A 115,343-nucleotide genomic window follows, 5' to 3' on the forward strand; every position below is an offset into this window, starting at 1 on the left:
TCCTTATGGATGCCCAGGTCCTTCGCGACATGGGCGACCGGACGACCGGAGGTCTGGACTTCGCGGACGGCTCGCTCACGCAGCTCGTCAGGGTATTTCCGTGGTGCAGGCATCGGACCTGTTCTCCCATCTGCCGAGGCGATCATGCCTGGCTTCAGGGCCGCTACAAAATCCGGTTCAGCTCACTGCTCGGCGATCGTGGACCGGGTCACCTTCAACGCACACATCGTCGAGACCGGCACCGATAGTCTCCGCCTAGCCCAGACGCAGAAAAAGCGCCGCCAATACTGACGTCTGCGGGGCAAAGGATGAGTTCTGCAACCACAAGTCGCAAACATCGAACGCTGCTACCCTGCAAGGATGCGGTCAATCAACTTCCAGGTGACATACCACTATCCGGCTCCCCGATTCGAGGGAAGCGTCACTCCGGCCACGGTTTCGCAGGAAATCCGCACCCACTCCAAAGGGCCAGGTTTTCTAAACATCACGGTGGACGGAATTCCGCTGATAGAACTAGTCCGGCGAGTGGAACTGCCCTACGCGCAAGCCGAACAGGAACATCTGGCCAAAGAATCCCCCTCCGAACCCGCCCCGGTGCTTGCGGGCGACTACATGCCGCTATCTGCTGGGTTCGGCTGGCCTAATCGACACTTTCTTGGAGAGTCGAAGAGCCTCCCTCGCGGCGGGAAGGAGGGCGAAACGACGCTTCTGGAGTGCACATGCGGCATGGATGACTGCTCCGCACTAATGGCCCGGATCACCGTGACATCTCAAACCGTGACGTGGTCGGCGTTCCGGAACACCTTCCGCGACTGGGATCTGAGCGCGCTCGGGAGCTTCACCTTCTCCCGCCCACAGTACGAGGAATCGCTCAGAACAGCAGCGGCGAGGCAGCAATCAGCTTCCGGCCACACCAGCAGTTGAGAGAGTCCAGCATTGCTACTTCCTGACAACGACACTGAGGCCGGCGCCCTACCAGGCGCCGGCCTCAGCCACTGCTGGGCCCGTCCGTTCTCCGCCGGCTGAACCAATGCCCCTGCCCGTCGTCCACCGCGGATCGGAGAATCCGACGGTCCCGGATCGAACACGGGTCGAGATCCTGCGGTCCGTCGAGCCTGTCGGGGGCCCTCCGTCCGGTCCGGATCCGATGCCTTTCACGCTACCGCCCCAGCCCCCCTCCACGACCAGCGAACCCACCCGAACGGGGTGGGGCCAAAACAACTTGTCGGAGCCAGGTTGACGCCCCTCACCCGGCCCCGTCATACCTCAAGTGGAGCACCTCCAGTGCCGGAGTGGAGCCAGAGCAACCTGTCACAAACAGGCCAGTGCGGATCAGAAGCCGTGTCTCAACCGATCATGGAACGTTGCCCTTGCCGAATTCCTCATCCATGCAGGTGGGATGGGGTTTCGGTGCCAGCCGTGGGCGCTCGAGCCCGCCGCTATCGCGCGGCGGCGGTGGGCGCGGCATGATGATCGGTCGTGCTGCTGAGACTGGCGTACCTGGGCGTGACGAATGCGTTCGCGATGCTGCGACTGCTACCGATGAGCGACCGCGTGAAAGATGTCGAGATCCTGGCCTTGCGCCATCAGATCGGGGTTCTGGAGCGGCAGCTGAACGGGCAGCGGGTTCGATTCCACGCGAGCGACCGGGCGTTCCTGGCGTCGCTCTTCCATGGCCTGCCACGGGAGATGGTGCGCCGGATGCGGCTCCTGGTGCGGCCGGACACGGTGCTGCGCTGGCACCGCGATTTCGTCGCCCGCTGACACGCCGCCCAGTCCAAGCCGAAGCGCGGAGGCCGGCCCCGCACCGTGCACTCGATCCGAGTGTCGTCGACGATCCGGCGGTGTGGGCGCCGATCCATAGAATCGCCGGAACGCTGGACAAAGCGCTTCCTGAGCTGTTCGCGCCTGACTATGACCAGCGGCTTGAGGCCGCTCGTGAGCGGCTTCGGCCGGAGGACTGATCGAGCGGTCTGAACTCCTGACCTGGCCGCGGGTTGGGGCTCGTAGAAGGTTCCGTATGGTGCCGAGCGAGAAGCTGCTGGCGATGGAGTCCGTGATGCGGGGCGACCGCTGGCCTCATTGCCCGTCCCCACTGCTCCGGCCACTCCGCCGGACAGGGTGGTACGGCCTGGCCCGTACCTGCGAGGCTGTCGGGCCCTCAGCGGGGCGTCTGCGGATCGGGGAGCGCGGCGATCTTCTTGCTGTTGTCCGCAGCCAGGCGCTCCAGGCGCTGGTACGCCTCCTCGGTGAGGGCGCGGTCGGAGGTTGTGGATCTCGCCGTGGTACGCCCCCTGAGTCGCTTCTCCGACGGACGGCCCGGTTGCGGTGCACGACAGGTCCTTCGACGTGCCCGGTTTGATCGTGAGGGTCCCCGAGCACTCTGGGTCCAGGTGCACTGGCGTCCCGTCCCGGTCGACAGCCCATGAGTAGGTCACGGGGACAGCCTTGGAGGCACAGGCGCCGGCTTTCGTTCTCATGTTCCCCGGCCCCACGCACGTCCAGCGTTCGTGTGCCCGGCCACTCCTTCGTGCAGCACTCTCCATTCCGCCAGGTGGTTGACCGTGGTGGGGCACGGTTCCCCTGCCGGACTCGCCGGAGTTCGACCCACAAAGCCGCGTGCCATGCCACCCTGGGGCCGTCCAGGACACCGGAGGCGAGACGGTGACGGATCAGAGGACTGCTGAGAATGCCGGCCAGGTCCGTGACGAGACCCTGGCCCTGTTGCAGGACCGCTCGCGCCCGGAGCCGGTGACCGACGCAGATGTCCTGAAGGCGATGGCGGACGTCGACAAGGAGTCCGTGACCCTGATCAAGCGGGCCGCCCGAGGGCTCGACCTGGACACTTTTGAGGTCGCGGCCTTCCAGCGGCGTCACGCATGGCTTGCCGTCCGGCTGCCTCGCTTCGCGGACGACGACCCCGGCCTCGCCGCCAGTCTCACCACGGCGGCCGAGGAATCGGTCACGGCGTGGCTGGACGCCCGGGATCACGCTGTGCGGGTCAGTGCCGGCTGGCATCCCAGACGAGACCAGCCCGCCAACCCACGAGCTGCGGTGGTGGCCGAGCCTGTTCGGCGCCCCGGAGAAGTGGCGGCTCACCAACAACGACGGCTTCCTGGTCGGTGAACTCGACGGTTCGTCTGACCTCGACGAAACCGAGCTGCGCTCCTGGACGGAACGGCAGTTGGACGGCCGCAGGGTCACCAACCTGGGCGTCGACGTCTGGCCCGATCCCTCAGTTCCGTGTGCGGGACCGGAAGACCTCTGCTGCCCCGTTTATCACGTACACACTGTGGCTGTGGTGCTGCCCGGCCCGGACGACCCGCCGTTTTAGAAGTCATCTCATTTGGGGTGTTCGAGCCCCGCAGGTCCAAGGAGCACGATGAGCGAACCTGCCCCCGACGATCTGCGCTGCCCTCGCTGCGGTGACCTGCCGGAGCCGCTCATCTGCCTCGGTCACAACGCCGATGGCACGCCCGCCTCAGACACACCCGCGGCGATCGTCGCGCTGGAGGCCGAGCTCGGCCTCGAACGCGACGATCGCCACCGGAGCGCCGGTGCCGCGCTCGGCGATGCCCAGACCGCCGCGATGCTGCGTGCCATGTCCGACGACCCCGCACCGGGCACTGGCCACAGCGAACACGGGCGCTGACGGAGAACAACGCCGAACGCGAGGCGGTGAGATCGTGTACTGGTTGACTGTGCATCGTGAATGAGATGAGCGAGATACCCGATGCCGAGGACGGCCGGGGGCCCGCGCCGGAACCCCGGGCAAGTGGGCACAGTCCGGTGCGGCAGGCGTCCATGTTCCAGAGCACGGCCTGGCCTTTGTCGTCGCTGGCCCTGCTCTCGGTGGACCTGGAGACCGTGGCGCAGCGGCTGAGGCTGACTCTGGAGACGTCGTGGGACGGGCACGGCCCGTTGCGAGGGGCGTACTTCGAGCTGGACGGAACGGACTTCGTCGTCACCCACCACGAGGGCGACGCCCCGGGAACCCACGTGTGGACCCGGAAGGGCGGGCCCGTCGACCCCGCCGCCCGCGCCGGCAGCGTCCTCACGGCTCTCGGCGTCGGGCCGGAGGCCGTCTCGTACTCCACCTTCGGGGTCGGCACCGACCTGTCGCAGCTGCCCGCCGCCTGGGGGCGCGGCCGGGGCAGGGCCACACGGTCGCACCAGGACATCTGGGCCAACTTCAGAAGCAACCCGAAGGGCTTCCTCGACCGTGTCACATTCGCAGCCGTGATCGGGTTCCTCAACGGCTATGGCATGGCCTCCGGTGAAGCCCTGCTGCACGGGTTCGCGCAGTGGCTCGCCGACAGGCTGGGATACGGCCGGAGCCCCCTGGTGTACTGGGTCCTGGCCGAGAGACTGATCTTTCCCGACGGCCGTCCCGAGGACCCCTGGTCGCCCGAGACCGAGCAGCACGCCGTGGAGGGTCTGATCGGGCTGATCGACGAGTACTTCGATCAACTCGCCGGTGACCCGAAGGAGCACACTGCACCGGTGTGATCGACGACGCCACCGGACGCGGGCACCTTGCTTGTCCGCCTGACGCGGCAGAAGGCCCAGCCCGTGTGTGGGGGCCCGGCAACCGGCCCGCTGCTCCGGGCCGCGCACTCCGGCGTGGCGGTGTCCCCGCGAACGCCCAGGGCCGAGCACAAGGCACTGGTCGCCGAGGCGCCGTTCCGAGCGCCGGATCAAAGCCGCGGGCTTCCCCCGCGAGAAGGCACTGCGCACCTTCGAGTTCGACGCGAACCCCGCCATCGACCCGGCTGCCATCCACACCCTTGCTTCCTGCGAGTGGGTCCGCAAAGGGCTGCCGCTGTGTCTGATCGGCGACAGCGGCACCGGCAAGTCGCACCTGCTGATCGCGCTGGGCACAGAGGCCGCGATGGCGGGTTTCCGGGTCAAGTACGTGCTGGCGACCAAGCTGGTCAACGGACTCGTTGAAGCGGCCGACGATAAGGTGCTGACCAAGACGATCGCCCGTTACGGACGGGTCGATCTTCTCTGTATTGACGAGCTGGCTACATGGAGCTTGACCGGCGCGGAGCCGAACTGCTGTTCCAGGTTCTGACCGAGCGCGAGGAGAAGAACAGTATGGCCATCGCCTCCAACGAATCCTTCTCCTCGTGGACCAAGACCTTCACCGACCCCAGGCTCTGCGCAGCCATCGTGGACCGCTCACCTTCGGCGGCAACATCATCGAGACCGGCAGCGAGTCCTACCGCCTGGCCCACATCAGAGCCCGCCAACAGGCCAGCGCGGGCTCCTGACGACCGGTGTCACCGTTCCCGAATGCGCCACCACCACCAGCGCCCCGCTGTCCATTCGCTCACCCAGCCCGGGTTCGGAAGAGTACGCCGCTCGAACTCGATGTCGATCTGCTCTGCCAAGCGGCCCAGATCAGCTCGAGCTCCTCTCGGCAGGCGCTGCAAAGCCACTTCCAGATCATCTCGACCGTCTTCGATCTCGATGCCGGGACTCTCATAAGGGCCAGTCAGATATCGTCCCGGCTGCCTGAAAGCCCACTCGAACCGGCTCAGTGCGTTAGCAACCGCGTCCGGCCACAAGTACTCGGCCTCAACACGTCGCACTGCTGCCCGGGTTCGAGCGGATACACCCGGAATCTGACGGACCAGCACGTGCTTGGGTGGCCGCCACCGCTCAGCGCGGAGGGCCTTCGGGCGCCTACGCGGCATCGCCCTTTCGGATCAGAACCATGTCGGCATTCTGCCACGGCCCGCGCCTTCGAGGGTGGGGCCAACAGACTCGGTCACGTTTCCCATCGAAGATCCCCAACTGGGGCCATCGGTGTCGTTCCGCTGGGGCCAGCAGACATGTTCGAGGCCACCCGGGGCTGGATGCCGGTCAGGCAGCGAGGACGCGTCGCAGGTCCTGCACCGCAGATTCGCGAGTGTGGTGGGCCGGGATGGACCGATGGAAGTCCAGTGCGCGGCGGTGGACGAGGCCCGTGCAGTAGGCGTCGGGCACCGTCGATCACACCATCCGGCTCCAGGACCTGAACGTGCGCTGCCACACCACTGCGGCCGACGATGTCCTCGCCTGGCTCACCGGTGAAGGGCTCACACTGGGGACCTGTACCCAGACCGGTTCGCTGGCCTGAGACACCAGGACGGGTTTGCCGGGCAGTGTGTCGATGTGTCGCTCATGCATTCGCTGCTGCCCAGTGGCAAGTCCGATGGAGGCTGCCTCCAACTTAGCGGCTTGGAATGGCGGCAAGGCGGCCATAGGTGTGCGAGGGATGGCATCCGTGACATGGACCGCCGACCTCGGGTTCGTTCCTGGCGTATCCAGCAGCGGCTACCGCGATAGAGCATGACGCTTGGCCGGATCTGGAAGAACGCCACGACATTCGCCCACGGCAGACAAGAAAGATCCGGGAAACACTGGAAGCTGCCCTGAGAACATGTCAACGTGTGACTCACCGAGAAACGTCGCACTCAAAAGCCTAACCCGCAATTGAGGGTAGGCGAGCGACCTGCAACCCAAGTCCGCACTCATCCGATAGATCCCCGAGATGTTGCTGTGGATCGTGGGCGTTGATCCCGCTGTCCGGCTCGCGTTGATGCTGTCTCGCCTGGCGAGCAGCACTGCAGGTCGAGCCTCATGGGAGTTCTCACGTGCTCCTGGGGCCCTCCGTGTGGAAAGTACACCATGATCGCCGGTTAGCAAAATCGGCGATCGCGGTGACCATTGATTGCAGTTGAAGTCTGCAATGGCTGAGTTCGCAGGTGCAGTCTCAGTCGATTGCTGTGGAGGGTCTCCTCGGCAGCCTTGGGAGGCTGTGTGGACCTCCGCTCGGATTCCTGCAGTCTGGTCTAGGAGAAATATGAAAAAGCATTTCATGGACGCCAAGGAGATCGCGCAGTATCTCAATATGTCGCTCACCTGGGTCTACCGAGATGCTCGGCGTTGCGGCCTAAAGGTGTATAGGTTTGGCACTGGTAAGAACGCAAAGATTCAATTCAAGACTGCTGAAGTTCTGAAATGGATCGAGCAGCAGAAAAACAGTTGAAGTGCCGCAAAGCACTTCTCGTACGTTCTCGTGGGCTCAATGGATAGGAGGAATTAGGCGGTTTGGCTTTTACGGGACTCATTCGAGGGATGGGTACTTTCTTCAAAGAGTGCGGTCACCCCGAGTCGAGGTGGTCCAAGTGTCCCCATACCTACAAAATAAGATATCGAAACATCAATGGGAAGCAGACGGATGAGTCCGGATTTTCGACCCAGGGCAAAGCCATCGAGCGGCTCATGGAGGTGTACCGAGAAAGGAAGGGGGCGACTCGCGGCCATAGCAGGGCTGAACGTATCCAGAAGTATGGCGCCATGCGGTTTGAAGTCTATGCTGCCGAGTGGAGACAAGGGCAGCGAGACCTGGCAGTGGCTTCGGTGCGGCACCTTGATTCGTTGCTTGACCATCACATTCTTCCGTTGCTTGGCAGTCGGCGAATGGATTCGTTCGATCACAAGGTCGTGGACCGATTCATCCAGAGCATGGAGCGAAATGGTGCGGGCCTAGCGACACAATCCAATGCGTTCGACAAGCTCAAGGCAATTCTTCTCGATGCTTATAGGCTGGGAATCTTCGAGGAGAACCCACTTGCTGGGGTTAAGTCTCCTCAGTACCATCCCAAGCGCGCTGTTATTCCCTCAGTGGCCCAACTTCGCGGAATCCGTAATGCAGGTGACGACACCTTCCGGTTGGTTGTCGACCTCATGAGTGGATGCGGAATGCGCAACGGCGAAGCGGCGGCAATTCGAGTCAACAACATTGTTGCCGATGACGTCTACCGAATTTCCGAGCAGGTGAACCAGACCACCAGGCAGTACGAGCGCCTCAAGCATCGTAAGCCCGGAGACTACCGTGACGTGCCGCTGCCTGCTCGTATCAGGCGGACCATCGAATGGTTTGCAGAGAAGCATGGAACTGTCGATGGCTACCTTCTCCGGCATCCAGTGGATCGCGGCAAGACGTTCCCCTACTACTACCTTGCGAACCAATGGCAGCGGATCAAGAAATCCGGGGACGTGGACATACCTGACGGGATGGTCATGTATGGCTTCCGTCACTTCTTCGCCTCGAACTGCCTGTCGCAGGGCATCCCGATCACAGACGTCGCCGCCTGGATGGGACACAAGAGCGTCGACGTCACGTTCAAGGTCTATCGCCATCTCATGCCCGGCTCGGTGGGTAAGGCCGCCAGAATGCTGGACGTTGGACTGGGCGCCTGAGCCGGGTTGGACCTCCGCCGCACAGTGAGGCGGAGGGAAACAGCACGCTGCGATGCTGACCTTTTGCTGACCCCCTGGTACACAAACTGCGCTTGACCTGCGGAAACACCAAACTCGCGTGAGATGTGGTGGAACTTCATCGGCCGTTCGCACGAGGACATCGCGAAGGCCCGACGGGACTGGATGGAGGGCGACCGCTTCGGGGTGGTGACCGGGTACGACGGTGATCGGCTGCCGGCTCCTGAGCTGCCGACGATCGCGCTGAAGCCGCGGGGTCGGGCGCGCTGAGCTGGGGAAACTTAGGTGAGGTGAGCGCCCTCGGTCGATCGAGATTGCGTCCCCCTGGTCGGTGCGACGAGGGGGCGCAGTCGAGATGGAAACGGGCTCCCGCGAGAGAGCCCGAACTTCCAAGTGTTTGCAACTGTGACCTTACATGTTCAGGCACTCGCTGACGGATGATTCGATGCCCTTGCGGGCGATGCGGTGCCGGATGCCGCAGGATGACAGTCGGCACCGCGGCTGGCGGTAGTCGTAGCCCCTATCTGCGTGCAGCTTGCCGGGACGCCGGCGTCGGGTCCGCTACGTTGGCGGACGCGTGGGACGCCGCGGACCAGTGGGATCAGGGCCTGGCCGTCGTGGAGGTTCGCGGCGGAGATACCGAGGGACAGAGGCAGGCCGCCGCAGTCGACGACGAGGTGGATTGCGCTCCGGCCTTGCCGCGGTCGGTCGGATCCGGTCCCGTCAGTTGCCCCCTTTGAGGGCTCGGACACTGACCGACTCGATCGCGCAGCGCGACCAGTCCGGCCTGCCCTGGGACCCGAGTTCGTCGAGGACCAGGCGGTGGAGCTTGGCCCACACCCTGGCCACGGTCCACTCCGTGAAGCGTCGGAGGGCAGTGACCCCGGACAGTCCGAAGCCCGGAGAACTCCGGGAGATCGGTCAAGGGCCAGCGACGTTCCGCCGATGCCGATCACCCGAGGCACGGACCCGGGCGAAGATCACTTCTCACGAATGAAGCGGACGCCCAGGCTGCACGGCACGTCGGGGTCGTTCGTGGCGCAAAGGGTGTCGCCGCCGTCGACAATGGCGAGTTCGAGGATGCAGCCGAAGTACTCGCGCTCGAAGCCGAGGCCGATCCATGAACCCGACTTCGCTGTGTTCGATCTGAAGCTGCTGCCATTCTCTTCGTCAACCATGAACCCCCAACTACCGGTCGATTCACCACCCGGGCAGTCCGTCTCGGCGAGCCTCTCCGAGTCCAGACCTGCGGCAGCAAACTTCCGGTCAGCCGAGAACGACAGTCTTTCCCCGTTGGGTCCGTTCCAATTCCCGACGACACGGTCCGCCGAGACTCTCGCGGATTCATCAGTAGCGCACGCGGTCAACAGGAGGAGAGGAGCAACGGCGGCACCGACCCATCGGGTTGGTTTCAACACGGTCTTGAACACGGGCTCATCCTAGAGGTTAAGTGTGAGGGCGAGGGTGGGGGGCGGAGTTTGGTGGCCAGCCTCGGCCCCCCACCATCGATCAAGTGCCTTGCCTGGCTAGTCGAGCCACTCGGAGTAGTTCACGCACTCGTTCAACGGCCACTTCTCCTCCCAGGAGAAGTCCTCGACCACTGCCGCTCCGAAGGTGTCCTCGAAAGCAGGGTTCCACGACCTGGGTATGACGTGGGTCGCAGATCGCCAGTCGGACTTGTTCGTCACCTTGAAGCTCAGGGTGACGCTTTGGTCCTTTTTGTTGATTGACTTGATCTGGCCCTGTCCGTTGTAGCTGCCCAGGAATGCGTCTGCCTGATTCTCCGTCCCTAGCGCGCCTTTGGTGAGAACACCGGACATGTCAAGTGCGAAACCGCGCAAGGAGTTGAACTTGTACCAGGGGCTTCCGGGCTCGGGACCTACGTCTTTGTAGTCCATGTTCGCCGCTTCCTTCGCGTACGGGGCCTTCATCCCTTTGTCCCGGGCCTGTCCCACGAGTGTCGCGCGCATCTCGGACACGGTCGGGTCGACCGCCAGGATTGCGGTGAACGCGTCTCCGCCCCGGAAGTCCTGGTGCTCCCGCAGGGGGTATCCGCCACCCCACAGCCAGCCAAAGAACAGGGAACGGGACGTCTCCCAGCGGTTCGCCGCCTTGGGGTCGTCGACGATGCCCCAATCGCGGATCGATGCCAGCCACTCGTCCATGGTCTGGATGGGCGGGTTGAACGGCAGGTCCCAGGACTTGGTGATGTAGTTGAATGTGGCGCCGGGCGTCCACGGGGTGACGGACCGGCCTGTCGAGCCTCCGGACGAGGTGGAGGCCGTACCACCGCCTCCACCTCCGCCTCCACTTCCGCCACCGCCACCGCCTCCACCACCGCCGCCGGAGGTGTTGCCAACCATGATGTTGCCGGGAATGAGAATAAAGGCCATACCGGTCGGGTCGGCGTTGGTCACAGGGTTGTCGCCTGCATAGGCGTAGCCGTTCAGGGTCAGTGGTTTATCGGGTTCGAGCAGCGGATCTACGCTCAGGAAGCGACCGAGGCTCGAATCGTACTGGCGTGCTCCGAGCAGCGTCAGTCCCGTCGTTCGGTCTGCGGGCTTTCCGAGGAATGCCTTGTCGTCGGGCCAACTGTCGGACGCCGGGCCGCGTGTACCACCGAAGGGCATGGTGTACCGCTTGGTGAAGGCCAGCGTGTCTGAGGTGATCGCCAAGCTGGCGGTGCCGTGGTGGTCACCGGCGAGGAAGGTCAGCTTCGTATCGGTCTGGCCCGCGGTGGAGGTCCGCACGCCGAGGACAGTGTCCCCCGCCTTGTAGGTGCGAGCACCGGAGAGGGCCTTGGTGGCGCCCTTGCCGCTGACCTTGAGCCGGACCTCAGTGACGCCGAGGTAGAGCACCGTCTCGCCGTCGGTGGTGGTGGGCCGCCTGATCAGCAACTCCCCACTCGCGTCATAGACATAGCCGGTGCCGGTGGCCGGAGTGCCGCCCGTGGCGGGTTCGCTCGCTGTGGCGAGCCTGCCTTCGGCGTTCCAGGTCAGGGTCTGGGGGCCCTGGGTGCCCGGCCGGGTCTCAGTGTTGCCGGTGACGTCGTACGTGTACGACTCGGTCTTCGTGCCAGTCACCGTCGAAGACAGCGCGTGCGGCTGGCCCTTGGCGGTACCGTACTTGTACTCGGTGGTGACATCGCCCGAAGTGCTGTGCTCTGTCTGCTGAGAGCGCAGTCCTGAGACGTTGTAGTCGTAGCCGGTCCAGTACGGTGCGGCCCCGCCGAGGTTGGCGGTGGTGCGGCCGGTCGCGGCGCAATCGGCCGTCTTCGGGGTCCAAGCCTCACTCAGGCGCCGGTAGCCGTCGTAGGCGAAGCACTGGTAGTCCTCCTTACCAGTGCCGCCCAGGGTCGTGCCGTCGAAGAGAGACGTGATGTTGCCTGCGTCGTCCTGGGTGTACTTCATCTCCTGGAGCATGTATCCATGGACATCGTCCGTGACGTACGACCGGGTCAGTCGGCGGGTACCAGCCTCGTAGTCGTGATTGACATACATCTTCCTGGCGGAGGTCGGGTCGGTGGCGAGGGTCATCTGGCGCAGGTCACCAAGCGGCGAGTAGGTGACTCCCTGGAGGTAGCCGGTGGTGCCCCTGGCGGTCAGAACCCGGCCCTGCGCATCGTGGGTGTACGACACGGTCTCAGCGGGCAGCCCGGCCACAGCGGGCGCAGCCGCCTGCTTGACGGTGCCGTCCAGGTTGTATCCGGTGGAGAAGGACAGCTTGTCCGGCACTCCGGATCTGACCAGCTCGTCGTCCACGGGCAGTATCAGCTGATTGCCGGTGACCTTGTACATGGCGTCGTAAGCGGTGACCTTCTGGGTGTAGGCCCTGCCTGTGACCCCGCCCTCGTACCGTACGGCCGTATCCTGCTGGCCCTTGGCCAAGGTGTCGAACGTCCAGGCCGCCAGCTTGTTCGCGTCCGTCTTGGACATCTGCCACATGCCGGTCTTACGGCCGAGGATGTCGTACTCGAACAACAGTTCCTTGCCGCGGCTGTCGGTGGACCTGACCGCCTGATCGAGCTGGTTGTGCTCAGTGTCCGTCGTACCCTTGTCGGGGTCGGTGACGGACGTCTGACGCCCGAAGAGGTCGTACTTGTACGTCCAGGCCGATCGGTCGTGCGCGGTGATGCTCTTCTGCCGGTCGGCGGCGTCGAAGGTGTACTGGGTGGTCATGAAAGCGGTCCCGGTGGGCTGGGTGCTCGCGTAGTCGCGCCGCTCGACGGTCTGGCCGAGAGCGTTGGTGACCACCGCACTAGCGCTGCCGCCGGCCGGGGCGCTGGTGAGAACAGTGTCGCCACGGTAGGTCGTGACAACCGACCACTCAGCGACACCGTAGCTCTTGGTGACCACTTTGGTGACCCGGCCGGCGCCGTCGTAGGTGCTGTCCGTCTGCCGGGGTGCCTGACCGCCGTCGATCTGTGCGATGGTGCCGGAGGGAACGGCCTTGTCGTCCCAGATGTCGGACTGGGCGGTCACGGGGTTGCCGCGGCCGTCGTACAAGGTCTGGGCGATGATCCGCCCGCCTGCGGCCGACGGGGCCTGCACCTGGCGAGTGCGCAGCAGCGAGTCGTAGATCTCATAGGTGGTGTTGTATCCGGAGCCGTCGCCGTTGAGGGTGGCGCTGGACACCCACGGAGGTGAGGTGGACTTGACAGTGTAGGCGTAGACATAGTTCGCGCTCTTCCCGAGCGCGCGGGAGCGGTTGGGCAGCCACACGCTCGTGACTCGGCCCAGGCTGTCGTACGCGGTCTCGGTTACCTTGCCGTTCGCGTCGGTGACCTTCAGTTCGGCACCGCTGGCAAAGTCGTGGACCGTGACGGACTTGTGGGCCTTGGCGTTGCCGACTGTCGTCCGCGTCAGCGGGCCAGCAGCAGGCGGCACGTACTCCGTCGTGGATGTGGTAGCGCTGTCGGCGTTCTTCACCAATGTCGGCCGACCGAGCTTGTCGTACTCGGTGACGGCGGTCTGCTGCCACTGCGGCTGGTTGTCGGTTCCGTACCCTTTGGCGCGCCCGGTCCACCGAGGGTCACCCTTGGTGGGCGTCTGGCTGGCCGACCACGTCACGGTGTCGTAGGCAGTCGCGGAGTCGGATACGACGTCCCCTGTCCGGCTGTGGTCCGCGGGCAGGTCCAGATCGGCGTCTGCGACAGCGCAGGCCCGGGCGACGATCCGGGTCCTGGAGACCAGCGATGTAAGGCCGCTGGCCTCGCTACGGGCGTACCAGATACGGGTGCACTTTTCGTCACCGGAGACCGAGTTGTCGCCCAGGTCTTCTACGGTGGCGACCATGCCGTAGTCGTCGTACGTAGTCCTCGTGGTGCGGACCCGGTCGTACGGAGTCACCTTGCTGGTGATGTGGGTACGGGCGTGCGAGGCGCCGACGCGCACGTAGTACGCCTCAGTGTCGGCATAGGACTTGTGCTGGGTGGCCGTCCGCTTGGACCAAGGGTCGTTGACGGTGCCGGAGACCTCGAGGGCGCCGTCGTAGGAGACGGTTTCCCTGGTGAGACCGGCGAACTGCTCAGAGTCGGTGATCTCGGCAGCCGTGATCCCCGCGACCTTTACTGTCCTGCGGGCCTCCGGGTCCGGCGTCCTACCGTCCGTCCCAAGGATGCGGTCACCGTTCATGCCCCGCAGGAACACGGTCACGGTCTTGGTCTGGGTGGCGCCCGAGGGCCCGGTGAGCTGGGTGACCTTGCCGAAGCCTCGCCATTCGGACCAGGTGCGCTCCTTGACCGGGGTCAGCGGGTCCTCGTTGTAGTGCCAGGCTCCGCCGCCGGAGTACTGGTAGGTGTGCTGAACGGCCTCCGAGCCACCGAGCGGGTCGGTGGTGCGCACCGAGCTGACCGGGTACTTCTGGAACCAGTCGAGAATCGGCTCCGCCTGGCCGTAGGGCGACCAGTACACCGGGAAGCAACGCCTGGTGTTCTCATCCACCTTGGGCATGGTCTGGCCGACGGCGCAGTCCGCCGGCAGATAGTCGACTATGGTCTGCGCACCCGTCTCGGACACGACCTGCTTCAGCCGGGGCCTCTCGAAGGACAGGATGTCGTCGCTCGGGCCGTCGACCCGGTTCGGCAGAAAGACGTGGGAGAACTTCACCGGGTCCAGGGTGAGGTCGGTGCCGTGCTTGCCTGTGTGCTTGATCTCGTCCAGCCACAGCGACTGGTCGGTCGCGTCCCCTGTGTCACCCGGGTCCAGGTAGAGATGCTTGAGTTCCCAGGTGTCCACCGGCGTGAACGCCGGGGTGGCCGCAGCCGCATCCCAGACATAGGTGGTAACGGCGGTGATCCGCTTACGGGTGAAAAAGGTCGGGCTGTCCAAGTAAGCGCACTTCTCGCCGTCCTTGCAGATCCGGTCGAAGGGTACGTCCGGCCAGTTGTCCCGGGTGCTCTCGGTCAACGCGTCGCAACCATTGCCAGAGGCGAGGCACCGCTCCGCGTGGCTGAGGACGATCTTGTGCGAGGCGGCCGGAGTGGCACTGAACAAGGCATCGGCGCGCTGCCCGTAGCGGATCTCCCTCAGGTAGCCGCCACGGATGTAGGAGGTCCCGGTGTCATCGTCGCCGAGTTTGTCATAGTTGTTGGTCTCGTCCTCGTACCAGTAGGTCATGGCGTTGCCATGGCTGTCCTCGCTGTAGTCGAGGTTCCAGCGCCACGCCTGCTTCTTGTCCCGGCCAGAGAACGAAGTGCCCTCCGCGTAGCCGGGTTCGCCCTCGTCGTCACCGAAGACGGGCACGGTCCACACCGATTTGGTGCGTACGTCGGCTGCCGCGCCGTCGAGCTTGTTCAGGCCGAAGACGTACTTGGTGCCGTCACCGGTGACAACGGTCCAGTGCTCACCGTTGTCGTCGCCGTTGTCCGCCCCTGTGGATCGGGTGACCTTGGAGGCGTCGTCGTTCTTCAGCCGCCACTCGCCGGTGGTGTCGTCCTTGACAAGCTCGGTGGCCTGGCCGTTCAGCACCAAGGATGCATTGTCGTACTTCCAGCACAGGTCGTATCTGTCGCTGTGCCCGTCATCGGTGCAGGAGCCGTACTTTCGCTCAATGTACGACGAAGTTAAATCGAAGCCCTCACCGACGTTGGTGCCCTGGTTGTTGGTGGTGGCGGTTCGGCCGTCCACACTGCCGGAGTCGTAGGAGATCGCCATCTGCGGAGTCTGCCCCGCAGCGGGCTGGGGCGCTTTGAGTGGATAGCTCCACGTGAATGTTCCGGAGCTACCGCCGGCCTCCCAGGTGGAGGAAGCCGACAACGGGGTCGCTTTGTAGTCGCCGTCGGCGGAGGCCGTGCCAGCGTTGACCGCCAGCATGATGGCAGGGGTTCCGGTCTCGGCCGCCGGCGCGAAGGACAACTCGGTAGTCAACTCCTCCTCACCTCGGTTGTTGGTGAAGTCGACTGATGTCGCGGTGCGACACTTCGCAGCTTCGGGGTCACAACCCGACAAGCGCGCGAACTGGAGGCGGCTGGCCCAGCCCCCTCCGTACGCCGACGCGAACGCAGAGTAATTGATGCCAAGCTCGGCCCGGCCGCCCTTCTTCGGGCCGGACACCCTCAGCACCACGCCCTTGACACCCAGTGCCCGCGACGCCGCCTGATCGAGGACTGTCACGGTGACTGATCGGGCACTCTCGGCCCTGTTCTCGGTCGGCGCCTTCAGGGTGACGGGCAGCCCGCCCGGCTCAGCTTCCGCCCTTCCGGACGCAGGTAGGGTGAGCCGAGCGGAACCACCGCCAGGCCAGGCGGTGGTTATGGCCTGGTCCCTGCGAGCGCGGGCGGCCGCGCTCTGGTCCGCACCGGCTGCCTCCCGCACGGCTGCGACCGTCCGCGGATCCTGCTGGGCAGTGAACGGCTCAACCTTCACCGCTTGCGGGGCAGACAGTTTGGGTCGGCCGAGCGGATCGACATCGTTGGCAACCGCTGCTGCAGGGGCGAGCAGCCCGGGCATCAGACCGATGCCGACGATCACCCCGACCCGCCGAATCCAGGGTGCCCCGGATGCTCCTGTTCTGGCCCGGCCAGGCCGGGCCGGTGGTCTGTGTCGCATGCTGTCCTCTTTCTGAGAGGTGAGAAGAAGAGACGTGAGAAGAGCGCGCCGACGATCTGGGCAGGGTTGAAGCGGCCCGGGGCGGGAGTCCCGCACCGGGCCGACCACAAGGCAGGTCAACCGCCGAGGACCTGGGAGCGGACCTGGTCGGCAGTCATCGCGCCGGTCCACACCCGCAGCTCCTCCAGGGAACCGGGCAAGTAGTGCTTCGTACTGCCGCCGTGGCTGCCGCGGCCGACGGCCACGGTGCCGGAACCGTGCTGCGGGACGGTGAACCCGGAGTCGGTCTCGGAGGGCTGATCGAACTCGCCCACAAACAAATGGAGTCTGCCGTGACGGGTCTCCGTCCTCGACGGGTCGGCCGGGTCAGTCCACTCCCATGCCTCCTGGGCGTCGAAGACACCAGTGACCTGCACCCAGGTATCGATCTGGGCGACATCGCCACCTGGCACCTGAGCGCTCTGGGTGACCCTGCCGTCGGCGCCCAACGCGGTCCGAGTCAACTTCCACTGGTAGACGCCGTCAGCGGGCTTCACCACCCACAACGCCCAGGACGACTCGCCCGCGCTCGCCTGCTGCCCGGCCACCACGCCCTGGTAGCCGACCGGCTTGTCAGCCAGCTTCGCGGAGTCCAGCCGAACTCGGGCAGAGACGGTGAACGAGCCGGTCTCGTCGGTGACCGGACCTGCCGTCCAGGCGTAGCCGGCGGTGCCGTCCAGCACCAGGGCGTTGTTCTCGGCGTCCAGCACCGCGCCAGTGGCTGACAGCTTCAGATTCCCCACGGGATACGAGGACAGCTCCTTGACCTCGGTGCCGGTGGAGGTGCCCGCGTCCCAGTGGGCGACGAGCTCGTTGGCAGGGATGCCGCTCTCCAACAACTGGGCCTGCTCGGCGATCTCGTCGGGGGTGAGGACTCGCTGCCACACGTTCAGCTCATCCAAGCGGCCCTGGAAGTGCTCGCCGTACGCGCCGTTGACCAGGGAACGCCCGAACTGCAGACCGCCAGTGGATGCCCAGGGGGTGTATGCGGTCGACAGCGAGTTGAGCAGTACTGGCTTGCCTTGCGGGCGGCCGTTGACGAACAGCTGGATCGTATCGTTGGTCTTGTCGGTATCGCTCTTGGTGTCGAAGACGCCGGCCAGATGTGTCCATACCCGCAGCGGCGGGCTGGTGGCGTCACCGAGGGACCGCAGGTAGACAGCGTTGGTCGACACATCCGCGGTGGTCCGGTTGAAGACCCACTTCCGGTATGAGGCGGAGTAGTACAACGTGAACGCCGAGCCGTTCGTGCCAGGGGCAGCCATTACGGCGTGGGTGGACTCGGCATCGGTCAGGTAGGCCCAGGCCGAGATGGTGAACGAGTCCTTGCTGTTCACTGCTGGGGAAGCGGTAGCGGCGTAGTACTTGGTGGTCGGGACACCGCTGTCCATCCACAACGAATAGTCGTTGTCGCCACGGCGGGCGAGTGTCGACCAACCGGCGCTCTCGTGGAGCGTCGCGTCGTGACGGGTTCCCTCGGTCGCGGTGTCCTTGGCCACGGTCACGCCAGAGTCAGGTGCTCCGTCATCGAAGTGCCAGGTGCCGACAGGGCCAGCCGCCGGTGCGGCCTTGAAGGTGAACTCGGCTGGCGTGCCCCAGCGGTTGCGCACGTCCTTGGCCTCCACCGACAGCGTCTGAGTGCCCGCTAGTGATGGAGTGACGTCTTCCACGGTGACCGGGGAGCCGGTCACCGTCCTGGTCGTGTTCGCCGCGCTGGGCAACAGCCGCCAGCGGTAGCCGGTGATGTCCTTGTCGGCGGCGTTCGGCCGGAAGGTGAAGCTGCCAGGCACGCCAGGTCCGCCCTTGCCCTCGCACAGGTTGGTGATGCACTGGGTGTATGGGCTGATGGTGGTGATTGTCGGGGCCTTGGGAGCCGTAGAGTCAATCTTGAAGTAGCACCAAGAGGAGTACGAGGAGAACAGGTCGCCTGGCTTGGTGACGTATGTCCAGTGGGACTGGGTGCGGGCGCGCAGCCGGTACAGACCGCCGTCCGCCCGGCTGGAGGTGCGCAGCTTCTCCAGCGTGTCGTCCGGATCCCAGCCGGAGTCGGGCCGGTGGCCTGACCAAACCTGGTGCCAGGCGGCGTCGTCACCGCGCTCGACAATGAACTCGGCCTGTAGCAAGCCCTCCTCAGAGCCCAAGCCGTGCTCAACCTTGGTCTGCACCCGGGCCTGCACCATAGGGTCGATTCGGGTTACAACGAGCGGGTCGGATGGGGACTTCTTGCAGTACGCGGTGGTCCCATCGCCCGGAATGACGCCGACATCGGTCGGTACACCTGGCTTGAAGACGTAGGTGACTTTGAGTTCAGCGTTGTCGTCGAATCGCTTCCACGCCTCGGGGTCGGTCTCGTCCTTGGCTCGCAACAGGAAGGTGAGCCGGGAGATCGCGCCGTCCGCAAACTTGCGCACGGTGGAGGAGAGGTTCTCGTCGGTCTCGTCAGGGTTGTCGTTGAACTCGACCCACTGATCGGGCTGCGCGGGGCTGCACTGGGTGCCGCGACCCGCAGAGATGTGCCGGTCGCCCATCTGATCCAGTTGGGTAGGGCCGGGCCAACGGGTGCCCTCGGAGATGTTGTCGGTGCGCTCCAAGTCGACCCACTTGGGTTCGCAGCTGAAAGACCAGGTCTCATATGCGCGGAAGGTGGCGTCGAGGACGTGCTTACCGGACAGCTTCGACGGCGAAAACTCGAAGTACATGCGGTTGGTGTAGTTGCTGCCGCAGTAGTACGGGCCCGAGACGCTGCAGCGTCCGACGCCGTAGTCACCGTTGAACTGCCAGAATTTGTCGCCGTCGGAGGACAGCACGGTCCGTTCGGAAACCCCGAGACCGAACGAAGGGTCAATGTAGACGGGGTACACGGTGTCCGCGCCGCGCAGCAGGGAGAGATCGGGTTTCACAGCGATTCTGTCGGCATCCACCCGCACGGGCATGACGGCGCTGGCATCACCGGCGCGTGGTTGGGTGCCCACTTCCACCGGGTCCGGCACCTCGCTCTCAGCACTTCGGCCAAGCTGAGTTCCCAAGCCTTCCCTCGCGGGCGAACTGACTTGGCTCGCGGAGTCCCACATCTGGCCCGCGGGACCCTTGAACACGGTGTTGCCGTCAGAGTCGATTGCACGCACACCACCACCCGCACCCGGGACGACTTCCAAGTCGGTGGCCGAGACCGTCAGATCGATCTGCTCAAGCGCCGGGTCAGCAGCCGCCTCGGCGGACTTGACCACCAGCACCTCACGGTATCCCTCGGCAGTGGCTGTGAGTTCGAGATCGACGCCATTGAGGACATTGGCATAGACGGCCTTTGCCCCATCTAGCCGGGGCTCAGGCAGTGCGCCTGGCCAGTCGAGACGCAGCGTCCCGTCCTCATTGCCCAGCCGGATCATGCCTGCACCGTCGCCCCCGCCGGAAAAGGCCAGGTCCACCACGGCGGACTTGGGGGCTATGGTGCCGTCGTTCCGCCGTTCGAGAGTGGCGTCCACAGGCTGCCAGGAACCAGTGTCGTCCTTCGCTCGCTGTGGCACGGCCGACTGTACGAGCGTGTAGGTGCCGTCCGGGTTGGCCATGGTAGTCGAGTACTCGGTGCGCTCACCGGTGACCTCGACCTGCTCCCCGATCACGGCGGCACGATCAGCGGCCTCACGATGCGTGGTCTCAGCGGAGACGGACGCGACGGCCACATCCGATGGCATAGCCGTCGCTGTTGCTGCGAACACCGGCAGCGACGCGAGGAGAGCCATCGACGTGATTCCGGTCGTAAGTCTGTTCAACCGTCGGCATGTTCTTCGCCGGTCCCCTCCGGTCGCGTCACGCCATGACATGCTCGAACCCCCAACTTCCTCACATGATCTTCATCTGGCTCAGACATTCGATATGCATGACCATTGGAGGTACAAGGGTGGTTTCGGCCACTGACCCCTTCGTTGGAATCTGTCAGCACTAAGAGGGCATCTGATCTGGATAGCGGGTAGTTCAGGATGATTTTGTGACTGATGGTGTTGGTGGTCGTTGCTGGGTGTGTGAATGAGCGTCGTCCGTACCGCAGTGATGTGTCCGATGCCCGCTGGGCCTTGATCGAGCCGGTCTTCGTCGTCTGGCGTGCCGGGCGAACGGGTCCTGGCACGGCGGCCCGGGTGCACGATCTGCGGGAGATCGTCAACGCCATCCTGTACGTCAACCGCACCGGTATCCCGTGGGAGCACCTGCCGCACGACTTCCCGCCGTACAAGACGGTGTACGACTACTACGCGAAGTGGGAGGCGGACGGGACGACCGAGCAGGTCCACGACCTGTTGCGGGACAAGGCCCGCAGGGTCGGCGGCCGCAGCGCGGAACCGACGGCCGCCGTCGTGGACGCGCAGAGCGTCAAGACCTCGGGAAACGTCGCCGAGAGCAGCCAGGGCATCGACGCCGGCAAGAAGATCAAAGGGCGCAAGCGGCACCTGGTCACGGACACCCTCGGCCTGGTCCTGGCCGTCCTCGTCACCGCCGCGTCAGTGCACGACACCACCGGAGGGAAGCTGCTGCTCGACGACCTGGCTGCGGCACACCCCACGGTGACCAAGGTCTGGGCCGACGGCGGCTACCAGAACAGCGTCCTCAATCACGGCGCCGGGCTGGGCATCGATGTGGAGGTGGTGCAGCGGCCCCGGACGAAGGGCTTCGAGCCGCTGCCGAAGCGGTGGGTGATCGAGCGGACTTTTGGCTGGCTGATGCAGCACCGCCGCCTCGCGCGGGACTACGAAGCGCTGCCGCAAAGATCACGGACGATGATCCACTGGGCGATGGCTAACAAAATGGCCCGCGAGCTCACGGGAGAATCCACACCAACCTGGCGATTCGAAACGGACATCCAGCCCACACCAGCCTGACCGTTGATCAGATGCCCTCTAAGAACTCCTAACAAAGTGACAAGTTCTTCAGTCTGCGCCAGCAGATGATTGCGCAGGCAAGGCTGAGGAAGGCTTCGTGGATGTCGTCGCGGATCTCCCAGCGGATGCGTAACCGGCGGAACCAGTGCAGCAGCGCGAAGCTCTGCTCGACCACCCACCGGTGCACGCCCAGCCCCGATCCGTGCAGGGTTCCGCACCGCGCGATGACCGGGGTGATTCCGGCAGTCCGGACCTGCTTGCGGTATTTGTCGTGGTCGTATCCGCGGTCGGCGTAAAGGGTGTCCGGCCCGGCGGCGTGGCCGTCCGCGCCGGCCCCGCACCGGCGGGACACGCCGCTGCGGGCCACGGTCGACGAGGTCCGCATCAGCCAGGTGGCCCGCCGCAGCTTCGCCCCCGTGCTCGGCGAGGACGACGACCACTACCGCCGCCGGCTGGGCATCTTCCGGCGCTGGACGCTGCCCACCCCGGCCGCGCTCACGGCGGTGCTCAACCACGTGGTCGGCACGATCGGCGGCGTCGCGGACCCGCTCGTCGTCGACGACACCGACTCCCCCGCCGACCGCGGCCACCTGGTGGTCCGTGTGGTGCCGGTGGCGCTCCCGCCGGGCGAGAGCATGGACGCGGCCGGCCGCCGCGGGGTGGCGTCCGAGGACGGGCTGTACGGCGACGCGGACGACCTGGCGATCGATCCGGTGCTGCTGCTGGAGCATGACGCGGCCGACGTGGACTACGGGCCCGTGACGTCCGGCGACCCGCATCTCATGCAGCCGCCGCTGGCGCGGATGCTCGACCGGCTGCGCGCGCTCGCCGGGGCCGCGGGCCGCCTGCGTGTGGTGGCGGCCTGGACCCCGGATGCCGCGGACGCCCGCGCCGCGGGCCGCGCCGTCGTCCTGCGGCACAGCACGATCGCGGTGTCCGAACTCGCCGCGCTCGCCCACCGGGCGGGATTCCTGCTGGTGCGGACCCTGCCGGACGCGACGGGGGTCTACGCCTCCTGCGCCCCGGGCACGCCGGTCGTCCTCGGCCTTGCGGGCGCCGCCGCCGGGGACGCCCCCGAGGAGGTCCGGGCGCTCGGCCGCCGGCTGGCGCTGCGCAAGGTCTACCTGAGCGAGAAGATGGTCGCGCAGATCCTGGAGCACCTGCCGAGGGGCAGACTCGGGGCGGCGATCGCCGAGAAGGAGCTTCCGGTCGAGGACGAGGCCGTGCCGCAGGTCGTGGCCGAGGAGGACATCGCCGATCTGTCCGTCCGTGAGAAGGCGCCGCCCCCCACCAGATACGGGCCCGACGGGCTGGAGAAGCCGCTGCGGGACGTGGTGGAGACGCCCGGCAGCCGCGCCCTGCGGAAGTCGCTGATCGCCCGCGACGGGCAGGAGCCGCCGGACGGCTACCACGCCCACCACATCGTGCCCGAGAAGGACTACAGCCCCGGTCTCGACTGGCTGCGCAACCGGCTGGCGGAAGCGGGCTGCGGTATCGACGAAGCGGGCAACGGCGTCTTCCTCGCCGGGTCGAGGTACACCGCCAACCCCGAGCTGACCCGCCTGCACCTCTCGTACATCCACGCCGGCAGGTCCAAGGAGTACGCCTACACGCTCACCTTCCGGCTGGGGCGCCTCAGGGGCGGCGCGCTCCTCCGGGAAGTCGAGGCCATCGGCGAGGAGATGCGCGGCGGCGAATTCAAGATCATGGAGATCCCGTACGGCTGGAAGGGCAAGTGGGAGCCGGGGATGGCCGTCCCGGCCGACCGCGAGGCGGCGCCCGAGTGGATCGAGGAGTGACCGGCGCGCTTCGGTCCGAAGGGGAATCTCGCGGCGCTGGACGAGACTGCCTTGGAGGCGCCTGTCGCCGAACCCGCCAGCACGGCTCGGCCGCCGCTTCACCAGTCCGGGAGCCTTCGCCACCGAGGCAGCGGCGGCTCCACCGCGCGCCGGGTCGTCCTCGGGGCCCCTCGGACCGACCACAGGCCCGCACGCGCCCCAGGGGTGCACGCGCGCCAACAGCGGTCGCGCGTGCGGCCCGGATTCCGGGCCGGTTCGCCGGGATGTGGCCGCCCGCCGGACGGCCGGGGGAGCGGCTTCTCCGCCCGTGTTGTGGGCCCCGGCGGGTTCTCCGATCCTGGACGGGCCGACCGGACGTCGGACACTCACGGTCGCCAGAGCGGAAGGAGCGGCCATGGCAGTGCCGAGCAGGACGACACCGGGCACCGGCGGCCCGAGGCATGACCACCCGGCAGGCGAAGCTGGTGAGCTACCTCAGCGCGGGCAGGAAGGACTGGTTCGCCGACTCAACGTCGTGGAGCGCGGACAGCCACAGCGAAGCGGAGGGAAACACCACACTGCGAAGCTGCCCCCCTGCTCAGCGAACTCGCGTGAGATGTGGTGGAGCTGCATCGGCCGTTCGCCGAGGACATCGCGAAGGCCCGCGAGGACTGGATGCAGGGCGACCGCTTCGGTGAGGTGACCGGGTACGACGGTGATCGGCTGTCGGCTCCCGAGCTGCCGACGATCGCACTGAAGCCGCGGGGTCGGGCACGCTGAGCTGGGGAGACCTCGAGGGATCGAGGGTGCGTCCCCTTGGCCGCCTCTCGCGCCGCTTGAAGACGAGTAGACCGGCCGCCCTCAGACTCCGCGCAGCCCGCCGGTCAGGGGCGGAGCGGGTCGTCGGCTTTCAGGGGAGAGGGGACTGAAGCTGGATTCAGTAAACTGGCGGCCCCGCCGAGCGGCGGTGGTGATGATGTCGAGGAGCGACCAGGTGACCGGTCTGCGGGGCCGCCACAGCGAGCGTGCGGCACTTGAGCGGCTCGTGGCGAGTGTCCGTGAAGGCCAGAGTCGGGTACTGGTCCTTCGCGGCGAGGCCGGGATCGGCAAGACGGCGTTGCTGGAGTACCTGGCGAGCCACGCGTCCGGGTATCGCACCGCACGCGCCGCGGGCGTCGAGTCCGAGATGGAACTCCCGTTCGCGGGGCTCCACCAGCTGTGCGCCCCGTTCCTGGACCGGCTCGACCGGCTCCCCGTCCCGCAGCGGAACGCCCTGGGAACGGCGTTCGGCCTGCTCCGCGGGGACCCGCCGGACCGCTTCCTGATCGGCCTCGCCACGCTGAGCCTGCTGTCCGACGCCGCCGAGGAACGCCCGCTGCTCTGCCTGGTCGACGACGCCCAATGGCTCGACCAGGCATCGGCGCACACCCTCGCGTTCGTCGGGCGCCGCCTGTTCGCCGAGTCGGTCGCCCTGGTCTTCGCGACCCGGACGACCGTCGAGGACCAGGTGCTCCGACAGCTGCCGGAGATACAGGTCGGTGGGCTGGGCGAGGCGGACTCCCGGGCCCTGCTGCGGGCCGTGCTCCAGGGCCCACTCGATACGGCCGTGCTCGACGGGATCGTCGCCGAGGCGCGCGGCAACCCCCTGGCACTACTGGAGCTGCCCCGGGGGCGGACGCCCGCGCAGTTGGCGTTCGGCCTCGGGCTGCCGACCACGACGCCGCTGGCCAGCCGTATGGAACAAGGGTTCATCACTCGGCTCCGGCCTCTTCCGGAGCAGACCAGAAGGCTGCTCCTCACCGCTGCGGTCGAGCCGGTCGGCGATATGACGGTGCTGTGGCGTGCCGCCCGGCGTCTCGGTATCCCGTCGGACGCGGCGGCCCCGGCCGCGGCGGCGGGACTGATCGAGTTCGGCGCGCGGGTGCGGTTCCGCCACCCCCTGGTGCGCTCCGCCGCGTGGCGGGCGGCCGACCTGCGGGATCTGCGCGAGGTGCATGGCGCGCTGGCCGAGGTCGGCGAACTCGATCCCGATCGCAGGGCGTGGCACCGGGCGCAAGCCAGCACGCAGCCCGACGAGGTGGTAGCCACCGAACTGGAGCGGTCGGCCGGCCGTGCCCAGGCGCGTGGTGGATTCGCCGCCGCGGCGGCATTCCTGGAGCGGGCGGCCGAGTTGACGCCCGGTGCGGCACACCGGGTGACCCGGCTCCTCGCGGCGGCGCAGGCCAGAGTCCAGGCAGGCGAGTTCGACCCGGCCGTGGAGTTGCTGGCCGCCGCCGAGGCAGGACCGGCCGACGACTTCGGGCGGGCGAGGATCGACTTGCTGCGCGCCCAGATCGCGTACGCCTCGCGGCGCAGCAACGAGACCCCCCCGGTTGCTGCTGGCAGCCGCCGAACGACTTGAGCCGCTCGACACGGAGCTTGCCCATCAGACCTATTTGCGTGCGTTCTCCGCCGCCATGTACGCGGGTCGGTTCGCCGGTGCCACCGACCTGGCGGAAGTGGCGGCGGCTGCACCCCGGATCACCCCGGACCGGGCGAGCCGGGGTGACATGCTGCTGGCGGGCATGGCCTCCATGGTCAGGGACGGATATCCGGCCGCGCTGCCGATCGTCCGTCGGGCCCTGCGGGCGTACCGCACGGAGGAGATCTCGGTCTCGGAAGGGCTGCGGTCCCTGTGGGTCGCGGGGGTCGCCGCGGCGGATGTGTGGGACGACGAGAGCTTCGACGCCCTCACCGCACGCTTCGTGGCGACCGCTCGCGACGCCGGTGCGCTCAGCGAACTCCTCTTCGCGATCAATGCCCGCGTCATCATGCTGATGTTCGCCGGTGAGCATGGAGCGGCGGCGTCCGTCATCGACGAGGCGAGAGCGGTGAGGGAGGCGATCGGAAGTGAACGCCCCCTCTACGAGATCATCGTGTCCGGCGCGTGGCAAGGACGCGTAGAACACACCCTCCCCCTGATCCAAGCCACCCTCAGCGAGGTCATGGCCCGCGGCGAGGGCATCGGCACGACCGTCACACAATGGGCGAACGCGCTGCTCTTCAACAGCCTGGGCCGATACGAGGACGCCCTGGGCCCGGCACGTGCGGCGGGCGAGTACCCGAGTGAGCTGGCCGCCGCGAACTGGGGGCTGGTCGAGCTGATCGAGTCGGCCACCGGCTGTGGTGCCACCGACCTCGCCGCCGATGCGCTCAAGCAGCTCTCCGAGATGACACAGGCCAGCGGTACCGACTGGGCACTCGGAGTCGAGGCGCGCTCGCGTGCGCTGCTGAGCGAGGGCGGCGCCGCGGAACCGCTGTATCGCGAGGCGATCGAGCGGCTGGGCCGTACCCGGCTCAGAGCCGAGCTCGCCCGGAGTCGACTGCTCTACGGCGAATGGCTGCGCCGTGAGGGCAGACGTCTCGACGCCCGTGAGCAACTGCGGGCAGCCCACACCTTCTTCACCGCGATGCGCGCCGAAGGGTTCGGTGAGCGAGCCCGTCGAGCGCTCCAGGCCACGGGCGAGCGGGCACACACGTACACCGTCGAGACCCGCGATGAACTCACGGCTCAGGAGGCCCAGATCGCCCGGCTCGCCGCGCGCCAGCAGACGAACGCGGCGATCGGTGCCCAGTTGCTCATCAGTCCCCGTACCGTCGAGTGGCACCTTCGCAAGGTGTTCACCAAGCTCGGCATCACGTCCCGCCGAGAGCTGCCCGAGGCGCTGCCCGACACCGTTCCCGAGACGCGTCCGTCGCGGCGGACCGGTCGTGGCGACCGGTGAGCAGAGGCGATCGGCGAATGCCGGATCGGTCTGACCGATCCGCATCAGGTGCCTCCCGGAGGAATGGCGAGACAGGTGTCAGGTGACCCCCTTACGGGATCTACCGATCCTTGAGGACATGGTGAGCGCGCAGGAACGCGTGGACCATGGCGGTGAAGCGTGCGGGACGTTCGATGTGTGCGAGGTGCCCCGTCTCCTCCAGTATCGACAACTCGGCCGTGGGGATGGCCTCGTGCAGGAGCGCGGCCCATCGCGGCCCGCAGATGAAGTCCTGACGGCCCGCCAGCACCAGGGTCGGAGTGGAGATACGGAACAGCTCGTCCCGGACGTCGAACGGCGGTCCGTCCGTCCGGCCGGGGGCCGCGTACATCCGGAGCGACCGGCGGGCGGGCCCGAACTCGTCCTCTCTGCCCCAGTAGTCGAAGACATAGGCAGGCATCGTCGTCCGCAGTACGGCCGTGGTGCCGTCGTCGTCGAGCAGATCGAGACGGGTGGTGAGGGCGGCGACATAGCCGGCTGTCTCCGGATGGTCGTCGGCATGGTCGGTCACGAACCGTTCCATCGCGGTGACCGCCGCGGCCCAGAACTCGTCGTCCGCCACCGGTGATGTGTCGTACAGGACCAGGGCGGAGAGCCGTCCGGGGTGGTCGAGGACATACTGCTGGGCGACGAAACCGCCATGGGAGTGGCCGAGCAGGACGACCTGAGGTGACCCGAGGTGTTCGATCACACTGTTCAGGACATGCGTGTAGGTGGCCACGGTGTAGTCGCGCGGATCGGGGAGCAGACCGGAATCGCCCGTGCCGACGGGCTCCACGTAGACCATGGTCAGGAAGTCTTCGAGGCCGAGCATCCGGAGGTACTCCCAGCCGATGCCCGGTCCGCCCGGATGGGCGAGGCACACGGGGCCCGAGCCAGCGACGTGGTACCGCAGGTCGACGTCGGCCGTTCCATGGCGGACGGTGATCGTGTGGGTGCCGGGGGACAGGGGCGACGACGGATCGTCGGTCGCACGGGGGAGTTCCCGCGGCGGAATCGAGTGCTTCACGCCTGCCGATGATTCGTCACGCGCGGATGTACGGCAAGGAGAACCATGACAAGTAATCACACTGTTATGGGACGCGGTGTCCATGAAACACACTGTTGTCATGGAGGTCGGCGTGACCCGCCACTGTCGTCTTCTGGGCGTGTGAAGCTGCGGTAGGGTGAACACAGTGTTCTCGACGTCGGGTGTGGACACCAGGTGTCAGGCGTCAGGAATGCTCCGCATCCGTGGCGCAGAGCTGACGGGTGCGGTGCCCCGGACGCCCTTCGATCCCCCGCGAGGTGCCGTCCGGGGCGCTGTCGGCCGCTGGCCGGGGGCCGTTCAGGATGGTCCGGCGCGGTAGAGACCTCGTCCGGTGCGCCGGATTCGGGAAGCGCCGACGAGACGGTCGAGCGTGCTGCGGATGGCGTTGATGCTGCCGCTGTCGGTGGCACGACCGAGGGCCACCGCGACATCGCGGGCGCGCACATCGGCGGTGCCGACCTCCGCGAAGTAGTCCAGGATCTGCTCGGTCAGCCTGCCGTACATGCGTTCCGTGGCGACCTTCGGGCGGGCCGCCCGCTTCGCTGTTCCCTTCCCACCCCGGGGCTGCCGTGCTGCGCGGGTGGTGTCGGCCGGGGTGGCGGGGGAGGCTTGGGCCGAACGTGTGTCCGCCTGGTTCCGCCCCGCGTCGCGGCGGCGGCCCGTGTCCGCGGCGTCCGCCGCCTCCGGTGGGTCCGCCAGCACGGCTTCGAACGCCCGCAGGGCCCGATGGACGGTGTCGAGATGGGCGGCGACGGCGGCCAGTTCCCTCTCCAGCGCCCGCTTCTGCAACTCCAGACGGCTGAGGTCCTCATGGAGACTCTCAGCAGTGACCTCGATGTCGCGTGCCGCGCGAGATGCCGAAACCATGACTCCTTCTCCTCCTCGCCCCCTCGTGCCACGCCCCCGCGCGGCTCACCTGGGGGTGCCACCCGACCCGGACGCCGGGGCGGATACTGCGAAGCATCATAGGCAACACATACTCTTCATCGCAGAGCGTCTGCATCCCCCACACCAGGTAATGGCATCGGCCTACGGGCCCATCGGTGTGACGGTGACGGTGACGGTGACGCGGTACTGGTTCGGCGGAGACGGTCCGTGGCAATCGACGCCACCGAGTCCACAACAGTGTGACACCATGGGACGCCGCTCTTGTCCATGAGGCGTCGTCCACCGATGAAGGAATTCACTCATGCCCGCGATTCTGATCCACGGCGTTCCTGACACTCACCACGTATGGGACGGTGTGCGACAGCACCTCGACAGGACCGACGTGGAAGCCTGGGACCTGCCCGGCTTCGGCACGTCGCGGCCGACCGGTTTCGGCTCCACGAAGGAGGAGTACGTGGACTGGCTCATCCAGCGGCTGGAGCGGGTCGGTGAGCCGGTGGACCTGGTCGGTCATGACTGGGGCTGCATTCTCACGCTCCGCGTCGCCTATGTGCGTCCTGATCTGGTCCGTACCTGGGCAGGGGGCAACGGACCGGTCAACGCCGAGTACGTGTGGCACCCGCTGGCCAAGATCTGGCAGGACCGGGGCGAAGGCGAGCGCTTCATGTCCGCACTCCGAGCCGAGCCCTTCGCCCATGATCTGGCGTCCGGTTTCGATGTGCCTCTCGACCTGGCCAGGGAGATGGCGAGTCGGGTGGACGAGCCGATGAAGGACGCGGTCCTCCGGCTGTACCGGTCGGCCATCACCATGGGGGCGGAGTGGGAGCCGGGACTGTCCGCCGTGTCGGCGCCGTGCGCTGTCTTCTGGGGGGCGCTCGACCCCGCCTGCCAGATCGAGTTCGGGCGCAGGCTCGGCGCCTCCTTGCACGCCGGCACGGTGGTGGAGATGGACTGCAATCACTGGACGGTGCTCCAGCGGCCCGCGGAGGTCGCGGACATCCTGGAGAAGCACTGGAGCGCGCACGCCGACGCGTGACGAACGCGGCGGCCGGACCGATCGCGGAACGCGCCGCCCCGCCACGTCCGCCTTCCGGCCCTGGCCGGGTCGACGCGGGAGACCGTCCTCGGGCGGCGCCGGTCGGCAGGCCGACGGTCGCCCCGCGAACGCCCCCTGGGACTCCGGCGTGCGGTGGCCGCCCGCGTCGGACTCGGTCATGTCACACCCTGTGGTGCCGGCCGGTCTAGGAGGGTGAAGCCGAGAGAAACAGAGGACACCGTGCGTGAGATCGTGATCGTGGGTGGCGGTTACGCGGGTTTCTCCACCACATGGGGCCTGGAGAAGAAGCTGCGCCGGGGTGAGGCACGCGTCACCGTGGTCGACCCGCGTCCCTACATGACGTACCAGCCGTTCCTGCCCGAGGTGGTCGCCGGGTCGGTGGAGGCCCGTCACGCCGCTGTGTCGCTCCGGCGGCATCTGCGCCGGACCCGGCTGATCGCTGGCTCGGTGACGGAGATCCGTAACAGCGCCCGCACGGTCACGGTCAGGCCGCACAGCGGGCCGGACTTCGACCTCCACTACGACGTGCTGGTGGTGACGGCGGGAGCCGTCACACGTACCTTTCCGATCCCGGGACTGAGCGAGCAGGCGTACGGGCTGAAGCATGTCGAGGAGGCCGTGGCGATCCGCGACCGGCTGCTCACCTCGTTCGACCGCGCGGCGACCCTGCCGCGCGGTCCCGAACGCAGCAAACTGCTCACCGTCACCGTGGTCGGTGGTGGCTTTACCGGGGTGGAGGGCTTCGGTGAGCTGCTGGGTCTGGCGACCGTCCTGCTCCGGCACTATCCGGAGATCGGCGCGGAGGAACTGGCCTTCCACCTGGTCGAGGCGCGGGGCCGTATCCTGCCCGAGGTCACCGACCGGCCCGGTGAGTGGGTGGTGCGCTCGCTGGAGAAGCGCGGTGCGCGGGTGCACCTGAACACTCAGCTCGTCTCGGCCGAGGCCGGGCGGGTCGTCCTCTCCGACGGAGCGGAGTACGACTGCGGCCTGCTGGTGTGGACGGCGGGCAACGCCGCCAACCCGATCGTGCACAACCACACCGACCTGCCCGTCGACGAACGCGGTCTGCTGACCGTACGTGCGGACCTCAGGGTGGGTACGGACACCGATGTGGTGGCGGACGTCTGGGCGGCCGGCGACAACGCCTCGGTGCCCGATCTCGCGGCCGGACGACCGGGCGCCCGCACGGTGCCCAACGCCCAGCACGCCGTCCGCCAGGGCAGACGTCTGGCGAAGAACATCCTGGCGGCACTGCGGGGCCGGCCGACCAAGGACTATGCGCACCGCAGTCTGGGGGTGGTGGCCACGCTGGGACTGGGCCGTGGCGTCTTCCAGTACCGCCGACTGGTCGTCAAAGGCTTTCCGGCCTGGCTGATGCACCGGGGCTACCACCTTCTGGCGGTTCCGAGCTGGGAGCGCAAGGCCCGTGTGTTCGCGGTGTGGACCACCGCCGCCCTCTACGGCCGCGACATCGTCTCACTCGTCTCGGTCCAGCACCCGAGGGACGCCTTCACCTCCAGCGGCGACCCCCACCGGGGCGAGGAACCCACGGACGCCGTCGCCGGATAGGCACCCCTCGATGCCGCCGCCCGGCCGTGCGCACCGGACTGCCTGGAACTGCTACGGCTTGACGGCGCGGTACAGACCGCGGCCGACACGGTGAACGCGAGAGGTGCCGACCAGGCGGTCGAGTGTGCTGCGGACGGCATTGATGCTGCCACTGTCGGTGTCACGGCCCAGAGCGGCGGCGATGTCGCGGGCACGGACGTCGACGTCTCCGGCTTCCGCGAAGTACGCGAGGATCTGCTCGGTGAGCTTGCCGTACGTTGTCACACTGTCGGCGTTCATGACGGTGTGGTCGGTCGGCGCCCGGTCCTCGTCGGCGCTGTCGGCCGGGTCTGCGGGCGGCGACTCCGGCTCCACCGGGGCGGGCGCCACAGGTGAGGGAGCGGACGAGGGCATGAGGGCCTGAAGGGCGCTGAGGGCTCGCTCCACGGAGCCGAGGTGAGCGGTGACCGCGGCCAGTTCCCTCTCCAGCGCCTGCTTCTGGACCTCCAGCCGGGCCAGGTCCTCCTGGAGGCTCTCGGCGGTGATCGCGATATTGCGAGCCGTGGAGGTCACGGAGACCATGCGTTCCTCTCTCCTCACACCTTGTTCTGGCGGGGACATCATATGCAGGGGCCGCCGGTCGAGAAGAGGACGGGTGGGCGGTGGGGACGGCACATCGCCCACCGCGACGACCCGCCCGCATCCGCCCCCGATCCGTCAGGGACGCCTTGACTTCGAACGGCCGGGCCGGGTGTCGCCCGCCTCACCCGAGCGTGGCTCGCCCTCGGCGGGCCCGGTCACCGAGTACCGCAGTCCGAGCGCCTCGGACACCGCGTCGATACGGGCGTCCACCGCCTCGATCGCCTCTCGGAGCAGACTCAGCCGCCCTTCGAGCAGGGCGGCCTCCGCCGCGAGCGACGCGCTGACCGCGACGGGATCGGTCTGCCGGTCAGTGCTCGGAGGCATCCGCCTGTCCTTCCCCAGTCTGTGCCGGAAGTCCGTGGACAGGCCGCTCTCGAACAGCGACCGCTCGAACGCGCCGGCTGACGTGTGTCCCTGCCATGCTCATCCTTCTTCGCTGCGGGGCTCGGGCGGGCATCGCCGCAAGCCGTCGACACCGCATTGACCAGGCAGCGGGGGGAGCTGTGACAGCCTGCCGTACCGCGTGTCGCGGCCGGGGTCAGGAGCCGTCTCCGCCTGCGGAGCGCCGAACCGAAGGACACGGACGACCTTCGGGACGACCTCCGGGACGACATCCGTCGCGCCGCGGCCCCGGCTGATGTGTAGGTGCACAACACACTCCATTCGCACTGAGTAGGGCGTGGGGCACCGGGGGGCCATGAAAGTGTGTTCCGTCGGGGGAAACACCTTCCGACCGCTTTCCCGGGGAGGGCTCAGATGCCCCGCGCGACCGCCCGACGGGAGCAGGAGGCGATCAAGGCGGCGATCTTGCTCGGGGTGAAGACCCACATCACCTGATGAATGCCCCGGTACGTGGCCGCGATGGTCATGAAGGTGGTCGCTCGGCCGTCCCGGTGGAGCAGCACTCCGCTGCGCCCGTTCGCCTCGACCGGTTCCACCTCGACGGTCGGCCAGAACCGGGTACAGGCGGTCGACAGGTTCGCCACGCGGACACGTCCCAGCACCGGAACACGAGCCGCTCCCCGGATGCCGTTCCCGTCGGACAGACTGACCGCGTCCGGCGTGAGCAGTGCCTCCAGCGAGGCGACATCCCCCTGCCGGGCGGCGGCGACGAAGGCATCGAGCAGCATACGGTGCTCGGCGGCGTCGACGCTGTCCCGCTGGTCCTCGGTGAGGTGCTTGCGCGCCCGGCTCACGATCTTCCGCACATTCACCGGGCTGAGCCCCAGGATGTGCGCGATCTCGGGATAGCCGTAGTCGAATGCCTCGCGCAGGACGTACGCGGCGCGCTCGGTCGGGGGCAGCTTCTCCAGCACCAGGAGCAGGGCGAGTTCCAGTGCTTCCGCCCGCTCGGCGCCGACCACCGGGTCCTGGCTGGTGTCGACCGGCTCGGGCAGCCACGGGCCGATATAGGTCTCGCGGCGGACGCGGGCCGACTGCGCCACGTTGATGGCCAGCCGTGTGGTGGCGCTCGACAGGAACGCCACGGGGCTGACCACGACGGAACGGTCGGTCGTCTGCCAGCGCAGCCACACCTCCTGGACGACGTCCTCGGCCTCCACCGCACTGCCCAGCACGCGATAGGCGATGCCGAAGAGACGTGGCCGGAGCTCTACGAAGACGGAAACGGCCTCGCTCATTCCGCTCCCCATGGGGGGGCGCTTCTGGATGCATGTTCCTTCGGTCTCCGTTTCGCTGGTGCCGGTGCTTTCGCGGACGCGGCCATAGGGCCGTCAGCCGAGAACCGCCAGGGCGGCGGCCGACGGACTGAGTGGTTCTGGCGGGGTGGTGCCCTCACCTCCACTCCAAGTGACCGGCGGCGCAGGCGTTGCGTAACGGTTTCGCGGTGGATTCTCGCCGGACATTCGGCGCACGGGCAGTCGGCCCTGTTCCCGGCCCCATGTCACACCCGTGCCGACCATTCGGTCTTCCAGTGAAAAGCGGTGATGTATCGCGCACCGCGTTCCTGGATTTCCCTCGCACGATGAGCCATCTCCAGGACCGGTACCCGTTTCTCACGCAGGAGGCATTCCATGGATTGGCGTGTACGGGGTCTCTGCCTACGCGAAGATCCTGATCTTTTCTTCCCGATAGGCGATGTCACCAGTGGTCCGGTGGCGTTGCAGACGGATGAGGCGAAGGCCGTCTGCCGTCGATGTCCGGTGCGGGCGTACTGCCTGGAGTGGGCCGTGGACAGGGGCCCGGTCGACGGCATCTGGGGCGGGACGACGGAAGGGGAGCGACGCGCCCTGCGACGGCGGGTGGCACGCGGGTCGCTGGCGACGGAAAGCGCCGCTTGAGCTGTGTGGGTGGGTGGGGCGGGGCGGACCCGGGATCACCCCACCCACACCGGCTTCACCTCAGGCCGCCGCGTCCGGGTCGACCCGTACCGCCGAGACGTCCAGGGTCAGGGTCACGCGGTCGCTGACGAGGACTCCTCCCGTCTCCAGCGGTGTGTTCCAGGCGAGCCCCCAGTCCGAACGCCGCAGGGCGGCCGTGCCCCCGAAGCCGACCCGGTGCTGCCCATGGCTGTCGTCGCCGGCTCCTCCGAGGACGATGTCGAGATCCAGCGGCAGCTCGATGTCCTTGACGCGCAGCCTGCCCATGATGCGGAACTCGTGGTCGCCGAGCGGGACGATGCCGGTGGAGCGGAAGCTCATCAGGGGGAATGTCGCGGAGTCGAAGAACGTGGGTCCCCCCAGCTGAGCGTCACGCTCCGGGACTCCCGTGGCCAGACTCCCGGTCTGGACACTCACGTATGCCTCGGACCGGGACGGGTCTCGGCCGTCCAGCTTGAGCAGGCCCTCGAAACGGTCGAACCGGCCGCGGACATGGGAGATCATCGCGTGCCGGACGGAGAACCCGAGGGAGCTGTGGGCCGGATCGATGGTGTAGACACCGGTCACCGCCGGATACGGGCCGGAACCGGGTGGAACGGTGTGATGGCGTTGAACCCGCATGATGCGTTGCCTTCTCTGTGGTTGCCGTCTGTCGGTGGCACGGTGTGCCGGCGTCGCGACCGGCACCGTGCCGGAAGCGGAAAGGGCCTGCCGTACCGCGATGCGGACAACAGGCCCTCACGTGGATGGCCGGCCCCTGGGCCGGCCATCCGGCGACTCAGTGCTGCTGGGCGAGCCAGTCGGTGAACCGGGTCTCCGCGATGTGCGCGTCCGGGCCGGGCAGCAGCGTGGTCTCCCGCAGCTCCGCACCGAAGTACGGGGCATACGCGTCGGTCACGACCTGGCGCGGGTCGTTCTTGGCGGCCAGGCCCTTGCGGATCAGCTGGTCGAGCTGGAACTCGTCGGGGCCGGCGACCTCCACCACTCCGTTGACGGGAGTGCCGACGGCGGTGCGGCCGACGGTGGCGGCCACATCGTCGGAGTACACCGGCCGGATCTTGACCGGGGCCAGCCGGACGGTGTCACCGTCGGTCGCGGACTGGGCGATGCCCTTCATGAACTCGAAGAACTGTGTGGCGTGAACGATGGAGTACGGCATCCCCGAGTCCCTGATCAGCTCCTCCTGCGCCTGCTTGGCCCGGAAGTAGCCGCTCTCCTGGAGCCGTTCCGTGCCGACCACCGAGAGGACCACGTGATGGGTCACACCGGCATCCGCCTCGGCCTTGAGGAGATTGGTGGTGGAGGTACGGAAGAACTCCATGACGGCGTCGTCCTCGAAGGAGGGCGAGTTGGAGACGTCGATCACGACCGAGGCGCCGGTCAGGACCTCGTCCAGACCCTCGCCCGTGAGTGTGTTGACGCCGGTGTTGGGGGCGGCCGGCACGGCTTCGTGACCGTGCTCGCTGAGCTTGGCGACCAGCTTCGAGCCGATCAGTCCGGTACCGCCGATGACTACGACCTTCATGGTGAAATCCTTTCGGGAACATACGATGTGGTCCGCATCAGGAAAGACCGGGTACACACGTTTCTTGTGACACGGTCCCGGTACCTTCCCTGATGTTTCTTGCACGGGGGTTCAATGGCCCGGAAACGCGGGGGAAGCGCCCGAGCACGGGAGGGATGGGCGGCTATTCGACGAGTTTTCCCTCGGTGGAGACGTCCGCCATGAGGGACGCGATCTCCTCCGGGACAGGCGGAATGCTCTCGTGGGTGATTCCGGTCGTCGGGGACCAGACGAGGTTGACGCGGAAGGCGGGGTCCGTGGCGGGGAAATCACTGCGGTTGTGACAACCACGGGTTTCCCGGCGCTCCAGGGCCGCTTCGAGGGTGGCGCGCGCCGCCAGCGCGGCCGATCTGAGGTCGAAGGCGTGGGCGAGATCCTGGAAACCGGCGATGTCGGGATGGACCCCGACGTTCTCCATGCGTTTCTCGATGGTGTCCAGTTCCGCCAGGCCGGTGCGCAGCCCCTGTTCGTCACGGACGACACCGGCGTGTTCGGTCATGGTGTTACGGAGGGCGCGTTGGAGGGCCCGGACGTTCTCGGGTCCGTCGGCGGCGAGCAGGTCGTCCACTTCGGCGCGGGCCGCGGCCACGGCGGCGGCGGACCGTGGCTGCGCGGTCAGTGACTCCGAGTAGGCCGCGGCGGCCCTGCCGGTGATACGGCCGTAGACGAGGAGTTCGATGAGGCTGTTGCCGCCGAGGCGGTTGGCGCCGTGCAGGCCGCTGACGCCTCGCCGATGGCGTACAGGCCCTGGACATCGGTGCCGTGGTCCTCGGGACGGACCAGGACGCCGCCCATCGAGTAGTGCGCCGTGGGGGCGACCTCGATGGGTTCGCGGGTGATGTCGAGCATCTGTAGGTCCAGGAGCGTCTGGTACACGCGGGGGAGTCGGCTCATGATCGTCTGGCGGGGGAGGTGGGAGACATCGAGCCAGACCCCGCCTGCGGGGGTGCCGCGGCCCTCCTTGATCTCGGTGTAGGAGGCGAGGGCCACGCGGTCCCGGGTGGACAGCTCCATGCGCTGGGGGTCGTAGCGGCTCATGTACCGCTCGCCCAGTGCGTTGCGCAGGATGCCGCCCTCGCCGCGGGCCGCCTCACTGACCAGCGTGCCCGCCGCGTTCTCCGGTTCGATGATGCCGGAGGGGTGGAACTGGACCAGTTCCGGGTCGCGCAGACGGGCCCCGGCCTCCACCGCCAGCCGGAAGGAGTCACCGGTGTTCTCGTCCCGCCGCGAGGAGGTGCGTCGCCAGATACGGGTGTGCCCGCCCGCCGCCAGGATGACGGCGTCCGCGTGGATGAGGTGACGGGTGCCGTTGGTGAGGTCGAATCCGTAGGCCCCGAAGACAGCATTGTCGTGGACCAGGAGTCGGGTGATGTAGACGCTGTCGAGCACGGGGATGTCCAGCTGGCCCGCGCGCCGGACGAGCGTGCGCTGGATCTCCAGGCCGGTGTAGTCACCGGCGAAGGCGGTGCGGCGGAACGTGTGGGCACCGAAGAAGCGCTGCGAGATCCGGCCGTCCGCCTCACGGGCGAAGGCCATGCCGTAGCGCTCCAGGTCGTCGATGCCCAGGGCCGCGCCCCGGGTGACGATCTCGGCCGTGCGAGGGTCGCCGAGCAGGTAACTCTCCTTGAGGGTGTCAGCGGCGTGCTGCTGCCAGGTGTCCCCGGGGTCCATGGTGGCCAGGGCCGCGTTGATACCACCGGCGGCCAGCGCGGTGTGGGAGTCCTCCTTGGGACGCTTGCCGACGGCGATGACATCGACGCCGGCCTCGGCCAGCTCGATCGACGCCCGCAGACCGGCCCCGCCGGTACCGATCACCAGCACTGTGGTGGCAAGACGTTGTTCGGTGATGGGCACGGTCGCTCCCGTCGCTCTGGGTGGTCACTGACTAGGACCGGGCAGGGCGGCCGTTTGTGACAAGGAGTGCCGCCGCGACGCCCGGCACGGCACTTCCCGCAGGTCAGAGCCACCGTGGCGGCGACTCACCGGGAGAGGGTCGAACAGCGGTGGCCACCGAGAGTGCACACCATGTGTCACAACATGACGGCACTCCCGGTCATACCGACAAGCCGACGGCCGCACCAGCCGGCCCCAAGACGTGCTCGATGGCGAGGAGTAGGAGAGAGATGACATACGTCATTGCGCAGCCCTGTGTCGACATCATGGACCGGGCGTGTATGGCCGAGTGCCCGGTGGACTGCATCTACCCGGGCTCACGCACCCTCTACATCAACCCGGCGGAATGCGTCGACTGCCATGCCTGTGAGCCCGTCTGCCCCGTGGAAGCCATCTTCTCCGAGGACGACCTGCCGGACCGCTGGGCGCACTACCGGTCCGTCAACGCGGAGGTCTTCGACGCCCCGCGTCCCGGTCGGCGCGAGCGGCCCGACGTACTCCCTGATCACCCTCTGGTGGCGGCCCTGCCCCCGCAGAGCCCGCACAAGAAGGACATCTCCGTCTTCGCCATCCGCAAGGAGGAAGCCGCCGACGCGGACCTGTGGTTCCCGTCCTGACGGCCGCGCACACGACCAGCGCCCGGCGCGGCGGCGGCCGACGCCTGCCGGACGCACCGGTCAGGTCGCGAGCGTGATGGTCGTGGGCGTGCCCCTCCACGCCATACGCGCGTACGGACACAGTGCGTCGGCCCGCTCCATCAGAGCCGTGGCCACATCCGCGGCGACTCCGGGCCACCGCACCACCAGATCGACGTGCAGCACATAGCCACCGTCCTCGGGAGCACGTCCGAAGGCGACGGTCGCCATGACGCGGATGGCCGCCGGGTCGAGTGCCTCCTGCCGCGCCAGAAGGCTCAGCGCGCCATGGAAGCACGCCGCGAAGCCCGCCGCGAAGAGCTGCTCGGGATTGGTCTTCCTGCCGTCACCGCCCAGCTCGGCGGGCATACGCAGATCGAGGTCCAGGGCGCCGTCGGACGAGCGGGCCCGCCCGGAGGCCCGCCCGTGCGAGACCGCACCGCCGTCCACGGTCACGGTGGTCGTGTAGAGGGGCAGGAACCCGTCCCCGTCGTAGTCCTTCTCGGTCGACAGGGTGGGCAACTCGAACCGCTCGGTCACGGCATGACTCCGATGTCGTCGCGGTACGGCTCCCGGCGGACGGACGGGAGCGCGTACACGGGGGGCCTTGGGTGGTCGGGGGCGGTGACGGGCACGGTGGCGGTGCGCCCCGGCGAGGCCGGGTGTCCTCGCCCGCAGGCGGTACGGCACCGCACACGGCACACATCACACTGTCCGTTCTCGAAGTGACCGGAAGTCCGACGTCCGGACTACTGGATGACCGACAAGCGGCCGTTCCTGTGACGCCGGTCCGCTCCCGACCCGGGAATCCCCGACAACGGGTCAGCCGCTCAGCGAGGCCACATAGGGCGACAGCTTGGCCGGGTTCATCACCCACATGATCCGCTCGATGCCGTCCGCCGAGACATCGACGGACAGCAGGGCGACGGCCGCCCCGCCGGACGACACCAGGACGGCCGGCCGGCCGTTCGCCTCGACCCACCGGATGTCCGCCTGCGGCCAGAAGCGCGGGGCGAAGGCCACCAGGTACCGCGAGACATGGAGCCGCCCGACCACCGGAATCCTGGACGCGCCGCGCGTCCCGTCCCCGTCCGAGTAGCTGACCACGTCGGCGGCGAGCACATCCTCCAGTACCGCCAGGTCGCCCGTTCGCGCCGCGGAGAGGAACACCTCCAGCAGCCGCCGATGGGCCGCCGGTGTGACCCGCTCCTTGCGCTCGGCGGCCAGGTGCCTGCGCCCGCGGCTCACCAACTGACGGGCGTTGGCCTCGGTCGTCTCCAGGATCTCGGCGATCCGCCCGTACGGATACTCGAACGCCTCCCGCAGCACATAGGCCGTGCGCTCCACCGGATTCAGCTTCTCCAGGAGCAACAGGACCGCCATCTCCAGGGCCTCGGCCCGCTCCGCGCCCAGCTGCGGATCATGACTGGTGTCGACGGGCTCGGGAAGCCAGGGCCCCACATAGGACTCACGGCGTACCCGGGCGGACTGGGCCAGGTTGATCGCCAGGCGGGTGGCGATCGTGGTCAGGAAGGCGGTGGGTTCGTGGACCTTCGCGCGGTCCGTGTTCTGCCATCGCACCCAGGTCTCCTGTACGACGTCCTCCGCCTCCGCCGCACTGCCGCCCAGGACTCGGTACGCGATGCCGAACAGCCGCGTGCGCGCCGAAAGGAAGTCCTTCGTCGCTTGGTCAAGGTGGTCGGGATGGGCGCCAGCGTGCATGGATCTCCCCTTCTGGCTTTGTGCGGGCCATGCTACAAGCGGCCACCGAGAGACGCTGTGGGGGTCGGTGGCATGATCGCACCCGCTGTCTTCCGGTGGCACACGGTGGCACTCGACCGGTCAACAGGGGGATCATCCATGGGCCGGGGAAGGCACACACGGTGTGTCACAGGACGTCACCCCTCGACCCCGGCGACCGCGAGGCGACGGCGGTGGGGAGCAGCTCGGCGAAGATGGGTCAGGACGCCGCGTCCCCGCCCCCACCGCCGGGGGAGCGGTCCGAAGTCCGAGAGGTAGCTGTCGCGGGGCGAGCGGGTGGATCGGTCATCCAGGGGACCGCAGCGTCACCGCGAGGAGACCGGGAGTTTCCTGCCCGGGTGACGGCACGAATCCATGCCGGGCCAGGTCGTCGAGCATCCGTGAGCGCGAGGCGGGCCACATCCAGAACGTCTCGGTGTTCTCCCGCAGCACACCTTCCGCGTCCCGCACCCAGTAGTCGACCCGGGTCCGGATGCGGTCCCCGGCGGCCGACGTCACCATGCTCGCGCCGTACGTGTGCTCGCCGACCCGCTGCTCGGGCAGGACCCGCACGACCGTCCGGGCGGGCAGCCGGGCAGGGGGCGGTTGCAGGAACAGCGAACCGCCGGGGACGAGGGCCGCGCCGATCGCGGGCCACAACGCGCGTCGCGCGGCCGGTGGGAGACAGGCGACGACGTTGTGGCAGACGGCCACGTCCGCGACCCTGTGCAGCGCCGTCTCGTCCAGGGCGTGCGGGTGCACGGTCACCCGCTCCCTCTGCCGCGCGGGCAGGGCGGCGAGGCGGGTCATCAAGGATGTGCGCATGGCCCTGGACGGCTCGACGGCGTGCACGCCGACCCGGGACTCGGCCAGGCTCATCAGCGTGACCCGTCCGGTACCGGCACCGATGTCCAGCACGCCGAGCCGGGCCTTCGCGACCTCCCGGCCGTAGAGGTCACGGACGAGTCGGTCGTCCGCGTCCGCCTGGAGGATGTCGTAGAACTCCGCCGTGACGGCGTAGGAGGCGGGTCGGGGACGGGTGACCGGTGCTTTCGCGGTGACAAGGTGCATGTCCAGCAAGACAGCGTGTGGGCCGCACCTGTGACAGCGGTGACGGGGGTCAGCCGCGTGCCCGCGCGGGATGGGCGTGCCCGCGCGGGATGGGCGTGCCCGCCGTCATGGGCTGTCCGTGTCACGGACGGGCGGTTGACTCCGACCCTCAGCCCCACCCTTCGGCCGTGCCGTGACCCGTGTCGAGCGAACGTCTTGTGTCACACCGAAGCCGTACCGCCGGTCATGAAGTCGACAGCGGTTCACACATCCTGAGCGAACGGCAGCGCGACGAGCGAGCCGACCGGTCCGCGCCACCCGCGCGCCTCTCCGGCCCGTGCCGAACCGGCTCCGCGATGCCCCCGGACGGCGACACCGGGGGAAGGGCTCGTGCGGCGCACCCGGGGGCCGAGCCGCTCCTGGGCCGGCACCGATGGTCGAGCCGATCTCCGTGAGCGCGGAACACACCGGTGTCCGGCATGGACAGCCACGGCCGCACGGCGACCGGGAGCCCTCACACACGCCGCTACCGCGCCCCGACGGCCGTGCCGGGGCCAGGGCACCGGACGCGGGGAGTTCCGGATGACGCAGAGACGAAGGGTGAAGAGATGGGCAACGACAGCCGGTCGGCCGAGCCGGGGCAGCGGCGCACCGGGGAGAGGCTCGCCACATGGTCGGCCAGCCGACTGGGCCACCGTCGCCCGGCCGCCTCCGCCCGACGTCTGGTCTTTCCGGACCACTGGTCGTTCCTGCTCGGCGAGATCGCGCTCTACAGCCTCGTCGTCGTGCTGCTCACCGGCGTCTATCTGAGCCTCTACTTCGAACCCTCCTCCGCACCCATGGTCTACCAGGGCAGTTACACCCCGTTGCGAGGACAGTTGGTGTCGGAGGCATTCAACTCGACCCTGCACCTCTCCTTCGACGTCCGTGGCGGTCTGCTCATCCGTCAGGCCCACCACTGGGCGGCGCTGGTCTTCATCGCCGCCGTGTTCACGCACATGCTGCGGGTCTTCTTCACGGGCGCGTTCCGCAGGCCACGGGAGCTGAACTGGCTCCTCGGGTTCTCGCTGCTCATCCTGGCCATGTTCGCCGGCCTGACCGGCTACGACCTGCCCGACGACCTGCTGTCCGGAACCGGACTGCGGGTCGTGAACGGCACGATCCTCTCGATCCCGGTCGTCGGGACCTATCTGTCGTTCTTCCTCTTCGGCGGTGAGTTCCCCGGCGACGACCTGATCGCCCGCTTCAACACCCTCCACATCCTGGTCATCCCCGCGCTGATGATCGCTCTGCTCGTCGGCCATCTGATCCTGGCCGTACACAAGCGGCACACCCAGCATCCCGGACCGGGCCGTACCCACGGCAACGTCGTCGGCCTTCCGTTCCAGGTGAAGGCCGTCAAGGCCGGTGGCTTCCTCTTCCTCGTGTCCGGCGTGATCTTCTGTATGGCCGCCGTCGCGCAGATCAACCCCGTGTGGCAGTACGGGCCCTTCCGAGCCGACCAGGTCTCCGCGGGCTCCCAGCCCGACTGGTACATGGGCGTCGCCGACGGCCTTCTGCGCGTCATGCCCGGCTGGGAGATCAGCTTCTGGGGCCACACCCTGGCCCTGGACAATCTCCTGCCCCTGCTGATCGGCGGACTGCTCTTCCTGGCCATGGGCGCCTACCCCTTCCTCGAGGCATGGGTCACGGACGACGACCGCGACCAGCATCTGCTGGACCGCCCCCGCAACCGCCCGGTGCGCACCGCCCTCGGTGTGGCCTGGCTCAGCTTCTACGCGGTGGCCCTCATGGGCGCCGCCAACGATGTGATAGCCACCCGGCTGCACGTCTCCGTCAACGATGTGACCTGGGCCGTGCGCATCGGCCTGTTCGTCCTCCCCGTCCTCGCCTTCTGGGTCACCAAACGCCTGGCACTGGGCCTGCAACGGCGGGACCGCGACAAGGTGCTGCATGGGCGTGAGACCGGCGTCATCACACATCTTCCGCAGGGCGGGTACGTCGAGATCCATGAGCCGCTCAGCCGTGCCCGGCTGCACACGCTGACCGCCCACGAGCAGTACCGGCCGCTCCCCGCCGCACCCGCGCCGGACGCACCCGGCGCCAGGCCCAGCCGGACCCAGCGCCTGCGCGTCAGGCTCAGCCGCTTCCTCCACGGCCCGGGTACGCAGGTTCCCAAGCCCACGGCGGCCGAGTACCGGCAGGTCAGCGATCGGCACCGGTCCTGAGCGAGGCCCATGTCACGCCTTCACCGGTTCTCCGGTCATAGGAGTGAAAGGCGGCACAAGAAGCAACTCGCCGACAGTCCAGGGCAGTTCGCCCCGCCGGACCTCCGCCCGCCGGCCCAACGGAACCCGTCTCCGCAGCAGCGGCGACGGCGCCGCCGCCGCACAGCCGGAGCGCACCTCATCCGTGCCCGAGCAGTGGGCCCTACGGGGCCGCCGGGCCGTCACCACAACGCCCGTTCCCCCTCGGGGGCGGGACGGCACCCATCCAATTCCGAAAGTCCGAAAGGCAGTCCCATGAAGCGCACCTCCCGCACCAGCCGGGCCCGTGTCCCCCTCACCGTTCTGGCCGGCGCCTCGATCGTCGCCGGCTTCCTCGTCACCACGGTGGCCCCCGCCTCCGCCGACCGGAAGGCCCCCACCCCGGGGCCCAAGCCCACCGTCGTCCTGGTCCATGGCGCGTTCGCCGACTCCACGAGCTGGAACGGCGTCATGAGAAGGCTCCGGCACGACGGCTATCCGGTGGTCGCCGTCGCCAATCCGCTGCGCTCCCTGAGCGGCGACTCCGCCTACCTCAAGGACGTTCTGGCCGACATCGGCGGTCCCGTGGTCCTGGTGGGTCACTCCTACGGCGGCTCGGTGATCAGCAATGCCGCCACCGGCAGCAAGAACGTCAAGGCGCTGGTCTACCTCGCCGCCTTCCTCCCCGAGAAGGGGGAGAGCGCGACCGACCTTTCGGGGAAGTTCCCCGGCAGTACCCTCGGCGAAGCGCTGCGCTCCGTGCCGTTCACGAACCCGGACGGCTCCCAGGGCACCGACCTCTACATCCAGAACGACAAGTTCCGCCACCAGTTCGCGGCGGACGTGCCCCGTGACGAGACCGATCTGATGGCTCTCACCCAGCGACCGGTCACCGCCGCCGCCCTGGCCGAGGGCGCGGCCGAGCCGGCCTGGAAGACCATCCCCTCCTGGAATCTGATCGCCACCCGGGACCTCAACATCCCGGCGAGGACCCAGGAGTTCATGGCGGAGCGAGCGGGCGCCCACACCACGGAGGTCCGCTCGTCCCACGCGGTGAGTGTCTCGCACCCGGGGAAGGTCACCGAGGTGATCGAGGACGCCGCCCGCTCGGTGCGCTGACCCCATCGCGCGGCGGGTGGTGCCGACGGAGTCGTGGCAGGGCTCCCGCCGTCATGCTGCCGCCTGGGCGGTGACGGCGGCAGGACCCGCGCGGGCGGACCCCGACCGGCGATGTGCGGCGCGGGCGCGGAGAACGGCGGTCCTGGTACCGGTCCAGGCCGCTCGCTCTCCGCGCCCGCAGCCGCTCCGGTGGCACGGTTCGCCGGTGTTGCCGCACTCGGCCGGTGCGGCGGGGGACGTGACCCCGTCCCACTCCAGGGCACCCGCGTGCTGCGCCACCTGGGTCACGCTCTACGGCCTCGTCCTGGCCCGCACCGGCACCACCTCACGCCGCGGCGTCGGGGTACAGCTCACCCTCGAACGCCGCGGATTCCAGGATCTCCCTGACCGTGGTCAGGTAGCGTGCCGCGTCGGCTCCGTCCACGAGCCGGTGGTCGTACGAGAGCGACAGGTGCACCAGGTCCCGGATGCCGATGTACTCCTCGCCTTCGCCGCGGACCACGCCGGGCCTCTTGACGGTGGCGCCCACGCCCAGGATCGCGGCCTGGCCCGGGGGCACGATGACGGTGTCGAACAGGGCGCCTCGCGAGCCCGTGTTGGAGAGCGTGAAGGTCGCGCCGGACACGTCGTCGGGGGTGAGGCGGCCACCGCGGGCCCGGTCGGCGAGGTCGTGGACGGCTCGGGCGATCCCGGCGACGGTCAGGTCGCCCGCGTTCCGGACGACCGGGGTCATCAGACCCTTCTCCGTGTCCACCGCGATGCCGATGTTCTCGCTGTCGAAGTAGGTGATGGTCCCTTCGGCCTCGTCGATCCTGGCGTTGACGACCGGATGGGCCTTGAGCGCCTGGGCTGCGGCCAGGACGAAGAAGGGCATCGGGGACAGCTTGACGCCCTCGCGGACCAGGAATCCGCCCTTCGCCCGCTCCCGCAGCCGCATCAGCCGGGTGACGTCGGCCTCGACCGTGGTGGTCAGTTGCGCCTGCTCCAGCAGGGCCTTCTTCAGGTTCTCCCCGATGGCTCTGCGGATGCGGGTCATCCGGACGGTCCGGCCGCGCAGCGTGGATGCCTCCGCTGCCGGGCGGGTCACGACAGCGGGCGCGGGTGAGACCGGCTCGGCCGACACGGGACCCGGCACGGGCGTGGCGGCGGGCGTCGGCACCGGTACGGGCACGGGCACGGCCACGGCGGCGCGCGTCGGCACCGGCCCCGGCGTGGCCACGGGGGTCGGCACCGGCCCCGGCACCGGTGCGGCGGGCGCGTCGGCAACCGGTGCGGTCGGCGCCGGGGCGGGTACCGGGGCGCCCTCCGGCGCCGGGGCGCCCTGCACCGCCCCGGCCGGGAGCGCGGCCCCGGCCACCGGGACCGCTTCCGGCGTACCGATGACGCCGAGACCGGCGCCGACTTCGACGGTCTCGTCCTCGGCGACGGTGATCTCCAGGAGAACACCGGCTGCGGGGGAGGGGATCTCGGTGTCGACCTTGTCGGTGGACACCTCCAGCAACGGCTCGTCGGCCTCGACGCGCTCGCCGACCTGCTTCAGCCAGCGGGTCACGGTGCCCTCGGTGACGGACTCGCCGAGGGCCGGCAAGGTCACGGAAATCGTCATGGTGTGGTTCAGCTCCTCATGGTCCGGCGGGGCGCGAGGCCCCCGAACCTGTCGTCGACGGCGGGGTCCCGCGGGGTCGGGTGTGTCATGGCGCCGCTCACAGATCGAGGCCGTAGCGTGCGCGGGCCCTTGCGACGGTCTCCCGGGGGACCTGCCCCAGCCGGGCCAGCCGGTCCAGTGCGGTCACCACGATGGACTCGGCGTCCATCCGGAAGTGGCGGCGCGCGTCCTCCCGGGTGTCGGACAGACCGAAACCGTCGGTGCCCAGGGAGTAGTAGTCCTGCTCGATCCACTGGCTGATCTGGTCGGGGACCTGCCGCATCCAGTCGCTGACGGCCAGCACCGGCCCCGGCGCACCGGCCAGGGCCCGGGTGACGAACGGCGTCCGCTCCGCTCCCCGCATCCGGGCGTCGTCGGCCCGCATCGCGTCCCGGCGCAGCTCCGTCCAGGACGTCACCGACCACAGGTCGGCGTGCACGTCCCAGTCGGCGGCGAGGAGTTCCCGCGCGCGCAGCGCCCAGTGGACGGCCGTGCCCGAGGACAGGAGCTGGAGCCGGAGTCCGGACGCGGCGGGGTCGGCGGCCCGGAACCGGTAGATGCCCCGGACGATGCCCTCCTCGATGCCCGGGACGGCCGGCATGGGCGGCTGGTGCTTCGGCTCGTTGTACACGGTCAGGTAGTAGAAGACGTTCTCGGGCCGCTCGCCGTACATCCGGCGCAGACCGTCCCGGACGATGACCGCGATCTCATAGGCGAAGGCCGGGTCGTAACTGATCGCGGCCGGATTGGTGGCGGCGAGCAGATGTGAGTGCCCGTCCCCATGTTGCAGACCCTCACCGGTCATGGTGGTGCGTCCGGCGGTGCCGCCGACCACGAAGCCACGGCCCAACTGGTCGCCGAGTGCCCAGAACTGGTCGCCGGTGCGCTGGAAACCGAACATGGCGTAGAAGATGTAGAAGGGGATCATCGGCTCGCCGTGCGTGGCGTACGAGGTCGCCGCGGCGGCTAGCTCGGCCACGGAACCGGCCTCCGTGATGCCCTCGATGAGCAGCTGTCCGGATGCGCTCTCCCGGTAGTGGAGCAGTTGGTCCGCGTCGACCGGGTCGTAGTTCTGGCCGAGCGGCGCGTAGATACCGGCCGTGGGGAACATCGACTCCATGCCGAACGTACGGGCCTCGTCGGGGATGATCGGCACCCAGCGGGCTCCGCTCCCCGGGGCGCGCATCAGGTCCTTGACCAGCCGGACCAGCGCTGTCGTGGTGGCGACCTCCTGGTGTCCGGAGCCGCTCTCCATCGCCTTGAAGGGGGCGCCGGGGGGCTCCGGCAACGGCTTGGCGATCACCCGCCGCACCGGTGCGGGTCCGCCCAGGGCGGCCCGCCGCTCGCGCAGGTACCGCACCTCGGGCGAGTTCTCCCCCGGGTGCCAGTACGGGACCTGGTCGCCGGCGAGCGCGCTGTCCGGAATGGGAAGCTCCAGCAGATCGCGCAGGACCCGGAACTGATCCATCGTCAGCTTCTTCATCTGGTGGTTGGCGTTGCGGGACTCGAACGCCGGGCCCAGGGTGTGACCCTTGACCGTCTGGGCGAGGACCACCGTCGGGGCGCCCCGGTGCTCCACCGCGGCCCGGTAGGCGGCGTACACCTTCAACGGCTCGTGCCCGCCACGGGAGTTCGCGAACAGCTCGACCAGCTGTGCGTCGCTCAGGGAGGCGGAGAGGGCGGACAACGTGTCACCGGTGAAGAAGCTCTCGCGTATGTAGGCCGCGTCCCGCGCGGCGAGGGTCTGCATCTGGGCGTCGGGCACCTCGCCCAGGCGCCGTACCAGCCGGCCGGTGGTGTCCTGCCCCAGCAGCGGGTCCCATGCCTCGCCCCACAGGGTCTTGACCACGTTCCAGCCCGCGCCGCGGAAGCGTGCCTCCAGCTCCTGGACGATCTTCGAGTTGGACCGTACCGGCCCGTCCAGGCGTTGCAGATTGCAGTTGACGACGAACGTCAGGTTGTCCAGGCCCTCGCGGGAGGCCAGCGTCAGGGCGGCCAGGGACTCCGGCTCGTCCGTCTCGCCGTCGCCCAGGAACGCCCACACCCGCGAGGCGGAGGTGTCCTTGATGCCGCGCGCCCGCAGATAGCGGTTGAAGCGGGCCTGGTAGACGGCGCCGAGGGGGCCCAGTCCCATGGACACCGTGGGGAACTCCCACAGCCACGGCAGCCGCCGGGGGTGCGGGTAGGACGGCAGACCGTGCCCGCCCGCCTCACGCCGGAAGGCGTCCAGGTCTTCCCTGGTCAGTCGCCCTTCGAGGAACACCCGGGCATAGACGCCGGGGGAGGCGTGCCCCTGGAGGAACAACTGGTCGCCCGAGCCGTCGCCGTCCTTGCCCCGGAAGAAGTGATGGAACCCGATCTCGTAGAGCCAGGCCGCCGACGCATAGGTGGAGATGTGGCCGCCAAGCCCCAGCCGTGAACCGCGGGTGACCATCGCCGCGGCGTTCCATCGGTTGAGTGCGGTGATCCTGGACTCCAGCGCCAGGTCACCGTCGTACTCGGGCTGTGCGGCGGCCGGGACGGTGTTGATGTAGTCCGAGGACAACAGCCCCGGGAGGGACGTGCCGGACTTCGCGGCGAACTCGTGCACCCGCCGCATCAGGTACACCGCCCGCTCCGGACCGGCGTTCCGCACGACGGCATCGAGCGAGGCCAGCCATTCGGCGGTCTCCTCGCGGTCACGGTCGGGCAGTTGATCGAGCTCACTGAGGAGAGGGACCTCGGTGGGCCGGGACGGAACACTCATGGCAGCCTTCCTGGCACGGTGTGGATGTCGGCGGCGCCGGCCGTGGACACGGTGTGTGCCACGGGGCGACGGGTGGGAAGCATGGGCGGGGGCGTGTGGCCGCCGGTGGCCTCAGCGGCTCCGGGCCGCGGGTCGCCGCCGGTGGCGTCAGCGGCTCCGGAGCCACTGGGCGAACGTGTGCCGGCCCAGATGGGCGTCGGGCCCGGGAAGGAGGGCTCGTTCGCCGAGCACCGCGCCGAAGAACGGGGCACGCGGGTCGGCGACCACCGGGCCGTGCCCGCCGAGAGCGGTCAGCAGCGCGGCGGTGGCGTCCTCGAGCGGGACCTCCTCGGGCCCGGCCGCCTCCAGGACGCCGAAGAGCGGCAGACCCACGGCGACATGGGCGAGCACCGCGGCGACGTCGTCCGTCGAGACCGGCCGCAGCAGCAGCGGCGGCACACGCACACCGTCGGGCCGCGCACCGGCGTTCGCGGTGGCCTCCATGGACTCGAAGGAGGGTGTGGCGCGCACCAGGGAGTACGGAACGGTGGCGTGCCGCACCAGGTCCTCCTGCGCCGCCTTGGCCCGGAAGTGGCCCGAACCGACCCGGTCGGCGCCCACCACCGACAGCGCCACATAGTGCCCGACACCGGCGGCGGTGGCGGCCTTGAGCAGGTTGCCCGTCGCCTTGGCGAAGAACTCCATGCCGGGCCCTTCGTCCCGCGAGGGCGCGTCGGTGACGTCCACGATCACATCGGCACCGCGCAACGCCTGGTCGAGGCCCTGCCCGGTGCTGACGTCGACCCCGTGTCCGCGGGAGACCGGCACGACCTCCACGCCGTGGTCCCGGAGCCTGGCGGCGGTCCGGGAACCGATCAGACCGGTGGCACCTGCGACGACGACTCTCATCTGGTTCTCTTCCGTCCGGGGGCCGTTGACAATGACCCCGCTGGGTCTCGGTGGGCACCGGCGGCGGACACCCGCCTGCCACTGTGCTCGTCATCCCTAGACAGGGCGGGTCCGCTTGTTGTGACACCGTGCCGGGCTCCCGGTGCCGGACAGGGCCGGCCGTCGCCCTTGTCACAGATCGGCCTGACCCCCGGTCAGAACAGTGGAGCGGTCTTCACGACCGGACATCACCACCGTGTGGGCGGACTACGGACCGTCCGGCAACGGTGGGACCACGGAAGGTGCGACTCAGTGTCGGAGAACTCACAGCACGCCCACCACGGCCACGACGGACACGGTCACGGAACCGGCGGCGAGGACGGTCCGAGCTGGACCCGAGCGGCGAGGATGCTTCAGGACGCCTCCCCGATCACCGTGCCCGAGGGCGCCTCGGCGATGACCATTCACGTCCAGTGGGAGCCCGGCGACCCCGGCACCCCGCCGCACCGCCACTACGGCCCGGCCTTCGGCTATGTCATCAAGGGCGCGGTGCGCTTCGAGCTGGAGGGCGAGCCCGAGCGTGTCATCGAGGCAGGCGGCACCTTCTGGGAGCCGGGCGGCGACGCCATCCACTACCAGGACGGCAACGCCCTCACCGACGAGCGGACCGAGTTCGTCGTCACCATGATGTGTGCCCCCGGGAAGCCCATGCTCGAGCTGGTGGACGAGGAGGAGCTGAAGGAGCGCGCCCACCTCCGCGCCCCGCGACCCACCGCCTGACCTCCGCGGGGCCGGGCGCCGTCCCCCACGGGTGGGCGGCGCCCGGCCCCGCGCCGTCACTCACCGGGCGAGAGCCCTGGAGGGCGACGGCGTGTACGGCGGCGCGGCGGTACTTCCCGGTGCCCCAGCCGGGCCCGCCTGTCGGCGGTTCCTACTCCACGAAGTACGAGTCGTGCCGGTCGAAGAACGCTGAGCGTTCCTCCTCGGAAGCGTGCGCCAGGTGTGACACCTCCTCGAAGTACTCCTCGCGCGGGGCGCCCGGGGTGAACAGGAGCAGCATGTCGGCCGGGGCGTCGGAGTCGTTCCGGAAGGCGTGCAGCCCGCCCTGGGGCACGTGCAGGAAGTCCCCCTTGCGCGCGTCGACCCACCGCGCACCGTCGAACACACGCACGGTGCCGTCCAGGATGTAGAACGACTCCGAGATCCGCTTGTGGAAATGCGTCTTGGGCCCGCCCGCCCTGGGCCGCATCTCCACGCGGTACAGCCCGAACTCACCCCGTGTGGTGCGGGTGGTCGCCAGATAGTGGGTGGCGTCCTTCCCGGTGCCGCTCTCGCCCCTGTCCGGGGGTGTGGTGGCGGGCCGGAAGACGGCGCTGACCTCACCGTCCTCACCCCAGTACTTCTGCTCCGGGTACGGGTACGACATGTCTGCGTCCTTTCCTTCGGGCGGCGTGCCGTGGCGCGCCGGAGCGGACCACGGGACGGTGGTCCGCTCGACAACGAGACCGGCGGGGTCCCACGGGGTGTGTGTCCGTCACCCGGTCGAAGGTCGGGGCCGCCGGGTGACGGACGGTTCAGGTCCGGTCGGACCGGCCCGGACGGCTCAGCCGAACATGCCCGGCCGGTAGTCACCGGCGGGCTGCCGGTTGATGACGTTGATGCGGTTGTAGGCGTTGATGACGGCGATCAGGGAGATCAGCGCGGCGAGCTGGTCGCCGTCGTAGTGCTTCGCCGCGTTCGCCCATGCCTCGTCCGGTACACCGTCCGAGCCGTCCGCGATACGGGTGCCCTGCTCGGTCAGCTCCAGCGCCGCGCGCTCCGCGTCGGTGAAGACCGTGGCCTCGCGCCACACCGCCACAAGGTTCAGACGCTGCTGTTCCTCACCCGCGGCGAGGGCGTCCTTGGTGTGCATGTCGGTGCAGAAACCACAGCCGTTGATCTGGCTGGCACGGATCTTCACCAGTTCCTCGGTGGCGACCGGGAGGACCCCGTGCACCGCCGCGCCCGCCGAGTTCAGATGTTTCATGACCTTGCCGGCGAGTGCGTTGCCGAAGTAGTCGATACGCGCGCCCATGATGGATCTCCTCAGGTGCGGAACAGTGACAGCCCACTGACCGGGTGCACCCCGGATCTGTGACATCGTGGATCGTCGGCGCCCCTCCACTCGGACCGGGCCCTCTCCGGACCCGGACCACACACCGACCTGAAACACCGTGTGACAACAACGTATGGTCGTACTTCGCCCTCCGGATCGTCCATCGTCCCCGGGCACAGCCGACAGCGTCGAACGACCCAGCGAGGGCCGTCGGCCCGAGGAGACGCGTTCCCGCCGGGTGCCGCGGACACCGGACACGGAGCGCACCATCAGCGAACTCAAGGTGATCACCATGGCAACCGAAAGTGTTCTCCACCCACGCCTGATCGTCCCGATCGGGCATGTCGAACCCGTTCCCCGCCGCATCCGGGCCCTGATCGGCGGACGTGTCGTCCTCGACACCCGCCGCGCGCTGTACGTGTGGGAACGGCAGGCGTATCCCGCGTTCAGTATTCCGGTCGAGGACCTGGTGGACGGTGTACTCCACGACGACCACCACACGGAGCAACTCGGTGCCGGTCCCGCGCACCGTCACACCCTGAAGGTCGGGGCGGAGGTCCGCGCGGGTGCCGCGTGGGTCTGGGCGGACGGCGCCCCGAGGGCCCTCCAAGACACCGTGCGTTTCGAGTGGGACGCGCTGGACTCCTGGTTCGAGGAGGACGAGCCGGTCTTCGTCCACCCCCGGAGCCCGTACTCCCGTGTGGACGCCCTGCGTTCCGGCAGCAGTGTCCGGGTCGAGCTGGACGGTGTCGTGCTGGCGGAGGCGCCCGCTTGCGTGAAGCTGTTCGAGACCGGTCTGCCGACTCGCTACTACCTCGACCGCACGGCCATCGACTGGACCCGTCTGCGGCACTCGGACACGGTGACCCGATGCCCGTACAAGGGGACGACGAGCGGTTATTGGTCGTTCGACAGCGACACCGCCTCCCATGAGGACATCGCCTGGGCGTACGACTTCCCGACCGTCCACGTCCAGCGCATCGCCGGACTCACCGCGTTCTACAACGAGCGTGTCGATCTGTACGTCGACGGCGCCCTGCTACCGAGGCCGTAGATCCCGTCCGGCTGGTATCCGACTGACGACGCCGGATCGGCGGCTCGGGTCGGCGCGGACTCTGCACCGGCACAGTCCGTGCCGGTGAATGAATACCGCGCCGTTCCGCCCGGCGCGGACTCTGCACCGGCACAGTCCGTGCCGGTGAATGAATACCGCGCCGTTCCGCCCGGCGCGGACTCAGTTCGGCAAAGACCGTGCCGGTGAGTGAATACCGCGCCGTTCCGTCCGGCGCGTCACACATCGGCTCCCGGCCCGGTCTCATGAGGTGGAAAGCCTTTCCCCGTCCACCGCCTCACAAGGAGCACGCCGTGAGTCACATCATTCTTGAGCCCGCCGCACAGGAATTCGCCGACGCGACCGCCAAGCCGCCACTGCTGTACGAACTCGGTGTCGAGGGAGCGCGCGCACTTCTCGACGACGTCCAGTCCGGGCCCGTCGAGAAGCTCGACGTCGAGGAGAAGTGGATCACTGTGCCGGCCCAGGTCGGCGACGTGCGGGTGCGCATCATCAAGCCCGTCGGCAGCACCGGCCGCCTGCCCGTGATCCTCTATGTGCACGGCGGTGGCTGGATTCTCGGCGACGCGGGCACCCACGACCGTCTGGTGCGTGAACTGGCCGTGGGCGCGGCGGCGGCCCTGGTCTTCGTCGAGTACGACCGCTCCCCGGAGGCGAAGTACCCGGTCGCCGTCGGGCAGGCCTACGCCACTGCCCAGTGGGTCACCACCAAGGGCGCCGAGGAGGGCCTGGACGGGTCCCGTCTGGTCGTCGCCGGTGACTCCGTCGGCGGCAACATGAGCGCCGCCCTGACCCACCTGGCCAAGCGGCGCGGCGACGTGACCTTCCTGCACCAGTCGCTGTACTACCCCGTCACCGACGCGGGCCAGGACACCGAGAGCTACCGGACCTTCGCCCATGGGCCGCATCTGACCGCGAAGGCCATGGAGTGGTTCTGGGACGCCTACGCCACCGACCCCGCGGAGCGGAACGAGATCACCGCCTCCCCGCTGCGCGCCACCCTGGAAGACCTCCAGGGGCTGCCGCCCGCGTTCATCGCGGTCGACGAGAACGACGTCCTGCGCGACGAGGGCGAGGCGTACGCCCGCAAGCTGATCCAGGCCGGTGTGCCCACCACCAGCGTCCGCTACAACGCCAGTCTGCACGATTTCATGATGCTGAATCCGGTTCGCGGAACTCAGGCATCCACCGCGGCGATCGAGCAGGCCGTCCACGTCCTCCGCAAGGCTCTCTCCACCGGATGATCCCGCGCGGCGCAATTCCGCGAAGAGAACCAGAAATACCGGCGTACATCTCGGGCTGACGCGAATTCCCGGGACCCGGTGGAATTCAGAACGCGTAACCCTGATCCGGAATCCGCTCTGCCCGCCGGTGCCGCGAGGCGGACCGCCCGCGACGGCACAGCCGTACGACCGACGACACGCGTAGGCCACCGACACAGGCACCGACGCGGCGAAAGACATCGGTGGCGCCCCGCGCAGATGTCCGCTCCGGCCCGTGCTCGCGGCGGGGTCACCTCCACCGGTCAGTGCGAACCCAACCATCAAGAAGGCAGGACCACTCCCATGAGCGCACAGCAGCCGACCATCGTCCTTGTCCACGGAGCGTTCGCGGACTCCTCCAGCTGGAACGGCGTGGTCGACAGGCTCCAGACCCACGGCCACCCGGTGGTGGCCGCGAGCAATCCGCTACGGGGACTGGCCAGCGACAGCCAGTACGTCAGACAGCTCGTGGCCGCCATCGACGGCCCTGTGGTCCTCGTCGGCCACTCCTACGGCGGCTCGGTCATCAGCAACGCCGCGAAGGGACTCGGCAACGTCAGGGCACTCGTCTTCGCGGCGGCCTTCCTGCCCGACGAAGGCGAGAGCGCGATCACCCTGTCCGGCAGGTTCCCGGGCAGCACCCTCGGGGAGACGCTCCACCCGGTGCCGGTCACCCTGCCCGACGGACGCCAGGTCACGGACCTCTACATAGAGAAGAGCAAGTTCCACCAGCAGTTCGCCGCCGACGTCCCCGAGGGGACCGCGGCGGTCATGGCCGCCACCCAGCGACCCGTGGCCGATGCCGCCCTGGCCGAGGGCGCCTCCGCCCCCGCGTGGAAGGACATCCCGTCCTGGGTCCTCGTGGCCACCGAGGACCGGAACATCCCCGCCGACGCGCAGACCTTCATGGCCGGGCGCGCGGACGCCACGGTGGTCACCGTCGCCGCCTCCCACGCGGTCGCCGTCTCGCGCCCCGGTGAGGTCGCGCGTCTGATCGACGCGGCGGCGCGGGCGACCGGCTGAGCGACCGGTGCTCAGCGCGTCCGCCGTCGGGCCACCGGTCGGTCGAGCGGTCGGCGCCCGACGGCGGGCGTCGCCGCGTCCCACCCGCGCGGTGACGCCCGAGTCGTCGCGCGACCCCCTCGATCCGATGGATCTCCGGTCCGGATTCCGAGCGCCGGGCCGGCGACTCTGGGAGCGCATCATGAACACGAACCAACAGGCCGCTCGCGGGCTGGCCGACATCGAGGCATATCTGTACCGGGCGGCCCATCTCGGCGCCGCGCGTCGGCGTGTGTTCGCCTTCACCGAACGCACCGGCGGGCTGACCCATGAGCAGCGCAGGGCCATCGAGCTGTGGTACCTCGACGAGCAGCGGAGGGTGGCCCGCATGGTGACGCGGCACATCACCGACAGCGTCGGCGCGGCCGAGGCGGCGCACCACATCCGGTTCAGGCGGTGGCTGCGCGGGACACTGATCGCCATGGTCCTGATCACGATGGTGACCTTCGTGTGCACGGCGGTGGTCGTCGGGTCGGTGACCTGATCCGCGGGCGTCCCACCGGCTGTCGCGCCGGTCCATGGCGGAAACTTTCGGCCAGGTGCGCCCGAGCCCGGCCACGGGCGCCCCACGGCGCCGCCCTCGCTCGCCCCCGGGCCACCGCCACTCCTCTCCGTGAGAAACACCGAGGTCAGGTTGGAGCGGAGGGCGGAACCGATGGCGACGAGCCGGAGCCAACGCGTCCGGATCACCTAGTCCCGGACGACCCCGCGGAACGGGAAGCCGCGAGTTCAGGACAACCCTGCGGAGTCCGAACGCCGGGGTATCGTGGCGGCGGGGAGGCTGCCATGACGGGTGACGGGACACGGGCGGGGCTCATCGGCCGACGGCATGAGCGCCTGGTTCTCGATGACCTTCTCACCCGCGCCAGGGCCGGGCGGAGCGGCGTCCTGGTACTGCGCGGTGAGGCGGGCATCGGGAAGACCGAGCTGCTGGCGTACCTGCTCGGCCGGGCGGCGGGCTGCCGTGTCGTCAGGGTCGCCGGTGTGCAGTCGGAGATGGAGCTCTCCTACGCGGGGCTGCACCAGCTCTGCGCTCCTCTGCTGGCCCATCTCGATGATCTTCCCGAGCCGCAGCGGAACGCATTGCGCACGGCGTTCGGGATGCAGGTCGGAGAGGTGCCCGACCGGTTCCTGGTCGGCCTGGCCACCCTGAGTCTGCTCGCCGCGGCGGTCGGCGACGAGCCGTTGCTCTGCCTGGTCGACGACGCGCAGTGGCTGGACCGGGTGTCGGCCCAGACCTTGGAGTTCGTCGCCCGCCGGCTGCTCGCCGAGTCCGTTCTGCTCGTCCTGGCCGTTCGCGAGTCCGGCTCCCGCGAGATCCTCGCCGACCTCCCCGAGCTTCCGGTACGCGGACTGAACGAGCGCGAGTCGAGGGAACTCCTCGACTCCGTCGTCACCGGTCCCCTGGACCAGGGGGTGCGGGACCGTATCGTCGCCGAGACGCGCGGCAATCCGCTGGCGCTGCTGGAACTGCCGCGCGGCCTGACCGCCGTCGAGATGGCCGGTGGTTTCGCCGGACACGGGGCCCGGCCGATGTCCCGTCAGATCGAGGCGGGCTTCCTCCGCCGGATCCGCTCGCTTCCGGTGGAGACACGGCACCTGCTGCTCATGGCCGCTGTCGAGCCGGTCGGCGATGTGGCCCTGTTGCGGCGCGCCGCCGAGCGCCTGGGAATCTCCGTGGACACCGCCGCGACCCACGCCGAGGCATCGGGCCTGATGACGCTCGGCACATGGGTGCGCTTCCGCCACCCGCTGGTTCGCTCGGCGGTGTACCACGCCGTGGACTTCGAGGAGCGCCGGCGGGTGCACAGGGTGCTGGCCGAGTCGATCGACGCGGAACTCCATCCCGAACGCCGCGTATGGCACCTGGCGAGCGCGACGGTGGGACCGGACGAGGCCGTCGCCGCCGAACTGGTGGGGTCCGCCGGGCGGGCGCACGCCCGCGGCGGGATCGCGGCGGCGGCTGCCTTCCTGCACCGGGCCACCGAACTGACCGCGGACCCCGTACACCGCGGAGCGCGGGCGCTGGCCGCGGCACGGGCCGAGTACCAGGCGGGCGCCTTCGACGCGGCGCGGGAACTGGTCGACGCGGCGGAACTCAGCCACCTCGACGAGGTCGGAGCCGGCCAGGCGACCCTGCTCCGGGGACAGATCATGTCCGCGGCCAAGAGCGCGAGCGCCGGACTGCCGCTGCTGCTGGACGCGGCCGAGCGGCTCCGGCCGTACGACTCCGCACTCGCCGGCCAGACCTACCGGGACGCGATCTACGCGGCCCTGACCGCGGGCCGGCTGGCCACCGGCGGCGTCCGCGATGTCGCCGAGGCGGTGCTGAGCGGCCCAGACCGGGTCGACACCGCGAGCCGCGAGGGTCTGCTGCTGACCGGCCTGGCACGGGTGGTGACCGAGGACTACGCGGCGGGTGCGCCGCTCCTGTTGAAGGCCGTGGCCGCGTTCGGGGCGGAGCCGCTCACCCGGGAGGACGGTCTGGGATGGCTGCCGCTCGTGTGCCGCATGGCGCACGGCACCTGGGACTTCGCCGCCTGGTCCGAGCTGTCGGCGCGACTGGTCGACCTGGCCCGCGACCACGGTGCGCTCGCCGTGTTGCCCTCGGCCCTCCTGCTGCGCCTGTCGAACCGGGTGTTCGCGGGCGACCTCCGCGGCGCGGCCTCCCTCGCCGCTGAGGCCAGCGCGATCGGTGAGGCCACGGGCAGCAGCTTCTTCGCGCACTACGGAGCGCTCGTCGTGGAGCCCTTCAAGGGAGGGGAGTCCACGACCCGGCAGGCGATCGAAGCCGTCACGCACGACCACATGCTGCGGGGCGAGGGCAAGGTGACCACGGCCACCCAGTGGGCGTCGGCGGTCCTCCACAACGGCCTCGGCCGGTATGAGGAGGCGTTTGCCGCGGCCGAGCGTGGTTCCGGGAATCCGCAGGAACTGGGGCTCTCCCTCCAGTCCCGGGTGGAACTCGTCGAAGCGGCCGTACGACTGGGGCGGACCACACATGCGGCCGACGCCGTGCGGGTGATCGAGGAGATGACAGAGGTCAGCGGGACCCCTTGGGCACGTGGCATCTCCGCCGCCACGCGGGCGCTGGTGAGCGGAGGGCCCACCGCCGACAGCCTGCATCAGGAAGCGATCGAGCAGCTCGACAGGTCGGGGGCTCACATGGACGGAGCGCGGGCACAGCTCCGCTACGGTGAATGGCTGCGCCGGGAACAGCGTCCGGCCGAGGCCCGTGCCCAGCTGAGCGCGGCACACGAGACGCTCGGCGCAGCCGGCGCCGAGGCGTTCGCGGAGCGCGCGCGACGGGAGCTGCTGGCCACGGGGGTGAAGCTGCGCAAGCGCGCCTCGGCCACACCGGCGGTCCTCACCGCGAAGGAGACCGAGATCGCGCGACTCGCCCAGGGCGGTTTCACGAATCCGGAGATCGCCGCCCGGCTGTTTCTCAGCCCCCACACGGTCGAATGGCATCTGCGCAAGGTTTTCGCGAAGCTGGGGATCTCCTCCCGCAAAGACATCGGCTCGATACCGCTGGAAGGTGTGGCGCACACGCCCTGACCCACCGACGTCATGGGCGGGCCGGGCGCCGGGAAGCACCTCGGCGGGGCAGGTGAAGGTCACGGCGATCCGAACGCGCCCTCAAGGGGCGGGGATTCGCGCGACCGGCCACGGCGGTCCCCCTACGGGGCGCTCAGGCGCCGTACGCATCCGGTTCCACCAGCAGGGCGGGAACGGTGACGATCGTCACCTCCCTGGTCAGCAGGCGGTGCACGGGGACAGCGTCCGGCGGCTGCCAGCAACTGCTCCCGCTGAGCCGGCTCCAGGTCATCACCGGTCAGCCCGACGTTCTTGACGATGTGCCCTCGGTCCCCGAACCGCACGGCCACGTCGACGCGTTCGAGCGGCCAGCGGTGCCGGTCGGCGAGCGCCCGCAAGGCCATGGAGGTGCACGATCCCAGCGCGGCCAGAAGCAGCTCTCCCGGGGTGGGACCCGTATCGGTGCCGATGGGCTCGGGTTCGTCGGCGGTCAGGGTGTGCGTGCCGATCGCGATCGAGCGGGTGAGCCCTCCGCCTTCGGTGACGGACACGATGCGCGGGGTCATGGGTCTTCCTCTCGGCCGGGGGCGGGGACCGTGGTGTCGCCCATCCCTCTTCCGCACAGACCGAGCGGGGGACGCGGGTGTGACAGTCCGGCGCGGGGAGGCGCGGCCGTCCGGATCGCATCCGCGAGAGGTGGCGACGGTCGCGGGAGGCCGTGCCAGGTCATCGCCGGAGCGGCTGTCCCCCCATGTCCGTGGTGCCCGGCGGGAGACCGCTCGCAGGGGCGGGGCCACCTCGTGGTGGGCGCGCCTCCCGTGCCCCGGGAACGGTGATTCCCCATGGCTGACGGGCAGTGGGGGACCGCCCGGCCACGACGAGGTGTCGGTCAGAGCGCGGTGCGCAGGAGCCGCCGGGAGGCGATGCCGAGTTTGGCGTACACCTTCCGCAGGTGCCATTCCACGGTGTGCGGGCTGAGGAACAACCGGGCACCGATCTCGGAGTTGGTGAGCCCGTCCCGGGCCAGTCGCGCGATCTGGGTCTCGTACACGGTGAGCGCCGCCGTGGCCGCACCGTCGCGCCGGGCCACCGTGTCGCCGTTGGCCCGCAGCTCACGGACGGCGCGCTCGGCGAACGCACCCGCGCCGAACCGCGTGAACAGGGCGTGCGCCGCACGCAACTGGTCCCGGGCGTCATCGCGGCGGTTCGCCCGCCGCAACCACTCCCCGTACAGCAGACGCGCCCGTGCCGACTCCGCCGCGATCCGGGTGCGTCCGAGTCGTTCGATCGCCTCGCGGTACAGCTCTTCGGCCGTGTCCCCCTGGCTCAGCAGTGCCCGGGAGCGTGCCTGGACGCCCGCCGCCCAGTCCGTCGCCGCCGCGTCCGTGGTCACGGTCAGACGGGCCAGAGCGGTCTCGGCCGCCTCGGTGCGCCCGCTGCGCACCGCGGCCTCCACCAGTTCGATCAGTCCCCAGTCGGCCGCGACCAGGTCCTGCGGATGCCCGCTCGCCGCACGGGCCGCGTCGAACGCCTGCTCGTACCTGGCAAGGCCGTTGTGGAGCACCGCTTCGGCCTGTCGCGCGACGGCCACACCGGTACCCTCACCGCATTCGAGGGCGTCCTCCACACCGGCCTCGATCAGCGGAACGGCCTCGTGCGCGCGTCCCCGCCAGGCGGCGAGTGTCATCGCGCCGTACGGCGCGAAGCTGCCACGGGTCGCGTCCTGGAGCCCGGCGATCTCCGCGATGAGCGGCGCCGCCGCTTCCAGCTCGCCGGCGCAGGTGTGGACGACGGCCCGCGCGTTGAGCGCGAGCGGCAACTCGGTCGGCGCGCCGATGGCGCGGGCCGTCCGCAGGTGGCGGGTCACCAGCGCTGTCCAGCTTTCGTCGTCCCACACCTCGGCCGCCAGCGCCGAGGCCAGCCACGACCAGCGCAGCACTTCCTCCGGGGCGGCCTCCCGGCGGAAGGCGCGTACCGCGTCGCGCGATGCGGCGACCGCGTCGCGGTGGCCGCCGGTGAACCGGGTGGTCACGGCGCGCAGGAGCAGATCGGCGTTGCGCGGCGCCCCCGTGACGGGTGACAGCGTCTGCCGCGCCCTCACCGCCACCTCGCGCGCGTCCGCGCCGGAAACGAGGTGCCCCGCGAGCAGGGCGGCCGACAGGGCGTCCAGATAGGTCTCGCGGGCCAGGCCGGCATCCAGCGGCGCCAGGCGTCGCGCGGTGGCCAGCAGCAAGGGGAGCGCCTCGTCGACGCGACGGGAGGCGAAGCTGATCCGGGCCTCCACCAGGTCCGCGTGTGCGGAGCCCTGCTCGTCCAGGGCTCCGCTCCGGGCCAGCGCCAGCAGATCGCGGGCCGAGGAGGCCGCACCGGCGCGGAGTTTCGCCTCGGCCGCGGCGAGGGCACGCGTCGCCTTGCGCCGCGGGGCGGGCGTCAGCACGGCCGCGTGCGCGAGGAGCGCCGCCGCCGCGGTGGTGCCGCCCCGCGCGAGTGCCCGCGCGGCCGACGACTCCAGCTCGGCGGCGATCCCCTCGTCCGGGCGTACGGCCGCTCGCGCCAGGTGCCAGGCACGGCGGTCGGGGTCGAGGACCGGGTCGGTCACCTCCGCCAGCACACGGTGGGTCTCCCGCAGCTCCGCGAGCCCGGCCGACCGGTAGATCGCGGAGCGCAGGAACGGGTGCCGGAAGCGCACCAGGTTCCGGACGTCGAGCAGTCCCGCCGTCACCGCCGGGCCGATCTCGGCCAGGCTGATGTCCAGTCGCTCGGCGGCGCGTCTGAGCAGCGCCACATCGCCGATCGGCTCGGCGGCGGCGGTCAGCAGCAGTCGCCGCGCCGTCGCCGGCAGCGAGTGGACCCGGGCGAGGTGGTCCGGCTCGACACGGCTGGTCACGGGACCGGGAGCGGGCAGGCCGAGCCCCTCGGACGGTTCCGCCTCGATGAGGTCGTGGGGGAGTTCCAGCAGTGCGAGGGGATTGCCGCGGGCTTCGGCGAGGACGCGGTCGCGGATGCGCTCGTCCACCGGGCCGTTCGCCGCCGTGTCCAGCAGGGCGCGGGCGTCGGTGTCGTCGAGGCCGTCCAGCGTCAGCTCGGGCAGCCCGGCCAGATCGTCGCGTCCCCGCCGCGCACGGGAGGCGAGGACCAGTGCCAGCGGTTGGGCGAGCATCCGCCGCGCCACGAAGGCCAGCGTCTGCGCGGAGACCCTGTCGAGCCACTGCGCGTCGTCCACGAGGAAGAACAGCGGCTGCTCGGCGGCCACTTCGGTCAGCAGTCCGAGCACGGCCAGACCGACCAGGAACCTGTCCGGAGGCGGTCCCGCGCTCAGCCCGAACGCTGTGGCCAGCGCTTCTCGCTGCGGAGGCGGAAGGGAGTCGGCCCGACCGAGGAACGGGGCACACACCTGATGCAGTCCCGCGAACGGCAGCTCCCGCTCCGACTCGGCACCCGCCCCACGGGCGACGCGGTGCCCGGCGACCCGTGCCACCAGGCTCTCCAGGAGAGCGGACTTACCGATTCCGGCAGCACCGCGCACGACCAGTACGCCACTGCGTCCGGCCTCCACCTCCGCGACCAGTGCGTCGAGCGCCTCATACTCGCGGCGCCGACCGAGCAGCCGCTCGGGACCGCCCCCGCTCACCCTGACCCCCGCACACGCATGTCAACAGCGTATGCGACCGGGTGGGCAGGCCCTGGGCGGCGCTGGCGAGTGAGGGAGATCATGGGTATGGGAAGGCATGGCCGCGTCGCGACGGGCGAGGTTCGCGGGGGGCAGGAACATCAACACCAGAGTTCCCTTCCCCCGCTCCGTCCCACTGGATCGACGGCCGTGCCGTCCAGGGCTCGGGGCCGCCGATGGACGTGGTGAACCCCGCCGCCGAATCGGTCGTCGCCCAGGAGGAGATCTTCGGACCGGTCCTCGTCGTCATCCCCTACACCGACGACGCCGGCCGCGGCACGCGGTCGAACTCCGGGGCTCCGGCCGGGTGGCCGATGGGCCTCCCGCCACCCGCCGGAAACCCCGGCCGCGGCCAGACCCCTCCCGTCGAGATCACGGGAAGCACAGGTCGGGCGTGCCACCGGCGGAAGCGGTGGGCGAGGCGCCCCTCCGGTCGGCCGCGCTCCGACAGCGGGCGTCCGCCGGGCCGGTGATGGCTCGGGCGACCAGGCGCCGGCCGAGACGCCGCACGTCAGTTGGGCGAGGGGGACTTGGGGACGGGTTCGCGTCGCACCCCGGTCGTCGGGGACCACACCAGGTGGACCGCCGGGTCCGGATCGGCGTCAGGGTAGTCGGACCGGTGGTGGCAGCCCCGTGTCTCGCGCCGCTCCCGCGCGCACTCGAGGGTCGCGCGAGCGGCGAGCACGGCGGACCTGAGGTCATAGGCGTACGCCAGGTCCTGGAAGCCGCAGATGTCGACGTGCACTCCCGCGCACCCCACGCGGGCCTCGATCTCGTCGAGTTCGACCAGCCCGGCGGCGAGCCCGGTCTCGTCCCGTACGACACCGGCGCGCTCCGTCATCAGATGCCGTACCTTCCGCAGCAGCGCGCGGACGTTGTGGTCGTCGTCGGCGGCAAGGACCCGGTCCACGTCCGTCGCCGCGGCACGCACCACGGTCGGCGACCGTTGCACGGAACCACGTCCGGCCGAGTACCGCGCCGCCGCCCGACCGGCGATTCGGCCCTGGACCAGCGGTTCCATCAGGGAGTTCTCCTCCAGCAGACCCGCGCCGGGCGGAGCACCGGCCGCCTGCCCGATCACGAAGAGCCCGCTGACATCGCTGCTGTGGTCCTCGGGCCGCACCCGGACACCGCCCAGGGCGTACTGGGCGGTCGGCGCCACCTCGATCGGGTCCCGGGTGATGTCGAGCATCGTCAGGTCCCACAGGGACCGGTACACCTGGGGCAGCCGTGACAGGACCGTCTCACGCGGCAGGTGGGACAGGTCGAGCCACACACCGCCGGACCGGGTGCCCCGGCCCTCCTTGATCTCCGTGTAGGACGCGGACGCCACCCTGCCCCGGCTGCCCAGCTCCAGCAGTTCCGCGTCGTAGCGCGCCATGAACCGCTCACCGAGGGTGTTGAGCAGGACGCCGCCCGCACCGCGAGCCGCCTCGCTGACGAGAGTGCCGGCCGCGTTCTCCGGCTTGATCAGCCCGAAGGGGTGGAACAGCACCATCTCCGGGTCGCGCAACCGGGCGCCCGCCTCGACGGCCAGGCGGAAGGCGGCACCGGTGTTCTCGGCGCGACGCGAGGACGTACGCCGCCAGATGCGTGTGTGCCCACCGGCCGAGAGAATCACGGAGTCGGCGTGCACGACGTAGCGCGAACCGTCGGCGAGGTCGAATCCGTAGGCACCGAACACCGTCCCGTCGTCGACCAGCAACCGGGTGACGTACACGCTCGGCAGGACGGGGACGGCGAGTTGCCGCACACGTTCGCGGAGCGTTCGCCGCGTCTCCGCACCCGTGTCCCCGTCGTCGGACAGGGCGCGGCGGTACGACCGGTCGCCGGACCGGCGTTCTTCCGGCCACCCGTGCGCCTGCCGGTCGAGGCGCGTGCCGTGGCGCCCGGCGTCGTGGAAACCCCGTACGCCGTAGCGGTCCGCGATCCACGCCCGCACGCTGTGGGCCGCATACCGTTCCCCCGCGTCCTCCGTGTCGGCGGCGGTCGGCCCCGGCCCGGCAGCCCAGGCTGCCCTCGCGGTGGGGACATCGTCGGCCGCGCCGTTGGTCACCGCGATGACCGCGACACCGGCTTCGGCGACTTCGATGGCCGCCCGCAGGCCCGCCTGGCCGGCTCCGACCACCAGAACGGACGTGGCGAGCTGATGTCCGAGCGACGACATGGGACCTCCAGCGACAGCGGACGGGCAAGATCATGGATAGGGGTCGACCGGACAGCGGGCCCGTTTGTGACAGCCCCGGGGCACTTTTCTGCGTGGAGTCCGTCACAACACTTCGACACAAGGTGTGGAGCCTGGCCCGGGTATCGTGACAAGGATCGTTCCGACAGTGTTGTGGAAGAGCCTTCACGAAGGAGCCGCGTCGCATGATCGCCAGCCCGCCCCCCGACCTGGTCGGCCGGCAGCGCGAGTGTGCGGCGCTCGAAGACCTGCTGCTCGGCCTTCGCGAGGGCGAGTCCCGGGTGCTGGTGGTCCGTGGCGAAGCCGGCATCGGCAAGTCCGTGCTCCTGAGACACCTGGCCGCGCGGGCGGCACGGGTGAGAGTGACCTGGGCACACGGCATCGAGGCCGACATGGAGCTGCCCTACGCGAGCCTGCACCAACTGTGCGCCCCGTTCCTTTACGAGCTCGACGCGCTGCCCGAACCCCAGCGCGACGCCCTCCGCGTGGCGTTCGGCATGGCGGCCGGAGATCCACCCGACCGCTTCCTGGTCGGCCTCGCCGTGCTCACCCTGCTCACCCGGGCCTCGGAGTCCCGACCGGTGCTCATCCTGGTCGACGACGCACAGTGGCTGGACCAGGTGTCCCTGCAGACCTTGGAGTTCGTGGCGCGGCGGCTGCTCGCCGAAGCGGTCGCCATGGCCTTCGCGGTGCGCGACCCCGAGGGACAGACCGCGCTCGACGGCCTGCCGGCGCTGCGGATCGGCGGTCTCGACACCGCCGCGGCCGGTGAGCTGCTCGAGGCCGCCGTCGGCGGGCGGCTGGAGAAGCGCGTCCGGGACCGCTTCGTGGCCGAGATGCACGGCAATCCACTCGCGTTGCTCGAATTCTCCCGTGGGCGCAGCGCCGCCGAGTTGGCGTACGGCCTGGACTCGTCGGGGCACCCAGGCACCCAAGGGCCGGTCGCGAGCCGTATCGAACGGGACTTCGCCAGTCGGCTCGGTGCGCTGCCGGCGGCGACCCGGACGCTGCTCCTGATCGCCGCGGCGGAACCGGTCGGCGACCCGTGCCTCCTGGTCCGCGTGGCCACCGCACTCGAGATCACCCCCCAAGCGGGCCCGGCCAAGGCGGCCGGTCTGATCGAGTTCGGTGAGTCGGTCCGGTTCCGGCATCCGCTGGCCCGTTCGGCGGTCTACCACGGAGCCGAACCCGAAGAACGCCGGGCGGTCCACCGGGCGCTGGCCGAGGCCACGGACCCGGTCCTGGACCCCGACCGGCGCGCCTGGCACGCCGCCGAGGCCGCCGACGGGCCGGACGAGGAGGTCGCCGCCGGGCTGGAGCGGGCCGCCGACCGCGCACGGCAGCGCGGTGGCATCGCGGCCGAGGCGGTACTGCTGGAACGCGCGGCCGAGGTGACACCAGACCCCCGGCCGCGGGGGCGCCGAGCCCTCGCGGCGGCCGAGGCGCACTTCTCGGCCGCCGCGCCCGACCGGGCCACAGAGCTGGCGACGGTGGCCGAACTGTGCCCCCTCAGCGCCCTGGACCACGCCCGACTGGCGCGGCTGCGGGCCAGGATTCTCTTCGCCCGCAGCCGCAGTGACGAGGCGGCACCACTGCTGCTCGACGCCGCGGCGCAGTTCACCGCCGCCGGGTCGCCACTGGCCCGGGAGACGTATCTGGAGGCGATCAGCGCGACCATCTTCGCGGGCCGCGTCCACGGCCCCACAGGTGCTCGCGCAGCCGCGATCGCGGCCCGCGGGTCCGGGGCCCCACCGTCGGGCTCCCCGGCCGCTGACCTCCTCCTGGACGGTGTGGCCGCACTCCTCACGGACGGATACGAGACGGGTGTCCCGGCCCTGCGCGGCGCCCTGGACCTGCTCGCGCACGAGGAACTCACCACCCGGGAGGCCACCATGCGCTGGCTCCTGCTGGTCCCGGTCGCGCTGGAGGCGTTCATCCACTACGCCTGGGACCTGCACGCGTGGGACACGCTGGCCAGTCGCGCGGTGCGCCTCGCCCGTGACATCGGAGCGCTGGGCGCGCTGCCACCGGCCCTCATCTACGCCGGCGGCGTGCACATCCACTACGGCGACTTCGCCGAGGCGGCCAGGATGATCGACGAGGCCGACGTACTCGCCGCCGCGACCGGCCACGCCCCGCACACGTACGCGGCGCTCGTCCTGGCCGCGTGGCGGGGCGAGGCGGACCTCGCCGCGGGCATCATCGAAGAAGCCCGGGACCGGGCCGAACAACGAGGCGAGGTCTCCCTGTTGGGCGCCATGGGCTACATCCAGGGCGTCCTGTTCAACGGCCTGGCACGCTACGAGGACGCCCTGGAGGCCGCTCGTACGGGCATCGAGCACGACGGATTCAACTTCACCGGCCTGTCACTCGTCGAACATGTCGAGGCCGCCACCCGCTGCGGTCGCCTCGACGAGGCCCGAGCGTCGCTGGCCCGGCTCGTCGAACTCACCCGTGCCGCCGACTCCGGCTGGGCTCGCGGCGCCGGCGCCCGCAGCCAGGCCCTGCTCGCCCACGGTGACCGGGCCGATCGTCTGTACCGGACCGCGATCGAGGAGTTCGGCCGCGGCGGTGTGACCGTGGAGGTGGCACGCAGCCACCTGCTGTACGGCGAGTGGCTGCGCCGGAGCCAGCGCCGATCGCTCGCCCGGGAGCATCTGCGCAGGGCGCACTCGATGTTCGACGGAATGCGGGCGCACGCCTTCGCCGAGCGGGCCCGCCGCGAGCTGCTCGCCACCGGGGAGCACGCCAGGGCGCGGGAGACCGGGCCGACGAGCGCTCTCACCCCCCAGGAGTCACAGGTCGCGACGCTGGCCGCCGACGGCATGACGAACGCCAGGATCGGCGCAGAGCTGTTCATCAGCCCCCACACCGTGGAGTGGCACCTGCGGAAGGTGTACGCCAAGCTCGGGATCACCTCCCGGCGCGCGCTGCCGGGTGCCCTCGGGAGCACTGCGGTCACGGACGTCAGGGACGGGGGCCCGGTCCCGGCGGGGTGAGTGCCGGGCCCGGACCCCCCGGGGGTCCCCGGGGGTCCCCTGGGGGGTCCCCGGGGGTCCCCACGGACTCGACCACGGTCACCAGGGGCGCGGTACGGGAGGCTTCGGACCGAGGGTGGACACATCGCCCTGTGCAGGGCGCCTGTCCACGAAGAGGAGTCCCCGATGTCCGCGCCCAGTCCGCAGACGACGACGCCGGCCCCACGCCCGGTCGCCCAGCCGGACGAGGAGGACCTGTCCCTGGCCCTCGAAACATTCCTGGCCCAGCGGACACGGCTGTTCCATATCGCCCGCCGCATCGTCGGAGACGCCTCACGAGCGGAGGACGTGGTGCAGGAGGTGTGGCTGCGCTGGCAGCTCACCCAACGGGCCACGGTCCAGAATCCGGCCGCGTTCCTGACCACGGCCACCACCCGGCTGGCGATCAACGTCGTCCAGTCAGGATGGCACCGCCACGAAACCCCGGCCGAGTGGCAGTCGGCCGACATCGGCGACCCGTCCGCCCAGGACCCCGTGCGCCAGGCCGAGCAGGCTGCGGCGCTCGAAGCGTCCCTGGCCCTGCTCATGGCGCGACTGACACCGGATCGAGTGGCCGCCTACGTACTGCGGAAGGGTTTCGGCTACGCCTACGCCGAACTCGCGGAGTTGCTCCGGATCAGCGTCCCGCACGCGCGCGTGGTGGTCTTCCGCGCGCAGGCCCGTCTCCAGTGCGCCCGCGAACGGCCGGTCGCCGCTGACGCGCACCGGCGCCTCGTCACCGCGTTCCGGACCGCGGCCGACACGGGGGACACGGACGGCCTCGTGCGGTTCCTCGTCTCCGAGGGCCGTGTCCACCGCCTGCCGTCGGCCCACCGGTCCCCAGAGCCGGCACAGGTGCCCCTCCGGCACGCGGCGTGAGAACGAGCGCGCGGTACGCACGGGCGGACGCCGACCCCGTACGGGCCGTGATCACCAAGGTAATCGCGCGGCAAAGAAGTCCGAGGGCCGGTCACACGGTTGGGACCTATCCGGTCACACTTGGTGTGAGTCACTCCCTGGAATCGAGGACCGGTGTCGACGGCCCGGTCACTGTCATCAAGCACTACACCGTGCCCGCGGACGAAGCCGACCACTTCACCGAGGTGTACCAGGAGAACGCCCGGATCATGTCGACCCAGCCCGGCTTCCTCCGCTCCCGGCCGCACCGCCCCCTCGCGGACGCGCCCGAGACACGGTTCGTCCATGTCGCCGAGTGGACCTCGGGCGCCGCGCTCGACACAGCCACCGGGAACCCTGAATGGCACGCCTCGCTCCAGCGCATGTTCGACGACCCGGGCCTGCACATCACCGCGGAACCGGCCGGCTACCGCGTCGTCGTCGAACTCCGTCCGTCCTGACACCGACGGCCGGGAGAGGAGAAGAAGGACCGTGAAAGAGCGGATCGGCAGTCCGACGGACAGCGGGACCGTGCCGGGGCCGCGGTCGCGCGTCACGGTCGGGCGCGACCCCGCGGGATCGCACCGCAGCGCCACCCCGCTGGAGCTCCTGTTCGATCTGTGCTTCGTGGTCGCCGTCGCCCAGGCGGGCGGGAGGCTGGTGCACGCCGTGGCGGCGGGACACGCCGGCCAGGGAGTCATCGGCTACGCCATGGTCTTCTTCGCCATCTGGTGGGCCTGGATGAACTTCACCTGGTTCGCCACCGCCTACGACACCGACGACGTGCCCTACCGGCTCCTCACGCTGGTGCAGATCGCGGGCGTCCTCGTCCTGGCGGCCGGGGTGCCGCGGGCCTTCGACCACGCGGACTACTCCATCATCGTGGGCGGCTATGTGGTGATGCGGCTGGCCCTGACCAGCCAGTGGATCAGAGCGGCCGGCCGTGCACAGGGCGGCGCCCGGACCACCGCCCGGCGGTACGCGGGTGGCATCGCCCTTCTGCCCGCCGGATGGGTGGCCTTCGGGTTCCTGCCCCGCGGCGATGCCCAGATGTGGGTGTTCGTCCTGCTCGTGGCCGCGGAACTGGCCGTACCCGTGGTGGCGGAGCGCGGCGACACCACCCCCTGGCACCCCCGGCACATCGCCGAACGCTACGGCCTGTTCACCCTGATCGTGCTGGGCGAGACGGTCGCCGCCGCAACCGTGGCCGTCCAACGAGCCCTGGACAGGGGCAGTTCAGCGGACCTGCTGCCCATCGCGGCGGGTGGCCTGCTGATCGTCTTCGCCGCCTACTGGATCTACTTCATGGTTCCCATCCACGAACATCTGCGCGCCCGAAGAACCGCGTTCCTGTGGGGATACGGCCACTACGTCGTCTTCGGCAGCGCCGCGGCCATCGGTGCGGGACTCCACATCGCGATCGACCAGGTCACCGGCGAGGCCCCCATCAGCGGCCTGAGTGCCGCCGCCGCGGTCACCGTGCCCACGGCGGGATTCGTCTTCTCCACCTGGCTGCTCCACGCACGCCACCACAAGCCGTCTCTGCGGCATCAGGCGGTCCTGCCGATGACCGCCGCCGCCATCCTGGCCTGCACGTTCGCGGGCAGATGGGCGGTGCTGTGGGCCGGCGGGGTGGCGGCGGCGAGCGTGGCGGCCTCCCTGACCATGCGTCACCGCGACCACGCGCCGAGCACGACGGAGGACCCGGCGCGCTGATCGGTTCGTTCGTCGGGAAGCGGGAACTCACCCCCGACTGGACACCAGTCGAAACACTGTCTCATCTCCACGATGCATCGACGCCGCGTGTAGAAAACACCGTTGGTATGCACAACAGATCCCGTTCGGTGTCACAGATGGTGGTCCCGTGCGGTCAGTGAGGGTGAATCAAGGGCGGTGCCCGCCTCCTGGCGGCGCACCCACCGCTTCGGCGGCGCACCCACCGCTTCGGCGGCGCACCCACCGCTTCGGCGGCGCACCCACCGCTTCGGCGGGGACGGGACGACACCGGCGCACCGCCGCCGCCCTTGCACCACGACACCGGAAGTGAGTCTCCTCGCCATGCTTCAGGACACGTTCGACCCTGCCGATGAGCCCTCGGCCACGGGCATCGCCACACTGGACGATCTGCGTACCCACTTGCAGTGGGCCATCGAAGTGGAACACTCCACACTGCCGCCCTACCTGACAGCCCTGTACTCCCTCGACCCCGCGCGGAACGCGGATGCCGCACAGCTCGTCGGCGGTGTCTTCGTCGAGGAGATGCTGCACCTCGCCCTGGTCGCGAACCTGCTCAACGCGGTCGGCGGACACCCCCGACTGGACGCGCCCCACCTGCTGGCCCCGCACCCGCGGACCATGCCGCACGCCGACCGGTCCATCGAGCTGGCCCTGCTGCCGTTCGGGCAGGAGGCCCTCGGAATGTTCCTCCGCCTCGAACAGCCGGCGCGACCGGGAGACCCCGCCGAGGGCGACCACTACACGACCATCGGGCAGTTCTACGACGCCATCGAGAAGGGCCTGCTGCACCTGTGCACCGAGTTGGGTGAGGACCAGGTCTTCACGGGGGACCCCAGCCGTCAGGTCACCGGCGGCCCCTTCGCGCACACGGCCGGCCACCTCAGCCCCGTGACCGACCTCAGCTCGGCGCTCGTGGCGCTGGCGGAGATCGTGGAGCAGGGCGAGGGCGCGGCCCGTGCCGACGTCTGGGACGGGGACGTCGATCTGTTCCACCCTGAGACCAAGGCGGTCTCGCACTACTACCGGTTCCAGGAACTCGCGCGGGGCCGGCGCTACCAGCCCGGGGACACCCCTGAGTCCGGTCCCACCGGAGAGGCGGTCACCGTGGACCCCGCCGGCATCCGGCCCTTGCGCCCCAACCCGCGACTGGAGGACCACCCCGAGGGCAGCCCGATCCGCACAGCGCAGGAAGAGTTCAACAAGACGTACTGCACGATGCTGCACCAGCTGGAGCAGACCTTCAACGGACACCCGGCGATGCTGGGGATGTCGGTGGGCACGATGTACGCGATCAAGGGACAGGCGCAGAGCCTCATGGCCCTCCAGGATGACGACGGTCTCGCGGTGGGCCCGACCTTCGACTATGTGGCACCTGAGGATCGCCTCTGAACCACGGCTCGCACGACCAGCGCCAGCCCCGGACCGGGCCCCGGGGTGGTGCGCGTGGTGCGCGTGTGGGCGCACATGCCGTGTACAGGCGCTGTGCCCCCTCCACGACACCTTGCGTACGTCCCGCTCCCTCCTGAGACCGGCCCCGGTCTGCTCGCCGATGGCCCTGGCGTCACCGCGTCTGGTCGAAGCGGGGGCCACCGTGCCTGTGCGGCTTGTTCCAGGACCGCAGCTTGTCCGGATTGAGCATGACCCAGACCTGGGCGACACGGTCGTCGGTGATGTCGAGGCCGAGGACGCCGACCACCTCCTGCCCGTATCGGGCGACGAGTCCGGTGCGGCCATTGACGGAATGGGTGGTCAGGGCGGAGCGCGGGTGGCGGGCCAACAGGGTGAGGAGACTGCCCGCGACCTGTCGGCTGCCGTGGACCTGTCCGGTCAGCGCCCGTACCTTGCCACCACCGTCGAAGAACGCGGTGACGTCCGGGCACAGCAGTGCGGCGAGCTGTTCGGCGTCCTCGGTGAGGCAGGCATCCCGGACGGCACGAGCCAGGGCTTCCTGCCGCTGTGGCGTCGTGGGCCGGGAACGTTGCACTGCGAGCCAGCGCCGGGCACGATCGGCGAGTTCCGTGGCCGAGGGCTCCGGGCGGCCCACGATGTCGGCGACCGTTCCCTCGGTCATTCCGAAGACGCGCAGCACGAACGTCGCCCGCTCTGCACTGGACAACGACTCCAGCACGTTCCGCACGACCCGACCGGCCTCTTCCTCCTTGTGGCCCGTCGCACCGGGGCCCGCTGGTGCGAGCCGGTCCAGACAGATCCCGCCCGCGGTCCTGGCCAACCATGACCGGGGAACGGCGATCCGACGACGCTCGGTCTCGGACAGCTCGTACCACCGGCGGTAGGTTTGATCGACCACGCTGTCAGCCGCGGCCGGGCTCCCCAGCATCCAGTACGCGACATCCAGCAGGAACCGACGCTCGTCCAAGAGCTCCGTGATCGGTACCGTCTCACCTGGGTCCATGCGGCGCTCTTCCTCCAGGACGACCTGGTACACATCCGTGCCGTCGACGTTCGGCTCACCCCATTGACCGGCGGCCCACCGATCTTGTGACATGAGCCCGGCGTCCCGCTCGCCACCACCACAGGGCTCCGCCGTACGCCTCCGCCCATGTGCAAGGGCACAGCTGTCCCTCTTCGCAGGGCATCCACGGCGCTACTCCACCGAGCGCGTCGCCGAGGACCTGGTCACGGTCCTCGACGAACTGTCCGTGGACCGGGCCGATGTGTACGGCCACCGGCCGGCACGGCGAGGCGCGGACGCCCCCGATCAGCCGAGGCCCTGATCGAGGGCAGGTCCGGCCGGAGCGCAGGCTCCTTGTGGCTGGGGACCCCGCACACCGGGCTCCAGGGCGATACGTGCCGAGCGGAGCACACCGACGACGTTCCCGTGCACCGCAGCGATGTCGGCGGGAGCGTCGATCCGTTCGCGGCGCGCCACCTCGTCCAGGGTCACACGGAACACCGAGGAGACCAGTGCGACGGCCGTGCGGGCGGCCCAGGCGGGCAACGCGGGGGCGAGGTCGGCGCCGAGCCGGTCTCCGGCGTGCCGGACGAAGGCTTGGTTGCGTTCCAGGGCGGCGGTGAGCAGTGCGGGGTCGGTGTGGATCAGTCGGTTGAGGCGTAGGAAGCGGTGGAGTGCGGTGTCGTCGCCGATGAACTCGGTGAAGGTCCGGGTCCAGTGGTGGTGCAGGGCGGCGACGGGGTCGGTGCCCGCGCGGATGTCGAGGGCGGCGTGGTCCACGAGGTGGGTGAGGTGGTCGGTGCTCCAGAAGCTGTTCCAGAACACGGCGTCTTCCTTGCGGGGGAAGTAGCGGAAGAAGGTCCGCTGGGAGATGCCTACGGCGTCGGCGATCTCGTCCACGGTCGTGCCCGCCGTGCCCTGTTTCTCGAACAGCTCAAGGCTCGTGTCGGAGATGAGGAGAGCGGTCTTGAGGCGCTTGCGCTCACGCAGTCCCTGCGCCTTGTCGCTCACGGTCGGCTCCCTTGTCGATGCCCTGGGGGTGTGTATGGCCGCGCGCTGGGCGCGTTGATCGGTCGGGCGGTGGATCATCTGCATCAACGCATCAAAAATGACCGGTCGTTTTGAAGTTGTCAACCCTGGTGGCGCGCCGATCGTGGGTGCCTGACGAATGTCAGCCCTTGACAATACGACTGGTCATATTCGATTCTGGTCACTGGTCGCGCCATGCCGTGCTGGAGGGGGTTGCAATGCAGGTGGCAGTAGTGACGTTCGACGGATTCAATGAGCTGGACAGCTTCATCGCCTCGGCGGTGATCAACCGGTGCCGCAAGGACGGGCTGGAGGCGTTCATCACGACGCCGACCCCGGTCGTCACGTCGATGAACGGCGTCGACGTGACCGGTCAGCGCTCCTTCGACTTCGTGGCCGAAGCCGATGTCGTACTGATCGGCAGCGGAGTGAAGGCCCGCGATGTCGTCGCCGACGGACAACTGCTGTCGATGCTGCCGCTGGACGCGTCACGGCAGTTGATCGGGGCGCAGTGCTCCGGCGCTCTGGTGCTGTCGCACCTGGGGATTCTGGGTGACATGCCGGCCTGTACCGACATCATGACCCGGCCTTACGTCGAGGCCCGTGGCGTCACCGTCCTGGACGTGCCCTTCCACGCGGAGGGGAACGTCGCCACGGCGGGTGGCTGTCTGGCGTCCCACTATCTCGGAGCCTGGGTGATCACCCGCACACTAGGCGAGGAGGCGGCGCGCGCGGTGCTCGACTATGTCGCTCCGGTCGGGGAGAACGACGAGTATGTCGAGCGGGCGATGCGGGCCATTTATGCCGGCGAACTCACACCCCGCTGAGCCGCTCCGCCGACCCGGGCCGGATCGACCGTCGGTGCGTCACGCGTTCTGCGTGTCCGCCCCATCCGCGGGCGCCGCGTCCTGGAGGAGTGAGTTCAGCACCGCGAAGAAGTCGTCGATCGGTGTCCCGTTGCGAGTGATCTTCGCCCGCAGTGCCGCTCCTTCCCAGGCGCTGACCAGGAAGCGCGCGAGGAGCGCGGTGTCCGCGTCGCTCGCCAGCGCCCCGGCTTCCTGGGCCTCGCCCAGGGCGGCGACGAGGAGTGACTCCCAGCCCGCCAGCCTTCGGGCGACTTCCTCCCGGATCACCGGACTCTGTGTCGACAGCTCCGCCCCGAAGTTCCCGAACAGGCAGCCCCGGGCGTAGTCGTGCTGCTCCAGGTCCTTCGACATGAACTCGAAGTGGGCGCGGACGCGGTCGACCGCGCTGGTCGAGGTGTCGGCGAGCATCCGCATCTGGCGCCCGCGGGCGTAGCGGCTCATGACCTCGACGGCCATGGACTCCTTGCTGTCGAAGTGGTTGTAGAAGGAACCCTTCGGGGTTCCGGCCGCGTCGGTGATGTCCTTGATGCCGCTGCCGTTGAAGCCGTGCTCATGGAAGCGGTCGAAGGCAGCCTCGATCAGGTGCTCACGCATACTTGGCCTGGGCATCTCCCACACTCCTTTTCGCCAGTTCCAATATGTCCGGTCAGCTTAACCGCTGTCAAGTCACGCTGGAGACGCCCTGCCGGATCAGCGACTTCCCCGCCTTGCAGGCGGTGGCTGGTCCCCCAGGCCCTTGGGAGGCCGAGGACCCCGGCCTGACCCTGGAAGGGCAGGCCGGGGAAGCGACGGGGCACTCACCGGGAGCACCCCCGGCAGCGCCGGGTAACTCCACCTCACCCCCGGTACGTCTCCAGCAACCGCAGCCATACCTCACCGATGGTGGGGAATGCCGGTACCGCGTGCCACAGTCGTTCCACCGGCACTTCTCCGGCGATCACGACGGTCGCTGAGTGCACCAGTTCCGCGACGCCGGGGCCGACGAAGGTGACGCCGACGACGGTGCCCCGCTCGGGGTCGACCAGCATCCGCGCGCGTCCCTGGTACCCGGGGAGGTACTGCTGTGCCCCGGCCAGCAGCCCGAGGTCGTAGTCGACCACGTCGACCCTGCGCCCCGTCCGCTCGGCGTCCCGGGTGGTGAGTCCCACGGAGGCGACTTCGGGGGCGGTGAAGACGACCTGCGGTACCGCGACCTTGTCGGCGGTGGCCGTGTGCCTGCTCCATGGGGAGGCGTCGACGGTTTCGTCGTTGGCGCGTGCGCCGATGACGGTGCCTGCGATGCGGGCCTCCCGGGGTGGGGGGGACCCGGCGGGGCGGGTCGCGGTTCGGGGGGTGGTCAGCGGACGGTCGTCTTGGCGGCCTGTTCGATGACGTCGGTGACGGTGTCGGGGCGGGTGAGGGGGATGGCGTGGGAGGCGTCGACCTCGGTGATGCGGGCGTGGGCGCGCTTGGCCATGAAGGTCTGGGCGTCGGGGTTGATGGCCTGGTCCTGGGTGGCGATCACGCCCCAGGAGGGGATGGTCTTCCAGGCGGCCCTGGTGGAGATGTCGGTGAAGATGTTGGCGGCGGCGGGGCGCTGTGCGGCGGCGGCCACGTTGGCCACGGCCTCGGGGGCGTCGGCGGCGACGATCTCGTGGAACTTGTCGGGCTGGACGGAGAGTTCGGTGCCCGTGCTGCCGTCGGGGAGCGGGTAGGGGGTGGGGACCAGCGCATTGCCGAGGGGTGCGGGCGGGAAGTTGCTGTTCACCGAGGTCACGCTCTCGCCGCGGTCGGGGGCGAAGGCGGCGACGTAGACGAGGGCCTTGACCTTCTTGTTCCCGGCGGCGGCCTGGCTGATGACGGCGCCGCCGTAGGAGTGTCCGGCCAGCACGATGGGGCCGTCGATGGTCTTGAGGACGCTGCGCAGGTAGGCCGCGTCGCTGGCCAGTCCGCGCAGGGGGTTGGCGGGTGCGATCACCTTGTAGCCGTCGCCCTGGAGGCGGCCGATGACGCCGCTCCAGCTGGAGGCGTCCACGAAGGCGCCGTGCACGAGGACGACGGTGGGCTTCTGCTTCGGTGCCGGGCTGGTCGACGTGGCCGAGGCTGACGCGGGCACGGTGAGCGCCAGCGCCACCGCCGTCGCCCCCACCGCCGCCACGCCGAGAGTGAGAACGGAATTGCGGGGACGGGGCAGAGCGGTCTTCGCCTTCACGGTGGATCTCCTTGCTGTGCGGCCGGGTTCGGCCGGATCGGTGTGTGATGGGTTGGTGCCGGAGGCTCCGCGGTAGGTGCGGGTGCGGTCGCGGCAAGAGAGCAGGACGGAGCCCTGGTCAATGCAAAATGACCGATCGTCTTCCGTAGCGTGTTCATCGTACAGGACCGCATTCGCGGACCTGATGCCGAACATGAATCACCGGTTGGAACGCGGGCACATGGGCGTCGCTCGCGGCGCCCTCGCTCCGGGGTGGGAGGAGGTCAGTTGGCCTGCCACCAGTCGGTGACGACCTTGGCGTACTCGGCCGGCGCTTCCTCCCAGACGAAGTGGCTGGCCTCGATGGTGTCGAGCTTGCTGTGGGGCAGGCGCTCGTGGAGGAACTCCGCGTTCTCCGGCGGGACCACCGCGTCGTGGCGGGCGGTGGCGATCTGGACCGGCGTCTGAATGCCCGGCAGCAGTTCGGCGAGGACCGGCAGTTCGGCGGGGTAGGCGCGGACGTAGGCCATCTGGTCGACGAAGCGCTGGCCGACGTAGGAGGCCAGGTAGTCCTCGCGGACGGCCTCGGGCAGCTCGTAGCCCTGGATGGTCTCCAGTGCCGCAGTCACGGCGGCCCTGGGCGGGTAGGCCCGGTAGGGGGCGAGGTCCTCGTCGAGCACCCACTCGCGCAGGGGGCTGCCCAGGGCCAGCGGGACCGAGGTTCCGCCGGTGCCCACGACCAGGCTCCGGAACCGGTCCGGGTGCCGGGCGGCGGCGAACAGGGAGGCGGCGGTGCCGACGTCTGGGCCCACGACATGGGGCTTCTCCAGACCGAAGGCGTCGGCGATCTTCACGATGAACTCGCCCATGGCGGCGGGTGACATCAGGTCCTCCCGCAGCTCGGAGTGTCCGAACCCGGGAAGGTCCACGGCGGTCAGGTGGGCGTGCCGGGTCAGCAGCGACCAGCTGGCGTCGTAGCTGTAGAGGCTCTGCGGCCACGGGCTGAGCAGCAGTGCCTCGTGCTCGTGGGGCGTCTCGCTCTGGGCGTACCGGATCGACAGACCGTCGATCGTGCGGAACTGGGTCTTGATCTCACTCATGTCCTTCTCCCTCTGGGGTTCTCAGGGCTGCTCGGGGGCGGCGCCCGGGTCGCGCGGCGTGGGGTCGCCTGCGTCGAAGGTGCTCCCGATGCCTCGCCCGGTACCGCTGGGACGCGTCGCGTCCTGCCTCGCCGGTGACCGGAGTAACTGGAGTAATGGGCTATCTCGCTTTGGCCATTTCAGTTCTAGCATGTTCGATCGACGGATGTAAAGGTCTTCATGGGTTAGCCCATGTGCTACGGTGTGGGACATGGCCACAGACGGACGGACACGCCTCGCGTCCCGGGTTCCCCCGGAGGCCGCGCTGATCGTGGATCTGCTCAACTCGCGGCGGCATGGGGCGGGGGACATGTTTCCCGACCGGCTCGACGACCCCGAGACGGCCGGTGTGATCCTGAAGCCTTTCGGCTCGCCGGAAGCGCCGACTCCCGGGCGCCTCGACGCGGTCCGCGGACTGCGCGGGGTCCTGGTGGGCATGGTGTGGCCGCAGAGCGCGACGGAGGCGGACACCCGCCTGGTCGAACTCGATGAGTACGCCTCCTCGATCACCCTGCGCCAGGACTTCACGGTGCCGGGAGAGGTGGGGCTGCGGCAGGTGGGGGGCGATCCGGTCGTCGGGGGCATCACCCGCGCGGTGGCCGCCCTCATGGCGGCCGACCAGTGGTCCCGTATCCGCATCTGTGACAACGAGGCTTGCCGCCACGCGTTCTACGACACCACACGCAGCCGCACCCAACGGTGGCATTCCTATGAGGTGTGCGGCAACAAGGCCAACGTGGCCGCCTACCGGGCTCGCAAGAAGGCCGAGTCCTGATCGCCGGGCGTGCCCCGGGGTCCGGGTTCGCCCAGCGGTGAGCCCCGAGCCCAGTGGTGAGCCTCGGGTGAACCGGATGGGTGGGTGAGTGCTGCCTCCGGGCTGGTCCGGGGGCGGTGGAAGGTGCGCGGTCCGTTTCGTGTCGTCTCGTTCTCCCGCTTGCAGCCGTTTGACGATCGTGTAAAGTGACCGGTCATATTCACCAAGTCTCCGGCGTCCTATTCACTCAGTGCCCCGCAGAGAAGCCCCGCGACGAAGGGAAGATCGTGTCTACATACCGTGCCTTCGAGGTGACGGAGAGCAGGCAGTTCCGGCTGGTCGAGCGCGAGATCCGGGAGCCCGAGCCGGGGCAGGTGCGGCTGCGCGTGGAGGCGTGCGGGGTGTGCCACTCCGACGCCGTGGCGGCGGAAGGATGGCGTGCCGACCCCGGCACGCCGATCGTCCCGGGACACGAGATCGTCGGTGTGATCGACGCGGTCGGGGCCGGTGTGTGGGGCTGGCAGGTGGGCGACAGGGTCGGGGTCGGTTTCCTCGGCGGACAGTGCGGGCACTGCGAGAGCTGCCGTCGAGGTGACTTCGTCAACTGCTCCGACCAGCCGCAGACGGGGACCACGGTCGACGGCGGGTACGCCGAGGTCGTCTACGTCAGGAGCAGTGGACTGGTCGGTCTGCCCAAGGGGCTCGGCGCCCTGGCAGCGGCGCCCCTGCTGTGCGCCGGGCTGACCATGTACCGGGCCCTGGGACGGCTGTCCGTCCGACCGGGCGGGCTGGTGGCGATACAGGGCATCGGCGGTCTGGGGCACCTGGGCCTGCGGTACGCCGCCCACCTCGGCCACCGTGTCGCGGCTATCGCCCGCGGCGAGGGCAAGGCCGAACTGGCGCGCCACCTCGGCGCCGATCACTACATCGACAGCACGGTCGAGGACCCCGGTCAGGCACTGAGGGCCCTCGGTGGCGCCGACGCGATCATCGCCACCGCCTCCAGTGGCGCCTCGATGAACGGCCTGGTCACCGGTCTGGCTCCGCAGGGCCAGCTGATGGTGGTGGGCGCCACCGCCGACCCGATGACCGTCGCGACCACCGACCTGATCTTCGGTACCCGTTCCATCGGAGGCACGCTCACCGGCACTTCCATCGAGAACGAGGACAATCTCGCCTTCGCCCAGCGGCAAGGCATCCAGCCGCTGATCGAGGTGATGCCGCTGTGGGAGGCACCGGCCGCCTACACGCGCATGATGTCCGGTCAGGCCCGGTTCCGGGTCGTCCTCGACACGACCGCCTGACGCTCGCGGGGGACGCGGACGGCGTCGCCGCCGATGTCCGCCACCGATACGCGCCTCCGAGCGCGCCGCGACCCCGGGCGCCGACCTGTTGAGATCCGCTCCTGCTCACCGAAAGGGAACACCTCATGACCACGTACCCCGCCTTCTCCTCCGACGACGCCGCCGCGCTGCTCGCCCGGCTGGGCCGTACCTTCGCCGACGGACGCACCAAGCCGCTGGCCTGGCGGGTGGAGCAGCTGACCCGGCTGCGGGCGATGCTGACCGAGAACCGTGCCGCGATAGCCGAGGCGCTGTGGGCGGATCTGCGCAAGGACGCCGCCGCGGTGGACAGCGACGAGATCGGTACCACGGTCGTGGAGATCGACGACTATCTGGAGCATCTGGAGGAGTGGCTCGCCCCGGAGCCCGCCGAGGTCGCCGTCCCCTATCTCCCGCCCGGCAGCACGGCCCACACCCGCTACGACCCGCTCGGCGTCACCCTGGTCATCTCCGCCTGGAACTTCCCGATCTACCTGCTGCTGGTCCCCGTGGCCGGGGCGCTGGCGGCGGGCAACGCGGTGGTCCTCAAGCCCTCGGAGCTGGCCGAGCGGACCTCCGAACTCCTCGGCCGCCTCGTCCCCGCCTACCTCGACACCGACGCCGTGGCCGTGGTCGAAGGCGGTGTGGAGCAGACGACCTCCCTCCTCGCCCAGCCCTTCGACCACATCTTCTACACCGGCAACGGTGTCGTGGGCCGGATCGTGCTGCGGGCCGCCGCCGAGCACCTCACGCCCGTCACGCTCGAACTCGGCGGGAAGTCACCGGTGTTCATCGACCGTGACGCCGACATCGAGACCGTCGCCGCCCGGCTCGCGGCCACCAAGTTCACCAACGCCGGACAGGTCTGCATCGCCCCCGACTACGTCCTCACCGACCCGGAGACCGCGGACGCCCTGACCGAGGCCCTCGGCAAGGCGATCGAGCAGCTCTACGGCGCCGACCCGAAGACGGCCGGCAACTACGGGCGCATCGTCAACGACCGGCACTTCCAGCGTCTGCTGGGCCTGGCCGGCTCCGGCCGCACGGCGGTCGGCGGGGACCACGACCGGGCCGAGAAGTACATCGCCCCGACCGTGCTGCGGGACGTGCGCCCGGACGAGCCGGTCATGCAGGAGGAGATCTTCGGACCGATCCTGCCGATCCTCACCGTCGCCGACCTGGACGAGGCGATCGCGTTCATCAACGCCCGCCCCAAGCCCCTGGCCGCCTACGCCTTCACCGGCAACGAGACGACCCGCGCCAGGTTGATCACCGAGACCTCCTCGGGCGCCGTCAGCTTCGGTCTGCCGGTCATGCATGTCACCGTGCCCACCCTGCCCTTCGGCGGTGTCGGTGAGAGCGGCATGGGCAACTACCACGGCCGGTACTCCCTGGAGACCTTCAGCCACCGCAAGGCCGTCCTCGACGTGCCCCTGCACTGACCTGACTTGACTCCCCGCACCGACTCACCCGTGGAAGGGTTCCGATGTCTTCCCCGAGCACCTCCGTCCCACTGACGGAGCGCCAGAAACCAACGCCCAAAACCGTACAGGCCGCCGCACCGGAGCCGGTGAAGAGCCCCTGGCCCGGCTTCACCGTCGTCAGCCTCGGGCAGCTCGGACTGTTCATCAACATCACCCAGACCACCGCCACGCTCGCCTCGGTCCAGGCCGCGCTGCACACCAGCAGCACGCAACTGGTCTGGATCGCCAGCGTCTACGCGATGATGGTGGCCTGCTTCGTCCTGGCCGCCGGAACGCTCGGTGACATCCTCGGCCGCCGCCGGGTCTTCACCGCGGGTGCTGTGCTGCTCGGGCTGGGCAGCCTCCTGGTCTTCCTGGCGCCCTCCGCGGGCGTCGTCATCGCCGGGCAGGCGATCATGGGGCTGGGCGGCGCGGCCATCCTGCCCACCAGCCTCGCGATCGTCACCAGTTCCTTCCACGACCCCCACGCACGGACGACCGCGGTGGGCATCTGGGTAGCCGTCTCCGGCCTCGGGCTGGCACTGGGCCCGATCCTGGCGGGCGCGATCCTGCTCTACTTCTCCTGGCACGCCGCGTTCCTCGTCAACGTCGTCCTGGCGGTGGTGATCCTCGCGCTCACCCCCCGCCACATCACCGAGAGCCGCCAGCCCGGACGCCACCTCGACCCGCCGGGGCTCGCCCTGACCGTCATCGCCATCGGCCTGCTGAACTACGCCGTCATCCAGGGCGGATACGCGGGCTTCACCACCCCCGTGGTCCTGTGGTCCTTCGCCGGGTTCATCGTGGTCCTCGCCGCGTTCCTCGTCGTCGAGAGCCGCAGCCGTACCCCGATGCTGAACCTGCGGCTGTTCCGCAACCCCTCCTTCACGGCGGCCAACCTGATCGCGCTGGTCGCGCAGTACGCGTTCGTCGGCATGGCCATCGCGCAGGTCCTGTTCTACCAGCGGGTCCGCCACACATCGATCCTGGAGACCGGCCTGCTCACCCTGCCGGTGACCGGCACCTATCTGCTGGTCAGCGCCGTGGCGGGCCGGATCGTCGGCAGACTCGGCTTCAAAGTCACACTCACCGTCGGCTCCCTGGTCGCGGCCACCGGAACGCTGCTGATGCTCACCCAGAACGCACACACCTCCCCGGCCCTGATCGGCCTCTACCTCGGAGTCTTCGGCGCGGGCGCGGCCCTGGTCCTCCCGCCCAGCACCGCCGCCGCGGTCGTCAGCGTCGCCCCGGCGGAGGCGGGCATGGCCAGCGGTACCGTCAACCTCTTCCGGCAGATCGGCAACACCCTCGGGGCCAGCGTCACCGGAACCATCCTCACCAGCGGGCTCATCAGCCGACTGCCGGACCAGCTCACCCGGCACGGAGTCCCCTCCGAAGCCACCCCCGCCGTCACCGACGGCATCGCCTCCGGCACCCCGATCACCGCCGTCCCCGCCGCGATCCACGACGACGTCACGGCCGCCTTCGAAGACGCCTTCACCTCGGCGCTCCATCTGGCCGTCCTGATCCCCGCCGTCGGAGCCCTCCTCGCCGCCCTGGCCGCCGTGCTCTTCGTCCGCAAACGCGCCTAGGCACGGTCGGAACCCCCGTAGCCAGCCCCGTATCCGCACCCTCAGAGAGACCGTCATGGACATCGAAGCAAGGACCCCGGAGAACACCGCGTTCGTCCTGGTCGACTACGTCACCGGCTACGCCAACCTCATCCGGACCCAGCCCATCGCCGACAACGTCACCGGGGCCGTCGCCCTGGCCCGTATGGCGCTCGGCTACGGGGCGCCGCTGGTGGTGACCCTCGGCCCCGAACGCGACCCGCGCGGCACCCTCTACCCCGAACTCGCCCGGGAGATCGGCGACCTCCCCCTCGTCCACCGCGCCGGCTCCTTCGACGCCTTCGGCCACCCCGGCTTCGAAGCCGCCATCGAAGCGACCGGCGTACGCCACCTGGTGATCGCCGGACTCACCACCGAAGGCTGCGTCCTGCGCACCGCACTCGGCGCCCTGCGTCGAGGGCTCGGCGTGACCGTGGTCGCCGACGCCACCGCCGGCTCCACCCAGGTCGCCCACGACACCGCCCTGACCCGCCTCACCCAACTCGGCGTCACCTTTACCACCTGGCTCTCCCTGGCCGCCGAACTCCAGGTCACCTACGACGACGACACGACCGTCGACGTCTTCCGCTCGGTCCAGGCCCTCGACCCGTCCTACGCCATGAACACCGAGCAGCTCACCCACGCACTCGCCCTGGGGACGGGGGCATGAGCGACCAGGTCATGACAGAGAAGACGAACGCCGGATACGACGTGATCGTCGTCGGCGGCGGCACCGCCGGATGTGTCCTCGCCGCCCGGCTCTCGGAGCAGGAGGACCTCCAGGTGCTGCTGCTCGAAGCGGGCCCGCCCGCCTCCGAGCTGCCGGACGCGGTGACCCGCCCGTCCGCCTGGCCCGGCCTCGCCACCACGCCCGCCAACTGGGGTGACAGCACCGTGCCCCAGAGCGCCTCCGGCGCCCCCGTGCCCCTGCCCCGCGGACGGGGTCTCGGCGGGTCGTCGGCGATCAACGCCATGGTCTTCGCCCGCGGCCATCACACCAGCTACGGCGCCTGGAGCGCCCACGGCGCCAAGGGCTGGACCTTCGTCGAGCTGCTGCCCTACTTCCAGCGCACCGAGACCGTCCTCAGCGGCGCCTCCGCCCGCGGTACGCAGGGCCCGCTCACGGTCGCTCCGGCCACCGAGCCCCATGATGTCCTCCTGGCGTGTCTGGAAGGTGCCCTGGCCACGGGTCACTCCCGCGCCCGTGACATCAGCGGCGGCCTCGAAACGGGCTTCGCCCCCGTCGACCTGAACATCGTGGACGGACGCCGGCAGAGCGCCGCCGACGCCTACCTCACCCCGGCCCTCGGCCGGCCCAACCTCCAGGTGGAGACGGGCGCCGTCGCCCACCGACTGCTCTTCGACGGCACCACCTGCACAGGAGTCGAGTACGACATCGACGGCAGGCTGCGTACCGCGACCGCGAGCCGTGAGGTGGTCCTCACCGCGGGCACCATCGGCTCCGCCCACCTCCTGCTGCGCTCCGGCGTCGGACCCGAGGACACCCTCCGCCAGGCCCAGGTGGAGGTTCTCCACCAGCTCCCCGGCGTGGGCGCCAACCTCCATGACCACCCGCGCGCCAACCTGGTCCACTGCGTCCGGCGCCCGGTGCCGACACCGCGCGGCAACCACGGTGAGATCATCGGCCTGCTGAGCAGCGGCTCCGGACTCCACGGCCCCGACATCCAGTTGATCTTCATCGACATTCCGCTGCCCAACCCGGTCGCCGCCGTGTCGAACGGGTTCACCATCGGCGTCTCACCCATGCGCCCGGCCAGCCGGGGCAGCCTCCGCATCACCTCCGCCGACCCCTACGCCCGGCCGGTGCTGGACCCGCGCTACTTCGCCGAAGAGGCCGACGTGCAGACCGTGCTCGCCGGGATCAGGACCGCCCGCCGGATCGCCGCGTCCGAGCCGCTCGCCGCATGGGGCGCCGAAGAGGTCGCCCCAGGACCGGACATCGTCACGGACAACGATGTCGCCGCCTATGCCAAGCGGTACTTCAGCTCCTACTGCCATCCGGTCGGCACCTGTCTGATGGGCGAGGACGACGTCTCCGTCGTCGACTCGGAACTACGGGTGCGCGGACTCACCGGCCTGCGGGTCGCCGACGCCTCCGTCATCCCGGCCATCCCCTCCGCCAACACCAACGCCACGGTCTACGCCCTCGCGGAACGCGCGGCGGAACTCCTGCTGCGCGCCTGAGCGGGCGGTGCACACAGCCGACGGCGTGCCCGTGAAGGACATCCATCGGCTACCCCACCGACGATCCATCCGAGACATCACGAGGAGAACCCATGTATCAGGAAATGAAGAAGTTCCGGCTGGCCGGTGTCGGGCTCCTGGCCTCTTTCGCCGCCGTGGTCGCGGCGTCGGCGCCCGCGTCGGCCAGTGTCTGGGGCTATCCCGACGAGGGAACCCAGTGGTCCCCGGTGACCTACTCCGGCGGGACGATCCGCAGCGGTTCCACCGAGGCGGAGGCCCGCGACAACCGCGGCAACATCCTCCACGCGTGGCGCGGCGCCGACAACGACGGCATCTGGATCTCGCTGAACAACAGCAACGCCTTCCAGCTCCCGGCGACCGCCGGTTCGACCGGCCATGCGCAGACCTGGGCGGCACCGACGGTGATCTGGACCGACGACGGGGGACGCGGCAACTTCCGGATCTTCCACACCGGGCAGGACGGTCACCTCTACCAGCACCGCGTCCAGCTCACCACGGGCTTCCAACTGCCCGCCGCACTGCCGTCCGCGACCCGTATCCCGCATGACGCGCGCACCTACGACCAGCAGTCCGTGGCGGCTGCCGCCCTGCCGAACAACTCCTATCTGCTGGCCTGGAACAGCCAGACCACCGACGACATCTGGGCCATGTACTACGACGGCGGCTCTTCGTCCTTCATCTCCCCCAGCATCATCCCGAACGCCCGCAGCAAGGACGCGCCCGCCCTCGCGGCGCAGGTGGGCGACGGCCCGGCGCCCTGGAACCAGATCGTGCTCGCGTTCACGGGCCTCGACCACAACGTGTACATGGCCCGCCAGCAGTACGGCGCCCCCCACTGGAGCAATCCGAGGAACATCGGGGGCTGGACCGCCTACGCGCCGTCGGTCGCGCTCTCCGGAAACGGCTATGGCGTGATCGCCCTCACGGAGCGCGACTTCACGATGGGGAGCTTCCGTATCGCGCGCGACGGCCAGTCCTCCGACTTCTACGAGGAGAACTCCTATGCGTGGGCGGGCCCCCGTGCCCCGCTCGCCGTGGTGAACGGCAGCGGCGCCTACTACGTCATCAACGGTTCGGCCGGTGGGCAGAACGGGGTTCTGTGGAAGAAGGCCACCGACTTCGGTTGGCTGCCGCATCCGCCCGCCTCGTAGCGGCGATTCAGGCACGTCCTTCGCAGCGGACGAGCGGCGCCGCCGCGAGCCGCCTCGGCACTTCGACCGGGCGGATGCCGAACCGGCCGCCGATCCGGTCACCTTCTCCGACCCGAGCCCACAAGTGCGCAGAAATGAGATGACGCATGAGACGCCTCAGACCCGAGGCCGCCGTTCTGGCCGGTCTCCTCCTCTCCCTCCCCCTGCCGTTCGTCGCCTCGGCGGCGACGCCCGCCGGCAGTGTCAAGTCCGCCGTCGTGCAGGCCGGGCCGGGCGCCGAGGGACCGGACCTCAGCCAGGCCAACCGTACGACCGCCCCCGCCGGGCTGCCGGACTGGTCGCGCGCCGGATTCCGCGGCGGCATGAAGCCGCCCGGCGACGAAGCCGTGACCGACGACGCGGCGTGCCGTATCACCCCGGACCGCCTCGCCTCCACGTACCAGGTGGTCCCGGACGACGGGGCCGATGACACCACCGGGCTCCAGAAGGCGATCGACGACATCAAGAGCCGGTGTTCGCCGCAGGCCGGTTTCTACCGGCTGTCGCTGATCTCCCTGCCGTCCGGTCGTATCGATGTGACCCGGCAGATCTATGTCGACGCCGACTATCTGATCCTGCGGGGTCAGGGCTCCGGGGACGGCGGCACCCGCCTGGTGTTCCGGCCGGACGTCAACACCCGGTACGACACCGTGGTCAACGGCCGCTGGGACCAGGACAGCATGACGGCCGGGACCGGCAGCGACACCGGCACCGGCGGCTGGATGTGGCCGGGGCGCGGGATGCTGCGGGTACAGACCCGGGACCTGGCCGAGCGGTACCGGGACGATCACGCGGCGGCCCCCGCCAACCGCAAGGACATCTTCGAGGGCAGCGTCAACCAGCACTGGGCCTCGGGCATCAAACTGGCCGCACGGCCCGGCGACCCCGGGTTCTCGGCCCGCCAGGGCAGCAGCGTCGTCCAGTTGGTCGCGACGGCCAACATGTCCAAGTTCAGCTCCGGCGGCTATGTCTGGGTCGGCGCGGCCAACAGCACCAAGTTCTATGCGCAGCAGGGTGTCACCGACCGGCGTCAGATGGAGAACCTCCATATGCGCCAGCAGATGTTCCGGGTCACCGGCATCGACGCCACCGCCCGGCAGATCACCCTGGACCGCCCGCTGGAGTGGGATCTGCCGGTCGACTCCGTCTCGGACGGCTCCGATCCGCTGGGTGACACCCCGTATCCGAGCAAGGTCACCCCGCTGAAGGTCGTCGAAGGGGTCGGATTCGAGGACTTCGCGTTCACCCAGGACCTGGACGGCCTCCCGAAGCTGGGCGGCGGCACCTATGAGCTGACTCCCCAGCAGGCCGTGAACAACTACGGCAATCTCGCGCCCGAGTACGCGATGCACGGCATCGTCTACAAGTGGGCCGCCAACAGCTGGGCCCGGGGCCTCAAGGGCACCATGACCGGCTCGCACCCCGTGGTCACGGAGAACGCGCGCAACCTCCAGATCGAGCGCAACAGCTTCGACGGCGCCTGGAACAAGGGCAAGGGCGGCAACGGCTATCTGCGTGGCAGCCGGGTGTGGGACTCCCTGTGGGCCTACAACCACAGCCGCAATCTGCGCCACTTCACCTTCCAGTGGTCGGCCAGCGGCAATGTGGCCTTCCGCAACGACCTCGACTCGGACCTCAACCTGCACGGCGGCTGGGAGCGCTACAACCTGTTCGAGCAGAACACGGTGCGGATTCCCTATGAGCACCGCTCGGCCAACTGCCAGGCCAACTGCGGTGGCGAGGGCGGCGAGAGCGACCCCGGCACCTGGTACCCGATCTGGTGGGCGGCCGGACCCAAGGCCGCCAAGTGGGCCGGTTCGTCGGGACCGCAGAACGTCTTCTTCAACAACACCCTGATCAAACAGACCACACCGGGCGGCCCGTTCGAACCGTACGCCCCGTACTCGGCCGGAAGCCAAGGCGCCGGGGCCGGTACGGTCTTCCAGTTCGGCTCCGACAACGGCGCCCCGCACCGGTTCCGGGCCCTCGCCCAGGGCGGGCAGGACATCGCGGACTGGACCGGAAGCGAGACCGCCGACTTCCGTGGACAGGGCGTGGTGACCCGCACCGAGGGCCGCCGCTCGTCCCTCTTCCTGCGGAACACCGGTGGTGGGCTCGAACCCCGTGACGACGATGAACGCAAGGTCATCACCTGGAACATGCAGGGCTCCTCGTCGGCGAGCAACGAGAACAAGTACTCCATGGGACTGATCCCGCTGATGCAGCAGACCGGCGCCTCCGTCGCACTGCTCCAGGAGGCCGGAGCCCCGCCCGGCGGCGCGGTCCACCTCCGGGACATTCCGCAGAACCGGCTCATCCAGTGGGACGGCAGCTACCCTCCGGTGCGTGAGTTCCGGATCGCCGGAACCGCCAGTCGGCCCCTGCTGTACCTGTACTGGATCCACTCGGACTTCAACCCGCAGAACATCGGCCGGGTCAACCTGGCCATCGCGACCCGGACCCGGGTCCAGCCGCAGGACGTCTTCGTCACCGACCGGGGAATCAGCACCGGGATCGACGGCCGGCCCGCGCTCGGTGTCAACGTCGACGGCGTCGCCTACTTCACGGTGCACGGACTCTCGGGGAGCGGCAACGACGTCCCAGGGCTGATGCGCAACATCCGCACCATGATGGCCGAGGCGACCGGCCCGGACCAGCCCCCGCTGCCCTGGATCTCCCTGGGTGACAACAACCGCGAACCGGGCTCCCTGTCGGACGCCCTCGGCTCCGGCTTCCAGGTCCACGCCACCCATGTGCACACGCATCCCACCCGTATGCGGCAGAGCGCCAGCGACGACATGACAGAGAGAGTCCTGGACTACGCGGTCACCCCGACCGGCCCCGGCGCCGCACCCACCGTCATCAGCCAGGCCCGGGTCGACACCATGCTGATGTCGGACCACTTCCCCGTCGAGTTCACCCTCGGCGGCGTGACCCCGGCTCCGCCCCTGGGCGGGATCGACCAGGACGTGGGCGACATGACACTGCTGCGCAACGCGGCCACCACCAACATCGCGGGTCCTTCGAGGAGTTCAGGCAGCTCAAGCCATGTCGTCACGGACCAGCCGGTCGATGCCGACAACCCCCAGTCCCAGACGTTCCACCTGGCAGCCGACCCCGAGTACCCCGGCTACTACCGTCTGATCTACCAGGACGCCCCCTTCCGCGGCCACTACCTGGGACAGGAAGGCGGCGCACGGGACGGGCGGATCGTACTGTGGCCCAGAAGCGAGCAGGACCAGCTCTGGCGGCCGGCCGGCCATGGCGACGGCACCTGGACACTGGAGAACCGGGTCACCGGCCAGGTGCTCACCGCCCTCGGCAACGGCCAAGCCCTGACAGCCCGCGACCACGACGGCTCAGCAGGCCAGCGATGGTTCCTCGGCGATCCCCGCACGATGGCGAACAGCAACGAACTCCATCTGGTGGAGTTCACCTCACCCGCGCTGGCCCTCGAAGCCAACACATCGGCAGCACACACATCGGTGGTCCTCAGACCCGACAGCGACCGGCCCGAACAGCGGTTCACCATGGTCCCGGTCAAGCTGCGTGGGGACGAACCCTGCTACTACCTCACCCAGGGCGGAAGATACGTCAACTCCACGGCGGACCATCCGCAGGAGACGAGGGACGAGAGCGCGGTCACCCTCGACCCGTTCCGCTCCTACGACGACGGCTACGTGTGGTGTGTGTCCCGAGTACCCGGTGAGGACACGCGGTACGTGTACCTGAGCAACCGGACGGCGTCCGGCCAACGCCTCTCACTCCAGCCACGCCCGCAGTCCGCCGAGCTGATGGTCCGCGCCTGGACACCGGACACGCCTGTGTGGCACGCCGAACGGATCTACTGACACCGGCCGGGATCCGACGCCCCGCCGGGAACGAAGCCCGGTCGTCGGCCTCGACACCACCCGCCGAAATCGCCCCATTCCCCGATGCCTGACCCCGCCGCGCCCGCCACCATCCGGACCGGGCGCGGCGACCCCCCACCCTCTGAACCGAACCAACAGAAGGAGCCCCACAATGACGACACGAGACACTTCCCACGACGGCGGCACGGGCCGCCGCAGGTTCCTCGGCATGGCCGCCGGAGCGGCGGGCGTGGTGGCCGCGAGCCAGCTCACGGCCCCCGCCCCCGCCACCGCCACCGCCGCATCAGGAGCGGAAGGCTCCGCGGCCGTGCCGCAGATCCCGGGGGTCCGCCCGTTCCGCATCAAGGTCCCCGAAGCGGACCTGCGGGAGATGCGGCGGCGTATCCGCGCGACCCGCTGGCCCGACCAGGAGACCGTGACCGACCGTTCCCAGGGCGCCCAGCTGGCCAGACTCCGCCCGCTGGTCGAGTACTGGGGCAAGGGCTACGACTGGCGCAGGGCCGAACGCCGGCTCAACGCCCTGCCGCAGTACATCACCGAGATCGACGGCCTGGACATCCAGTTCGCCCACATCCGCTCCCCGCACCCCGACGCCCTCCCGATGCTCATGACCCACGGCTGGCCCGGCTCGATCATCGAGCTGCTGAAGGTGGTCGGCCCGCTCACCAACCCGACGGCCCACGGTGGCCGGGCTGAGGACGCCTTCCACCTCGTCCTGCCGACCCTGCCCGGCTACGGCTTCTCCGGGAAACCCGCCACCACCGGCTGGGACCCGCTGCGCACCTCCCGCGCGATGCACACCCTGATGCTCCGCCTCGGCCACACCCGTTATGTCTCCCAGGGCGGCGACTGGGGCGCGATCGTCTCCGAGAACCTCGCCACCCTGCGCCCCGCGGGCCTGCTCGGCATCCATGTCAACATGCCCGGCACCGTCCCGCCCGAGATCCTGCGTCACCTGCTCAACTCCGACCCCGCCCCGGCCGGCCTCAGCGCCCCCGAGACACGGGCCTACAACCGGCTCCTGCACTTCTACCACGACGGTTTCGGCTACGCGGCGATGATGAACCAGACCCCGCAGACCATCGCCTACGCCCTGCACGACTCGCCCGTCGCCATGGCCGCCTACTACTACGACAAGTTCGCCGAGTGGACCGACTCCGGCGGCGTACCGGAGAAGGTCCTCAGCCGTGACGAGATCCTCGACGCGATCTCCCTGTACTGGCTGACCGACACCGGCGCCTCCTCCTCCCGCCTGTACTGGGAGGGCTACCAGGCCGGAGGCGGCCCCTTCAACGCCGTCCCCATCCCCGACGTCCCCGTCGCCGTCACCGTCTTCCCCGGCGAGATCTACCCCGCGCCGCGCAGCTGGGGCGAGCGGACCTTCGGCAACATCATCCACTGGAACGAGGTCGACCGGGGCGGCCACTTCGCCGCCTGGGAACAGCCCCAGATCCTCACCGAGGAACTCCGCACCGCCTTCCGCCCACTGCGCTGACGCGCCTTGCAGCAGGGGGCAGCACGGCTACTGGGGCGGCCGGGTCTCGCCCCCTCCCGCTGCTGCCCCCATCCCCTTCGTGAGGGAGACGGCCCGTGACACGGCGGTCAGCGGGAGGGGAACGCAGGTGCCGGTCGGTGCGGCGGAGCCCGAGGTCATGCGTCGGGGCGGGCCGCGGAGTCGGCGCCGTGGGGCTGCTGTGTCAGACCCGGCAAGTACCTTGGTGGTCAGTTGAGTTGATACGGATCGAGAGGGTGACGCCATGCCCGAAGCGAGGTTCTTCTTCGACCCAAGATCAGGCGTAGTCCTTTGGGCGGCCACGCCCGAGGACAAGGCGGTGTGGGGGTACGCGATCGAGTTGGACCGACTGCCGATCAGCGACGACCTCCGCGAGGTCCTGCTTAGGTTGATGCATCGCTTTGACACATCGTTGAACTGGCGCAACCCCAATGCACCGGGGCCGTGGCGTGAAGAGGAGTGTCAAGACTTCAACGAGGCGGTGTACCAAGTGCTCGGCCGCCTTCGCGCCGAACTTGGTCCGGATTGGCTGATCTACAACGAGTTCCTCCCGCTCCAGGAAGACCCGGACCTCCTCCGCTACCTGGCCGACCCCAAGGGATTCTTCCGCCACTGACCTCACAGACAGTGTGGGCGACAATCTGTGAGGTCCGCTGAGCCACATTGAGTCCCCGGAGTGGTGGTCAGGGCTCCGCTCCGTTCGACGCGCTGTCCGAGTTCGTCCTGGCGTGAGCTACGGCGGGGCGGGTGGATGGACCGTCGGCTCATCACCACTCGCCGACGATCGGCGCCCCCGCTTCATGCCGCCCCCACGCCTCCGACAGCCGCCCCAGGCGCACGGGCGCCGCGATCCCCCGCACGGTGGCGATCCTCGTGTCGGTGATGTCGAAGGTCACGGCGCCGACGACCTGGTCGTCCCGGACGAAGAGAAGGGCGGGGGCGCCGTTGACGAGCGCGTAGTGGACGGCGGGTGTCCCCCCGGCGAGCCGCCGCTTCGCCGGGGTGGGCTTGAAACCGGCTCGGGCGACGGCGGCGACGCGCGATGCGGTGTCGTACCGCAGCAGTGTCGCGGTCAGCCCGGCTCCGTCGGAGATGGCGACGGCGTCGTCGGTGAGCAGCGCCACCAGCCGTTCGGTGCGGCCCGAGGAGGCGGCGGCGAGGAACTCCTCGACGATCCTGCGGGCCGCCGCCGGGTCGGCCTCGCCGTCGCCACGGCGCGCGGCGGTGATACGGCGCCGGGCCCGGTGCAGGTGCTGCTGGCTCGCGGACTCGGTGAGGCCGAGGATCTCGGCGATCTCGGCGTGGCTGTAGGAGAACGCCTCGCGCAGGACGTACACGGCCCGCTCATGGGGTGACAGGCGCTCCATGAGCAGCAGCACGGCCAGGGAGACCGATTCACGCTGCTCGAACGTGTCGGCCGGGCCCAGCATCGGGTCGCCGTCCAGGAGCGGTTCGGGCAGCCAGGCGCCGACGGACCGTTCCCGGCGGGCCTGTGCCGAGCGGAGCCGGTCCAGGCACAGGTGGGTGACCACCGTGGTGAGCCATGCTTCGGCCACCTCGATCCGCTGCCGGTCGGCGGCCTGCCAGCGCAGGAACGCGTCCTGCACGGTGTCCTCGGCATCGGCGGCGGAGCCCAGCAGCCGGTACGCCAGCGAGGCCAGCCGGTTCCGGCTCGCCTCGAACCGGTGGGTGCCGAAGTGATCCCTGGCGGTGCTGTCCACGCGGACCACCCTAGGTGCCTAGGCCACTGTCTGCGTGGCGGGTGCGTCCGGCGTGACGGTCAGGCGGTGCTTGCGCTGGGGCAGGCCGAACGTCGGGTGCGAGGTGCCCCACAGCGATGTCCTGATGATGGCCGCCTTGATCCGCGCGGCCTTCCGGCCGCCCATGTGCTTCGGCTTCGCCCGCCCCGTGCCGTCGATCGGCTGGAGGATGCCGTCCCGCCGTCCGAGGCTGATGTGGTGGAGCACATGGACCAGTTTGGTGTGCGGGACCTCATGACCGGTCAGGCGGCCGACGATCGCGGCGATGGCCTGCTTGCCGGTGTAGCCCGCCGAGGCACAGGACATCGGCAGCGGCCTGCCGTTGTCGCCGGTGATATGGGCGGCGTCGCCGATGGCGTAGACGTTCGCGTGGGACACCGACCGCATGGTGCGATCGACGACGATCTGACCGTTCGCGATGACCTCCAGCCCACCGGCGGCGGCGATCGGACCGGCCACGAACCCGGCCGTCCACACGGTCGCGTCGGACGCCAGGACGGTGCCGTCGGCGTTCAGCACGCGCATCGCCTCGACGGCTTCGACGCTGGTGTGCTCCACGACGGTGATGCCCAGCCGGTCGCAGGCCCGGCGCAGGTGGCGCCGGGCTCCGGCGGAGAGCCGGACGCCCAGCTCACCGGGGGCCACCAGCGTGGTCGACAGTCCGGGCCGGGCTTCGGCGATCTCCGTGGCGGTCTCGATGCCGGTCAGTCCGTCGCCGACGACCACCACACTGCCGCCTTCGCCCCGCCTGCCCAGGCCGTCCAGGCGCTCCCGCAGACGCAGCGCCGAGGGCCGGGCGGCGATGTCGAAGGCGTGCTCGGCCACGCCGGGGACACCGTGGTCGTCGCCGTGACTGCCGAGCGCGTAGAGGAGGGTGTCGTAGGCGAGTTCGCCGCCGCCGTCCGGGTCGGCCACGGCGACGACCTGCCGCCCGGGGTCGACTGCGGTGACCCGGGCCACCCGCAGCCGTATCCCGGTGCCCGCGAAGACATCGGACAGCTTCCGGGGCTCGACCCGGTGACCGGCCGCCAACTGGTGCAGCCGCATCCGCTCGACGAAGTCCGGCACCGCGTTGACCACGGTGATCTCGGTGTCCGCCGGGGACAGCCGACGGGCCAGGGTCCCGGCAGTGAAGGCCCCGGCATATCCGGCGCCCAGAACGACGATGCGATGCCTCATGTGTGGCTCCTGTCGGCTCGGCTCGCTTGTTCCTGGTGATTGAGCGGAGCGGCGCCCTGATTGCTGACAGGAGTTGTGTGTGACATGGGTCATAGGAGGGGGGCGCGTCGCAACGCCAACCGGACGGACGGCCCTGGGGCAACACCGTTGCCCCAGGGCCGGGGTAACACCGGTTGCGCTCCCCGCCGGGCGTGGGTCACAGATGGGGTTTGACCAGCTCCGCGACGTTCGCCTTCGTGGCCGGGCCGACGCGCGTGGCGACGATCTGCCCGTTCTTGAAGACATGCAACGTGGGGATGGCGGTGACGTTGTACTTGGGTCCGGTCTGCGGGCTCTCGTCGATGTCGAGCCGGGCGACGGTGAGCCGGCCGGTGAAGTCCTTCGCGGTGTCCGCGAGGACGGGATCCAGTGCCCGGCACACGGCGCTCCACTCGGCGCGGAAGGCGACGAGGACCGGGAGCTTGGACTTCAGGACGTCGGAACTGAAGCTGGTGTCCGTGACGATGACGACGGCACTCATATGTGGTTCTCCCCTGGGGTGACGGTGGTGGCCGACGGGTGTGCCCACCTGGGTCAGGGCAGGGTGAGGCTGAACCAGTACGCGAAGGTGTCGAGGAGGTCGTTGAGGGTGTTGAGCGGGTCCAGGCTGCCGGTGTCGACGGTGAGGTCGCCGTTGGTGGCGAGTTCGCCGGGGGTGGTGTTGCCGAGGGCGAGGTCGTTCAGGCCGTCGCGGGTGATGGTGTAGGTGGCGTCGGCGGTGTCCCCGTCGGCAGTGGCGGGGGTGTAGATGAGGACGCCGTTGCGGACCTGGACGGTGACCTGGTCGGGGTCGGTGGAGAGCCCCCCGGTGATGGTGAACCCGATGGTGAGGACGGTCTCCGCGGCGTCGGGGCCGTTGAGGCGGATGCCGATGTAGTCGAAGAGCATGTCCAGCGGCATCGCGGCGAGCACCGCGGGGGTGATGATCGGCTGGGACGGGGCGCCGGGGGGAATGCCGTCGTCGGGCAGACGCAGTTCGAAGGCCGCGGCGAGGTAGAAGTTCCGCCATGGGCCGCTCTCGGCCTGATAGCCGAGCTGTTCGAGGACGTCGGCCTCCAGCGTGCGGGCCTCGCGGTTGTCGCGGTCGGCGAAGACGACATGACTCAGCAGCTCGGCCGCCCACCGGTACTGGGTCGCCGTCGTCGCGCCCTCGAACGCCTCCCGGGCGATCTCCACGACCCGGTCCGCACCGCCGAGCGCTTCGACGTAGAGGGGGCCGACCTCCTCGGGCGGCAGGGTGTGCAGATGGGCGGCGTTTCCGTCGAACCAGCCCAGATAGCGCTGGTAGACGGCCTTGAGGTTGTGGTTGACGGTGCCGTAGTAGCCCCGGTTGAACCACCGGTCGGCGATGCTCGCGGGCACATTGGTGTCGAGATCCTCGGCGATCTCAAGCATGGTGCGGCCGTGGTTGGCCTGCCGCAGCGCCTGGTCGTGGAGGTAGCGGTACAGGTCCGCCTGGCTGTTGAGGAACGAGACGATCGCGTTCGGGGTCTCCTCCGTGTTCCAGCGGGGCCAGAAGTGGCTGGCGAACAGGACCTTGGAGCGGTCGCCGTACCACTCGATGGACTGCCGCAGATACTCCGACCACGCCTTGGCGTCCCGTACCTGGGCGCCGCGCAGGCTGTAGAGGTTGTGCAGGGTGGGGGTGGCGTTCTCCGCCATGCACACGGTCTCGATGTCGGGGAGGTAGAAGTTCATCTCCGACGGGGCTTCGGTGCCCGGGGTGAGCTGGAACTCCATGTTCACCGGCCCGAAGTGGTGCACCTTGCCCTTCTGGGCCCGAAGGGCGTTGACGGTGAACGTCGGGGCCAGCACCCCGGTGGTGCCGGTGGAGTTGGACTTGGCGAGTCCGGCGTCGACCTGCCCCCCGCTCCGAGCGCGGTAGCAGCGCGCCGTACATGAACAGGGCCCGGCGCACCATGGCGTTCCCGGCGTAGACGTTCTCGCTGATCGCGTGCTCCAGGAACCCCTCCGGCGCGATGATCTTCACGCCGTCGGGCAGCACGCCGTCCTCGAACAGGCCGAGGACACCGCCGTAGTGGTCGATGTGGGAGTGGGTGAAGAGGACCGCGCAGATGGTGCGTTCCTCGCCGCGCTCCTGACGGTAGAGCTGGAGCGCGGCGGTCGCGCACTCCTCGCTGACGAGCGGGTCGACGACCACGATCTCGTTCGACTCGCCGGTGGGGTCCTCCAGGAAGGAGATGTTCGACAGGTCCATCCCGCGGACCTGGTAGACCGCGTCCTTCACGACCTCGAACAGACCGGTGTACATGTTCAGCTTGGCGTTCCGCCACAGGCTCGGGTTGACCGTGTCCGGCGCCTGTCCCTCCAGGAACTTGTACGGCTCCAGCCGCCACACCGGGATGTTCGTCCCGGCCTTGTACACGGTGAAGTCCTCAGGTAACGCCACCAACTGCCCCTTGGCGGCCCGCAGTCGCTCCGGGTCGAGCTCCCACGGCGGTACGGCGATGGCGTCGTTGAGATCCTTCGTCAACGATGTCGCGGGCTGGGGCCTGTGTTCTGTTCCAGTCAACGGACACTGCCTCTCGCTCTGGCCGGGCGAGCCCGGCACGCACTGGTTCCCCGTTCAACCGCCATTCAGGGCCGAAACAGCAGGTCCGGAACGGCACGGACCCGGCGGCGGGATCGACCGCACGAATCCTGACAGCCCGTCATCAACCCCCACCAGAAGGAGAACCGGACAACCCACGTGCCCCGCACTCACTCCGCCACCGACGACCTGCCGGGATACGTCATGCCCCACCCGCACCTCAACACGCCGCCGTCTCATCAGCGTGACGTCGCACTCACGGGGCGCACAAAAGTGCGTCAGCGCTCTCGCGGCCGGGTGCGCCTCGGTGAGTACCGGCGTGAAGGGGCTGAGCGGTGGGGTGCTTCCCCGGGTCCGCCATGGGCCGCGCCTGGCGCGTCGGGACACGATCAGCGCTCGGGCACGGTGGGGCCCGTTATGCGCCGCCTTCCGCGCCGCTCGGCGACGGTGACGCGTCGGCCCCTGATGGCGAAACGCAACAAGCGGGCGCACAGTGGTGAGGGGGTTGTGTACGGGATTTCCGGAGCTTTGACTTCTGCGAGGTAGCGATGGCCGTATCTCAGAGTGAGAAGGCGGTAACGGACAGGAACAAGCGGGAGAAGGACGGCCTCCGCGGTACGACGACCATCGCGGACGGAGTCGTGTCGGCCATCGCCGGTATCGCGATCCGCGAGACCGACGGGGTGTTCTCGGTGGGCCGGGGCGCGGCGAAGGCGCTCGGGGCCGTCACCGGCAGGATGCCCGGCACATCCTCCGCCGATCGCAGCGTGAAGGTGGAAGTGGGCCGGAAACAGACCGCGATCGACGCCGATGTCCAGGTGGAGTACGGCGTCCCCATCCGGGAGCTGTCCAACGACATCAGGGCGAATGTCACGGACGCGGTGGAGACCATGACCGGCCTGGAAGTGGTCGAGGTCAACATCAATGTCTTCGATGTCCATACCCCGGAGGACGACGGCGGCGGGTCGGGCGAGGCGGACACGGGCCGGGTGCGGTAGGCGCCCACGGCGTGCCCCGGGGCTCCCGATCGCTCCCCCTGGGTGGGCGGCAGGGCAAGGCGTGGGCCGTGCCACGCCGGGCGGCGGCGGACATCAAGCACCTCCCCGCGAGGACCTCGCCGTTGACCTTCGAGTTGCTTGAAGCCCGATGATGGCGACGTGACACGTTCCGAACTGATGCCCATCGGGGTCTTCGCCCAGCACACCGGTCTGACCGCCAGCGCGCTGCGGTTCTACGCGGACTCCGGGCTGCTGCCCCCCGCCGAGACGGATCCCGTCTCGGGCTACCGCTACTACAGTCCCGCCCAGGTGGCGCGGGCGACCGCGCTGCGCCAGCTCCGCGAGATCTCGATGCCCCTCGCCACGGTCGAGGCGGTTCTGGACGGCGGGGCGGAGGCCAGGATCCGGCTGCTCGATGACCATGTCGCGCGGATCGCCGACGACGCGGCGGCGGCACGGCGGACGGCCGCCGCCCTCAAATCGGCGCTCGGCGCCCCCGCGCCGGGTCTGCTGATCGCCACGCTGAGAGGACCCGTGCTGGCGGACGCGGTCGAGCAGGTCCTGTCCGCGACCGCGCACGAACCCGGGATACCGGTACTCGCCGGACTGCACATCGAGGCCGGTCACGAGGCGATCACCCTGACGGCGACCGACCGCTACCGGCTGTCCACCCGGACCCTGGTCCCGGAGCGCCCGCCGGAGCAGACCTGGGTCGGCACGGTCGACGGCGACGACCTGCGGACCGCCCTCCCCACCGTCCGACGCGATGCGCTGGTCCGTGTCGAGGCGGTGCCGCACGGGATCTGGCTCCGTACGACCGGACGGGGCGACCGGCACTGCCGACTGCTGCCCGAGGAGTTCCCCGACCACCGGCAGATGCTCGCGTCCCTGGGCGAGGCCACCACCCGTGTGACCGTCGCCAAGGACGCGCTGCTGCGAGCCCTGGAAGAACACCCCGGCGAACGCGTCGCACTGCACCTCTGCGCACAAGGACTGGACATCCGGCCCCCGGACGACGACCGCCCCGGTACTCGGCTACCGGCCACCGTGACAGGCGGAGCCGTCCCGGTCCCTCACACCGTCCAGATCCACTTCGAGACGACGACGCTCTATCCCGCCGTGAGCACGGCGCTCGGCCCCGATGTGATGCTGGACCTCAGAGGACCCGACCGCCCCGTCACGATCCGCTCCGCCGACCGCGGTGACCTCACCACCCTGGCCATGCCCGTCCCGTCCCACCATCCGGCCTGAGAACGACACCTCAGGTCGCCGTCCGCCAGCCCGGGTCGACGCGGTCCAACCAGGCGTCCTGATCGTCGGCCAGGGGGTGGGCGAGGGGGAGGGGGAGGGTAGGAAACGGCATCGGAAGACGAGGCCGCCGTCCTCCCCATCGCCCGTGAGGCTTGTCCGCCACGGCGATCCGACGCACCACCCGCACCGCCGGCAGACCGGACTCCTCGGCGACCTCCCGGAGAACCGCCATCTCCAGCCCCTCCCCGGCCCGCACTCCTCCGGTGGGGACCTGAGTGCCCGCCTCCGGCATGTCCACATGGTCGAACACCAGAAGCTCGGGGACGACACGCTGCCGGACCACGTACGCGGCGACTCGGATTCTCGGTCGGGACATCTCGCCATTGTCCGCGGTCAGCCGAGCAGCGACCGCCCCGGCGCCGGGGCCGGCGACAGATCGGCGGGACCGCCATCCGCGCGCCGGCCCAGTATCCACGTCAGCAGCGGACCGGTCATCGCCGTCGTCACCACCGCCATCACCACCATGAGCGTGTACAACCTCGCGTCCAGGAAGCCCAGTTGCAGGCCCAGATTGAGCACGATCAGCTCGGTCAGTCCACGGGTGTTCATCAGCGTGGCCAGCGCCGCGGACTGCCGCCAGGGCATCCGGTTCACCCGTGCGGCGGCCAGCGCGCCCAGGAACTTCCCGCCCACCGCCACCAGCATGATCAGACCCAGGTCGCCCAGACCGGCCATGCCGACGCCGGACAGGTCGACCTGGAGACCGGCGACCAGGAAGAACACCGGCAGCAGCAGAGTGTCGCCCAACTGCCCGAGCCGCTGGTGCACATCGGTCCGCAACTGCCCGGCGCCGGAGCGCGGCAGCACCACGCCGAAGAGGAACGCGCCGAAGATGTAGTGCAGGCCCAGCCACTCCGTGGCGGCGGCGGACAGCAGCAGCCCGGCGAGCAGACAGGCGAAGAGCGCGGGCGTGAGGCGCGGCGTCGTACGCCGTTCGACCGCCCGGCGCAGCAGCGGACGGACCACGTACAGCATGAGGAGCAGGAAGGGGACGGCGAGCAGGATGCGCCACTGGTCGGGGCCCGCCGCGCCGCTGACGGCGACCACGGCGGCCAGCAGCGACCAGGCGAGGACATCGTCGTTGGCGGCGCAGGCCAGGGCCACCACCCCGAGCGGGCTACGGGACATGCCCCGGTCGGTGAGGATGCGGGCCAGCACCGGGAACGCGGTGATCGACATGGCGATGCCCATGAAGAGGATGAACGGCGTCCGGGCGCCGCCCTGGCCGTAGGAGTCGGTGAGATACAGGCCGAGCAGGGTCCCCAGCCCGAAGGGCAGCACGATCGAGCAGATCGCGACGCTGAGCGCGATGGCGCCGCTGCCGCGGATCAGGGCCGCGTCCCACTCCAGACCCACGATGAACATGAAGACCGCGACCCCCACCGCGGCCAGCGCGCTGAGCAGGGGGCGGGTCTCGGAGGGGAAGAGGACGTCGGAGATCGCCCCGCCGAAGAGGGTGGGGCCGAGCGCGATCCCGGCGAGGACCTCACCGATCACCGGTGGTTGGCCGAAACGCCGTGCCACCGCCCCGAAGAGCTTGGCGAGAAGCACCATGACGGCGAGACCGGCGAGTAGGGACGTGGTCTGTTCCGTGGTCATCAGAGGGGTCTCCGTTCCCAACTACCTGGTCCACGTGGAGGGGTGAGGGCGATCGGTGACGGTCGACTCGCCTACGGCCGCGCACGGAGTTCCGCGCGGTCCGGGGGAAGGAGGGGCGCGAGGAGATACGGTCCCGTTCGCCGGGAGTCGCGCGCCGCCGACGCCCAGATCAGAGCCCGTCAGCCAGATCGCGTCCGTCAGATCGGGTCCGTACGGTCGCGTCCGTCACGTCATGTCACGTCAGATCAGATCGACACGGACATTCAGCTCCGCCCGGTCCAGCGTCGCGTAACAGTACGACGCTCTCGCCGCCGAGATGACCGGTACCCCCGACGCCCTGGCCAGGATCGCGCAGTGACATGCCGCGAGCACCTCGGCGCCCGTGACACGGTGGTCCATGGCGGCGGCGTACAGCTGTCCGGCCGCGATCGTCTCCGTGGGGCTGAGGCTGACGAGTTCGGTGCCGCCCAGCTCCTGGAACCGGCGGACCGGGACGCCGGTGCCGTCCCGGTGGTCCTGGTCGCAGGACTCGTCCCAGCAGGTACGCATGGAGCAGGCGACGGCGAACGCCACGACCGGGGTGAGGAGGCGGATCGTCCCGGCCCGGGTCGCGTCGCCCAGTGCCCGTCCCGCCGGTGTGTGGCGCACGGCGATCCGGTACAGCGAGAACGGGTCGAGCACGGCGACACCGGTGGCCGCCAAGGGCTCGTCTCCGGCAGGCATGGCGTTCTCTCCTCTGTGGACGGGGCTCCCGGAGGGCGTGGGCAGCGACGGGGCGGGCGCCTCTCGGGAGGCCGGGCCGGAGAACACTCGGGCGGAACACGTCGGGCGGAACACGTCGGGCGGAACAAGTCGGGCGGAGCCCATCGGGCGGAGCGAGAAATACGGCGCCGGGACGAACAACTCGCGACGAACAACTCGGGCCGCACAACGCCGATGACTTTCCTCGACCGGGGTCCGGATGTCAACGGCTGATCGACAAGTCGGCCGAGCGGCCGGAAACATACCCAATTCACCATTCAATTGCGTGGGCACGACCGTCACCGCTCCTGACGGTCAAGTGGCGCATGGGGCATGGAATTACTCCTGATACACGGCCCGTGCGAGACGTATGCGCCGGAGCGCGCCACCACGGACCGGCCGTCCCTGTCAATGGCGTCAATTGATTTCGGGCCATACGCGGCGGCTGCGCTTATCTGGTCACCATGGGATGTCAGTTCGACAGGGATACGGGGTCTCATTAGAGTGCTGGAGTGCTGTCGGCAATCGATTGATCGTCCGTCGCCGGGGAGTTCCCATGGCCGTGTACGGGCGGGGCGTGAAGACCGCTTGAATCGAGGGGGCAGGTTTTGCTGCACACTTCTGACCGGCGGCAGGATTCTCTGGTCGGTGTCGATCCGATGGGCGATCCGATGGACGCCGTGGAGCCGGCTCGGCCCGTGAGTTCCGCGGACGGGACCCCGGAGGGGTCGGCGCCCTTGCGGCTGCCGATCAGGATGCTGGAGTCCGCCGATTCGCCACGGCTCGACGGCGAGGACGAGGACCACGTCCGGGCGTTGGCCGAACTGGACGAGGAGCAGCTGCCACCGGTGGTCGTACACCGCGCCACGATGCGGATCATCGACGGGCGGCACCGGGTACGGGCGTTGGAGCTGCGCGGCGTCGACACCGTACGGGTGTGCTTCGACGACGGCGGTGAGGACCCCTTCGTGCTGGCCGTGCAGCACAACGTCCGGCATGGACTGCCGCTCTCCCTGGTCGACCGTACCGCCGCCGCCGACCGGATCCTCGGCTCGCATCCGCACTGGTCCGACCGCAAGATCGCATCGGTCACCGGGCTGTCGGCGGGTACCGTCCGGGCGATCCGGGCGCGTTCGACTGACGATGCCGCGCAGTCGAACACACGGCTGGGCCGCGACGGAAGGCGGCGGCCCGTCGGTCCCAGCGCCGAGGGCCGGGTCCTGGCGGGCCAGTTGCTGCGCGAGAACCCGGACATGCCGTTGCGGCAGGTCGCCGCCGCGGCGGGCATCTCCCCGTCGACCGCGCTGGACGTACGCGACCGGGTGCGCGACGGCCGGGACCCCGTCCCCGCCAAACTCCGCGACGGTCACCACCGCAGGCGCAAGCGGTCCGCGCCCGACGCCTCCGTGCCCCAGCCCCGGGTCAACTGGGAGCTGGAGCTGAACCGGCTGCGTGTCGACCCCTCCCTGCGGTACACCGACACCGGGCGGGTCCTGCTGCGGCTGCTGGACGCCCGGCTGCTCAGCACCGACGAACGGGCCCTGCTGGCCACCGGAATCCCCTCCCACTGCACCACCACGGTGGCCAACCTCGCCCGTGTCCTCGGCGCCGCCTGGCAGCAGCTCGCCGCCGACCTCGAACAGCGCGACCAGAACGGGCACGAGTCCTGACGCCCCCTGCCCCGACCCCCTGCCCCTGATGCCCTTCCGTCACGGAGGACTACGCGGTGCGAGACCGGTTACGCGCGTACGACCCGGAGATCTTCGACGCGATCCTCGGCGAGGAGAACCGCCAGCAGACCGAGCTGGAACTGATCCCGTCGGAGAACTACACCTACCCGGAAGTGCTCACCGCACTGGGCACTGTGTTCACGAACAAGTACTCCGAGGGATACCCCGGCAACCGCTACTACGGCGGCCAGACCTACACCGACGTCATCGAACGGCTGGCCACCGCCCGCGCCCGCGCGCTGTTCGGCGCCGAGCACGCCAATGTGCAGGCACTGTCCGGTGCGGCCATGAACCAGACGGTGTACTACGGCCTTCTCGAACCCGGCGACTCCATCCTCGCGATGGACCTCACCCACGGCGGTCACCTCACGCATGGCTCTCCCGTCTCGCACATGGCCCGGGTGTTCTCCTTCCACCGCTACAAGGCCGACGCGAGCGGACGCATCGACTTCGACGAGGTCCAGCGCATCGCCGAGAAGGTCCGCCCGAAACTGGTCCTGTGCGGTCACTCCTCCTTCCCGCGCGATCTGGACTACGCCGGGTTCAAGCGGGTCGCCGACGCGGTCGGCGCGCTGACCATGGCAGATGTGTCGCACATCGGCGGGCTGATCGCGGGCGGGGCCGGACCCAACCCGCTGGACCACGGGTTCGACGTCATCACCACGACCACCCACAAGAGCCTGCGCGGTCCACGCGGCGGCCTGGTGCTGTCCCGGGCCGAGTTCGGCAGACGGATCGACAGGAGCGTGTTCCCGGGCCTCCAGGGCGGCCCGCACATGCATACGATCGCGGCCATCGCCGTCGCGCTGAAGAAGGCGGCGGAGCCGGAGTTCCGCGACTACGCGGCGCGGATCGTGTCCAACGCGCGGACGCTCGCCGACGGGCTGATCGAGCGCGGGGCGGAGCTGGTCACCGGCGGCACCGACAACCATCTGGTCGTGGTGGACACGGTCGCCTCCTTCGGACTGGAGGGCCGGCACGCGCAACGGCTCCTGGAGGAGGTCGGGCTCGCCACCAACAAGCAGCTCGTCCCGGACGACCCGCTGCCCGCCCAGCGCGCCAGCGGGGTCCGGCTCGGTACGCCCGCGGCGACGACCCGCGGCATGGGGGACCCGGAGATGACCGCGGTCGCCGACCTGTTCGTCCGCGCCCTGCGCCACCGGGACGACACCGGGGAGAGGGACGCCGTCCGCGCCGAGGTGCGGGAGCTGTGCGCCCGCTTTCCCGCGCCTGTCTGAGGAAGGGCACATACGGGGGAGGGAAGGGGGAAAACGGCCGGGAATTCTCCCCCGCTCCGTCCGGCGGCCCGCCGGCCGAACATTGAGTGCGCCAGACCCCCCGGGTAATATCGACGACCGCCGACGGAGCCGATGCGCCAAAGCCCCGGCTCCACGGATCTCATTCCCTGAATTCTCATAGACATCTCGGCGATACATTTCTCGGCGATTTTCTCGCCGTCGACCGCCCGAGCACCGCGCCCCGCGCCCCGCGCAACGCCTAGTGGGAAGTGCCGATGACGACTCCATTGACACCGTTCGACGAAGTGCTCCGGGTTCTGGTCGCGATGCTCGGCGAGGACGTGGCGGAGCGCCGGGCCGAACTGTCCGCGTCCACACCTCTCCAGTCCCTGGGGATGGATTCGATGAAATACATCAACCTCCTGCTGAGCCTGGAGGACAGCATCGGCAAGGAACTCGACGAGGTCGCCGAACATATCGAGCTGTCCGAGGTCGCCACGGTCGGCGATCTCGTCGCGCTCGTGGAACGGCTGCGGGATCTGTGACGGGAGCCGGTCATGAGTGACAGCCAGGACAACGGACCCGACGCGCGGACGCCGATGCCCTCGGCGCGGGACATCGCCTTCTACCGGGAGAACGGCTACTACGTCTCACCGAAGATCCTCAGCGACGACCTGATCGCCGCCGCGCTGGAGGGCAGCGAGCGGCTCTACCGGGGCGAGTACGACGAGCGCTTCCCCTGGAGCGACGACCCGAGCGTGGACCCCCACTTCGGCGTCCCCTTCACCGACCGCACCCGCAGCCGCGCCGACGGCTACGCCTCCTTCCACAGCCTCGCGCTGCGCGCGCTGGCCCGGCATCCCGTCGTCGCGTCGATCGCGGCCCGGCTCACCGGCGCCGACGAGATCAGATCCTGGAAGGACCAGCTCATCTACAAGGCACCGGCGAGCAGTCCCGCGCAGCACGAAGGGGTCACCGGGTTCCACCAGGACAAGCGGTACTGGCCGACCTGCCGCTCCGACCGCATGATCACGGCCTGGATACCGCTGCACGACTGCTCCACCCGCAACGGCTGCCTGGTGGTCATCAAGGGCAGCCACCGCTGGCGCAACAACCACGCGCTGGTCACCTTCGACGAGACGAACCAGGACTACATCAAGTCGAAGCTGATCAACAGCGAGGGCGACGAACTGATCGAGGTGCCGCTCGAACTCCGGCGCGGCCAGGTCAGCTTCCACGACTGCTACACCATCCACGGCAGCTACCCCAATGTCTCCGACCAGCCGAGGCGCGCCCTGTCGGTGCATCTCCAGGACGGCGAGAACCGCTACCGCGATCTCAGCTTCCTCGGCGGGGCGAAGCCCGCCTACCAGCACTCCCACGACCTCATCTGCCGGAGGTCGGACAAGGGTCTCCCCGACTACAGCGACCCGGAGATCTTCCCGACGCTCCATCGCGCCGCGGCCGGGTGACCTGGCGGCCCCCCCCACGACTCCGGAGACGGGCACCCGTGATCGACATCCATGTGCACCTGGCCGACGCGCGCTGTATCTCCCCGGGGTTCGTCGCGGGCATCGCCGACTCGATCGGCGACGACGACCGGGTCCGGCGTACGGTGCGGCTCTATCTGTCGGACCGCAACGGCAAGCGGCTGCTGTCGCAGATGGACACCTACGGCATCACCAAGTCGGTGCTGCTCATCGCCGACTTCGGTCCGGCGCTCGGCGAACCCCCAATGTCCATCGAGGAGGTGCACCAGCATCACGCGGCGGTCACCGCGGCGTCCGGCGGACGCCTGGCGTTCTTCGCGGGCTTCGACCCGGCGCGCGGACCGGAGGCGCTGGCCCTGGTCAAGCGCTGGACGGCGGAGCCCGGCTGCGAGGGCGTCAAGCTCTATCCGCCGTGCGGCTTCGAACTGGACGACGAACGGCTGCTGCCGCTCTGGCGGCACTGCAACGACCACGGCGTCCCGGTGCTGACCCACTCCGGACCCTCGCTGCCCGGACTCGGCACCTCCCGGCGCTACCCGCACAGTCTGGAGGGGATCGTCCGGCGCTTCCCCGATCTGCGGGTCGCGCTGGCCCACGGCATGGTGTGGGACCTGGAGGGGACCGTCCGGCTGCTGCTGGCGCACCCCGCCAACCTCTACGCGGACATCTCCTCCTTCCACCAGCTCTCCGGCCCCGGCCTGCACCTGCTGCTGGAGGGCTGCGCCAAGGTGCCCGACCAGGTGCTCTTCGGGTCCGACGCCCCGCTCTTCGACCTCTCCGGAAGCCTGCGGGCCAAGATCGAGGAGATGCGCGACCACCTGACCCCGGCCCAGCAGGATGGCCTCTTCGAGACGAACGCGCGAAGGTTCCTGTACGGCACCAGCGCCTGACGGCTTCGGCGTCAGCGCCGGACGACCCCCTCCCTCGCGTCCGGCGAGGGAGCCCCGGCCCGAGACGAGCGACGGGTGTGAGCGTGGACTCCATCTACTTCTCCCCGGAGGCGGACGCGTTCCGCGCGCGCACGCGCCGCTTCCTGGACGAGCACATCGCCCCGCGGCTGGACACCTGGGAGGCGGAGCGCCGTATCCCGCGCGAGGTGTGGAAGCTGTTCGCGGACGAAGCGCTGCTGGGGCCGCACTACCCCCGCGCCTACGGCGGCGCCGAGCTGCCGTTCTTCCACTCGGTGGCCTATCTGGAGGAACTGGGGCGGCTCGGCAGCGGCGGCTTCCGCGGCGCGCTGTCCGTCCACAGCTATATGGCGACCGCGTATCTGCACCTGGCGGGCGACCACCGGCAGAAGCTGGCGTACCTCAAGCCCGCCGTCGAGGGCGACATGATCGCCGCCCTCGCCATCACCGAGCCCCAGGCCGGTTCCGATGTGTCGGCCCTCGCCTGCACGGCCCGGCCCACCCCGGGCGGCGGATACGCGATCGACGGCACCAAGGCGTTCGTCACCAATGGGATGACCGCGGACTTCCTCGTCACCGCCGTCCGGACGGGCGAGAGCCCAGGACCCGGCGGCATCTCCCTCTTCGTGATCGACGCGCGGGCGCCGGGCGTCACCCGGACCCCCGTGGAGAAGCTGGGCTGGCACTGCTCCGACACCGCGACCGTGCGCTTCGAGGATGTCCGGGTGGCCGACGGCGGTCTCCTCGGACGGAAGAACTCCGGATTCGTATGGATCATGAAGGCGTTCGAGCTGGAGCGGGTCGCGGCGGCCGTCCTGGCGATCGGCGAGGCCGACCGCGCGCTCGAACTGGCCCGCCGGTACACCGCCGGACGCCAGGTCTTCGGCCGCCCGCTCACCAGCCACCAGATGGTACGGCACCGGCTGGCCGAGCTGATCAGCCAGGTGGAGGCGGCACGCCAGCTCACCTACCACGCGGCCTGGCTGTACAGCCGGGGCAGGCCCGCGATGTCCGCGTGCGCGATGGCGAAACTCCGCGCCACCGAGCTGGCCGTGGACGTGACCGGCCAGTGCCTCCAGCTCTTCGGCGGACACGGCTACCTCGATGAGGCGCCGATCGCCCGGCTGTTCCGGGACACCCGGCTGGACACCATCGCGGGCGGCGCCAGCGAGATCATGCGCGAGATCATCGCCGACACCGAGCTGTGAGGGCCCCCGGCCGCGTGGTGCCGGTCAGCACTTCTCCAGGACGAAGCAGCCCCACCGGAAGTAGCCCACCGTCAGACAGGTGAAGGTCGCCCCGGACGGCACGGGCGCCGAGGCCGCGTAGTCCATGAGGTTGATCAGGACGTCACAGGAGAAGACATGCCCGAGCCGCGCCAGATTGTCGAGGTAGAACCTGTCCCGGCCGGTGCCCAGCTCCCGCATCAGACCGCGCTGGATCAGCATGTTGTAGTTGCCGCTGAAGACCTTCTCCATCTTCTCCGGCGGGAACTCCGGCGGGATGGCCCGCCACAGCCGGCCCAGGTGCTTGACGGAGTTGTCCACGAAGGCGAGCACTCCGTAGGTCCGGGTGAGATGGGACAGGTCGCCGCTCGTCGCCAGATGCCGCAGCGCGTAGTCGCCGCCGGTCTTCGACAGCACGAACGACAGAGCGCCGTCGCTGAGGATGGACTCGGCGGAGTCCATGAACCGGTCGCGGTCCCGGGCGCACTTGTCGCCGACGACGATCAGCACCTCCGGGTAGTCGTTGGCGCGCAGCAGACTGCTGCCCAGTTCGAGGGCGGCCGACAGGTTGGAGCACTTGTTGAGGGTGACCCCGTACAGCTTGGCGTCGACCAGGTTGTGGTCACCGAGGATCCGCGCCACCTCGGGGTAGTCCAGACCCACCGCGTGAATGGAGTTGACGGTCGGCGCGAGCAGGACCGCGCCGATCCCGGACGGGTCGGCGCCACTCGTGCGCATGGTCTCGCCGACCGAGCGGCGGCACAGCTCCGGCAGGCTCAGCGGGCTCTTGCGGAAGTCGCGCAGACCGAGCCGGGTGAAGACCTGCACCTGCTCCGGATCGCCCTCCTCGATGTCGGTGAGCGGCACGGCGTCGCCCACGGTGTAGGCGAGACCGCGGAGGTACAGCGACGGTTCGGACATGTGCGCCACCATCCGTGAAGTGAGGCGGGAAACGCGAGGCGGGGAGCGCGGCGCCGGGCGGGACCGGGGGAGCGGACCGGGAACGGGCGGGGAACGGGCCGGGGCACGCCCGTCACCAGGCCGTCGGCACCGGCGGAGGGGCACATCTGCTCCGCTATGATCGCGGACTTATGAAGTCGCTGTCTCATGTGGCGCGGCAAACGGCTCCCCCCTCGGCCGTCGTCGCCGGCCTGATCGCCGTACTGGTCGGCACCGCCAGTTCCGCGGCCGTCGTGTTCACCGCCGCGGAGGCCGCGGGCGCCTCCGCCGACGAACTGGCCTCGTGGATGCTCTCGCTGGGCGTCGGCCTGGGCCTGACGAGCATAGGGCTGTCGCTGCGCTACCGCACTCCCGTGGTCACCGCGTGGTCCACACCGGGCGCCGCCGTGCTGGCCACCGCACTGGTCGGGGCCACCATGGCGCAGGCCGTCGGCGCGTTCCTGGTGTCGGCGGCGCTCATCACCATCAGCGGCCTCACCGGATGGTTCGCCCGGGTCATGGACCGTATCCCGGTCGCCCTCGCGTCGGGTCTGCTCGCCGGGATCCTCGTCAGCTTCGGGACCGAGCTGTTCAGCGCGATGCGCGGCAGCTTCGGCACGGTGTTCCCCATGTTCGCCGTCTATCTGCTGTGCCGCCGGTGGCTGCCCCGGTACGCGGTGGTCGCCGCCCTCGCCACCGGCGCCGTCGCCGCCTCGCTGTCCGGCACGGTCCACCTCGGCGGTGTGGATCTGGCGCTGGCCGCACCGGTCTTCACCGCGCCCGAGTTCTCCTGGCAGGTGATCGTCGGCGCCGGACTGCCGCTGTTCGTGGTGACCATGGCGTCCCAGAACCTGGCCGGAGTGGCGGTCCTGCGCAACGACGGCTACGACGTCCCCGTCTCCCCGCTGATCGGCTGGACCGGCGCGACCAACCTGCTGCTCGCCCCCTTCGGCTGCTTCGGGCTCAACCTCGCGGCCATCACCGCGGCGATCTGCACCGGCCCCCAGGCACACGAGGACCGCGACCGGCGCTTCCTCGCGGGCGTCTGGGTCGGGGTGTTCTACCTGATCATCGCCGCGTTCGGCGGCACCGTCGCGGCCCTGCTCATCGCCCTGCCGGAGCCCCTGATCGCCGGGATCGCGGGACTCGGGCTGCTCAGCACCATCATCAGCTCCCTGTCCTCGGCGCTCGCCGACGAGGACTGGCGGGAGTCCGCCGCGGTCACCTTCCTGGCGACCGCGTCCGGAGTGACCCTGCTGGGGGTCGGCTCCGCCTTCTGGGGTCTGCTCGCCGGTGTCCTCACCGCCGTGGTGATCGGCGGCTCGCGCACCCGCAAGGCGACCGTGACCGAGGAGCGGCCGACCGAGGCGGCCACGGCGGAGAGCCGGCCCCGCTGACGGAACGCGCCTCTTGGTGGGACGACCACCAAGAGGCGCGGGAGGGCGATCCTCCTCCGCTGGGGGGCAGCGCCTCCTAGCCGCTTACGGCGGCCCCCGTGACCAGCGGGACCGGACCGACCCCCACCCACCCCAGATACGCCTCCATGTCGACATTCCCACCGCACACGACGGTCGCCACCGATCTGCCCGCGAAGCGGTCCCGGTCCTCCAGGACCGCCGCGACGCCCAGCGCCGCCGACGGTTCGACGACCAGACCCGCGTGGTCCAGCAGCAGCCGCATCCCCCGCTTGATCGACGCCTCCTCCACCAGCACCGCGTCGTCGGCGACCACCAGGAGGTCCGCCAGGGCGTCCGGGTTCGGGACCCGCCCCGCCACACCGTCGGCGATGGTGTCCACCGACTCCGTGGTGAGTACGCTCCGGGCGTGCCAGGAGCGGGTCATCGCCGGTGCGCCCTGCGGCTGTACGCAGATCACCTCGGTCCCGGGCGCCAGCGACTTCACCGCGTACCCGACGCCACTGGCCAGCGCCCCGGTGCCGAGCGCCACCAGGACGGCGTCGAACCGCCCCGCGGCGGCGGCCAGTTCGACGCCGATGGTCGCCGCGCCGTCGCAGGTCCCGAGGTCCACACTGTCCTCGACGCGCGGGACACCACGCTCACGGGAGATGGCCGCCGCCCGCTCGCACGCCACGTCGTAGTCCCCGTCGACCAGCACCAGATCGGCGCCCAGGGCCCGGATGCGCTCCAGCTTGACGGCGGGGGCCGACCGGGACGCCACCACCGTGACGTCGATGCCCCGGCCGCGCCCCGACCACGCGAGGGCCTGGCCGAGATTGCCCGCGCTGGCACACACCACCGCGCTCAGCCCGCTCGCGGACAGCCGGCTCGCGATGATCTCCGTACCGCGCGCCTTGAAGCTGTGCACGGGATTCACGGTTTCGAGCTTGAGGCTCATGGCGCAGCCCAGTTCGGTGCCCAGACCGACACAGGGGTAGAGCGGGGAGTCGAGGAAAAGCGGGTCGATCGCTTGACGGGCCGCCTGTATTCGAGCTAAGTCGAGACGTGTTTTCAACATGCTTGAACAGTGTAGTTCAGGGTAGTTCAGGGAGTTGCCCGAAGACTTGCGCAACGACTTTGTCCAAGGACCCGGTCATGGGTTGGTCCGCGGACTTGTCCAAGGGCCTGTTCAAGGACTTGCGCTCCCTTGAACGGTCGCAATGCCGCCGGTAGCATCGGTTTCCGTGCTGCATGGCGGCACCGTCTGGTTCCAGGGCTTGCGCCCCCTTGGATGGCCGCAATTCCCGTCGGCAGCATCGGCCGCGGGCCACGAAGCATGGGACAACGAGATTCGAGGCCATGCGTAATCAAAAAACGGTATCGGTCGGCATCAAGCTGAGCCATGACGGCGGCGTCGCGCTATTCGAGGACAATCGCCTCGTCAGCTGCCATGAAATGGAAAAGATCGACAACAATCCCCGCTACTCGGAATTCCGGCTGTCCCGGGGCGAGCTGACGGACCTGCTTCGTGGCGTCGGCTACGACTGGGGCGAGGTGGACTCCCTCGTCGTCGACGGCTGGCACACCACACCGTTCACCGTCACCCTGGGCGGCGAGGCGGTCCCCTTCGAGGTCGCCGAGTACGGCCATCTCTACCGCGCCGACGCCAACCCGCTCGCCGACCGGGCGCTGTTCAGCCCCTACTTCGAGCGGGAGTACACCAGCTACCACCACATCGCCGGGCACGTCTTCTCGTCGTACTGCTCCAGCCCGATGGCCGCACGCGGGGAGCCGTCGTACGTGCTGACCTGGGACGGGATGTCGTTCCCTCAGCTCTTTCACTACGACCGGGGCGGCAAGCTGGAGTGTCTGGGCCACCTCTTCCCGCTGAGCGGGTTCATCTACACCTACTTCGCCGCCAACTTCGAGCCCTACAAGGACTACCGCCCCAACGACCTCTCGCTCGCCGGGAAGTACATGGCGTACATCGCCAAGGGGCGCAGACAGCCGGCGCTGCTGGCGAGCTTCCACGCCGTCTTCGAGAAGCAGACCGCCCGGCACGGGCCGGTGACCACCCATGACCAGATGCTCGCCTTCGAGCGGGCCCTGCTGCTGAAACTGGTCTTCCGGGCCAAGGCCAGCGGCTTCGGCGACGAGGACATCCTCACCACCTTCCACTGCTTCCTCGAGGAGGTGCTGGTCCGCACCCTCGCCGCGCGCCTGGACGAGCTGGACAGGGGACCCCGCACCCTCTGCTACGCCGGTGGCTGCGCCCTGAACATCAAGTGGAACAGCGCCATCAGACGCTCCTGCGGCCTGACGGAGCTGTGGATACCCCCGTTCCCCAACGACGCGGGCAGCGCCATCGGCGCCGTGTGCAGCGACCTGGTCGCCCGGCACGGCCACGAGTCCATCGACTGGGACGTCTACAGCGGCCCCACGATCCGCGACCGCGCCTGGGACGCCGTCGGCTGGACCGCCCGCGACTGCACCCTCGCGGAGCTGGCCCGGCTCCTGCACGAGTCGCAGCAACCGGTCATCGTCCTCAACGGCCGCGCCGAACTCGGCCCGCGCGCCCTCGGCAACCGCAGCATCATGGCCGCGCCCACCTCACCGGAGATGAAGACCCTGCTCAACCGGATCAAGCGCCGCGAGTCGTACCGGCCGGTCGCGCCGATCTGCGCTGAGGAGGACGCGCCGCGCTTCTTCGAGCCCGGCACCCCGGACCCGTACATGCTGTACGACCACCGGGTGCGGCCGGAGGCGGTCGGGCTGCTGCCCGCGATCTGCCATCTCGACGGCACCGCCCGCCTCCAGACGGTCCACGCCCGGCAGAACCCGCAGATCCACGCCCTGCTGCGGCACTACGCGAAGCTCAGCGGCGTGCCGGTGCTGTGCAACACCAGCGCCAACGACCTCGGCTCCGGGTTCTTCCCCGATGTGCGCAGCGTCGCCGAGTGGGGCGCGGTGCAGCACATCTGGAGCGACGGAACGCTCCACACGCGCACCACGGACGCCACGTGACCGGTACGGGCCGGCAGGGGAGGAACTGATGTCGACCACCGCCAACGCCACCCCCGGATTCCGGGGCGGGCTCCATGAGGTCTTCCACCGCCAGGCGGGCGCGCTGCCCGCGCGGACCGCGGTCGAGTACGGCGACGAGAGCCTGACCTACCAGGAACTCGACCGCCTCTCCGACCGGCTCGCGGCACGGCTCGGCGCGCGAGGCGTACGGCCCGGCGACCTCGTCGGCCTGGCGTTCCCCCGGGGGACCGGCATGGTCGTCGCCCTGCTCGCCGTCCTGAAGACCGGCGCCGCCTATCTGCCCATCGACCCGGACCATCCGGCGCCCCGCGTCCGCCATATCGTCGGGCACAGCCGTGCCCGGTACGTCGTCGCCGACCCCGCCCTCGCGGACGGCTTCGACCAGCCCGGCGTCACGGTCGTCCGCCACGGACCCGGCGCCGCCCCCGACGACCCCCCGCCCGGATGGACCCCGGCGCAGGTCACCGCCGACACGCCCGCCTACGTCCTCTACACCTCCGGGACGACCGGCCGACCGCACGGCGTCGTCGTCACCCACGGCAACGTGGACCGGCTGTTCCGCGAGACCCGTCCCTGGTTCGGGTTCTCCCGCGACGACGTGTGGACCGTGTTCCACTCCCTCGCCTTCGACTTCTCCGTGTGGGAACTCTGGGGCGCCCTGCTGCACGGCGGCCGGGCCGTCGTCGTCCCCACCGCCACCACCCGCGCCCCCGAACGGTTCTACGACCTGGTCGCGGACCGGGCGGTGACCGTCCTGAGCCAGACACCGACCGCGTTCCGCGCCTTCGACGCCGTCGACGCCCGCCGCGGCGCCGCCCTCGCCCTGCGCCACACCGTGCTGGGCGGCGAGGCCCTGGACAAGGACTCCGCCGCGGCCTGGCTGACACGGCACGGCGAGGCGGGCCCCGGCCTGGTGAACATGTACGGGATCACCGAGACGACCGTGCATGTCACCTACCGGCCGCTGACGCCCGACCTGCTCACCGTGTCCCCGTACTCGCCCATCGGCCGCCCCATCCCCGACCTGACCCTGTGCCTCCTCGACGACCAGGGACGGCCGGTCGCCCCCGGCGAGACCGGCGAGATCCACGTCAGCGGCCCCGGTGTGGCGGCGGGCTACCTCCACGACCCGGAACTCACCGACGCCCGCTTCTCCCGCGCGGCCACCGGCGAGCGGACCTACCGCACCGGGGACCTCGGCGTCACCTACGACGGCACCGAGTACTACTTCGCCGGGCGTGCGGACCGCCAGATCAAGCTGCACGGCTA

General features: G+C 69.7%; 87 protein-coding genes and 8 pseudogenes (1 of these 95 running past the window's edge). 54 read left to right on the plus strand and 41 right to left on the minus strand.

Annotated features, from left to right (window positions below):
* On the minus strand, positions 1 to 146 hold a 146-nt coding region (locus AB0D49_RS25855; RefSeq protein WP_362761802.1), incomplete at its 3' end, for a transposase.
* A gap of 214 nt (positions 147 to 360) precedes the next feature.
* Here AB0D49_RS25855 and AB0D49_RS25860 point away from each other — a divergent pair.
* From AB0D49_RS25860 to AB0D49_RS25900, 9 genes and pseudogenes are all read left to right on the plus strand, one after another.
* Complete coding sequence (locus tag AB0D49_RS25860) at positions 361 to 924, plus strand: hypothetical protein (protein ID WP_362761533.1); 564 nt, start codon at positions 361 to 363, stop codon at positions 922 to 924.
* A 555-nt stretch (positions 925 to 1,479) separates the two neighbouring features.
* A complete protein-coding gene (locus tag AB0D49_RS25865; RefSeq protein WP_362761535.1) occupies positions 1,480 to 1,764 on the plus strand; it encodes a hypothetical protein in 285 nt (94 codons plus the stop codon).
* A gap of 900 nt (positions 1,765 to 2,664) precedes the next feature.
* Complete coding sequence (locus tag AB0D49_RS25870; protein WP_362761537.1) at positions 2,665 to 3,126, plus strand: hypothetical protein; 462 nt, start codon at positions 2,665 to 2,667, stop codon at positions 3,124 to 3,126.
* 256 nt (positions 3,127 to 3,382) lie between these two features.
* A complete protein-coding gene (locus tag AB0D49_RS25875; RefSeq protein WP_362761538.1) occupies positions 3,383 to 3,652 on the plus strand; it encodes a hypothetical protein in 270 nt (89 codons plus the stop codon).
* A 65-nt stretch (positions 3,653 to 3,717) separates the two neighbouring features.
* Positions 3,718 to 4,509: a hypothetical protein gene (locus tag AB0D49_RS25880; protein WP_362761540.1), complete on the plus strand. Its 792-nt coding sequence runs from the start codon at positions 3,718 to 3,720 to the stop codon at positions 4,507 to 4,509.
* 166 nt (positions 4,510 to 4,675) lie between these two features.
* Positions 4,676 to 5,276, plus strand: a pseudogene (gene istB / locus AB0D49_RS25885) (IS21-like element helper ATPase IstB); the annotation flags it as partial.
* 1,592 nt (positions 5,277 to 6,868) lie between these two features.
* Positions 6,869 to 7,039, plus strand: a complete 171-nt coding sequence (locus tag AB0D49_RS25890) for a helix-turn-helix domain-containing protein (protein WP_362761542.1) — start codon at positions 6,869 to 6,871, stop codon at positions 7,037 to 7,039.
* Positions 7,040 to 7,350: 311 nt separating this feature from the next.
* A complete protein-coding gene (locus AB0D49_RS25895; RefSeq protein WP_362761543.1) occupies positions 7,351 to 8,256 on the plus strand; it encodes a tyrosine-type recombinase/integrase in 906 nt (301 codons plus the stop codon).
* A gap of 123 nt (positions 8,257 to 8,379) precedes the next feature.
* Positions 8,380 to 8,544, plus strand: a pseudogene (locus AB0D49_RS25900) (pirin family protein); the annotation flags it as partial.
* Between the two features lie 165 nt (positions 8,545 to 8,709).
* Here AB0D49_RS25900 and AB0D49_RS25905 read toward each other — a convergent pair.
* The 4 genes and pseudogenes from AB0D49_RS25905 to AB0D49_RS25920 all read right to left on the minus strand — a co-directional run.
* A pseudogene (locus AB0D49_RS25905) lies at positions 8,710 to 9,177 on the minus strand (transposase); the annotation flags it as partial.
* Between the two features lie 77 nt (positions 9,178 to 9,254).
* A complete protein-coding gene (locus tag AB0D49_RS25910; RefSeq protein ID WP_362761545.1) occupies positions 9,255 to 9,704 on the minus strand; it encodes a hypothetical protein in 450 nt (149 codons plus the stop codon).
* A 96-nt stretch (positions 9,705 to 9,800) separates the two neighbouring features.
* Positions 9,801 to 16,322 (minus strand): RHS repeat-associated core domain-containing protein, encoded by a 6,522-nt coding sequence (locus AB0D49_RS25915; protein ID WP_362761546.1) that lies wholly within the window; start codon positions 16,320 to 16,322, stop codon positions 9,801 to 9,803.
* 116 nt (positions 16,323 to 16,438) lie between these two features.
* Positions 16,439 to 20,101 carry a LamG domain-containing protein gene (locus AB0D49_RS25920; protein WP_362761548.1) on the minus strand — a complete coding sequence of 1,221 codons (3,663 nt, stop codon included), beginning with the start codon at positions 20,099 to 20,101 and terminating at the stop codon, positions 16,439 to 16,441.
* A 279-nt stretch (positions 20,102 to 20,380) separates the two neighbouring features.
* Between AB0D49_RS25920 and AB0D49_RS25925 the strand changes: the two genes are divergently transcribed.
* Positions 20,381 to 21,232 (plus strand): IS5 family transposase, encoded by an 852-nt coding sequence (locus tag AB0D49_RS25925; RefSeq protein ID WP_362761550.1) that lies wholly within the window; start codon positions 20,381 to 20,383, stop codon positions 21,230 to 21,232.
* Between the two features lie 28 nt (positions 21,233 to 21,260).
* Here AB0D49_RS25925 and AB0D49_RS25930 read toward each other — a convergent pair.
* A pseudogene (locus AB0D49_RS25930) lies at positions 21,261 to 21,582 on the minus strand (transposase); the annotation flags it as partial.
* Positions 21,583 to 21,624: 42 nt separating this feature from the next.
* On the opposite strand from AB0D49_RS25930, the gene AB0D49_RS25935 reads away from it, so the two are divergent.
* The 4 genes and pseudogenes from AB0D49_RS25935 to AB0D49_RS25950 all read left to right on the plus strand — a co-directional run bounded on the left by AB0D49_RS25935 (position 21,625) and on the right by AB0D49_RS25950 (position 26,774).
* Positions 21,625 to 23,031 carry an AHH domain-containing protein gene (locus AB0D49_RS25935; protein WP_362761552.1) on the plus strand — a complete coding sequence of 469 codons (1,407 nt, stop codon included), beginning with the start codon at positions 21,625 to 21,627 and terminating at the stop codon, positions 23,029 to 23,031.
* 595 nt (positions 23,032 to 23,626) lie between these two features.
* A pseudogene (locus AB0D49_RS25940) lies at positions 23,627 to 23,790 on the plus strand (pirin family protein); the annotation flags it as partial.
* Between the two features lie 214 nt (positions 23,791 to 24,004).
* Complete coding sequence (locus AB0D49_RS25945; RefSeq protein WP_362761554.1) at positions 24,005 to 25,411, plus strand: AAA family ATPase; 1,407 nt, start codon at positions 24,005 to 24,007, stop codon at positions 25,409 to 25,411.
* On the plus strand, positions 25,383 to 26,774 hold the full coding sequence (locus AB0D49_RS25950) for a LuxR C-terminal-related transcriptional regulator (RefSeq protein ID WP_362761555.1): 1,392 nt from the start codon (positions 25,383 to 25,385) through the stop codon (positions 26,772 to 26,774). The genes AB0D49_RS25945 and AB0D49_RS25950 overlap by 29 nt, the downstream gene beginning before the upstream one ends.
* A gap of 100 nt (positions 26,775 to 26,874) precedes the next feature.
* On the opposite strand, the gene AB0D49_RS25955 is transcribed toward AB0D49_RS25950, so the two are convergent.
* Both AB0D49_RS25955 and AB0D49_RS25960 read right to left on the minus strand, forming a co-directional pair.
* Positions 26,875 to 27,822, minus strand: a complete 948-nt coding sequence (locus AB0D49_RS25955) for an alpha/beta hydrolase (RefSeq protein WP_362761557.1) — start codon at positions 27,820 to 27,822, stop codon at positions 26,875 to 26,877.
* A gap of 318 nt (positions 27,823 to 28,140) precedes the next feature.
* Positions 28,141 to 28,710, minus strand: a complete 570-nt coding sequence (locus AB0D49_RS25960; RefSeq protein ID WP_362761559.1) for a hypothetical protein — start codon at positions 28,708 to 28,710, stop codon at positions 28,141 to 28,143.
* A gap of 322 nt (positions 28,711 to 29,032) precedes the next feature.
* Between AB0D49_RS25960 and AB0D49_RS25965 the strand changes: the two genes are divergently transcribed.
* Positions 29,033 to 29,767, plus strand: coding sequence for an alpha/beta hydrolase (locus AB0D49_RS25965; protein ID WP_362761560.1), 735 nt, complete (start codon positions 29,033 to 29,035; stop codon positions 29,765 to 29,767).
* Between the two features lie 240 nt (positions 29,768 to 30,007).
* A complete protein-coding gene (locus AB0D49_RS25970) occupies positions 30,008 to 31,357 on the plus strand; it encodes an NAD(P)/FAD-dependent oxidoreductase (protein ID WP_362761562.1) in 1,350 nt (449 codons plus the stop codon).
* A gap of 51 nt (positions 31,358 to 31,408) precedes the next feature.
* On the opposite strand, the gene AB0D49_RS25975 is transcribed toward AB0D49_RS25970, so the two are convergent.
* The 3 genes from AB0D49_RS25975 to AB0D49_RS25985 all read right to left on the minus strand — a co-directional run bounded on the left by AB0D49_RS25975 (position 31,409) and on the right by AB0D49_RS25985 (position 33,630).
* Positions 31,409 to 31,918 (minus strand): hypothetical protein, encoded by a 510-nt coding sequence (locus AB0D49_RS25975; protein ID WP_362761564.1) that lies wholly within the window; start codon positions 31,916 to 31,918, stop codon positions 31,409 to 31,411.
* 135 nt (positions 31,919 to 32,053) lie between these two features.
* Positions 32,054 to 32,302 carry a hypothetical protein gene (locus AB0D49_RS25980; protein ID WP_362761566.1) on the minus strand — a complete coding sequence of 83 codons (249 nt, stop codon included), beginning with the start codon at positions 32,300 to 32,302 and terminating at the stop codon, positions 32,054 to 32,056.
* A 428-nt stretch (positions 32,303 to 32,730) separates the two neighbouring features.
* The gene (locus AB0D49_RS25985) at positions 32,731 to 33,630 is read right to left on the minus strand and encodes an RNA polymerase sigma-70 factor (RefSeq protein WP_362761567.1); all 900 of its coding nucleotides are present in this window, start codon (positions 33,628 to 33,630) and stop codon (positions 32,731 to 32,733) included.
* 381 nt (positions 33,631 to 34,011) lie between these two features.
* Between AB0D49_RS25985 and AB0D49_RS25990 the strand changes: the two genes are divergently transcribed.
* Positions 34,012 to 34,278, plus strand: a complete 267-nt coding sequence (locus tag AB0D49_RS25990) for a WhiB family transcriptional regulator (protein ID WP_362761569.1) — start codon at positions 34,012 to 34,014, stop codon at positions 34,276 to 34,278.
* Between the two features lie 60 nt (positions 34,279 to 34,338).
* On the opposite strand, the gene AB0D49_RS25995 is transcribed toward AB0D49_RS25990, so the two are convergent.
* The 3 genes and pseudogenes from AB0D49_RS25995 to AB0D49_RS26005 form a co-directional block, all read right to left on the minus strand.
* Positions 34,339 to 34,938, minus strand: coding sequence for a YceI family protein (locus tag AB0D49_RS25995; protein WP_362761571.1), 600 nt, complete (start codon positions 34,936 to 34,938; stop codon positions 34,339 to 34,341).
* A 157-nt stretch (positions 34,939 to 35,095) separates the two neighbouring features.
* Positions 35,096 to 35,842, minus strand: coding sequence for an SDR family oxidoreductase (locus tag AB0D49_RS26000; RefSeq protein WP_362761572.1), 747 nt, complete (start codon positions 35,840 to 35,842; stop codon positions 35,096 to 35,098).
* A 163-nt stretch (positions 35,843 to 36,005) separates the two neighbouring features.
* A pseudogene (locus tag AB0D49_RS26005) lies at positions 36,006 to 37,735 on the minus strand (FAD-binding protein).
* A gap of 269 nt (positions 37,736 to 38,004) precedes the next feature.
* Here AB0D49_RS26005 and fdxA point away from each other — a divergent pair.
* Positions 38,005 to 38,391, plus strand: coding sequence for a ferredoxin (fdxA, locus tag AB0D49_RS26010; protein WP_362761574.1), 387 nt, complete (start codon positions 38,005 to 38,007; stop codon positions 38,389 to 38,391).
* A 60-nt stretch (positions 38,392 to 38,451) separates the two neighbouring features.
* Here the strand turns inward: fdxA and AB0D49_RS26015 are convergent, their stop codons facing one another.
* The 3 genes from AB0D49_RS26015 to AB0D49_RS26025 all read right to left on the minus strand — a co-directional run bounded on the left by AB0D49_RS26015 (position 38,452) and on the right by AB0D49_RS26025 (position 41,220).
* Entirely contained in the window at positions 38,452 to 38,949 is a 498-nt protein-coding gene (locus AB0D49_RS26015; RefSeq protein ID WP_362761576.1) for an Ohr family peroxiredoxin, read from the minus strand.
* A 282-nt stretch (positions 38,950 to 39,231) separates the two neighbouring features.
* Positions 39,232 to 40,131: an RNA polymerase sigma-70 factor gene (locus AB0D49_RS26020; RefSeq protein WP_362761578.1), complete on the minus strand. Its 900-nt coding sequence runs from the start codon at positions 40,129 to 40,131 to the stop codon at positions 39,232 to 39,234.
* Positions 40,132 to 40,455: 324 nt separating this feature from the next.
* A complete protein-coding gene (locus AB0D49_RS26025; RefSeq protein WP_362761580.1) occupies positions 40,456 to 41,220 on the minus strand; it encodes a class I SAM-dependent methyltransferase in 765 nt (254 codons plus the stop codon).
* A 587-nt stretch (positions 41,221 to 41,807) separates the two neighbouring features.
* Here AB0D49_RS26025 and AB0D49_RS26030 point away from each other — a divergent pair.
* Both AB0D49_RS26030 and AB0D49_RS26035 read left to right on the plus strand, forming a co-directional pair.
* Positions 41,808 to 43,427 carry a ubiquinol-cytochrome c reductase cytochrome b subunit gene (locus AB0D49_RS26030; protein WP_362761581.1) on the plus strand — a complete coding sequence of 540 codons (1,620 nt, stop codon included), beginning with the start codon at positions 41,808 to 41,810 and terminating at the stop codon, positions 43,425 to 43,427.
* 294 nt (positions 43,428 to 43,721) lie between these two features.
* Positions 43,722 to 44,564, plus strand: a complete 843-nt coding sequence (locus AB0D49_RS26035; protein ID WP_362761583.1) for an alpha/beta hydrolase — start codon at positions 43,722 to 43,724, stop codon at positions 44,562 to 44,564.
* Between the two features lie 325 nt (positions 44,565 to 44,889).
* Here AB0D49_RS26035 and AB0D49_RS26040 read toward each other — a convergent pair whose 3' ends face one another.
* From AB0D49_RS26040 to AB0D49_RS26050, 3 genes are all read right to left on the minus strand, one after another.
* Entirely contained in the window at positions 44,890 to 46,170 is a 1,281-nt protein-coding gene (locus AB0D49_RS26040) for a 2-oxo acid dehydrogenase subunit E2 (RefSeq protein ID WP_362761585.1), read from the minus strand.
* A 97-nt stretch (positions 46,171 to 46,267) separates the two neighbouring features.
* Entirely contained in the window at positions 46,268 to 48,955 is a 2,688-nt protein-coding gene (gene aceE, locus AB0D49_RS26045; protein WP_362761587.1) for a pyruvate dehydrogenase (acetyl-transferring), homodimeric type, read from the minus strand.
* 147 nt (positions 48,956 to 49,102) lie between these two features.
* Positions 49,103 to 49,843 carry an NAD(P)H-binding protein gene (locus AB0D49_RS26050; protein ID WP_362761589.1) on the minus strand — a complete coding sequence of 247 codons (741 nt, stop codon included), beginning with the start codon at positions 49,841 to 49,843 and terminating at the stop codon, positions 49,103 to 49,105.
* A gap of 291 nt (positions 49,844 to 50,134) precedes the next feature.
* Between AB0D49_RS26050 and AB0D49_RS26055 the strand changes: the two genes are divergently transcribed.
* Positions 50,135 to 50,602, plus strand: a complete 468-nt coding sequence (locus AB0D49_RS26055) for a cupin domain-containing protein (RefSeq protein ID WP_362761591.1) — start codon at positions 50,135 to 50,137, stop codon at positions 50,600 to 50,602.
* Positions 50,603 to 50,753: 151 nt separating this feature from the next.
* Here AB0D49_RS26055 and AB0D49_RS26060 read toward each other — a convergent pair whose 3' ends face one another.
* Together AB0D49_RS26060 and AB0D49_RS26065 are read right to left on the minus strand one after the other, a co-directional pair.
* Complete coding sequence (locus tag AB0D49_RS26060) at positions 50,754 to 51,248, minus strand: cupin domain-containing protein (protein ID WP_362761592.1); 495 nt, start codon at positions 51,246 to 51,248, stop codon at positions 50,754 to 50,756.
* 177 nt (positions 51,249 to 51,425) lie between these two features.
* Positions 51,426 to 51,896, minus strand: a complete 471-nt coding sequence (locus tag AB0D49_RS26065) for a carboxymuconolactone decarboxylase family protein (RefSeq protein ID WP_362761593.1) — start codon at positions 51,894 to 51,896, stop codon at positions 51,426 to 51,428.
* Positions 51,897 to 52,209: 313 nt separating this feature from the next.
* On the opposite strand from AB0D49_RS26065, the gene AB0D49_RS26070 reads away from it, so the two are divergent.
* The 5 genes from AB0D49_RS26070 (at position 52,210) to AB0D49_RS26090 (ending at position 58,871) form a co-directional block, all read left to right on the plus strand.
* A complete protein-coding gene (locus tag AB0D49_RS26070; RefSeq protein WP_362761595.1) occupies positions 52,210 to 52,971 on the plus strand; it encodes a DUF427 domain-containing protein in 762 nt (253 codons plus the stop codon).
* 311 nt (positions 52,972 to 53,282) lie between these two features.
* On the plus strand, positions 53,283 to 54,233 hold the full coding sequence (locus tag AB0D49_RS26075) for an alpha/beta hydrolase (protein ID WP_362761597.1): 951 nt from the start codon (positions 53,283 to 53,285) through the stop codon (positions 54,231 to 54,233).
* A 321-nt stretch (positions 54,234 to 54,554) separates the two neighbouring features.
* Positions 54,555 to 55,274 (plus strand): alpha/beta hydrolase, encoded by a 720-nt coding sequence (locus AB0D49_RS26080; RefSeq protein WP_362761599.1) that lies wholly within the window; start codon positions 54,555 to 54,557, stop codon positions 55,272 to 55,274.
* Between the two features lie 181 nt (positions 55,275 to 55,455).
* Positions 55,456 to 55,797 carry a hypothetical protein gene (locus AB0D49_RS26085; protein WP_362761601.1) on the plus strand — a complete coding sequence of 114 codons (342 nt, stop codon included), beginning with the start codon at positions 55,456 to 55,458 and terminating at the stop codon, positions 55,795 to 55,797.
* Positions 55,798 to 56,099: 302 nt separating this feature from the next.
* A complete protein-coding gene (locus AB0D49_RS26090; RefSeq protein WP_362761603.1) occupies positions 56,100 to 58,871 on the plus strand; it encodes an AAA family ATPase in 2,772 nt (923 codons plus the stop codon).
* Between the two features lie 122 nt (positions 58,872 to 58,993).
* Here the strand turns inward: AB0D49_RS26090 and AB0D49_RS26095 are convergent, their stop codons facing one another.
* The 3 genes from AB0D49_RS26095 to AB0D49_RS26105 all read right to left on the minus strand — a co-directional run bounded on the left by AB0D49_RS26095 (position 58,994) and on the right by AB0D49_RS26105 (position 64,687).
* Complete coding sequence (locus AB0D49_RS26095) at positions 58,994 to 59,416, minus strand: OsmC family protein (RefSeq protein WP_362761605.1); 423 nt, start codon at positions 59,414 to 59,416, stop codon at positions 58,994 to 58,996.
* A gap of 323 nt (positions 59,417 to 59,739) precedes the next feature.
* The gene (locus tag AB0D49_RS26100) at positions 59,740 to 62,481 is read right to left on the minus strand and encodes an AAA family ATPase (RefSeq protein WP_362761607.1); all 2,742 of its coding nucleotides are present in this window, start codon (positions 62,479 to 62,481) and stop codon (positions 59,740 to 59,742) included.
* 550 nt (positions 62,482 to 63,031) lie between these two features.
* Positions 63,032 to 64,687 (minus strand): FAD-binding protein, encoded by a 1,656-nt coding sequence (locus tag AB0D49_RS26105; protein ID WP_362761609.1) that lies wholly within the window; start codon positions 64,685 to 64,687, stop codon positions 63,032 to 63,034.
* Positions 64,688 to 64,890: 203 nt separating this feature from the next.
* Here AB0D49_RS26105 and AB0D49_RS26110 point away from each other — a divergent pair, with 203 nt between their 5' ends.
* From AB0D49_RS26110 to AB0D49_RS26130, 5 genes are all read left to right on the plus strand, one after another.
* Positions 64,891 to 67,704: an AAA family ATPase gene (locus AB0D49_RS26110; RefSeq protein WP_362761611.1), complete on the plus strand. Its 2,814-nt coding sequence runs from the start codon at positions 64,891 to 64,893 to the stop codon at positions 67,702 to 67,704.
* Between the two features lie 165 nt (positions 67,705 to 67,869).
* Entirely contained in the window at positions 67,870 to 68,601 is a 732-nt protein-coding gene (locus AB0D49_RS26115; protein WP_362761613.1) for a sigma factor, read from the plus strand.
* A gap of 125 nt (positions 68,602 to 68,726) precedes the next feature.
* Positions 68,727 to 69,080: an antibiotic biosynthesis monooxygenase family protein gene (locus AB0D49_RS26120; RefSeq protein WP_362761615.1), complete on the plus strand. Its 354-nt coding sequence runs from the start codon at positions 68,727 to 68,729 to the stop codon at positions 69,078 to 69,080.
* Between the two features lie 70 nt (positions 69,081 to 69,150).
* Complete coding sequence (locus AB0D49_RS26125) at positions 69,151 to 70,335, plus strand: low temperature requirement protein A (protein WP_362761804.1); 1,185 nt, start codon at positions 69,151 to 69,153, stop codon at positions 70,333 to 70,335.
* Between the two features lie 342 nt (positions 70,336 to 70,677).
* Positions 70,678 to 71,745: a ferritin-like protein gene (locus AB0D49_RS26130; protein ID WP_362761617.1), complete on the plus strand. Its 1,068-nt coding sequence runs from the start codon at positions 70,678 to 70,680 to the stop codon at positions 71,743 to 71,745.
* 172 nt (positions 71,746 to 71,917) lie between these two features.
* On the opposite strand, the gene AB0D49_RS26135 is transcribed toward AB0D49_RS26130, so the two are convergent.
* Positions 71,918 to 72,862 carry an RNA polymerase subunit sigma gene (locus tag AB0D49_RS26135; RefSeq protein ID WP_362761619.1) on the minus strand — a complete coding sequence of 315 codons (945 nt, stop codon included), beginning with the start codon at positions 72,860 to 72,862 and terminating at the stop codon, positions 71,918 to 71,920.
* Between AB0D49_RS26135 and AB0D49_RS26140 the strand changes: the two genes are divergently transcribed.
* Positions 72,861 to 73,091, plus strand: a complete 231-nt coding sequence (locus AB0D49_RS26140) for a hypothetical protein (protein WP_362761621.1) — start codon at positions 72,861 to 72,863, stop codon at positions 73,089 to 73,091. The two genes, AB0D49_RS26135 and AB0D49_RS26140, sit on opposite strands and share 2 nt — an antisense overlap.
* On the opposite strand, the gene AB0D49_RS26145 is transcribed toward AB0D49_RS26140, so the two are convergent.
* Complete coding sequence (locus AB0D49_RS26145) at positions 73,076 to 73,780, minus strand: TetR family transcriptional regulator (RefSeq protein WP_362761623.1); 705 nt, start codon at positions 73,778 to 73,780, stop codon at positions 73,076 to 73,078. The two genes, AB0D49_RS26140 and AB0D49_RS26145, sit on opposite strands and share 16 nt — an antisense overlap.
* Before the next feature lie 236 nt (positions 73,781 to 74,016).
* Here AB0D49_RS26145 and AB0D49_RS26150 point away from each other — a divergent pair, with 236 nt between their 5' ends.
* Entirely contained in the window at positions 74,017 to 74,625 is a 609-nt protein-coding gene (locus tag AB0D49_RS26150; protein WP_362761625.1) for a DJ-1/PfpI family protein, read from the plus strand.
* Between the two features lie 39 nt (positions 74,626 to 74,664).
* Here the strand turns inward: AB0D49_RS26150 and AB0D49_RS26155 are convergent, their stop codons facing one another.
* From AB0D49_RS26155 to AB0D49_RS26170, 4 genes and pseudogenes are all read right to left on the minus strand, one after another.
* Positions 74,665 to 75,273, minus strand: coding sequence for a TetR family transcriptional regulator C-terminal domain-containing protein (locus AB0D49_RS26155; protein WP_362761627.1), 609 nt, complete (start codon positions 75,271 to 75,273; stop codon positions 74,665 to 74,667).
* Positions 75,274 to 75,500: 227 nt separating this feature from the next.
* A pseudogene (locus tag AB0D49_RS26160) lies at positions 75,501 to 75,953 on the minus strand (pyridine nucleotide-disulfide oxidoreductase); the annotation flags it as partial.
* A gap of 47 nt (positions 75,954 to 76,000) precedes the next feature.
* Positions 76,001 to 76,855 carry an alpha/beta hydrolase gene (locus tag AB0D49_RS26165; RefSeq protein WP_362761629.1) on the minus strand — a complete coding sequence of 285 codons (855 nt, stop codon included), beginning with the start codon at positions 76,853 to 76,855 and terminating at the stop codon, positions 76,001 to 76,003.
* A 263-nt stretch (positions 76,856 to 77,118) separates the two neighbouring features.
* The gene (locus AB0D49_RS26170; RefSeq protein ID WP_362761631.1) at positions 77,119 to 77,934 is read right to left on the minus strand and encodes an alpha/beta hydrolase; all 816 of its coding nucleotides are present in this window, start codon (positions 77,932 to 77,934) and stop codon (positions 77,119 to 77,121) included.
* A 250-nt stretch (positions 77,935 to 78,184) separates the two neighbouring features.
* Between AB0D49_RS26170 and AB0D49_RS26175 the strand changes: the two genes are divergently transcribed.
* The 10 genes from AB0D49_RS26175 to AB0D49_RS26220 all read left to right on the plus strand — a co-directional run bounded on the left by AB0D49_RS26175 (position 78,185) and on the right by AB0D49_RS26220 (position 92,539).
* A complete protein-coding gene (locus AB0D49_RS26175) occupies positions 78,185 to 78,748 on the plus strand; it encodes a CGNR zinc finger domain-containing protein (protein ID WP_362761633.1) in 564 nt (187 codons plus the stop codon).
* Positions 78,749 to 79,014: 266 nt separating this feature from the next.
* Complete coding sequence (locus AB0D49_RS26180; protein ID WP_362761635.1) at positions 79,015 to 80,031, plus strand: alcohol dehydrogenase catalytic domain-containing protein; 1,017 nt, start codon at positions 79,015 to 79,017, stop codon at positions 80,029 to 80,031.
* A gap of 125 nt (positions 80,032 to 80,156) precedes the next feature.
* Complete coding sequence (locus AB0D49_RS26185) at positions 80,157 to 81,491, plus strand: aldehyde dehydrogenase family protein (protein WP_362761637.1); 1,335 nt, start codon at positions 80,157 to 80,159, stop codon at positions 81,489 to 81,491.
* A gap of 44 nt (positions 81,492 to 81,535) precedes the next feature.
* A complete protein-coding gene (locus tag AB0D49_RS26190; protein ID WP_362761639.1) occupies positions 81,536 to 83,104 on the plus strand; it encodes an MFS transporter in 1,569 nt (522 codons plus the stop codon).
* 55 nt (positions 83,105 to 83,159) lie between these two features.
* The gene (locus AB0D49_RS26195) at positions 83,160 to 83,792 is read left to right on the plus strand and encodes an isochorismatase family protein (RefSeq protein ID WP_362761641.1); all 633 of its coding nucleotides are present in this window, start codon (positions 83,160 to 83,162) and stop codon (positions 83,790 to 83,792) included.
* Positions 83,789 to 85,327 (plus strand): GMC family oxidoreductase N-terminal domain-containing protein, encoded by a 1,539-nt coding sequence (locus AB0D49_RS26200; protein WP_362761642.1) that lies wholly within the window; start codon positions 83,789 to 83,791, stop codon positions 85,325 to 85,327. Before AB0D49_RS26195 ends, AB0D49_RS26200 begins: the two co-directional genes overlap by 4 nt.
* 92 nt (positions 85,328 to 85,419) lie before the next feature.
* Positions 85,420 to 86,499 carry a hypothetical protein gene (locus AB0D49_RS26205; protein ID WP_362761644.1) on the plus strand — a complete coding sequence of 360 codons (1,080 nt, stop codon included), beginning with the start codon at positions 85,420 to 85,422 and terminating at the stop codon, positions 86,497 to 86,499.
* Positions 86,500 to 86,645: 146 nt separating this feature from the next.
* On the plus strand, positions 86,646 to 90,389 hold the full coding sequence (locus tag AB0D49_RS26210; RefSeq protein WP_362761645.1) for a hypothetical protein: 3,744 nt from the start codon (positions 86,646 to 86,648) through the stop codon (positions 90,387 to 90,389).
* Positions 90,390 to 90,561: 172 nt separating this feature from the next.
* A complete protein-coding gene (locus AB0D49_RS26215) occupies positions 90,562 to 91,905 on the plus strand; it encodes an epoxide hydrolase family protein (RefSeq protein WP_362761646.1) in 1,344 nt (447 codons plus the stop codon).
* A 262-nt stretch (positions 91,906 to 92,167) separates the two neighbouring features.
* A complete protein-coding gene (locus AB0D49_RS26220; protein WP_362761647.1) occupies positions 92,168 to 92,539 on the plus strand; it encodes a hypothetical protein in 372 nt (123 codons plus the stop codon).
* A gap of 151 nt (positions 92,540 to 92,690) precedes the next feature.
* Here AB0D49_RS26220 and AB0D49_RS26225 read toward each other — a convergent pair whose 3' ends face one another.
* The 5 genes and pseudogenes from AB0D49_RS26225 to AB0D49_RS26245 form a co-directional block, all read right to left on the minus strand.
* Positions 92,691 to 93,644 (minus strand): sigma-70 family RNA polymerase sigma factor, encoded by a 954-nt coding sequence (locus AB0D49_RS26225; RefSeq protein WP_362761648.1) that lies wholly within the window; start codon positions 93,642 to 93,644, stop codon positions 92,691 to 92,693.
* Between the two features lie 18 nt (positions 93,645 to 93,662).
* Positions 93,663 to 94,862 carry an FAD-dependent oxidoreductase gene (locus AB0D49_RS26230; protein ID WP_362761649.1) on the minus strand — a complete coding sequence of 400 codons (1,200 nt, stop codon included), beginning with the start codon at positions 94,860 to 94,862 and terminating at the stop codon, positions 93,663 to 93,665.
* A 196-nt stretch (positions 94,863 to 95,058) separates the two neighbouring features.
* Positions 95,059 to 95,382 (minus strand): thioredoxin domain-containing protein, encoded by a 324-nt coding sequence (locus AB0D49_RS26235; protein ID WP_362761650.1) that lies wholly within the window; start codon positions 95,380 to 95,382, stop codon positions 95,059 to 95,061.
* Between the two features lie 53 nt (positions 95,383 to 95,435).
* A complete protein-coding gene (locus AB0D49_RS26240) occupies positions 95,436 to 96,716 on the minus strand; it encodes an alkyl sulfatase dimerization domain-containing protein (protein WP_362761652.1) in 1,281 nt (426 codons plus the stop codon).
* 175 nt (positions 96,717 to 96,891) lie between these two features.
* A pseudogene (locus tag AB0D49_RS26245) lies at positions 96,892 to 97,173 on the minus strand (MBL fold metallo-hydrolase); the annotation flags it as partial.
* Between the two features lie 827 nt (positions 97,174 to 98,000).
* Here AB0D49_RS26245 and AB0D49_RS26250 point away from each other — a divergent pair.
* Both AB0D49_RS26250 and AB0D49_RS26255 read left to right on the plus strand, forming a co-directional pair.
* Positions 98,001 to 98,450, plus strand: a complete 450-nt coding sequence (locus AB0D49_RS26250) for an Asp23/Gls24 family envelope stress response protein (protein ID WP_362761654.1) — start codon at positions 98,001 to 98,003, stop codon at positions 98,448 to 98,450.
* Positions 98,451 to 98,609: 159 nt separating this feature from the next.
* Positions 98,610 to 99,701, plus strand: a complete 1,092-nt coding sequence (locus AB0D49_RS26255; RefSeq protein WP_362761656.1) for a MerR family transcriptional regulator — start codon at positions 98,610 to 98,612, stop codon at positions 99,699 to 99,701.
* Positions 99,702 to 99,711: 10 nt separating this feature from the next.
* Here AB0D49_RS26255 and AB0D49_RS26260 read toward each other — a convergent pair whose 3' ends face one another.
* The 3 genes from AB0D49_RS26260 to AB0D49_RS26270 all read right to left on the minus strand — a co-directional run bounded on the left by AB0D49_RS26260 (position 99,712) and on the right by AB0D49_RS26270 (position 102,083).
* Positions 99,712 to 100,077, minus strand: a complete 366-nt coding sequence (locus AB0D49_RS26260) for an NUDIX domain-containing protein (RefSeq protein ID WP_362761658.1) — start codon at positions 100,075 to 100,077, stop codon at positions 99,712 to 99,714.
* 17 nt (positions 100,078 to 100,094) lie between these two features.
* Complete coding sequence (locus AB0D49_RS26265) at positions 100,095 to 101,360, minus strand: cation:proton antiporter (RefSeq protein WP_362761660.1); 1,266 nt, start codon at positions 101,358 to 101,360, stop codon at positions 100,095 to 100,097.
* A gap of 240 nt (positions 101,361 to 101,600) precedes the next feature.
* Positions 101,601 to 102,083 (minus strand): hypothetical protein, encoded by a 483-nt coding sequence (locus AB0D49_RS26270; RefSeq protein WP_362761662.1) that lies wholly within the window; start codon positions 102,081 to 102,083, stop codon positions 101,601 to 101,603.
* Positions 102,084 to 102,799: 716 nt separating this feature from the next.
* Here AB0D49_RS26270 and AB0D49_RS26275 point away from each other — a divergent pair.
* From AB0D49_RS26275 to AB0D49_RS26300, 6 genes are all read left to right on the plus strand, one after another.
* Positions 102,800 to 103,771, plus strand: a complete 972-nt coding sequence (locus AB0D49_RS26275) for a ParB/RepB/Spo0J family partition protein (protein ID WP_362761664.1) — start codon at positions 102,800 to 102,802, stop codon at positions 103,769 to 103,771.
* A 56-nt stretch (positions 103,772 to 103,827) separates the two neighbouring features.
* Positions 103,828 to 105,069 (plus strand): serine hydroxymethyltransferase, encoded by a 1,242-nt coding sequence (glyA, locus tag AB0D49_RS26280; RefSeq protein WP_362761666.1) that lies wholly within the window; start codon positions 103,828 to 103,830, stop codon positions 105,067 to 105,069.
* A 275-nt stretch (positions 105,070 to 105,344) separates the two neighbouring features.
* On the plus strand, positions 105,345 to 105,614 hold the full coding sequence (locus tag AB0D49_RS26285; RefSeq protein ID WP_362761668.1) for an acyl carrier protein: 270 nt from the start codon (positions 105,345 to 105,347) through the stop codon (positions 105,612 to 105,614).
* A gap of 12 nt (positions 105,615 to 105,626) precedes the next feature.
* A complete protein-coding gene (locus AB0D49_RS26290; RefSeq protein ID WP_362761670.1) occupies positions 105,627 to 106,541 on the plus strand; it encodes a phytanoyl-CoA dioxygenase family protein in 915 nt (304 codons plus the stop codon).
* 38 nt (positions 106,542 to 106,579) lie between these two features.
* Entirely contained in the window at positions 106,580 to 107,449 is an 870-nt protein-coding gene (locus tag AB0D49_RS26295; protein WP_362761672.1) for an amidohydrolase family protein, read from the plus strand.
* A gap of 77 nt (positions 107,450 to 107,526) precedes the next feature.
* A complete protein-coding gene (locus AB0D49_RS26300; protein WP_362761673.1) occupies positions 107,527 to 108,675 on the plus strand; it encodes an acyl-CoA dehydrogenase family protein in 1,149 nt (382 codons plus the stop codon).
* A gap of 24 nt (positions 108,676 to 108,699) precedes the next feature.
* Here AB0D49_RS26300 and AB0D49_RS26305 read toward each other — a convergent pair whose 3' ends face one another.
* The gene (locus tag AB0D49_RS26305) at positions 108,700 to 109,614 is read right to left on the minus strand and encodes a hypothetical protein (RefSeq protein WP_362761675.1); all 915 of its coding nucleotides are present in this window, start codon (positions 109,612 to 109,614) and stop codon (positions 108,700 to 108,702) included.
* Positions 109,615 to 109,784: 170 nt separating this feature from the next.
* Here AB0D49_RS26305 and AB0D49_RS26310 point away from each other — a divergent pair, with 170 nt between their 5' ends.
* Positions 109,785 to 111,029, plus strand: a complete 1,245-nt coding sequence (locus tag AB0D49_RS26310; RefSeq protein WP_362761677.1) for a benzoate/H(+) symporter BenE family transporter — start codon at positions 109,785 to 109,787, stop codon at positions 111,027 to 111,029.
* Between the two features lie 76 nt (positions 111,030 to 111,105).
* Here AB0D49_RS26310 and AB0D49_RS26315 read toward each other — a convergent pair whose 3' ends face one another.
* Positions 111,106 to 112,107 carry a pyridoxal-phosphate dependent enzyme gene (locus AB0D49_RS26315; RefSeq protein ID WP_362761679.1) on the minus strand — a complete coding sequence of 334 codons (1,002 nt, stop codon included), beginning with the start codon at positions 112,105 to 112,107 and terminating at the stop codon, positions 111,106 to 111,108.
* Between the two features lie 281 nt (positions 112,108 to 112,388).
* Between AB0D49_RS26315 and AB0D49_RS26320 the strand changes: the two genes are divergently transcribed.
* Together AB0D49_RS26320 and AB0D49_RS26325 are read left to right on the plus strand one after the other, a co-directional pair.
* Positions 112,389 to 114,053, plus strand: a complete 1,665-nt coding sequence (locus AB0D49_RS26320) for a carbamoyltransferase N-terminal domain-containing protein (protein ID WP_362761681.1) — start codon at positions 112,389 to 112,391, stop codon at positions 114,051 to 114,053.
* A gap of 28 nt (positions 114,054 to 114,081) precedes the next feature.
* A protein-coding gene (locus AB0D49_RS26325) for a non-ribosomal peptide synthetase (RefSeq protein ID WP_362761683.1) crosses the window boundary here: on the plus strand, positions 114,082 to 115,343 show its 5' portion. Its footprint extends 556 nt past the window's final position; only the first 1,262 of its 1,818 coding nucleotides appear in the window; its start codon is at positions 114,082 to 114,084; its stop codon lies off the right edge, out of view.

The sequence above is a fragment of the Streptomyces sp. NPDC048290 genome (assembly GCF_040652095.1).
In the GTDB taxonomy this organism is placed as follows: domain Bacteria; phylum Actinomycetota; class Actinomycetes; order Streptomycetales; family Streptomycetaceae; genus Streptomyces.

What these genes read in the sequence shown, in the direction of transcription:
- AB0D49_RS26235 (WP_362761650.1), bottom strand. Translation starts at nt 95,382, where the DNA reads ATGAGTGCCGTCGTCATCGTCACGGACACCAGCTTCAGTTCCGACGTC.
- AB0D49_RS26290 (WP_362761670.1), top strand. Translation starts at nt 105,627, where the DNA reads ATGAGTGACAGCCAGGACAACGGACCCGACGCGCGGACGCCGATGCCC.
- AB0D49_RS26090 (WP_362761603.1), top strand. Translation starts at nt 56,100, where the DNA reads ATGACGGGTGACGGGACACGGGCGGGGCTCATCGGCCGACGGCATGAG.
- AB0D49_RS26080 (WP_362761599.1), top strand. Translation starts at nt 54,555, where the DNA reads ATGAGCGCACAGCAGCCGACCATCGTCCTTGTCCACGGAGCGTTCGCG.
- AB0D49_RS25980 (WP_362761566.1), bottom strand. Translation starts at nt 32,302, where the DNA reads ATGCCTCCGAGCACTGACCGGCAGACCGATCCCGTCGCGGTCAGCGCG.
- AB0D49_RS26000 (WP_362761572.1), bottom strand. Translation starts at nt 35,842, where the DNA reads ATGAAGGTCGTAGTCATCGGCGGTACCGGACTGATCGGCTCGAAGCTG.
- AB0D49_RS26185 (WP_362761637.1), top strand. Translation starts at nt 80,157, where the DNA reads ATGACCACGTACCCCGCCTTCTCCTCCGACGACGCCGCCGCGCTGCTC.
- AB0D49_RS26215 (WP_362761646.1), top strand. Translation starts at nt 90,562, where the DNA reads ATGACGACACGAGACACTTCCCACGACGGCGGCACGGGCCGCCGCAGG.
- AB0D49_RS26070 (WP_362761595.1), top strand. Translation starts at nt 52,210, where the DNA reads ATGGCAACCGAAAGTGTTCTCCACCCACGCCTGATCGTCCCGATCGGG.
- AB0D49_RS25960 (WP_362761559.1), bottom strand. Translation starts at nt 28,710, where the DNA reads ATGGTTTCGGCATCTCGCGCGGCACGCGACATCGAGGTCACTGCTGAG.
- AB0D49_RS26135 (WP_362761619.1), bottom strand. Translation starts at nt 72,862, where the DNA reads ATGTCACAAGATCGGTGGGCCGCCGGTCAATGGGGTGAGCCGAACGTC.
- aceE (WP_362761587.1), bottom strand. Translation starts at nt 48,955, where the DNA reads ATGAGTGTTCCGTCCCGGCCCACCGAGGTCCCTCTCCTCAGTGAGCTC.
- AB0D49_RS26175 (WP_362761633.1), top strand. Translation starts at nt 78,185, where the DNA reads ATGGCCACAGACGGACGGACACGCCTCGCGTCCCGGGTTCCCCCGGAG.
- AB0D49_RS26320 (WP_362761681.1), top strand. Translation starts at nt 112,389, where the DNA reads ATGCGTAATCAAAAAACGGTATCGGTCGGCATCAAGCTGAGCCATGAC.
- AB0D49_RS26105 (WP_362761609.1), bottom strand. Translation starts at nt 64,687, where the DNA reads ATGTCGTCGCTCGGACATCAGCTCGCCACGTCCGTTCTGGTGGTCGGA.
- AB0D49_RS26085 (WP_362761601.1), top strand. Translation starts at nt 55,456, where the DNA reads ATGAACACGAACCAACAGGCCGCTCGCGGGCTGGCCGACATCGAGGCA.
- AB0D49_RS26130 (WP_362761617.1), top strand. Translation starts at nt 70,678, where the DNA reads ATGCTTCAGGACACGTTCGACCCTGCCGATGAGCCCTCGGCCACGGGC.
- AB0D49_RS26270 (WP_362761662.1), bottom strand. Translation starts at nt 102,083, where the DNA reads ATGCCTGCCGGAGACGAGCCCTTGGCGGCCACCGGTGTCGCCGTGCTC.
- AB0D49_RS26035 (WP_362761583.1), top strand. Translation starts at nt 43,722, where the DNA reads ATGAAGCGCACCTCCCGCACCAGCCGGGCCCGTGTCCCCCTCACCGTT.
- AB0D49_RS26200 (WP_362761642.1), top strand. Translation starts at nt 83,789, where the DNA reads ATGAGCGACCAGGTCATGACAGAGAAGACGAACGCCGGATACGACGTG.
- AB0D49_RS26260 (WP_362761658.1), bottom strand. Translation starts at nt 100,077, where the DNA reads ATGTCCCGACCGAGAATCCGAGTCGCCGCGTACGTGGTCCGGCAGCGT.
- AB0D49_RS25985 (WP_362761567.1), bottom strand. Translation starts at nt 33,630, where the DNA reads ATGGGGAGCGGAATGAGCGAGGCCGTTTCCGTCTTCGTAGAGCTCCGG.
- AB0D49_RS26205 (WP_362761644.1), top strand. Translation starts at nt 85,420, where the DNA reads ATGTATCAGGAAATGAAGAAGTTCCGGCTGGCCGGTGTCGGGCTCCTG.
- AB0D49_RS26115 (WP_362761613.1), top strand. Translation starts at nt 67,870, where the DNA reads ATGTCCGCGCCCAGTCCGCAGACGACGACGCCGGCCCCACGCCCGGTC.
- AB0D49_RS26110 (WP_362761611.1), top strand. Translation starts at nt 64,891, where the DNA reads ATGATCGCCAGCCCGCCCCCCGACCTGGTCGGCCGGCAGCGCGAGTGT.
- AB0D49_RS25920 (WP_362761548.1), bottom strand. Translation starts at nt 20,101, where the DNA reads ATGGCTCTCCTCGCGTCGCTGCCGGTGTTCGCAGCAACAGCGACGGCT.
- AB0D49_RS26060 (WP_362761592.1), bottom strand. Translation starts at nt 51,248, where the DNA reads ATGTCGTACCCGTACCCGGAGCAGAAGTACTGGGGTGAGGACGGTGAG.
- AB0D49_RS26020 (WP_362761578.1), bottom strand. Translation starts at nt 40,131, where the DNA reads ATGCACGCTGGCGCCCATCCCGACCACCTTGACCAAGCGACGAAGGAC.
- AB0D49_RS26050 (WP_362761589.1), bottom strand. Translation starts at nt 49,843, where the DNA reads ATGAGAGTCGTCGTCGCAGGTGCCACCGGTCTGATCGGTTCCCGGACC.
- AB0D49_RS26030 (WP_362761581.1), top strand. Translation starts at nt 41,808, where the DNA reads ATGGGCAACGACAGCCGGTCGGCCGAGCCGGGGCAGCGGCGCACCGGG.
- AB0D49_RS26285 (WP_362761668.1), top strand. Translation starts at nt 105,345, where the DNA reads ATGACGACTCCATTGACACCGTTCGACGAAGTGCTCCGGGTTCTGGTC.
- AB0D49_RS25990 (WP_362761569.1), top strand. Translation starts at nt 34,012, where the DNA reads ATGGATTGGCGTGTACGGGGTCTCTGCCTACGCGAAGATCCTGATCTT.
- AB0D49_RS26190 (WP_362761639.1), top strand. Translation starts at nt 81,536, where the DNA reads ATGTCTTCCCCGAGCACCTCCGTCCCACTGACGGAGCGCCAGAAACCA.
- AB0D49_RS26150 (WP_362761625.1), top strand. Translation starts at nt 74,017, where the DNA reads ATGCAGGTGGCAGTAGTGACGTTCGACGGATTCAATGAGCTGGACAGC.
- AB0D49_RS26250 (WP_362761654.1), top strand. Translation starts at nt 98,001, where the DNA reads ATGGCCGTATCTCAGAGTGAGAAGGCGGTAACGGACAGGAACAAGCGG.
- AB0D49_RS26315 (WP_362761679.1), bottom strand. Translation starts at nt 112,107, where the DNA reads ATGTTGAAAACACGTCTCGACTTAGCTCGAATACAGGCGGCCCGTCAA.
- AB0D49_RS26095 (WP_362761605.1), bottom strand. Translation starts at nt 59,416, where the DNA reads ATGACCCCGCGCATCGTGTCCGTCACCGAAGGCGGAGGGCTCACCCGC.
- fdxA (WP_362761574.1), top strand. Translation starts at nt 38,005, where the DNA reads ATGACATACGTCATTGCGCAGCCCTGTGTCGACATCATGGACCGGGCG.
- AB0D49_RS26230 (WP_362761649.1), bottom strand. Translation starts at nt 94,862, where the DNA reads ATGAGGCATCGCATCGTCGTTCTGGGCGCCGGATATGCCGGGGCCTTC.
- AB0D49_RS25875 (WP_362761538.1), top strand. Translation starts at nt 3,383, where the DNA reads ATGAGCGAACCTGCCCCCGACGATCTGCGCTGCCCTCGCTGCGGTGAC.
- AB0D49_RS26305 (WP_362761675.1), bottom strand. Translation starts at nt 109,614, where the DNA reads ATGTCCGAACCGTCGCTGTACCTCCGCGGTCTCGCCTACACCGTGGGC.
- AB0D49_RS26025 (WP_362761580.1), bottom strand. Translation starts at nt 41,220, where the DNA reads ATGCACCTTGTCACCGCGAAAGCACCGGTCACCCGTCCCCGACCCGCC.
- AB0D49_RS26265 (WP_362761660.1), bottom strand. Translation starts at nt 101,360, where the DNA reads ATGACCACGGAACAGACCACGTCCCTACTCGCCGGTCTCGCCGTCATG.
- AB0D49_RS26065 (WP_362761593.1), bottom strand. Translation starts at nt 51,896, where the DNA reads ATGGGCGCGCGTATCGACTACTTCGGCAACGCACTCGCCGGCAAGGTC.
- AB0D49_RS25975 (WP_362761564.1), bottom strand. Translation starts at nt 31,918, where the DNA reads ATGGTCTCCGTGACCTCCACGGCTCGCAATATCGCGATCACCGCCGAG.
- AB0D49_RS26310 (WP_362761677.1), top strand. Translation starts at nt 109,785, where the DNA reads ATGAAGTCGCTGTCTCATGTGGCGCGGCAAACGGCTCCCCCCTCGGCC.
- AB0D49_RS25965 (WP_362761560.1), top strand. Translation starts at nt 29,033, where the DNA reads ATGCCCGCGATTCTGATCCACGGCGTTCCTGACACTCACCACGTATGG.
- AB0D49_RS26210 (WP_362761645.1), top strand. Translation starts at nt 86,646, where the DNA reads ATGAGACGCCTCAGACCCGAGGCCGCCGTTCTGGCCGGTCTCCTCCTC.
- AB0D49_RS25915 (WP_362761546.1), bottom strand. Translation starts at nt 16,322, where the DNA reads ATGCGACACAGACCACCGGCCCGGCCTGGCCGGGCCAGAACAGGAGCA.
- AB0D49_RS25890 (WP_362761542.1), top strand. Translation starts at nt 6,869, where the DNA reads ATGGACGCCAAGGAGATCGCGCAGTATCTCAATATGTCGCTCACCTGG.
- AB0D49_RS26195 (WP_362761641.1), top strand. Translation starts at nt 83,160, where the DNA reads ATGGACATCGAAGCAAGGACCCCGGAGAACACCGCGTTCGTCCTGGTC.
- AB0D49_RS25895 (WP_362761543.1), top strand. Translation starts at nt 7,351, where the DNA reads ATGCGGTTTGAAGTCTATGCTGCCGAGTGGAGACAAGGGCAGCGAGAC.
- AB0D49_RS25860 (WP_362761533.1), top strand. Translation starts at nt 361, where the DNA reads ATGCGGTCAATCAACTTCCAGGTGACATACCACTATCCGGCTCCCCGA.
- AB0D49_RS26140 (WP_362761621.1), top strand. Translation starts at nt 72,861, where the DNA reads ATGAGCCCGGCGTCCCGCTCGCCACCACCACAGGGCTCCGCCGTACGC.
- AB0D49_RS25995 (WP_362761571.1), bottom strand. Translation starts at nt 34,938, where the DNA reads ATGCGGGTTCAACGCCATCACACCGTTCCACCCGGTTCCGGCCCGTAT.
- AB0D49_RS25880 (WP_362761540.1), top strand. Translation starts at nt 3,718, where the DNA reads ATGAGCGAGATACCCGATGCCGAGGACGGCCGGGGGCCCGCGCCGGAA.
- AB0D49_RS26220 (WP_362761647.1), top strand. Translation starts at nt 92,168, where the DNA reads ATGCCCGAAGCGAGGTTCTTCTTCGACCCAAGATCAGGCGTAGTCCTT.
- AB0D49_RS26170 (WP_362761631.1), bottom strand. Translation starts at nt 77,934, where the DNA reads ATGAGTGAGATCAAGACCCAGTTCCGCACGATCGACGGTCTGTCGATC.
- AB0D49_RS26040 (WP_362761585.1), bottom strand. Translation starts at nt 46,170, where the DNA reads ATGACGATTTCCGTGACCTTGCCGGCCCTCGGCGAGTCCGTCACCGAG.
- AB0D49_RS26155 (WP_362761627.1), bottom strand. Translation starts at nt 75,273, where the DNA reads ATGCCCAGGCCAAGTATGCGTGAGCACCTGATCGAGGCTGCCTTCGAC.